The sequence below is a fragment of the Pseudomonas sp. PSE14 genome, from assembly GCF_029203285.1.
In the GTDB taxonomy this organism is placed as follows: domain Bacteria; phylum Pseudomonadota; class Gammaproteobacteria; order Pseudomonadales; family Pseudomonadaceae; genus Pseudomonas.
In genome coordinates this window covers 1,859,968-1,973,388 of the sequence record NZ_CP115669.1, presented here as the reverse complement: position 1 = coordinate 1,973,388, position 113,421 = coordinate 1,859,968, and the positions used below count along the sequence as shown (strand labels likewise).

Sequence of the window (113,421 nt, the reverse complement as noted above, 5' to 3'; positions counted from 1 at the left end):
GTCGCTGTGCCGGCGGTAGTGCTCGAGCAATTCCTGCTCGCGCGGATCGCGGTTCATGGGCTCACCTCCTCGGTCGCCGCCGGGTCGGACAGCAACCGGCGCAGTTTCTGCAACGCGTAACGCAGCCGGCTCTTCACCGTCTCGGCCGGGGTGCGCGTCAGCTCGGCAATCTCATTCAGTTCCAGGTCGCCGTGGGCGCGCAGCAGGAAGACTTCGCGCTGCTCCTCCGGCAGCGCTTCCAGGGCGCCCTGCAGGCGCTGCTGGTCGCGGCTCAGGACCAGTTCGCGTTCGGGGTCCTCGCTCTCGCCGGGCAGCGCATCGCCGTGGAGTTGCTCGTCGAAGCTCTCCTGGCGCCCCTGGTGCCGGCCCTGCTTGCGCCAGTGGTCGATCAGCCGGTTGCGGCCGATCTGGTACAGCCAGGTCTTGAAGCTGGCCGCGCCCGGCTGGCTGTCACTGCGGACCAGGCTCAGCCAGGTTTCCTGGAAGACTTCCTCGGCCTGCGCACTGTCGCCGCACAGGCCGCAGAGGAAGCGGAACAGGCCGAGGCGATGGCGAGCATAGAGCTCGGCAAAGGCCTCGGCGTTGCCTTGTCGATAACGCCGCAGCAGCGCGGCGTCACTGTCGTCCCTGAAGGGTATGTTCACATCACTCGATCCGTGCCTGTTCGTGTACCGGGGTCTGCAGGCTCTGCGCCAGCTCGGCGAGCTGGACGAACTCACCGCGCAGGCCGAAGCGATCCTCGCCGCGCGCGGCGCGAGCCAGTTGCACAGTATCGCCGATGCCGAAGGCACCGGTGTAGCGGCCACCTTCCAGCTGCTGGGCGAAGGCCGCCACCGCCGCGGCGAAGCGCAGGTCATCGCTGGCCTGGGCAATGTTCGCGCGCTGCTCGGCGGCGCGGATCGGCCGCTCGATCAACTGGCTGGCACCGCCCTGCGGGCCCTTGTAGCGCACTCGCAGCAGGGCCAGCTCATCCCCCTTGGCAGCGCCCTTCGACGCGTCGTTCTGGTAGCGCAGCGGCTCCAGCCAGCCCTTGCCGCCCGCCAGGACTATCTCGTAGAGCGCGGTGACCGTGTGCCCGGCGCCGATCTCGCCGGCGTCCACCTTGTCGTTGCTGAAGTCTTCACGCTTGAGTGCACGGTTCTCGTAGCCGAGCAGACGGTATTCGCTGACCTGTGCGGGGTTGAATTCCAGCTGGATCTTCACGTCCTTGGCCACCACCGCGAGGGTCGAGCTGAGCTGCTCCACCAGCACCTTGCGCGCCTCGCGCAGGTTGTCGATGTAGGCATAGTTGCCGTCGCCGGCGTCGGCCAACTGCTCCATGAGCTGCTCGTTGTAGTTGTCCACGCCGTAGCCGAGGGTGGTCAACGAAACGCCGCTGCGGCGCTTTTCGGCGGCCATCTGCTTGAGGGTCTCGAAGTCGCTGATGCCGACGTTGAAGTCGCCGTCGGTGGCCAGCAGGATGCGGTTGATGCCCTTGTCCAGGTAGCCCTTCTGCGCCATCCGGTAGGCCAGTTCGATGCCCGACGCGCCCGCTGTGGCGCCACCGGCCTGGAGCTGCTCGATGGCGTTGCGAATGGTCGCCTTGTCGCGCCCGGACGTCGGTTCCAGCACCACCCGCGACTCGCCGGCGTAGACCACCAGCGACACCTTGTCCTGGTCGCGCAACTGGTCTACCAGCAGCTTCAGGGTGCTCTTCACCAGCGGCAGGCCCTCGCGGCGGTCCATGGAGCCGGAGACGTCCACCAGAAACACCAGGTTGGCCGGCGGCAGCGCGGCGACGCTGCGGTCCGAGGCCTTGATGCCGACGCGCAGCAGGCGGGTATTCGGGTTCCACGGCGTGGGCGCAAGCTCGGTGGTGATGCCGAAGGGCGATGCGGCATCGCTGGGCAGTGCGTAGTCGTAGGGGAAGTAGTTGACCATCTCCTCCAGCCGCACCGCGCCCTTGGGCGGCAGGCGACCTTCGTTGAGGATGCGGCGGACGTTGGCGTAGCTGCCGGTATCCACGTCGATGCTGAAGGTGGAGACCGGGTCCTGGGCCACGGCGTGCACCGGGTTGTCCGGCAGGTTCTGGTACTGCTCGCGCGGCACGTCCACGTAGCCGGGCTGCTGCATGTCGGCCATGGGAGCGGGGGCGATGCTCGCGACAGGCGCCTGTGCGACATAACCGACGGAGCGCTCCAGCTTGGCACTCTCCGCCAGCTGCGGCGGTGGGCTCGCGGGCTTGATGGTGGGCTCGACCTGAATGGCGTCGGCGTTTGCAGCGGCTTTCTGCTTCGGTTCGCCCTCGCGGGAAATACCGCAGCCGGCGACGGCGATCAGCAGACCGATGGCGAAACCCTGGGCGGCAGGGCGAAGGAAGTGAACGGGAAGCGACATGGCGGCAGCCTCGTGGAGGGATTCAACTCCTCAGACGAGGCCGCGCGGGGAAACGGGTTAACGCAGTGTGGAACCGGAGCTTTTCGTAGGAGCGAGCCTGCTCGCGAACAACCCAGCATCGATATGGCCGGGTAACTCTATTCGCGAGCAAGCTCGCTCCTACAGGTACGGGTGCTCACCGGCAGACCTTGGCATCCTCGCGCTCAGGGCCCGGCCCTGGCATTGGCGGCCGGTCATGGTGTAACGGCGTACAACCGCGAACGGTTGTACGCCCTGCCCCAAGTGGATTAGCGTCCGGTGTAATCAACGATCAGGCTGCGATCAGCCCTTCCTGGCACAGCTGGCAGGCCAGCATGCCGAGAGTCATGATCGCCCGCTCCGCCTCGCGGTCCCACGGGATGCCGCAGGTCAGCCGCAGGCAGTTGTTGAACTGCTCGGTGTTACTGAAGATCAGCCCCGGCGCGATGCTGATGCCCTGCTCCAGCGCGCGCACGTGCAGCTCCTTGGTGTTCACCTTGGCCGGCAGGCTGACCCAGAGGATGAAGCCGCCCTTGGGCCGGGTCATCTGCGTGCCTTCGGGGAAATACTGCTGCACCGCCAGCTGGTAGGCGGTCATGTTCTTGCGGTACTCCTGGCGGATGTAGCGCAGGTGCCGGTCGTAGCCGCCGTTCTCCAGGTAGGCCGCCACTCCCATCTGGGTAACGGTGCACGCCGAATGGGTGGTGAAGGTCTGCAGGCGGCGGATTTCTTCCTGGTAGCGCTCGGTGATGATCCAGCCGATGCGCACGCCGGGGGAAATGGTCTTGGAGAAGCTCGAGCAGTACACCACCCGGCCGTCGCGGTCATGGGCCTTGAGCGCCTTGGTCTGGCCCTGGTCGAACATCAGCTCGCCGTAGATGTCGTCCTCGATCACCCCGATGTTGTGCTCGGCGGTGAGCTTGAGCAGCTGCTTCTGGCGGTCTTCCGGGATGGTGCCGCCCAGCGGGTTGCTCAGGCGCGGGGTCAGCACCAGCGCCTTGATCGGCCACTGGTTGGCGGCCAGTTGCAGCGCTTCCAGGCTGATCCCGGTGAGCGGGTCGCTGGGGATCTCGATGACCTTGAGGCCGAGGATGTCGGCCAGCTGCAGCAAGCCATAGTAGCTCGGCGACTCGGTGGCTATCAGATCGCCCGGACGGGTCATCACGCGCAGCGCCATGTGGATCGCGTCCACGCAGCCATGGGTGATGGTCACCTGGGTCGGATCGACCACCACGCCGGCATCGCGCATGCGGATCGCCACCTGGCGGCGTAGCGGTTCGTAGCCGGGGCTGAACATGTAGCTGAAGGCCCGCGGGCTGGAGAAGCGGGTGACCTTGGCCAACTGCTGGTGCAGCGCGCGGACCGGGAGGTAATCCACGTGCGGCACCGCCGCGCCCAGCGGGAACACGCCTTCGCGGCGCGCCTCGGCGAGCACCTGGTTGATGATGCTGCTGCGGGTGACCAGGCCCGGGCGCTCGACCCGGGCGATGTCCGGCGTCGAGGCGGTCAGCGCCGGCGTACGGTGCACGTAGTAGCCGGACTGCGGACGCGCGCGGATCAGTCCCTGGTCTTCGAGGGTGGCATAGGCCTGCAACACCGTGGCGTGGCTGACGTTGAGCTGGGTGCTCAGCTTGCGCACGGACGGCACACGCTCGCCCGGCTGGTAGACACCACGGCGGATGTCTTCGGCCAGTTGCTGGGCGATGCGCTGGTACAGAAGCAGATTGGACATGACGGCCATCCCTCGGTCATTGGACCGAAACAGTAGCTAAAAAGCCGCAACTGTTCCAGAACAGTGACAGGGATTGTGCGCGTTACAGTTACCGCTGACCAGCGCTACATACCGCGTCAGACCTCGCCGAGCCAGTCCAGTACGCCGAAGGCGACCAGTTGGGCGTCACTGGTCAGGCCAAGCTTCTGCATGGCGTTGCGCTTGTGGGTGCTGATGGTCGAGACGCTGCGGTTGGTGCGCTCGGCGATCTCGCCAACGGTGGCGCCGTGGGCCAGGCGCCGGATGATGTCCATCTCGGTCGGGCTCAGCGGCCGCCCGGTGTGACGCGGCTGGCGCAGGGTCGGGTCGATGTAGGTGTCGCCGCGGCGCACGCGCTGTATCGCATCGGTGAGCACGCTCAGGGCACTGCGCTTGCAGACATAGCCCAGTGCGCCACACTTCACCACCGACGCCGCCATCAGCGGAGCGCCAAGCAGTGAGTACACCAGGATCTGCACGCCGGGGTAGTGACGGCGCAACCATTCGATCAGGTGTACGCCATCGCGTCCACGTTCGCCCGGCAGCGCCATCTCCATGATCAGCAGGTCGGTATCGGTCCATTCGCTCAAAGCGGTCAGCAGGCTCTCCGTGTCGCTGACATAGGCTTTCACCTGAGCGTCGCAGTGTTCGGCCAGATAATGCTCCAGCCCCCAGCCAATCATCGGTTGGGCATCCGCCACGATCACGTTCAGGGTCTTTTTTTCGGACAGCATTTACGTCTCTCGCTGGTGACTCCCCAGCATGGGGATTAGTCGCACGGGTTCATTTTCGCCAACGCGACCCTCGAATAATTTCGAGATCCCCATGCAAGAAGCCCCGGAGCGGGGAGCTCCAGGGCTTCATTTGCAACGCCATGTGACCGGGTGTGTTCAGCGCTCGGCGCCCAACTGGCCCTTTTCGTCGGAGAAGACGATCTCGACCCGGCGGTTCTGCGCCCGCCCCAGCGACGAGGCGTTGTCCGATACCGGATAGGCCTCGCCGTAGCCTTGCACCTGGATACGCTTGGCGTCGACGCCCAGGTCGGACAAGGCGTCGGCCACCGACTGCGCGCGGTCCTTGGACAGTTGCAGGTTCTGCTGCCGATCGCCGTCGCTGTCGGTATAGCCCTCGATGCGAATCACCCGCCGCGGGTTGAGCTGGAGGAACTGCACCACCTTGAGCACGGTGCGGTTGGCGGCGGGCTTGAGGTCAGCCTCGCCACTGTCGAACAGCACGTCGCCGAGGGTCAGCACCAGGCCGCGCTCGGTTTCGTTGGTGGCCAGGCTGACCATCTGCTGTTCCAGCCACTTGTTCTGCTCCTGCACGTTGGCCAGGCGCGCCTCGCGCATGGCCAGTTGCAGACGTTCGCGTTCGAGCTGCTGCTTGGCCAGGCGTTCCTGGTTTAGCGTGTAGTTGCTGTGCTCGCGGGCAATCTCGCTGTAACGCTGGCTGAGATAGGAATACTGCAGCACGTCGTCGCTGCTGCCCCAGTAGTTGGACAGACGCTCGGCACGCGCCAGCGATTCGCCGGCGCGGATGACATCCTTGGGCGCGCTGCGCAGCACCGCGGAATCTTCCTTCACGGACTGGAACTGGGTACGCGCCTGCTCCAGGGACTTCTCGCTCAACTGGCTGTTGGCGCAGCCCGCCAGCGCGACCACGGAGCCCAGCGCCACGAAGCGCAACAGTTGCAGTGAAGTCATTGCGCTTCCCCCAACTGTTTACGCAGGCGATTGATGCTCTTGCTCTGCTCGGCCAACTGGTCCGCGCTCTTGCGCGTCAGCTCCTTGGCCTCGGCGAGGCGGGCATCGAGCTCGGCCTGCTCGGCAAGCTGCCGCGCCTTCTTGTTCGACTCCACCGCCAGGGCGCCCTTGGCAGCCTGGTACTTGTCCTCGGCGAGCTTCAGCTCGGCTACGTCATCCGTCGCGCCCACGGCCTTGGCCTGCTCCAGCGCCTGTTCGGTAAGGCGCATCTGCTCGGTGGGTGCCGGGTCGTTCGTTGTGCAACCGGCCAGGGCAAAAAGAGCCAGACCGGCGGCCATCATCCGTCGATTGATCACGAAATCTGTTGTCCTACTGGGTGGGAGTGCTGGCGGGCTGCAACTGCTGCCCCTTCCAGCGGGCCAGGTTGTCCTGCAGCAAGCGCTGCGGGACTCCGGCGGCCGTCAATTCTGTCATTTTTTTCGCCAGTTGTCCGCGCAGCCAGGGGTCGTTGCAAGCGGAGTTGTGCGCCAGTGTCAGGTACAGACCCTCGCTGGAGACCGGCGGTTCCAGCGGCTGCAGGTCATCCACCATGCCGAGGCTGGCGGCCACCGCAAGGCCGGGATAGTGCTCGTAGAGCACGTAATCGGAACGCTTGAGCAGCAGCTTCTGGAAGGCCTGGGTCAGGCTGGGCACCTCCTCCAGAGTCAGTTGCTGCTTGGCGAAGCTGTCGAAATCGGCACCGAAGCTGTTATTCACCAGGGTGCCGCCCTTCAGCCCGCGCAGGTCCTCCCAGTGCGCATAGGGTAAGGTGGCGTCCTTGCGCGTCCAGACCACGCTGTCGGTGGTGAGGAAGGCCGGATGGATGTAATCCATGGTTTCCAACCGTGCGGGAGTCAGGAAGGCCCCGGCGATCAGATCGACGCGCCCCAACCGCGCTTCCTCCTGCGCCCGCGCCCAGGAGCCGGTGTAGATCACCCGGATATCCACGCCAATGGACTTGCCGATCTGCTCCAGCAGGTCGGCATTGGCGCCGATCAGGCGCTCGGGCTTCATCGGGTCGCGCCACAGGTAAGGCGGGTACTCTGGATTGCCGGTGGCGACCAGGCGCTCGCATTTACCCGCGGCGAAGCCGGCCAGGGGCGCCGAGAAAGTCGCCAGCAGAAGAGCTGCACGCAGCATCGTGGAGCAATGGAGCATCGTTAATCTCGCTTACCGGAAGTAAGAACGGTCATGCTTAGACCTGCAAAATGCTAGCGTAAAGCACACCATCCCGATTTGGTAATAAGGACTTCTCATGAAGAAAGCCCTTCTGTTCCTCGTCCTGCTGCTCGCCGCCACGGCGGGCATGTTCTATGCCGTTCCCGCCACGCTGCTGGCCACCGCGCAGTTCGCCGAAAGCAGCCGCGCGGGCCTGGGCGAACGCAGCCTGACGGTGGACAATCTCGACATCCACTACTACGAGGGCGGCCCGGACAAGGCCCAGACCATCCTGCTGGTCCACGGTTTCGGCGCCGACAAGAGCAACTGGCTGCGCTTCGCCCGCTTCCTCACCGACCGTTACCAGGTCATCGCCGTCGACCTGCCGGGCTTCGGCGACAGCAGCCGCCCGGAGAACATCAGCTACGACGTCGGCACCCAGGCCGAACGCCTGGCGGACTTCATGCGCGAACTGGGCATCGGCCGCTACCACGTAGTCGGCAACTCCATGGGCGGACACATCGCCGCGCTGCTCGCTGCACGCCACCCGAATAACGTGCTGTCGGCCGGCCTGTTCGACAACGCCGGGGTCATGGCGCCCCGCCAGAGCGAACTGTTCCAGCGCCTGCTCAAGGGCGAGGACAACCCGCTGGTGCTGCGCTCGGTGGACGACTTCCCCGCCCTGCTCGACTTCGTCTTCGTGCAGCGGCCGCCCATGCCCTCTCGGCTGGAGCACTACCTGGCAGAACGTTCGCTGGAGCGCAGCGCCTTCAACAACAAGGTCTTCCAGCAACTGCGCGAGCGTTATATCCCACTGGAGCCGGAATTGCCGAAGATCACCGCCCCCACCCTGCTACTGTGGGGTGACCGCGACCGGGTGCTGGATGTATCCAGCATCGACGTAATGAAACCGCTGCTTAAAAAGCCCAGCGTAGCCATCCTGCGCGATTGCGGCCATGTGCCGATGATCGAACGGCCGGAAGAAACCGCCAGACTGTACCTGGACTTCCTCCAGCAGAGTCAGGCACCGGCCACCGCGGCCAACTGAAGGTTACGGAAAACAGAAACGGCGCCCTGGGGCGCCGTTTCTGTTTGAGCGGGAAGTCCGCGAGGACTTCGACCTCAGAGCTGGATCAGATTGGGAATCTGCACGTCCGGATTGACGTCCTGCTCGTAGTCCACACCCGCGATCTCGAAGCCGAACAGGCGCAGGAACTCGGTCTTGTAGCCGGCAAAGTCGGTCAGCTGGTACAGGTTCTCGTTGGTCACCTTGTCCCACAGGTCCTTCACGGTGTTCTGCACATCCGGCTGCAGTTCCTTGTAGTCGGCGCGCAGGCGGCCGTCGGCGTCCAGGTGCGGTTCGGCGCCGTACAGGCTGTCGCGGAACAGGCCGTCGACCTGCTCGATGCAACCTTCGTGAGTGCCCTTCTCCTTCATCACCTTGAACAGCAGCGACAGGTACAGCGGCATCATCGGGATAGCCGAACTGGCCTGGGTGACCACAGCCTTGAGCACGGAAACGCGGGCGTCACCGCCGGTGGCGGCCAGCTTCTCGCGAATGCCCAGGACCTTCTGGTCCAGGTCCTTCTTGGCGGCGCCGATGGAGCCGTTCCAGTACAGGTCGTGGGTGATCTCTTCACCCAGGTAGGTGAAGGCGGTGGTTTTCACGCCATCGGCCAGCACACCGGCTTCCTGCAGCGCGTCCATCCACATCTGCCAGTCTTCACCGCCCATCACCGCCACGGTGTTGGCGATTTCCTCGGGCGTCGCCGGCTCCATCACGCTTTCCTTGATCACTTCCTTGTCGGTGTCCAGACCTCGGAAGTTGACGGTCTTGCCGACCGGCTTGAGCACGGAGTTGAAGACCTCGCCGGTCTTCGGATGGGTACGGCGCGGCGCGGCCAGGCTGTAGACCACCAGGTCGACCTTGCCCAGGTCCTGCTTGATGGTTTCGATGGTGACCTTCTTCACTTCGTCGGAGAAAGCGTCGCCGTTGATGCTGCGCGCATACAGGCCCTTGGCCTTGGCGAACTTCTCGAAGGCAGCCGAGTTGTACCAGCCGGCGGTGCCCGCCTTGGTTTCGCTGCCCGGACGCTCGAAGAACACGCCCAGGGTGTCGGCGCCGGCGCCGAAGGCGGCGCTGATGCGCGCGGCCAGGCCATAGCCGGTGGAGGAACCGATCACCAGGACCTTCTTCGGACCGTTGGCGATGGGGCCGTGCGCCTCGACGTACTCGATCTGTTCCTTGACGTTGGCTTCACAGCCGGTCGGGTGGGTAGTGACGCAGATGAAGCCACGCACGCGCGGTTTGATGATCATGAAAACCTCGGTAGCCAAGTGTCGATTGAACACATTCAGGAACTGGAGACGTCGCGCATTGTAGATGAGACACCTTCGTCCGGGGACTTATCGGCGAAGATTCGTGACCAATGGGTCATGCGCGCGGCGAATCATCCCTTTCTACAGGGAAATCAAGGACCTGAAATGAAAGAACCCGCCACGTGGGGCGGGTTCCTTCAGCAAGCGGATCGGGCTCAGACGGCCTTTTCCAGCTCCGGTACGGCTTCGAACAGGTCGGCGACCAGACCGTAGTCGGCAACCTGGAAGATCGGCGCCTCTTCGTCCTTGTTGATCGCAACGATCACTTTCGAATCCTTCATGCCCGCCAGGTGCTGGATGGCACCGGAGATGCCCACCGCGATGTACAGCTGCGGTGCAACGATCTTGCCGGTCTGGCCGACCTGCATGTCGTTCGGCACGAAGCCGGCGTCGACCGCGGCGCGGGAAGCACCGACAGCGGCGCCCAGCTTGTCAGCCAGGGCGTAGAGGATCTTGAAGTTGTCGCCGTTGCCCATGCCGCGGCCGCCGGAAACGACGATCTTGGCAGCGGTCAGTTCCGGACGGTCGGACTTGGCCAGTTCTTCGCCCACGAAGGCGGACTTGCCGGCGTCAGCCGGGCCGGAAACGGCTTCAACGGCAGCGGAACCACCTTCGGCAGCGGCGGCGTCGAAACCGGTGCCACGTACGGTGATGACCTTCACGGCAGCCGAGGACTGCACGGTAGCGATGGCGTTACCGGCGTAGATCGGGCGCTTGAAGGTGTCGGCGCTGACCACTTCGATGATCTCGGAGATCTGGTCGACGTCCAGCAGGGCGGCGACGCGCGGCAGGAAGTTCTTGCCATTGGTGGTCGCGGCGGCCAGCACGTGACTGTAGCCCTTGCCCAGCTCAGCGATCAGCGGAGCAACGTTCTCCGGCAGTTGGTGAGCATAGGCAGCGTTGTCGGCGACCAGCACCTTGGAAACACCAGCGATCTTGGCAGCGGCTTCGGCCACGCCACCGACGTTGTGGCCAGCGACCAGGATGGCGATATCGCCGCCGATCTTCTGCGCGGCAGCGACGGTGTTCAGGGTGGCAGCGCCCAGAGCGCCGTTGTTGTGCTCAGCGATTACCAGGATAGCCATCAGATTACTTTCGCCTCGTTCTTCAGTTTCTCGACCAGTTCGGCAACGGACTTGACCTTGATGCCGGCGCTACGGGCAGCCGGAGCTTCGACTTTCACGGTCTTCACGGTGGAAGCGGTGGAAACGCCCAGGGCGTCCGGGGTCACCACGTCCAGCGGCTTCTTCTTCGCCTTCATGATGTTCGGCAGCGACGCATAGCGCGGCTCGTTCAGGCGCAGGTCGGTGGTGACGATCGCCGGCAGGTTCAGGGCAACGGTCTGCAGGCCGCCGTCGATTTCACGGGTGACGTTGACCTTGTCGCCAGCCACTTCAACCTTGGAGGCGAAGGTGCCCTGGGCGTAACCGGACAGCGCAGCCAGCATCTGGCCGGTCTGGTTGTTGTCGCTGTCGATGGCCTGCTTGCCGAGGATGACCAGCTGCGGCTGCTCTTTGTCGACAATGGCTTTCAGGGCCTTGGCGACAGCCAGGGAATTCAGTTCGTCGTTGGATTCGACGAGGATGGCGCGATCGGCACCCAGCGCCAGCGCGGTGCGCAGTTGCTCCTGGGCGGCGTTCGGGCCGACGGAGACCGCAACGATCTCAGTGGCGACGCCCTTCTCTTTCAGGCGAACGGCTTCTTCCACGGCGATTTCGCAGAAGGGGTTCATGGACATCTTGACGTTGGCGAGATCGACGCCGGAGTTGTCCGCCTTGACGCGGACCTTGACGTTATAGTCAACCACTCGTTTGACAGCTACAAGAACCTTCATGGATTCCTCGTTATTCTCCGGTGAATAGGAATGTCGCCAGACAGGCCTGGCTGGTAGTGCACGCCATCTGCGACTACATCCAGCGAGACCGCGACCGCAAAACCGCAGGTATCTTGACCGCATCGCCCTGGCGGGTCAATACGCGAAAATACCCCTACATAAGCCGCGGACCCCGATTCTATCAGGGTTACGCGCGATTCAAACAAACGTTTGTATTGCGCTCGATAAGGGGTTTAGATATAGCAACAGGTCTAGCTATAATGCGCCCCGCTCTTACCGGGTGGGGGCACGCCCATCCCAATACCTACAAAATATGCCCAGAGCCTTGATTCAGGAGAGATCGATAGTGGAACGCGAATTTATGGAATTCGACGTCGTCATCGTCGGCGCCGGCCCTGCCGGTCTGTCCGCCGCTTGCCGACTGAAGCAGAAGGCCGCCGACGCCGGTCAGGAAATCAGCGTCTGTGTGGTCGAGAAGGGTTCCGAAGTGGGCGCCCACATCCTCTCCGGCGCCGTGTTCGAGCCCCGCGCGCTGAACGAGCTGTTCCCCAACTGGAAAGAGCTCGAAGCGCCGCTGAACACCCCGGTCAAGCGTGACGACATCTATGTGCTGAAGAGCCCGGAAGCGGCGGCCAAGGTGCCGAACTTCTTCGTGCCCAAGACCATGCACAACGAAGGCAACTACATCATCTCCCTGGGCAACCTGTGCCGCTGGCTGGCCCAGCAGGCCGAAGGCCTGGGCGTCGAGATCTACCCGGGCTTCGCCGCCCAGGAAGCGCTGATCGACGAGAATGGCGTGGTGCGCGGCATCATCACCGGTGATCTGGGCGTCGACCGCGAAGGCAATCCGAAAGAGGGTTACTACACCCCCGGCATGGAACTGCGCGCCAAGTACACCCTGTTCGCCGAAGGCTGCCGTGGCCACATCGGCAAGCAATTGATCAAGAAGTACAAGCTCGACAGCGAAGCCGACGCCCAGCACTACGGCATCGGCATCAAGGAAATCTGGGACATCGACCCGGCCAAGCACGAGCAGGGTCTGGTGGTGCACACCGCCGGCTGGCCGCTGAACGACGAGAACCCGGGTGGCTCCTTCCTCTATCACCTGGAGAACAACCAGGTGGTGGTCGGCCTGATCATCGACCTGTCCTACACCAACCCGCACCTGTCGCCGTTCGACGAGTTCCAGCGTTACAAGCACCACCCGGTGATCAAGCAGTACCTGGAAGGCGGCAAGCGCGTGGCCTACGGCGCTCGCGCCATCTGCAAGGGCGGCCTGAACTCGCTGCCGAAGATGGTATTCCCGGGCGGCGCGCTGATCGGTTGCGATCTGGGCACCCTGAACTTCGCCAAGATCAAGGGCAGCCACACCGCCATGAAGTCCGGCATGCTGGCCGCTGACGCTGTTGCAGAAGCCTTGGCCGCCGGCCGCGAGGGCGGTGACGAGCTGACCAACTACGTCGACGCGTTCAAGGGCAGCTGGCTGTACGACGAGCTGTTCCGCAGCCGCAACTTCGGCGCGGCCATCCACAAGTTCGGCGCCATCGGTGGCGGTGCGTTCAACTTCATCGACCAGAACATCTTCGGCGGCAAGATTCCGGTCACCCTGCACGACACGACTCCGGACTACGCCACCCTGAAAAAGGCCAGCGAAGCGCCGAAGATCGATTACCCCAAGCCAGACGGCAAGATCAGCTTCGACAAGCTGTCCTCGGTGTTCCTCTCCAACACCAACCACGAGGAAGACCAGCCGATCCACCTGCGCCTGACCGACCCGAGCGTCCCGGTTGGCAAGAACCTGCCGCTCTACGACGAGCCCGCGCAGCGTTACTGCCCGGCCGGCGTGTACGAAGTGGTGAGCAACGACGACGGCAGCAAGCGCTTCCAGATCAACGCCCAGAACTGCGTACACTGCAAGACCTGCGACATCAAGGACCCGGCCCAGAACATCACCTGGGTGGCACCGGAAGGTACCGGCGGTCCGAACTACCCCAACATGTAATACGTTGGCGGTAATGAAAAAGGCTCCCATTCGGGAGCCTTTTTTTGGCCTCATGCCCATGGCGGCGGGCGTGTAGCAGACTCAAAAAAGAACTACCAGACTCGTTCAGACTATGGAGTCACGGCTGTGGAGCGATGGGGAAGAACTCTCCCGAACTCCATACACCCAGCCATTCCCGCCCCTCGATTTCGCGGCTGACGGCCAGCTCGACCAGTTGATAGAACACGTTGCGATGGATCAGCGCTTCCAGATTCACCCGCACCAGCACGTAGGGCGACGGCTCCTGGGTCTGCGGGTCGAGTTCCACGCGAATCGGATGCGCGGCATCGGCCACCACTTCATCCTCGACGTTGGTGGTGAAGCGCAGCACCTGCTGCTCCCCCTCCCCCTCTACAACCAGGCTGATTGCGACGAACGGCGCGTCGTCGACCGTGATCCCGCACTTCTCCACCGGCGTGACCAGGAAGTAGTCGTCGCCATCGCGGCGGATGATGGTGGAGAACAACCGCACCATCGGCTTGCGTCCGATCGGCGTACCCAGGTAATACCAGGTGCCATCGCGGGCGATGCGCATGTCGATGTCGCCGCAGCAGTCCGGGTTCCACAGGTGCACCGGCGGCAGCCCCTTGCCCTGGGTGGCGGGAATCTGCGCCAGCAGGTTGCCGGCACGCTCCGGATTAGTCAGGGGGTCGGTCATTGGTACTCCTCGTGCGTCCTCACCCCCAGCAGGCTGCGGGCGTACTCTTCCAGCGGCGGCCCGATCAGGTCGTCGGGCTTGGCATCATAGAATGTCAGAAAACCGCCACGACTGCGGATAGTGGCACTGTCCACCAGATAGCGGTTGGCGGTTTCGATCAGCATCACCTGGATCACGCTGCGGTCGCGTCCCACGGCGTTGTCGGTATCTTCATACTCTTCGTAGCTGCCGACATTGTCCTCCCCGCGGGCGAAGCGGGTATAGAGCAGGTAGTTGGCGCCCACCGCCCGCGCCTCCTGCATCGCCCCCTCAAGCCCCAACGGCCCCTGGGCGCGCCGCACCATCGGGAAATACTCGACGAAGCCCTTGAACGCCTCCTCTGCCACCACGTTCGGCTGCGCATAAGCATGACCGGGCGGCACGAAAGGCCCCTGGGCGATGTAGATGAACGAGTCCGGCTGCAGGCGCCAGTTCCCCGTGCGACGAGTCTGGCTGTGGTCGAGGAAGCCGGCATCACCCGCGTAATAGCCGGTGCGTTCAGCCATGTCGCTGGGCGTCATGCAGCCTGCCAGGGCTGCCATGGCGAAGATCGCCAGAAGGGTGCGCATCTCTTGTCTCCACGGCCGGTGTCGAGAAACCGGCACTCGACCGCAGGATGCAGATTCCGCGCCACCCGCAAGCACGGCTACAGCGCTCGCGAGCCCCGGCCGCAGTTCAGCCATGGGTATTTCCCGCTATCGGCTGCTTGGCCGTATCGCCCCCGCTGCCGCAGGCGCCGCCCAGCAGAACGACCTGCAGCTCCTTGCGGCGACTGAGGTACTTCGGAACCGTGTCGCTGACGCAATGCGCCGACGCCTGCAGCGCGGCTGGCAATTTTCCGGGTACGAACAGCAGGCCAGCAGCGGTCGAGGTTGCCGAATCAGCCGACAGGCGGGTGACGGGGCGCCCTGCGTAATACACCAGGCGCATGTCCGGCACGTCGAGGCTATAGAGCGGCAGAGCGGGATGCGCCGCGGCAATCCGAGCGATTTCCGGCAACGCCTGGTATCGATAAGCGAAGACCGTGCGCTCAAGTACCGTGTAGAAGCCGACAAAGCCGAACAGCAGCAACAGGGGCCCCCACTGCATTGCCTTGCGCCGCCAGCCGCCCTGGCGGGCGAATACCTGCATCCAGTGGTAGGCCAGCAGCAATGCAACGCAGGGGTAGGTGGGCAGGAGGTACTTGGCGTGCTTGTCGCTGAACAGGGAGAAAACGATCAGCGGTACGAGAATCGCGCAAAGCGCCAGGGTCAGCTGCGGGCTCTGCCTGATCTGCCGCCACAGCTGCCGCGGCCCCGCCAACAACAACAGCCAGAACGGGAAGAAGTCACCGGCAAGATACAGCAGGTACGCATACCAGGGGTCGCTGCCGCCGCTGCCTTTGACCTTCTCGACGATGTCCTGCTGGAAGATCGCCTTCCAGACATCCATGCCCTCCTGCAAGGTCACGGCGGCATACCAGGTCGCCCCCAGCGCCAGGGCGATCAGCCAGCCTGGGATGTCGCACAGGTAGGACCGTGCGCGCTCCTGTCGCTGGATCAGGGCGAAGACCAGCACCGGCAAGGTCACCAGCAGCAGGCTGACCGGCCCCTTGGTCAGCAGCGCGCAACCAAGCAGGACGTAGCTCAGCAGGCTCCAGCGACGACGACCATCGATGAACAGGTAGACATAGGCGCTGAGCAGGGACAGGAAGCAGAACGCCGTCAACGCCATCTCGATTTCCGCCCGCCGGGCGAACTGGCTGAATCCCGCGTTGGCCGCCAGGAAAATGCAGGCGAACAGCCCAAGGCCGCGCCCACCGATCCCGCGCCCCCAGTAGAAGGTTCCGGCCAGCGTGGCGAGCGCCAGCAGCGCCGAAGGCAAGCGCACGGCCCACTCCGACACGGCGCCCGCCAGGTACACCGGAATCAGTGCCAGCCAATAGAAGAGCGGCGGCTTCGCCAGATACAGATCGCCGTTCATGTGCGGCAGCAGCCAGTCGTTCGCCTGGTACATCTCGCGAACCGTGACCGCCCGCCTCGCCTCGTTGACGCTGAGGAAAGCGATATCGCCATTGCCCCACAGACACAGCACCAACAGCAGCGCTACAACCACCAGGAACCAGAACCCCTGTTCCAGTTCGATACGTTCCTGCATCAATGCAACCTCCCGCGGTGCGACGGACAAGGACAGAGGATGGGGCGAAGAAACGGCCCGCGATGCGGAGCATCACGGGCCGGAATACGACTCAGGCAAGCGGCGGGCAGGAGCGAATCGGCCGGATGACCGCGCGCCGCCACGAAGCGGCGCCCATTCTGCTCCAGCCCGAGGCCGACGGAAACTCCCGGATCAGCCGCCGATGATCTTCATGACGGTGACGCCGCCGGAGAAGGCGACTTCCTGCTTGTCCGCCAGGGCACGCACCAGCAGGCGCTGGAGCGCTGGCAGGGCCTGGTGACGGGGTTTGTCGAGAAGATCGCCGACGTAATGGCGATTGCTCGACGACAGGCAGCCATGCAGCCAGCCGGTGGACGACAGGCGCAGGCGCGAGCAGGTACGGCAGAACGGCACGCTTTCGTTGGCGATCACGCCGAAGAAGCCCTGTCCCGGCACTTCATAGCGCAGTGCGGTGGCATCCACGGGCGCGTTAGCCTGGATGTAGGGGTGGCGCGAACCAATCAGCTCCAGCAGCTCCTGCATACCGATGAACTGCTGGTTGAAGGCATTCGGGTCGCGGGCCAGGTGCCCCATGCGCATCAGTTCGATGAAGCGCAGCTCGAAACCGTGCTCCAGGCAGTAGTCCAGCAGCGGCAGGACCTGGTCGAGGTTCTGCCCGCGCAGCGGCACCATGTTGAGCTTGATCTTCAGGCCCGCCGCACGAGCCTCGTCGAGCCCCTTGAGCACGGTTGCCAGATCACCACCACGGGCGATACGACGGAAGGCATCGGCATCCAGGGTATCGAGGGAAACATTGAGACGGCGGATACCGCAATCCAGCAGCAACGGCAGCTTCTTCGACAACAGCTGGCCGTTGGTGGTGATGGCGATGTCCTGCAGACCGAGGCGGCTGACGCCATGCAGGAAGGTGTCCAGCTTGGGACTGACCAGCGGCTCGCCACCGGTCACCCGCAGGCGTTCGATGCCGGCGGCTTCGATCAGGTAGGCGACGCCACGCACCAGGGATTCGGCCGACAGTTCGTCCTGGGCGGCGACCAGACGCTTGCCATCCGGCACGCAGTAGGTGCAGGCGTAATTGCAGGCGGCGGTCAGGCTGACCCGAAGGTTACGGAAGCGCCTGCCCTGGCGGTCGACGATCATGCTCGGCTCCGGTGGGGATCACCCGTTCAGTATATCCCCACCCTCACCCGCCGCCCTGTCGCACGAGCGACGATGGACAGTGCGAATATCGACTCAGGCGGCCGGTGTATCGCCGTCGCGCTTGCGCTTGTTGCCCATGCGCACGCCGATGTCCATGAGGAACTGGAAGAAGCCCTCCTGGTCCTCCAGTACCTCGCGCCAGAACGGCGAGTGATACAGCGCCACGGCGCCATGCACCAACGCCCAGGCCGCGCAGTAGTGGAAGTAGGCCGGCACGTCTTCCAGCTTGCCCGCCGCGATGCGTTCCTTGATCAGCTGGCTCAGGCGCTCGAAGTTGGATTCGCGGATCTTGTGCAGCTCCTCGACCATCTCCGGGACCTGGCTGGTCTTCACCACCTTTTCTTCCAGGCGGTCGAACAGGCGGTAGCGCTGCGGATCGCGCATGCGGAACTCGAAGTAGGCGCGCGACAGGCGTTCCTTGTCCCGTGCCACGTCTTCGGAATGGAACAGCGCCGCCAGGTCGCGCTCATAGTCCAGCATCAGGCGCAGGTAGATCTCCGCCTTGGACTTGAAGTGCTTGTAGATGGTGCCTTTGCCGATACCCACGGCATCGGCGATCATTTCGACCGTGACACTGTCTTCGCCCTGCTCCAGGAACAGCTTGAGGGCGGTGTCGAGGATTTCCTGTTCGCGACGACGGAATTCGCGAACCTTGCGCGGCTCTTTCTGCATAAAAAGACTGTTCGGTCAAAAATAGTCAAAATTCGAAGCCGCGTATTATGCCTATTCAGCGCCAAATTGCACGGATCATCCGACATGATTAGCTTCTCCCACGAATTTCCCCAACAGTCCGGCCTGCATTACCTTAATCACGCAGCTGTAGCGCCCTGGCCCAAGCGTGCGGCTGATGCCGTAGCTGCCTTTGCCCAGGAAAACGTCCTGCTCGGCGCCCGCGACTATCCGCAGTGGCTGACCATCGAGAAGCGCCTGCGCGAGCGCCTGGCGCGCCTGCTCAACGCCCCGACCACCGGCGATATCGCACTGGTGAAGAACACCTCCGAGGCATTGTCGTTCGTCGCCTTCGGCCTGGACTGGCGCGCCGGCGACCAGGTGGTGATCAGCGACCAGGAATTTCCCTCCAACCGGATCGTCTGGGAAGCGCTCAAGCCCAAGGGTGTCGAGGTCGTCCAGGTCAGCCTGAACGGCACCGATCCCGAGGGTGACCTGCTTGCCGCCTGCGGCCCGCGCACACGCCTGCTGTCGATCAGCGCGGTGCAGTACGCCAGCGGCCTGCGCATGGACCTGGAGCGACTCGGCGCCGGCTGTCGCCAGCGCGACGTGCTGTTCTGCATCGACGCCATCCAGCAGCTCGGCGCCCTACCCTTCGATGTCCAGGCCTATGACTGTGCCTTCGCCATGGCCGACGGCCACAAGTGGATGCTCGGCCCGGAAGGCCTCGGCGTGTTCTATTGCCGCGCCGCCGAACGGGAACAACTGGCGCTGCAGGAGTACGGCTGGCACATGCTGGAAAACGCCGGCAACTACGATCTGGACCACTGGCAGCCGGCGCGCAGCGCGCGGCGCTTCGAGTGCGGCAGCCCGAACATGCTCGGCGCCGTGGCGCTCGACGCCAGCCTGAGCCTGCTGGAAGAGGTTGGCATGGAGAAGGTCGGCGCCCTGGTTGGGGAGCGAGTGCAGCAGTTGCAGGACGGACTGGCGCGGATTTCCGGCGCGACGCTGCACAGCCCGCTGAATCCGAGCCGGCGCGCGGGCATCCTGACCTTCAGCCTGGCCGGCTGGGACAATGCCCGGCTACTGGAGCGCCTGCGCGCCGAACAGGTGGTGTGCATCCAACGCGGTGCCGGCATTCGCTTCTCGCCGCACTTCTATACGACGGAAAAGGTGATCGAGGAGACCCTGGCATTGATCGCCGGAATGGCGCAGGAATGAGCCCAGGTGCTCAGCCCGCTGTGATGTATTCCAAATCCGTTTAAAAAACACCCGGCCCCCTGTGGCAGCCGCGTCATCTTGACCAATACTTACAGATACCGGTGCGCGGCATCTCCCCCCAAGTGCCCCGCCGGTGAAGGTACCGAGGATCGCGTACCTTATTGTTACACTCCTAATGGTCTTGACCCGGATTCATCCCCCAGAACCCGGGTTTTTTTTGCGCGCGATTTTTGTAATCGAACAGCCGTGATCGGCGCCCGGGATCACTTTGCCAGCGGGAACAACCGGCGGAAGTTGGCGGTGGTCTGCTCGGCCAGGGTCTCGAAGCTCACGCCGCGCAGCACGGCCAGGTACTCGGCCACTTCGCGCACATACTCCGGCAGGTTCGGCTTGCCACGGTGCGGCACCGGGGCGAGGTACGGTGAATCGGTTTCCACCAGCAGGCGATCCACTGGCACCTGGCGCGCCACCTCACGCAGCTGCTCGGCATTGCGGAAGGTGACGATGCCCGACAGGGAGATGTAGAAGCCGATATCCAGCGCCGCTTTGGCCATCTCCCAGTCCTCGGTAAAGCAGTGCAGCACGCCAGCCTGCGGCAGCGCTGCCTCGCGCAGCAGCGCCAGGGTGTCGGCGCGGGCTTCACGGGTGTGGACGATGACGGGCTTGCCGGTGACCTTCGCCGCTTCCAGGTGCAGGCGGAAGGCTTCCTGCTGCAGTTCGGCAGCTTCGGGCTCGTAGTGGTAATCCAGGCCGGTTTCGCCGATGGCCACCACGCGCGGGTGACTCAGCTCTCCCAGCAGCCAGTCCAGCGCCGGCGCGGCGCCCGGCTCCAGGTCCAGCGGATGCACGCCCACCGAGCAGTGCACGTCGGCGTAGCGGTCGGCCAGGTCCTTCACCGCCTTGGCGTTGTCCGCGCTGACGCCGATGCACAGGAACTGGCTGACGCCGCGCGCACGGGCAGCGTCCAGCGCGGCATCCAGCGAACCGCCGTGGGCGGCGAGATCGAGGCGATCGAGGTGGCAGTGGGAATCGACCAGCATGAAAACACTCTCCGGAAAATGACGAAGCGCCCATTCGGGCGCTTCGTGCTTGCAGCCTGTATAGCCTGCGAATCTTACATGGTATGGGTCGGACGGTCCGACTTCAGCGCGCCGGCCAGGTAGGTCTCGATCTTGTTGCGCGCGGTATTGTCGCCATCGTTGAACTGCACGCCGATACCCGCCGCACGGTTGCCCTGGGCTCCCTTGGGCGTAATCCAGACCACTTTGCCGGCCACCGGGATCTTCTCCGGCTCGTCCATCAGGTTGAGCAGCATGAAGACTTCGTCGCCCAGCTTGTAGGTCTTGTTGGTCGGGATGAACAGACCACCGTTACGGATGAACGGCATGTAGGCGGCATACAATACGGACTTGTCCTTGATCGTCAGGGACAGGATTCCGTTCCGCGGACCCAGATTCGGTGGCAAGCTCATTCAGCTGTCCTGGCAGTTGTATCCAATGGGCGGATTCTAGCCCGGCCCGGGAAGGCTTGCCCACTGTACGAGCAAGGCTTCGAGAAGCAAGGCACGATTGAGGTTGGCTTTGTTCAGGACTTTCTGCCGCTGCGCGAGCAACCATTCCTGGATCGCCAGCACCTTGTGCTGTGCCGACTTCTCGGCGAGGTACTGCACCACCTTGCGCATATCGGTCAGGCCGAGGCCGGCCTCATCGCGCGCCAACTGATAGCGCAGGGTCAGCAAGGCCCAATCGCAGAACCAGTCGAACAGCAGCGGCAGGGGCAATGCGTTCCAGCTCTCCGCCAGCTGACTGGGGGCGACCTGTTGCTTGAGCAGCCTCTTCACCCCGTCCACCACCAGTGCGCGCTGCTCGCGAACGCCCTGCCCATGCAGGCGCAGCGCGGTGAGCGGCGAACCGCCGGCCAGTACCAGCAACTCGTCCAGGCCTTCCGTCGACTCCTCCGGCAAGGCGCCGGCCAGCCATGCACGGCTCTGCTCCGCATTCGGTTGCGGGCAGGCCTGCTGCACACAGCGGCTCTTGATGGTCGGCAACAGCCGGCTGGGCTGGTGGCTGATGAGCAGCAGCACCGTATCGCCGGAGGGCTCCTCCAGGCTTTTCAGCAGGGCGTTGGCGGCGTTCAGGTTCATCGCTTCGGCGGGTTCCAGCAGCACCACCTTGCGCCCACCCAACTGAGCGGTCTGCACCACGAAATCCACCAGCTCGCGCACCTGGTCGACACGGATGGGCTTCTCCGGCTCTTCCGGCTCCAGCAGGAAGAAATCCGGGTGGGTGCCGGCAGCGAGCAGCTGACAGGCCTTGCACTGACCACAGGCCTTGCCGTTCGTCGGCTTCTGGCAGAGCAGCAAGTGCACCAGCGTCTCGGCCAGCACACGCTTGCCGATTCCGGCCGGGCCATGCAGCAAGTAGGCGTGAGCATGCCGCTCGCGGCCGCTCAGTTGCTGCCAGAGGCCCTGTTGCCAGGGATAGATATCAGCCATGCAGGCGCTCCAGCAGGGTCGGCAGCAGCGCGTCCAGGTTGCATTGCACCTCGGCCAGCGGCTGGGCGGCATCGACGATGCGGTAGCGCGCAGGCTCGGCCTGGGCGCGAGCCAGGTAGGTGCTGCGCACGGCTTCGAAGAAGGCACGGCCCTCCTGCTCGAAACGGTCGAGCCGGCCACGGGCCGCGGCGCGGGACAGGCCGATTTCCACCGGCAGGTCGAAGACCAGGGTCAGGTCCGGGCGCAGACTGCCCTGGACGAAGCTTTCCAGTTGCGCGATGCGCTCCACCGGCAGGCCGCGGCCGCCGCCCTGGTAGGCGTAGGTAGCGTCGGTGAAACGGTCGCACAGCACCACGGCGCCGCGCGCCAGGGCTGGGCGGATCACCTCGGCGATGTGCTGGGCGCGGGCGGCGAAAACCAGCAGCAGCTCAGTGTCCACCGCCATCTTTTCATCGCTGGGCGCCAGCAGCAGTTCGCGGATGCGTTCAGCCAGCGGGGTGCCGCCGGGTTCTCGGGTCAGCTGGACTTCGATACCGCGCTCGCGCAGGCGTTCGGCCAGGTACTCGCGGTTGGTGCTCTTGCCCGCGCCTTCGGGGCCTTCCAGGGTGATGAACAGGCCGGTCACTCGGCTCTCCTTGATCTCTTGTCGGGCTACTGCGCCGCTGGGGCGTCGCCGGCGGGGGCGTTCGGTGCAAGCACCGGAGCCGGGCTGGAACGGTAATCGGCGCGACGCTTGAGCTGAAATTCCTGAACCGCCTTGTTGTGGTCGTCGAGGTTGTCGGAGAAGGCATGACTGCCATCGCCTCGCGCAACGAAGTACAAACTGTCACCCGGCACCGGATTGAGTGCCGCGTGGATGGCCTCGCGCCCCGGCAGGGCGATGGGCGTCGGCGGCAAACCGGCGATCACGTAGGTGTTGTAGGGGGTCGCCTCGCGCAGGTCGGCGCGGGTGATCTTGCCGGCGTAGCGATCGCCCATGCCATAGATGACGGTCGGGTCGGTCTGCAGCAGCATGTTCTTTTCCAGACGACGCACGAAGACGCCGGCGATTTGCCCGCGCTCCTGCGGTACGCCGGTTTCTTTCTCCACCAGCGAGGCCATGATCAGCGCCTGGTAGGAGTCCTTGTACGGCAAGTCCGACTCGCGCTTGTCCCACTCTTCGGCAAGGATGTTATCCATGCGCTGGTAGGCTTGCTTCAGCAAGTCGATGTCTCGCGTGCCCCGGACAAAACGGTAGGTATCGGGGAAGAAACGCCCTTCGGGGAAAACACCCGGCTTGCCCAGCTTGGCCATCACCTCTGCATCGCTGAGGCCGACCAGGGTCTGGCTGAGCTTGGGCTGGCGGGAAAGCAGCTCGCGCACCTGGTGGAAGGTCCAGCCTTCGACCAGGGTCAGGCCGTACTGCACCACGTCACCGTCGCGCCACTGGTCGAGCAGTTCGGCAGCGGTCATGCCGGGCTTGAGGCGGTATTCGCCGCTGTGCAGCGCCTCGCCGGAGAGGTTGAAGCGCCAGTAAAGGCGCAGCCAGAACCCGCCATGCAGCACGTCCTCGTCCTGCAGTCGGGTCAGCAGTCCGCCCGGCGTCGCCCCGGAGGGCGCGTCGAGCAATCGCTCTTCGGTGAGCTGGAGCGGCTGTTGCAGCGCGCGGTGCTGCTCCCAGGCCGCCAGGCCCAGCACGAGCCCGGCCAGCAGCAGGCCGCCTTCCAGCAGCACCAGCAATTTGCGCATCACGTGTCAGGAATCCAGAAGTTCGCGAAGTTGGCCTTGCAGTTTACGGGTCAGCGGCCCGACCGGCCAAGCACGACCGGCAAAGCCACGCACCGGCCAGATGCCGTAGAGGCTGTTGCAGAGAAAGACCTCGTCGGCCTGCGCCAGTTCGTCGAAGTCGATGTCCCGCACGATGACCGGTAGGCCGATATTGCCGGCGCGCTCGATCACTTCGGCGCGCATCACGCCGGCAACGCCGCAACGGCTGAGCTCGGCGGTGACCAGTTCGCCATTGCGGACCAGAAACAGATTGCTGAACACGCCTTCGACGATCCGTCCGGAAACGTCGCGCATCAGGCCCTCGGCAAAGGTCGGGTCATCCCACTCGGCGCGGGCCAGAACCTGCTCCAGGCGATTGAGGTGCTTGAGGCCGGCCAGCAAGGGCTGCTCGGCCAGGCGCGTCGCGCAAGGGAAGAGCTGGACGCCCTCCTCCCAGTGCTTTGCCGGGTAAGCCGGCGCCGGGGAGCCAAGCAGCAGGCGGCGCACCTGGGCGTCCGCCTGCGGCGCGTAGCCGCGCGCGCCTTCGCCACGGGTCAGCATTAGCTTGGCGACGCCATCGCCCAATGCCGTGCTGAAACGCAGCAGTTCGTCTTCGACCCGCTCCAGCGAGACCGGCAGGGCCAGGCGTTGCACACCCTCTTCCAGCCGGGCCATGTGGCGTGCCAGCAGGCGCGGGCGGCCTGCCGACACGCGAATGGTTTCGAACAGGCCATCGCCATAGGCCAATCCGCGATCTCTCACGGACAGGACCTCGGCGCTGCGGCCGTCGACCCAGCTCAACATCAGCCGTGGAACCGGCGGAACACCAGGGAGCCGTTGGTACCACCGAAACCGAAGGAGTTCGACAGCGCGACCTCGATCGGACGCTCCTTGGGCTGGTGTGCCACCAGATCCAGGTCACAGCCCTCGTCGGGGTTGTCCAGGTTGATGGTCGGCGGCGCCACCTGGTCGCGCAGGGCGAGCACGCAGAAGATCGCCTCGACCGCGCCGGCGGCACCCAGCAGGTGACCGGTCATGGACTTGGTGGAGCTCATCGACAGCCCATAGGCATGCTCGCCGAAGATCGATTTCACCGCGGCGATTTCCGCGATGTCGCCGGCCGGCGTGGAGGTGCCGTGGGCGTTGATGTAATCGACCTGCTCCGGGTTCAGGCCGGCGTCACGCAGGGCCGCCTTCATGCAGCGCGCGGCGCCCGCGCCGTTTTCCGGCGGAGCGGTCATGTGGTAGGCGTCGCCGCTCATGCCGAAGCCCACGACCTCGGCATAGATACGGGCGCCACGGGCCTTGGCATGCTCCAGCTCTTCCAGCACCAGCGCGCCTGCGCCGTCGGAGAGCACGAAGCCATCGCGGTCCTTGTCCCACGGACGGCTGGCCTTGGCCGGCTCGTCGTTGCGGGTGGACAGCGCGCGGGCCGCGCCGAAGCCGCCCAGACCCAGACCGCAGGCAGCCATTTCGGAGCCGCCGGCCACCATCACGTCAGCGTCGCCGTAGGCGATGTTGCGCGCGGCCATGCCGATGTTGTGGGTGCCGGTGGTGCAGGCGGTGGTGATGGCGTAGTTGGGACCCTGCAGACCGAGGTTGATCGACAGGAACCCGGAAACCATGTTGATGACCGAGCCGGGCACGAAGAACGGCGAAATGCGCCGCGGGCCCTGCTCGAACAACGAACGGCAGGTGTTTTCGATGTTGGTCAGACCGCCGATGCCCGAACCGATGGCAACGCCGATGCGCTCCCGGTTGGCGTCTGTGACTTCCAGGCCGGAGTCACGCACCGCCTGGTAGCTGGCGGCCAGGCCGTACTGGATGAACAGGTCGAGTTTGCGAGCTTCCTTGGCGGACATGTATTGCTCGACGTCGAAACCCTTCACCGAACCGCCGAAGCGGGTGGAAAAGGCGGACAGGTCCATGTGTTCGATCGGGGCAATACCGCTGCGCCCGGCGAGAATGCCTTCCCAACTGCTCGGCACATCCACACCCAGGGGCGACAACATACCCATGCCAGTGATGACTACGCGTCTACGCGACACTGTGACTTCCTCTCATACGTTTCACGGCAATAACGCCGGCAGATGCCGGCGTTAAAGAAAAGCCGCACGCCTTTGCAGGCCGTGCGGCTTCTTTCGTCGGGGAACCGACGACTACGTCTTATGCCTGGTGGGCAACGATGTAGTCGATGGCTTCCTGAACGGTGGTGATCTTTTCGGCTTGCTCGTCGGGGATTTCGGTCTCGAATTCCTCTTCCAGAGCCATCACCAGCTCAACGGTGTCAAGGGAGTCGGCGCCCAGGTCTTCAACGAAGGAAGCGCTGTTGGTGACTTCTTCTTCCTTAACGCCGAGTTGCTCAGCAACGATCTTCTTGACGCGTTCTTCGATGGTGCTCATACCTTGTTTTCACTCCTATGGACAATCCGTACAGCTGGGCTGCGGGTAAGTGTATAGAAAGGGTTTTCTGCATTTCAAGCTGAACGCTGACGCCCCTTCGCGGCTAACCCAGATGCTCTGCCTAATCCCGTCCGCAGTACGTTGGGGATTCTAGACAGCGCATATGACATCGCCGCGAAGCAACACGTCACATCAACTCATGTACATTCCGCCATTCACCGGTACCGTGGCACCCGTAACATAAGCTGCGCCCTCGGAAGCGAGGAATGCTACCACTTTGGCGATCTCTTCTGCTTGCCCCAGTCGACCCAGCGGAATCTGACCGAGCAGCGCTTCACGCTGCGCCTCCGGCAGTTCGCGGGTCATGTCGGTGTCGATGAAGCCAGGAGCAACCGCGTTGACAGTGATAGCACGGGAACCGACTTCGCGCGCCAGGGCACGGGTGAAGCCCTCAAGACCGGCCTTGGCAGCAGCGTAGTTGGTCTGCCCGGCATTGCCCATGGCACCCACCACCGAACCGATGTTGATGATGCGACCCCAACGTGCCTTGGTCATGCCACGCAGGACGGCTTTCGACAGACGGTAGAGGCTGTTGAGGTTGGTGTTAACCACGTCGAACCACTCGTCGTCCTTCATGCGCATCAGCAGGTTATCGCGGGTGATGCCGGCGTTATTGACGACGATAGCCGGAGCACCGGCTTCTTTCTGGATGGCTTCGAGGGTGCTGGTCACGGACTCGTCGTTGGAGACGTCCAGCACCATGCCCGAACCCTGAATGCCATTGGCCTTCAGGTATTCAGAAATCTTCTGCGCGCCGGACTCGCTGGTGGCAGTGCCGATCACGGTGGCGCCCATGCGACCCAGTTCCAGGGCGATGGCCTGGCCGATACCACGGCTCGCGCCGGTAACCAGTGCAACCTTACCTTGCAGACTCATGCTTTATCTCCTCTCAGGCCAGCGCCGCGCGTGCCGCCCCGAAGGCGTCCGCGGAATCCAGGTTGTGGGTGGTCACGCCCTTGGCGCAACGCTTGTTCAAACCAGCCAGCACCTTGCCCGGGCCGCACTCGACCAGGTCGGTGACGCCCTTCTCGGCCAGCAGTTGGACGCTCTCCACCCAACGAACCGGGCTGTACAGCTGCGCCAGCAGATCGCGCTTGAGCGCGGCCAGATCAGCGGGAACCTGGGCGGTAACGTTCTGCACCAGGGCAATCTGCGGCATCTGCCACTGAATGGCCTCAACGGCATCGGCAAAGCGCTCGGCAGCCGGGCGCATCAGCTCGCAGTGCGACGGCACGCTGACCGGCAGCGCCACGGCGCGCTTGGCACCACGCGCCTTGCAGCCTTCAATGGCGCGCTCCACGGCCTTGGCCGCACCGGCGATCACCACCTGGCCCGGCGCGTTGAAGTTCACAGCGCTGACCACTTCGCCCTGGGCGGCTTCGGTGCAAGCCGCCAGCACATCGGCATCTTCCAGGCCGAGGATGGCCGCCATGCCACCAGTACCGGCCGGAACGGCTTCCTGCATCAGTTGGCCGCGACGCTCAACCAGCTTCACCGCATCGGCAAAGGCCAGGCTGCCGGCGGCGACCAGCGCGGAATATTCACCCAGGCTATGGCCGGCAACGTAGGCCGGCTGCGCGCCACCCTCGGCTTGCCACAGGCGCCACAGGGCGATGGAAGCGGTGAGAATGGCGGGCTGGGTCTTGTCGGTCTGGTTCAGGCGCTCTTCCGGCCCTTCCTGCACCAGGGCCCAGAGGTCATAACCCAGGGCGGCAGAGGCTTCGGCAAAGGTATCGCGCACGATGGCGTGCTGGGTGCCCAGTTCGGCAAGCATGCCGAGGGACTGCGAACCTTGACCGGGGAATACGAAGGCGAGGGATGCGGACATTGCAACAGTTCCCTTTTTTGTCTGTGTCATCAAATGGATATCGCCAGCGGAAGCCTGGCGTATTGAACTGACAGTTGGATGACGGTCTGACGACCGCGGTCACATTAGAGCAGATGTTCCAGCCGGCCATGCAGCCGCTGGGGCAGATTCTCGCGAACTTCGAGCAGCGCACGACGCAAGGCGCTCTGGATGCCCTCCTCTTTCGCGCTGCCGTGGCTCTTCACCACGATGCCCTGCAAACCGAGGAAACTCGCACCATTGTGCTGGGACGGCGTGAGATCGCCACGCAGCCGACGCAGGAACGGCATAGCCATCAGCCCCACCGCCTTGGCCGGCAGGCTGGAGTTGAACAATTCTTCCAGGCGGGCCGCAACCATCGCCGCCAACCCCTCGCTGGACTTGAGCAGGATGTTGCCAACGAAGCCGTCGCACACCACCACATCGGCCAGACCGCGATAGAGGCCATCGCCCTCGATGTAGCCGATGTAATTCACCCCGCGCGCCTGCTGCAACAGACTGGCCGCCAGCTTCACCTGCTGGTTGCCCTTGATGTCCTCGGTACCGACATTCAGCAGCGCCACCCTGGGATTCTGCTTGCCCAGTGTCTCCGCCGCGACAGCACCCATGACGGCGAACTGATAAAGATGCTCGGCACTGCAATCGACGTTCGCCCCCAGATCAAGCAGATGGCAATGACCAGTCTGCGTCGGCACGGCAGTGACCATCGCCGGACGGTCGATACCGGGCAGTGTCTTGAGCAGGTAGCGGGAGAGTGCCATCAGCGCACCGGTATTGCCGGCACTGACGCAGGCATGGGCCTTGCCATCCCGAACCAGTTCGAGGGCAACACGCATGGAGGAGTCGGGCTTGCCGCGCAGAGCCTGGGACGGACGCTCGTCCATCGTGACGACTTCGCTGGCGTGGTGAACGTGAAGACGCTGGCGCTCAACCGGGGACAGGTCGCGCAGGTGTTCTTCGATCAAGGGAGCCTGGCCAACAAGGACCAGTTGAAGAGAGGCGTACTCGGCCAGAAAGGAAATGCAGGCCGGAACAATGCAGTGGGGACCGTAGTCCCCACCCATTGCATCAATCGCGATGATTGGTGCGGACAAGGATTACTCGTCAGAGCCCTTGTCTACGACCTTACGGCCGCGATAGAAACCGTCCGGGGAGACGTGGTGACGCAGGTGAACTTCACCGGTGCTCTTCTCTACGGACAGAGCGTTCGCGTCCAGGGCATCGTGGGAACGACGCATGTCACGAGCGGAACGGGATTTTTTGTTCTGCTGAACAGCCATGATTGATTAACTCCTAAACGTTTGGGTCACGCTTCAACTGCGCCAGTACGCTGAACGGATTGGGCCGCTCTTCGACGTTCTCGCTCGGTTCGGGCGCTGTAGCGTATCCCACCGGCTGCTGGCAATCCTCAGGATCATGGACCGGCACGATGGGCAAGGCGAGCAGCAACTCGTCCTCGGCCAGCGAGGTCAGGTCGATGGGGTCTTCCCCCACTTCCAGCGCATCGTAGCCATTAGGCAGATCATCGATCGACTTGCCTTCCGGGATGATGACGTAATCGTACTCACCACCCACATGGAAGTTGGCCGGCTCGAGACAGCGCTGGCATACCATGCTCACCTCGGCGTCGAGTTCGACGTGCATGACCGCCAGCTTCTGCTCATCACGGAAGAAGGAAAACTTCGCGTGAATCTTGCCATCACTGCTGGTCAGTTGCTCGTTGAGACGTGGCATCTTGGCGATCGGCAGCTCACCTTCGAGGGTGGCGGCGCGCTCTACCAGTTTGCGCGGATCAACGTGAGGTGGTATCGGTCCATTCAACATAAGCGCGCCATTATAGGGATGCACCCGAAGCTGTCAAAGGAAATTAGCCATAAACCGCTGTATGGACAGCCCTTTTCGCTAGAATCGCAGCGACGCTCCAAAGGAATCCTCCATGCTGCCACTGATCCTTGCTTCCAGCTCACCCTACCGCCGCGAATTGTTGCAGCGCCTGCGCCTGCCGTTCGAATGTGCAAGTCCCGACATCGACGAAAGCCCGCTTCCCGGTGAAAACGCCGAGCAACTGGTCCAGCGCCTCGCGGAAAGTAAAGCGCGCACCCTGGCACAGCGCTACCCCGGCCATCTGATCATCGGTTCCGACCAGGCCGCAGTGAACGGCAGCCAGATACTCGGCAAACCCCTCAACATCCATCGAGCCAGCGAACAACTGAAAGCCGCCAGCGGCAAGAGCGTCAGCTTCCTCACCGGACTCTGCCTGCTGAACAGCCAGAGTGGCCGCAGCCAGGTCGATTGCGTGCCCTTTACCGTGCACTTCCGCGACCTCGACGAAGCACGTATCCGCCGCTACCTGGAAGCCGAACAGCCCTTCGATTGCGCCGGCAGCTTCAAGGCCGAAGGCCTCGGCGTCAGCCTGTTCCGCTCCACCGAAGGCGAAGACGCCACCAGCCTGATCGGCCTGCCGCTGATCCGCCTGGTGGACATGCTGCTGGCCGAGCAGGTACCCATCCCCTAGCCCCAAAACGCAGAAGGCCCGGCGATTGCCGGGCCTTCCTTTATATAGAGGAAGGAATCAGCGCAGAGCCGGCCCCTGCCAACCCATCCATAGCGCCAGACGCTCGGCAACGCTGGTGCCCAGCTTCTTGGCGAAGCGGTCGAAGGGGGTTTCCTGGACGGTGTAGTCCACCACCTCCTTCTCCTTGATGATCTCCCGCGCCACATAGCTGGTGCTGCCCAGGCCATCGATCAGCCCTAGCTGCAGCGCTTGCTCGCCAGACCAGATCAGACCAGAGAACAACTCAGGATGATCCTTGTCCTTCAGGCGATCGCCACGCCCCTTCTTCACGCTGTCGATAAACTGTTTGTGCGTAGTATCCAGCACCTGCTGCCAGAACGCGGTTTCATCCGGCTTCTGCGGCTGGAACGGATCGAGGAAGGCCTTGTGCTCACCCGAGGTGTAGATGCGGCGATCCACCCCCAGCTTTTCCATGGTGCCGACGAAACCGAAAGTCGCCGCGGTCACGCCAATGGAACCCACCAGACTGGCCTTGTCGGCGTAAATCTGATCGGCGGCGCTGGCGATGTAGTAGGCACCGGAGGCGCCGAGATCACTGATCACGGCATAGACCTTGATATCCGGATGCTCACCACGCAGACGCTTGATTTCATCGTAGATATAGCCGGACTGCACCGGACTGCCGCCCGGGCTATTGATACGCAGGACGATACCCTTGGTGCCAGCATCCTCGAACGCGGAACGCAGCGCACCGACGACATTATCGGCACTGGCCGGCTCGTCATCGGCGATCATGCCCTTCACCTCGATCATCGCCGTGTGACTGGCACTGCGCGAGGCGGACTTGGACAGGCCACCGAACGGACTGAACAGCGCCAGGGCGACGAACAGATAAAGGAAGGTCAGCAGCTTGAAGAAAATACCCCAGCGACGCGAACGGCGCTGCTCCTGAACCCCCGCCAGCACTGCCTTCTCCAGCAGCTTCCAGCTCTTGTCGTCACCTGCCGTGGTTTGCGCAGCCTTGCTATCGTCCGCCTTCCATTCATCCGACATCGTTGCCCACCTTAAGCAGCGGTTTCACCGAGCGCCCGGCCAGCCAGGCGCGCAATTCATTGAAATGCTCCACTTCCAGCGCCGGAGCATACTCTCGCAGAGTCTCCAGCGACTGCGCACCATAGCCCACCGCCACCGAATCCATGCCGGCACGGCGCGCCATTTCCAGATCGAAAGGCGAATCCCCCACCATCAGCGCATCGCGCGCATCCACCCGGCAATGCCGAAGAATTTCATGCAGCATGCGCGGATCGGGCTTGCTCGCCGACTCGTCCGCAGCGCGGGTGATGTCGAAGAAATCGGTCCACCCCTGCCCCGCCAGCACGCGATCCAGGCCACGGCGATTCTTGCCGGTGGCGACCGCCAGTTGGTAACCCGCATGGCGAAATTCGGTCATCGCCTCGGCAACACCAGGGAACAGCGGAGAAGGCTGCACCTCAAGACTCAGATAGTGCTCGCCGTAGTCGCGACGAAAACGCTCCAGCGGCTCGCCCTCTTCCACTTCGGGATAGAGCGTCTGGATCGCCTCGGGCAGACCAAGGCCGATGATACCCTTGACCGCCTCGTCACTGCGCGAAGGCAGACCGGAATTGACTGCCGCGACGCGCATCGACTCGACGATACGGCCGATGGAATCCACCAGCGTGCCATCCCAATCGAAGATCAGCAGGGAATACTCACGCATCCAGGCGCTCCACGGTGCGCTGCCAGACTTCGTCGACCGGCGCCTCCAGCTCCAGCACCGAGCCATCGGGCATCGGCACACGCAGGAATGCGGAATGCAGGAACAGGCGCTTGCCGCCCAGTTCGCGGATCTCGCGGGAGAAGTCTTCGTCGCCGTACTTGGGGTCGCCGGCAATGGAATGACCGGCATGCTTGGCGTGCACACGAATCTGATGGGTGCGACCGGTGATCGGGCGCGCCTCGACCAGGGTGGCGAAATCACCAAAGCGGCGCAACACCTTGAACTCGGTCAGCGCTTCCTTGCCTTCGGGATTCACTTCCACCACGCGCTCGCCGGAGCGCAGGTTGTTCTTCAGCAGCGGCACGGCGATCTGCTTCTTCGCCGCCGGCCAACTGCCCCGCACCAGGGCGTGATAACGCTTGTCCACCACGCGCTCACCGCGCAGGGCGTCGTGCAGATGGCGCAGCATGCTGCGCTTCTTGGCGATCATCAGCAGACCGGAGGTATCACGATCCAGGCGATGCACCAGCTCCAGGTCCTTGCACTCCGGGCGCAGCTGGCGGAACGCCTCGATGACCCCGTAGTTCAGGCCGCTGCCGCCGTGCACGGCGATCCCGGTGGGCTTGTTCACCACGATCAGCGCCTTGTCTTCGAAGACGATGGCGGCTTCCAGGCGCTCCAGCAGCCCCTGCGCCAGCGGCACGGGCTCGTCGCGCTCAGCCAGACGCAGCGGCGGCACGCGCACCACGTCGCCGGCCTGCAGCTTGTACTCGGGCTTGATGCGCCCTTTATTGACCCGCACCTCACCCTTGCGAAGGATGCGGTAGATCAGGGTCTTGGGCACGCCCTTGAGCTGGGTGCGGAGGAAATTGTCGATGCGTTGGCCGGCATACTCCGGCGCGACTTCAAGCAGCTGAACGCCGGAAGTCGGAGGGGCGGGATTTGTCATCCGGACATAATAACAATTTTTCATTCAATTGAAGCACTTAATCATTGCTGCTATATTCGGGAGGCCGCCAAAAGTGGCCAGGCCCGCGGATGATCGCGTAATCGCCGTCCCCAACCGCCTGCAAACACATTGAACGGACACGAGGCAGTCCCCTGAAGCGTTGCAACGGCATGAGCGATTCGCCCGCCGACAGCGCCTCGAAACCCAGGCCTTCAGACATGACCACGGCAGCCAAGGTCGCCGTGATAAAAGCCAACCCCGCTCCCGGATTCTGCGAGCGGCACCCGGCTCTTAGGGAAATGTGCAGGGCGGAGATGCACAACTGTCGGATTGCGTTGCTTTCATGCCTTGAACGTAGACGCCTTCATCGTCCGCATCTGACAGTCGATTCCTCCTCCTGATGAGTGCTTGTTCTTACTCGACAAGCAGGAAACGTAGTCGCGGCACAGCAGATTTCTCCTGCTGCCGCTGGACACGGGAATGGTCCGCCATTCCTGAGTACGTGCCTTAGCACCGACCGTGAGAGTCGTGTGTGCCGATCGCCGTTTCCGGTGGCCCCGGAAACCATTGGTACTACATGAAAAGAATGCTGATCAACGCAACTCAACCCGAAGAGTTGCGTGTAGCGCTGGTAGACGGCCAACGCCTGTTCGACCTGGACATCGAGTCCGGCGCGCGCGAACAGAAAAAGGCCAACATCTATAAAGGGCGCATCACCCGCATCGAACCCAGCCTCGAAGCCGCCTTCGTCGACTTCGGCGCCGAGCGCCACGGCTTCCTCCCCCTCAAAGAAATCTCCCGCGAATACTTCAAGAAGAACCCCGAAGGCCGCATCAATATCAAGGATGTGCTCAGCGAGGGCCAGGAAGTCATCGTCCAGGTCGAGAAAGAGGAGCGCGGCAACAAGGGCGCAGCCCTGACCACCTTCATCAGCCTCGCCGGCCGTTACCTGGTGCTGATGCCGAACAACCCGCGCGCCGGCGGCATCTCCCGCCGCATCGAAGGCGAAGAGCGCAATGAGCTGCGCGAAGCCCTGAACGGCCTGAACGTTCCCGGCGACATGGGCCTGATCGTCCGCACCGCCGGCCTGGGCCGCAGCTCCGAAGAGCTGCAGTGGGACCTGGACTACCTGCTGCAACTGTGGGGCGCCATCAAAGAAGCCTCCGGCGAGCGCAGCGGTCCGTTCCTGATCTACCAGGAAAGCAACGTCATCATCCGCGCCATCCGCGACTACCTGCGCCAGGACATCGGCGAAGTGCTGATCGACAGCATCGACGCCCAGGAAGAAGCCCTGAACTTCATCCGCCAGGTCATGCCGCAGTACGCGAGCAAGGTGAAGCTGTACCAGGACAGCGTTCCGCTGTTCAACCGCTTCCAGATCGAAAGCCAGATCGAAACCGCCTTCCAGCGTGAAGTGAAGCTGCCGTCGGGCGGCTCCATCGTCATCGACCCGACCGAAGCCCTGGTGTCCATCGACATCAACTCGGCGCGCGCCACCAAGGGCGGCGACATCGAGGAAACCGCGCTGCAGACCAACTTGGAAGCGGCCGAAGAGATCGCCCGCCAGCTGCGCCTGCGCGACATCGGCGGCCTGATCGTCATCGACTTCATCGACATGACCCCGGCGAAGAACCAGCGCGCCGTGGAAGAGCGCGTGCGTGAAGCCCTGGAGGCCGACCGTGCCCGCGTCCAGGTTGGCCGCATCTCCCGCTTCGGCCTGCTGGAAATGTCCCGCCAGCGCCTGCGCCCGTCCCTGGGCGAGACCAGCGGCATCGTCTGCCCGCGCTGCAACGGCCAAGGCATCATCCGCGACGTCGAGTCCCTGTCGCTGGCGATCCTGCGCCTGATCGAGGAAGAGGCCCTGAAGGACCGCACCGCCGAAGTTCGCGCCCGCGTGCCGTTCCAGGTTGCCGCCTTCCTGCTCAACGAGAAGCGCAACGCCATCACCAAGATCGAGCTGCGCACCCGCGCGCGCATCTTCATCCTGCCGGACGACCATCTGGAAACCCCGCACTTCGAAGTGCAGCGCCTGCGTGACGACAGCCCCGAGCTACTGGCTGGTCACTCCAGCTACGAGATGGCCCACGTCGAGCACGAGGAAGTCCAGCCGATCAGCTCCACCCGCACCCTGGTCCGCCAGGAAGCCGCGGTGAAGACCGTTTCCCCGCAGACCCCTGCCCCGCAGCAGACTGCCGCCGCAGCCGCACCGGTTGTCGAAGCGCCCAAGCCGATGCCGGAGCCAAGCCTGTTCCAGGGCCTGGTGAAGTCGCTGGTCAGCCTGTTCGCCGGCAGCAAGCCGGAGCAACCGCAACCTGCCGCCGCTGAGAAGCCGGCTGCCGAGCGCAGCGAAGGCCAGGGCGAACGCCGCAATGGCCGTCAACAGAACCGTCGCCGTGACGGCCGCGAAGGCGGCCGTCGTGATGACGAACGCAAGGAACGTGGCGAGCGTCGCCGCGACGAGCGTGGTGAGCGTGGCGAACGCGCTGAGCGTCCAGCCCGCGAAGAGCGTCAGCCGCGAGAAGAACGTGCTGAACGTCAACCCCGCGAGGAGCGCCAGCCGCGCGAAGAGCGCGCCGAGCGTCAACCACGCGAGGAACGCCAGCCGCGTGAAGAGCGCGCCGAGCGTCAGCCCCGCGAAGAGCGTCAACCGCGTGAAGAACGCGCTGAGCGCCCTGCCCGCGAGGAACGTCAGCCGCGTGAAGAGCGTGCTGAGCGCCAGCCGCGCGAGGAGCGTCAGCCCCGTGAAGAGCGTGCCGAGCGTCAACCGCGCGAAGAGCGCCAGCCCCGCGAAGAGCGTGGCGAGCGTCCGGCCCGCGAGGAACGTCAACCGCGCGCCGAGCGTCAACCCCGTGAAGAGCGCCAGCCGCGCGAGGAACGTCTGGCCAGCGATGCCGCTGCCCTGGAATCCGAAGAGCTGCTGAACGAGGAACTGCTGGATCAACAGGACGACCAAGAAGGCGCCGATGGCGAGCGTCCCCGTCGCCGCTCCCGTGGCCAGCGCCGCCGCAGCAACCGCCGCGAGCGTCAGCGTGAAGCCGGTGTCGATGGCGTAGAAGGCGCCGAAGACGCCAGCGAGCAGACTGAACAAGCTGCTGGTGAAGCGCCGACCGCTGCTACCGTCGTTGCCGCCGCTGCCACTGCCGCCGTGGTTGCCGAAGTTGCCAGCGAGCAGCAGCCGGCCACCGAGGCGCCGACCGAAGCCGCTCAGCCGGTAGAGTCCGTCGTGGTCGAGGCCGTACGTACCGAAAGCGCCCTGGAGCAGACCATCGAGTTCCTGGCCAAGCCCGCCGAGTCCGTCGAGCAGTCTGAAGCCAGCGAAAACGTCGTCGTGGAAGCGGCTCCGGCCGTGGAAGCCCGCGAGGAAGAAGTCGTCCAGGCCGCTGTCGAAGCCCAGTCCGAGCCGACCACCGAAGCTCCGGCGGAAGTCCCGGCCGCCGATGCCGGCGTTCCGGCCAACGCCACCGGCCGCGCCTCCAACGACCCACGCGAGCGTCGTCGCCTGGAACGCCTGGCCCGTGAAGCCGCCGCCGCAGCTGCTGCCGCTCCGCAGGTCGAAGAGGCACCGGCCACCGCTACCGTGGTCGAAGAGACCGCTGCCGTGGAAGCTGAAGTCGTGGCTGAGCCAGCCGATGACGTCGCTGCCGAAGCCGATGCGGCGGAAGTGGTGACCGAAGCCCAGGCCGTCGAGCAGACCGAGCAATCGGCTGCCGAGCAGGCTGAAGGTGAAAAAGCCAATGAAGAAGAAGGCAACGTGGTAGAAAAACACCACAGCTGATAGCTTCTCGGCCTGAAAAAGGGGATGCAATTGCATCCCCTTTTTTTATTGCCCGAATATCGACGCCCCACCTTCATAAGCGCAACTGTCGCCACGCCTGTAGGGCATACAACCGTTCTCGGTTGTATGCCAATACGCCATGATCGCCAGTTGACGCCCCGGCCGAGCTCGAAGCGCCCTGCGGCAGGCTTCCAGGTTACAGGCCACGCCGTCGGAGTCCATCGTCAATCGGCGTATAACGTCGAGCGTTATACGCCCTACGCTCCCTGGTGCATTCGCGGGGAGGTCGCTGCCCGCGATAGCTGGACAGTACGGCGCGACTCGCGGATAAGATCCGCTCCTACGAAAGCCTCATCCGCCAGCGCTCGGGCGGTTCGCGAGCAAACCTGCTCCTACAGGCGCGCATGAAAAAGGGGATGCATCTGCATCCCCTTTCTCATAGAGCTCGGATGATCTCTCAGTAGAGATTGGGCTCCATCTCCAGCTCCACGCCGAAACGCTGCTGGATGTCGTCACGAATACGCTCCGCCAGCGCGTGCAGCTGCGCACCGGTCGCCCCGCCGTAATTGACCAGCACCAGCGCCTGCTGCGCATGCACGCCGGCAGCGCCGTCACGGAAGCCTTTCCAACCCGCCTTGTCGATCAGCCAGCCAGCCGCCAGCTTCACCAGACCATCACCTTGCGGGTAGGCCACCAGGTCACTGAAGCGCGCACGCAGCTCGTCCGCCTGAGCGACGGGCACCACGGGGTTCTTGAAGAAGCTGCCAGCATTGCCGAGCACGGCCGGGTCGGGCAGCTTTTCGCGGCGGATGGCACAGATCACACGCGACACATCAGCCGGCGTCGGCGCGGTGACACCCTCCTCAGCCAGCCGCTGACGCACCGGACCGTAGTCCAGGTGCAGCTGCGCCGCGCGGCTCAGGGCAAAGCGCACCCGCAGGATCAGCCAGCGGCCCGACTCGCGCTTGAAGCGGCTATCGCGGTAGGCGAAGGCACAGTCTTCCAGGCCGAACTCGCACAACTCGCCGCTTTCGCGGTCCAGCGCCGTCAGGCCGGCGAAGACGTCCTTGATCTCGACACCGTAGGCACCGATGTTCTGCATGGGCGCGGCGCCCACGGTGCCGGGAATCAGGCTGAGGTTTTCCAATCCGCCGAAACCCTGCTCGAGGGTCCAGCGCACGAAGTCATCCCAGACCTCGCCGGCTTCCGCCTCGACCACCACACGAGCGCCGTCGTCACTGAGGATGCGAATGCCACGGGAAGCCATGCGCAACACCAGCGCCTCGACATCACGGGTCAGCAGCAGGTTGCTGCCGCCACCGATCACCATCAGCGGCAGATCCTTTTCGGCGGCGGCGGCGATACCTTCGCGCACCTCGGCGTCGTCATGGGCCTGGGCGAACCAGCGCGCGGCGACCTCGACGCCAAAGGTGTTGTAGGGCTTGAGGGACAGGTTTTCTTGCAGTTGCAGCGTCACAGGCGCCTCTTCACTTCCATGAGCAGACCGTCGCAGGCCTGCTCCACCAGGTCCAGCACCTGCTCGAAACCGTCGTCACCGCCGTAGTAAGGGTCGGGGACTTCGTCGATTTCCAGGTCAAAGCGGCGCAGGAACAGGTCCAGCTCGGCCGTACCAGTCCCGGCACGCAGACGCTTCAGGTCGCGCAGGTTAGCGTGATCCATGGCGAGGATCAGGTCGTAGCGGGAGAAGTCCGCCGCGCTCACCTGGCGCGCCCGCAGGCTGGACAAGTCATACCCCCGGCGCAGCGCGGCGGCGCGGGTGCGTGCGTCCGGCGCCTTGCCGACATGCCAGTCGCCGGTGCCGGCGGAGTCGATCTCGATGCGATCCTCAAGGCCCGCTTCGCGAACCTTGTGACGGAATACGCCCTCGGCGGTGGGCGAGCGGCAGATATTACCGAGGCAGACGAACAGAACCTTCATCAGCCCCCCAGGATGCGCCGTACGCGCTCCAGGTCTTCCGGGGTATCGACGCCGGCCTGCGGTGCTTCCAGGGCATCAGCCACGTGGATGCGCACGCCATGCCAGAGCGCACGCAGTTGCTCCAGGCACTCGGTATCTTCCAGCCAGCACGGGCCCCAGGCCACGAAGTCGCGCAGGAAACGCGCACGGTAGGCGTAGATACCGATGTGGCGGCGGTACGGCACGTTGGCCGGCAGGGATTCTCGATCCACCGCGAAGGCGTCGCGCGCCCAGGGCAGCGTGGCGCGGCTGAAGGTCAGGGCCAGGCCGTTCTTGTCACTGACCACCTTGACGATGTTCGGGTTGAACAGCGCCGCCGGATCGTGGATTTCCTCGCACAGGGTAGCGATGCCCGCCTCCGGGTGCGCCGCGAGGTTGGCGGCCACCTGGTCGATGATCGACGGCGGCACCAGCGGCTCGTCGCCCTGCACGTTGACTACGATGGCGTCGTCGGCCAGACCCAGCGCGTCCGCCACTTCCGCCAGGCGGTCAGTGCCGGAGTTGTGGTCGGCGCGGGTCAGCACCACTTCGGCACCAAAACCCTGACAGGCATCGAAGATACGCTGATCGTCGGTGGCGACCACCACCTGGGCGGCCGAACTCTTGCCGGCCTGCGCCCAGACATGCTGGATCATCGGCTTGCCGGCGATGTCCTGCAGCGGCTTGCCGGGCAGGCGGGTGGAGGCGTAGCGGGCGGGGATGACGACGGTGTAGGCCTGGCTCATGGAATCACTTGTCCAGACGTTCGTCGACGTTCAGGGTGCGCGCCTCGCCTTCGAGCATCACCGGGATGCCGTCGCGCACCGGGTAGGCCAGGCCGTCGGCCTTGCAGATCAGCTCGGACTTGTCGTCGGTGAGCTTGAGCGGGCCCTTGCACAGCGGACAGGCGAGGATATCGAGGAGTTTCGGGTCCATGGTGCGTTCCTTGAACAGGTAATGAATGCGCGCGTCGCACGGCGCGACGACGGATCAGCGGGCGACCAGGCGCTCGAGCTGGGCGTCGAACCAGGCGACGAAGGCCGGCGAGGGCTGCGCTTCGACGGCGAGGTACCACCAGTCGGGCGCGGCAAAGGACCGGCATTTCACCGCGTCCTTCTCGGTCATGACCAGCGGCAGCGCCGGGGTGAAGCGCAGTTGCTCGGCGGTGTAGGCCGCATGGTCGGGGAAGGGATGCGGAATCGGCCGCCAGTTTAGCGCCTCGAGCGTCCTGAAGAAACGCTGCGGGTTGCCGATCCCGGCCAGGGCGTGGAGCGCTTGCCCTGCGGGGAAATGCTCGACGCCACGGCGTTCGCCATTGGCCAGGTTGACCAGGGCGGAAGGTCGCAGCACGAAGGAGAAGGCGCCCGGCGGATCGGACGACGCCCCGTTGTGCAGCACAGCGTCTACTTCCTGCAGGCGCTCGGCCGGCTCTCGGAGCGGTCCTGCGGGCAGGCAGCGGCCATTGCCCAGGCCGCGGGCGGCGTCGATCAGCACCAGCTCCAGATCACGGGCCAGGCGGTAATGCTGTAGTCCATCGTCGCAGAGGATCAGGTCAAGCGGCTCTTCGGCGAGAAGTGCGCGCACGGCGCTGGAGCGATCCGGGTCGATCATCAGCGGCACGCTGCTGCGGCGCACGATCATCAGCGGTTCGTCGCCCGCCTCCGCCGCCGAGTGCTCGGCGCGCACGCGCCAGGGCGTCCGTGGCGGCTTGGCGCCATAGCCGCGGCTGACGACACCGACCTTCAGCCCACGGGCGCGGCAATGCTCGATCAGCCAAAGGATCATCGGCGTCTTGCCGGTACCGCCGACGGTGATGTTGCCGACCACGATGATCGGTACCGGGGCGCGGTAGGCCGGCTTGGCGCCGGAGAGGAAGTCTTCCCGGCGGCCACGGGCGACACGCCGGTAGAGCAGTTCGAGGGGCTTGAGCAAGGCAAGGGCCGGGTGGCCCTTGTACCAGGCGTCGAGCAGGCGGTCGGAGAACGCCATCAGGGGGTCTTCTTGTCCGCCTGGGCCTCGATGGTGGTGATGCGCAGGTGGGTGAAGCCCAGTTTGCCTGCGGCATCCATCGCGGTGACCACGGACTGGTAGTTCACCTTGCCGTCGGCGGTGATCACCACCGGCAGGCTGTTGTCGCCGGCGGATTCGCGCTGCATGGCGTTCATCAGGTTCTCCAAGTCGTCGCGGGCCAGGCTCTGGCCGTTCAGGGCGTAGTGGCCCTCGACGCTGATGGCGATTTCCAGCTGCTTGATTTCGGTGGCTTCCGGCGGCGTGCCGCTGACCGCCTCGGGCAGTTCGACCTTGAGTTGCGCCGGCTTGGTGAACGAGGTGCTGACCACGAAGAACAGCAGCAGCACGAAAATCACGTCGATCAGCGACGCCAGGTTGATGAAGACGTCCTCGCGGGCCGCTCCGCCCGCTCTGCGGCGGAACTTCACGCTTTGCCTTCCTCGGCGAAATCGACTTCGCGATCGCCCTGGGTCACTTCCACCAGCTTGATGGCTTCCTGCTCCATGGCGATGACCAGTTCATCGACGCGGCGCAGCAGGTAGCGATGGAAGAACACCGCCGGAATCGCCACGATCAAGCCAGAAGCGGTGGTGATCAGGGCCTTGGAGATACCGCCGGCGAGCATCGGCGCGTTGGCCATGCCGTCGCCCATGAAGGCGCTGAAGATCTGGATCATGCCGAACACGGTACCCAGCAGGCCGAGCAGCGGGGCCATGGCGGCGATGGTGCCCAGCGCATTGAGGTAGCGCTCGAGTTCATGGATGACGCGGGATGCGGCTTCCTCGATGCACTCCTTCATGATCTCGCGACCGTGCTTGGAGTTGGCCAGGCCGGCGGCCAGGATTTCACCCAGCGGGGACGATGCGCGCAGGTCCTTCAGGGCCTGGCTGTTCATCTTCTTGTCCTTGATCTGCTTCCATACCTGGCCGAGCAGTTGCGGCGGGGCCACGCGGCTCAAGCGCAGGGTCCAGAGACGTTCGGCGATGATCGCCATGGCAGCGACGGAGCTCAGCATGATCGGCAGCATCATCCAGCCGCCAGCTTTGACCAGTTCCCACACAGTGGTGAATCCCCTGAAAAAAAGTGGCGCCACTCTAGCACAGGGGCTGTTACGAGCAGACCGCCCCCGTCTCATTTTTCCTGCCAGAAATGTGCACCTTCCCGCACTCCCCGGAGCTCGCCATGGGCACCGAGCATCAGCGTCAACGCGCCTTCCTGGGCCGTATCGTGAATCCGGATGCCGAGTGCACGGAAGCGCTCGACGACCGACGGATGGGGATGGCCGTAGGGGTTGTTGGCGCCGCGGGAAATAATCGCGGCGGATGGCGACACCGCCCGTACGAAAGCTGGCCCGGACGAACTGCGGCTACCGTGGTGACCGGCCAGCAGCCAGTCGACTCGGACATCCGGGTGCGCGGCCAGCCAGGCCAGTTCACCGGATTGCGGCAGGTCGCCGGTCAGCAGCAGGCGTTCGCCGTCGGCTTCGATCTGGAGAACGCAGGAGCGATCATTGCTTTCCCGGGCAACATCCCAGGCCCAGCTCTCGAAGTTCACCCCATCGATGACCCAGCGCTGCTTCCGGCAAGGCTGGGCCCCTAACTCGGGAGACAGGCGATCCGGCTCGCCGCTGATCACCTGCGCCGGCCGCAGCGACTTCTTCACCGCCAGGGCGCCACCGGCGTGGTCGTTATCGGCATGGCTGAGCATCAGCAGGTCGAGATGACCGATTCCCAGGCTCCGCAGCGTCGGTACGACGACGCGCTCGCCGATATCGAAGTCGCCATTGCGCGCACCGGTGTCGTAGAGCCAGGCCCGACTGCGGGTACGGATCATCACGGAAAGCCCCTGCCCCACATCCAGTACCCGAACCTCGGCCACCCCGGGCGGCGGCAGAGCAATGGACGGCCAGAACACCGGCAGGAACATCACCAACCCGAGCGCGCGCAGCGGCACTCCGGACGGCGCCAGCAGTACCAGCGCGCCCAGCATCGCCAACAGCAGCGCCCAGGCCGGAGCGGCGACCGGCTGCCAGGCAGGCGCCAAGGCGGCCATCCAGCCCAGCAGCTGGAACAACAGCTCCAGCAACCCGCCTGACACCCAGAGCAAAGCCTCGCCCAGCCAGGGAATACCCAACGCCAGGCTGCCCAGCAGAGCCAGGGGCACCACCAGCATTTCCACCCAGGGCACTGCGATCAGGTTGGCGACCACCCCGGAAACACTCAGCGGCAGGCCGAGCGCAATGGACGCAGGCAGCAACCCGATCGCCATCAGCCACTGTGCCCGCAGCCAGGTTCTCCAGGCCGTCCAGCGCCCCAGTCGACCGGAAAAACCGAAGATCAGCAGCGCCACCGCCGCATAGGACAGCCAGAAGCCGGGCAACAGCACCACCAGCGGCTCGGCCAGCAGCACCGCCAGCAAGGCACCCAGCAGCGGCGTCCACAAGCCGCCATGGCGGTAACGCAGACGCCACAGCAGGACGATCGAGACCATGATGCAGGCGCGCTGCAGCGGTACCTCGAACCCCGCCATCAAGCTGTAGGCCCAGGCCCCGAGTGCCGCCAGCAGGCAGGCGCAGGGGAGCCAGGGTAAGCGTGGGGGCCAGATGCCGAAACGCGCCAGCCCGGCGACCAGCGCATAGAGCAGACCGGCCAGCAGGGAAATGTGCGAGCCGGAAATCACCATCAGGTGCAGGGTTCCGGTGTCCTGCAACACCTGCCAGTCCGCCATGGTCAGGCCGGACGCATCCCCCAGCACCAGCGCCGCCAGGGCACCGGATCGGCCATGGGCGTCCACCGCCAGCAAGCGTTGTCGCCAGGCCTCCCGCCAGGCCGGCGGGCCGCTGGCCGACTCCAGTCGCTGCCCGTCCTTCACGCTGCCGGTGGCGCCGATCCGCTGCGCAGTGAGCCAGGCCTCGTAGTCGAAGCCAGCGCCGTTGGCCATGCCGTGCGGGCGCTTGAGCTTCACCGCCAGGCGCCAGCGCTCGCCGCCTTCCACCGGCGGGCCGCCGAACCAGGACAGGCGCAGCGTCCCTGGCACCTGCGCACGAGGGCTGGAGACATCGGCAAGCATGAAGCGCACCGAGGGCCCGGAGCGATCCGGCAGCCCCTCTACCCTGCCCTCCAGCCACAGCGTGCGGCCGTCGAGCGCCACGGCCAGCCGGTCATCCAGCGCCCATTGGGCCGACTGGCAGGCCCAGGCGAACCCCAGCAGGAACAGGCCGATGAGATAGCCGCGGGTGAACAGCAAGGGCAACCCCAGTGCCGCCAGGAGCAACAGCGCCCAAGCGGGCGGAAGCACCGGCAACCCGCGCAGCGCCAGCAATCCGAGGGCCAGCGCGAACATCCCTGAACGAGGCAACGGACTCCTCCCTGGAGCCACCGAGCGACCGCTGGTCAGGCCGATCTGCGATCAGGCCGCTGCGGTTACACACGGACATACTTGGCAACGAATGACTGTCACCTAGCTAGGCATAATGGGCCGTCGTCCGTCTGCCAGAGATTTCCTTCATGCCGCGCCGAATCTTCAAGCGCTACATGCCGGACCCGGAAAGCATCAGAAGCCACAAGGGCCTGCGCTTTCTCGGCCCGCTGATCCAGTCCCCCAACCTCTGGCACCTGAATCGTCGCTCCGTGTCCCGCGCCATGGGCATGGGGCTGTTCGCCGCCTTCATCCCGATCCCGCTGCAGATGCTGCTGGCCGCCTCCCTGGCGGTGTGGGTGCGGGCCAACCTGCCGATCTCGGTCGGGCTGGTCTGGCTGACCAACCCGATCACCATGCCCCCGGTGTTCTACTGCACCTACAAGATGGGCGCCTGGGTCATGGGCATCCCGGCGCGCACCCTGCCCGACCACCTGACCTGGGAATGGATCAGCGGCGAGTTGGCCGCGCTGTGGCAGCCCTTCCTGCTGGGCTCGGTGATCTGCGGCATCCTGGTGGGCATCCTCGGCTACCTGGCCACCGAGGGTTACTGGCGCTGGTGGGTCGGCCGTAGCTGGCGGCGGCGCCAGGCGCTGCGCAATGTCCAGAGCGGACTTTGACGGTTCTTCGTAGGAGCGAGCTTGCTCGCGAACCGCCCGAGGCACCGCGCTGCCGGCGAACTTGTTCGCGTGCAAGCTCCTACAGGGTGTTCCCTGAAACGAAAAAGCCGCCCCGAGGGGCGGCTTTTTCATGGTCCGATGGATCACTCGTACCGCAGCGACTCCGCCGGCTGGGTCGATGCTGCGCGCCAGGCCGGGTACAGCGTGGCCAGGAAGCTCATCGACAGCGCCGCGACGCAGATCAGGACGATATCCAGCACCTGCGGGTCGGACGGCAGGTAGTTGATGAAGTAGATATCCGAGTTGAACACGTGGGTGCCGGCGACACGCTCCAGGGCCGAGACGATGGTGGTCACGTTGTACGCCGCCAGTACGCCGAGCACGCAGCCGGTGACGGTGCCGATCAGGCCGATCACCGTGCCCTGCACCATGAAGATCGCCATGATCTGCTTCGGCGTCGCCCCCAGGGTGCGCAGGATGGCGATGTCCGCGCGCTTGTCGGCCACCACCATGATCAGGGTGGCGATGATGTTGAAGGCGGCGACCGCGACGATCAGCAACAGCAACAGGCCGATCATGGTCTTTTCCATCTTCATCGCGCTGAACAGGCTGCCCTGGGTGTGGGTCCAGTCCACCGAGCGGTAGCCGTCACCCAGCTGTTTGGCGATAGCCGCGCCGATGTCCGGCGCCTGGAACAGGTCCTTCAGGGCGATGCGCACGCTCTGCACCTGGCCCGGCTGCCAGCGCATCAGGCTGGCGGCATCGTCCACGTGGATCAGCGCCAGCGAACTGTCCAGCTCGGCGCCGACCTTGAACACACCGACGATGTTCAGACGCTGCATGCGCGGGGTGATGCCGCCGGGCGCGGAGCTGGGCTCGGGGACGATCAGCAGCAGGCTGTCACCGACGCTGACGTGGAAGCGCCGCGCGGTGATCTCGCCGATGACCACGCCGAACTCGCCAGCCTTCAGGTCCTCGAAACGGCCCTGGACCATGTGCTGGCCGATGATCGACACCTGGGTTTCCAGGGCCGGATCGACGCCGTCCACCTCGATAGGCTGCATCATGCCCTTGTAGGAAAGCATGCCGTCGACTTCGGTGTAAGGCACCGCGCCGATCACCTGCGGGTTCTTCTTCGCCGCATCGGCTACAGGCTGCCAGTCGTCCAGCGGGCCGCTGACCGGCTGCAGCACGGCGTGGGGGACCATGCCGAGGATGCGCGAGCGCATTTCCTTCTGGAAACCGTTCATCACCGAGAGCACCACGATCATGGCCAGTACGCCCAGGGCGAGGCCGATCATCGAGGTCAGGGAGATGAACGAGATGTAATGGTTGCGTCGCTTGGCCCGGGTGTAGCGGGTGCCGATGAAGACGGACAGGGGTCTGAACATTCCGGTATCCCTCAGGCGGCGACCAGCCGGCCCTCCTCCAGGCGCAGCACGCGGTCCATCTGCTGGGCGAGGTGGGTGTCATGGGTCACCACCAGGAAGGCGGTGCGCAGGGACTGCGACAGCTCCAGCATCAGCTCCTGGATACCGTAGGCGGTGTGCTGGTCGAGGTTGCCGGTAGGCTCGTCGAGCAGCACCAGCTGCGGGGTGTTCACCAGGGCGCGGGCAATGGCGACGCGCTGACGCTCACCGCCGGACAGTTCGGCCGGCTTGTGGCTCAAGCGATGCCCCAGGCCCACGCGCTCCAGCAGCGCAGTGGCACGCTGGCGCGCCTCGGGGATCGGCGTCTTGCCGATCAGCAACGGCATGCAGACGTTCTCCAGCGCGGTGAACTCCGGCAGCAGGTGGTGGAACTGGTAGACGAAGCCCAGCGCACGGTTGCGCAGCAGGCCGCGCTGTTTCTCGTTCAGCGCCGACAGCTGCTCGCCAGCCAGCCAGACGCTGCCGCTGCTGGGCGTGTCGAGACCGCCGAGCATGTTCAACAGGGTGCTCTTGCCCGAGCCGGAGCTGCCGACGATGGCGACGCGCTCGCCCGGCAAAAGCTCAAGCTGCACACCGGAAAGGACCTCGACCGACTGCGGGCCTTCCTCGTAGCGCTTGCCAAGATCGCGGCAGCTCAGGACGGCCAGGTCGTGGTGGGTCGGCTTACTCATAACGCAAGGCCTCCGCGGGCTGGGTGCGCGCCGCACGCCAGGCCGGATACAGGGTGGCGAAGAAACTCAGGATCAGCGCGGCGCTGCACACCAGGATCACGTCCTCGCTCATCAGCTGCGAGGGCAGGTAATCGATGAAGTAGACGTCCGCGTTGAGGAATTTGTGGCCCAGCAGGCGCTCCAGCAGGGCGATGGCGTCGCTGACGTTGAGCGCCGCGAGGATGCCCAGTACGCCGCCGATCAGGGTGCCGATCACCCCGATCACCGTGCCCTGGACCATGAAGGTCGCCATGATCTGCCCAGGCGTGGCGCCCAGGGTGCGCAGGATGGCAATGTCAGCCTTCTTGTCGGTGACGACCATGACCAGGGTGGAAATGATGTTGAACGCGGCGACGGCGACGATCAGCAGCAACAACAGGCCGATCATGGATTTCTCCATGCGGATGGCCTGGTACAGGTTGCCGTGGCTGCGAGTCCAGTCGCGGGCGAAGTAGTCGTTGCCCTTGAGGGTGCGGGCAATTTCCCAGGCGGTGCGCGGCGCCTGGAACAGGTCGTCGAGCTTCAGGCGCAGACCTTCCACCTGGCCGTCCTTGAGGCGGCGCATGCGCGCGGCGTCGTCGATGTGAACCATGGCGACGTAGCCGTCCAGCTCCCCGGCGCCGACATGGAAGGTGCCGACCACGGTGAAGCGTTTCATGCGCGGGAACATGCCGGCCGGAGTGACCGAGACTTCCGGGGCGATGAAGGTGACCTTGTCGCCCAGCTTCACGCCGAGGTTCTTCGCCGCCTTGTCGCCGATCAGGATGCCGAACTCACCGGGCTTGAGGCTCGAGAGCGAGCCCTCCTTGAAGAACTGGTCGATGATCGAGACCTTGCTCTCCTCGTTCGGGTCGACCGCGTTGATCAGCACCTTCTGCACCGTGCCGCCGGCGCTCAGCAGGCCCTGCATCTGGATGAAGGGTGCGACTTCCAGCACGTTGGGGTGCTGCTGCTTGATCTGCCCGGCGATGCCTTGCCAGTCGGAGATGGGCTGGTAGGACTCGACGGTGGCGTGGGGCACCATGCCCAGCACGCGGGTGCGCATTTCGTGATCGAAGCCGTTCATGACCGAGAGCACGACGATCATCACCACCACGCCCAGCGCAAGGCCGATCATGGAAGTGAGCGAAATGAAGGAAACGAAGTGGCTGCGGCGTTTGGCGCGGGTGTAGCGCGTTCCGATGTAGACGGAAAGGGGTCTGAACATGTGGGGCCGATTAAGAAGATGAAGAGTGCGTCGGGCGCCGGTTCCCTCTGGCGTTCGACTTCCGTGTGGCGAGGCTCGGCAGGCGGCTTTACACTCAGACCATCACTGCCTCCGTGGGTTCGCCATGTCCACTCCAGACGCGGATGACCGCCGCGAATACTATCGTATTGAAGACACGCTCGCATTGGAATTTCGCCCGCTGCGCGAGGACGAGATCCAGTCCGGAGAAGTGCTTCAGGATGATTCCGCGCTGTTCAATCTGCTCAGCGACCTGCACCTGACCGACTTCGAGTCGCAGCACCTGCTGCGCCATATCAACGAGCGCGACCGCCCGCTGGCCAGCTATCTGAAGGTGATCAACAAGCGCATCGACCTGATCGCCCAGGCCCTGACCCAGAGCCTGTTGCGCGAGATCGGCCCGGCTCGTCCGGTCACCCTGTCCGAGGGCGGCATCGACTTCCACGACGACCAGCCCGCGCCAGTCGGCCAGGGCCTTGCTCTGAAGATCGTCCTGCTGCCCCAGGGCCTGGGCCTGCTGCTGCGCGCCAAGGTCACCCACTGCCGGCAGGAGCCCGAGGGCGGCTATGAGATCGGCACCGAATTCGAGACACTCAGCGATGCCCAGCGCCAACTGCTGGCCCGCCACATCCTCCAGCGCCAGGCGCTGGAACGTCGCCAGGCCAAGGCTCGCGGCGAATGAACAAAAGGAATTCCATGCGCCACCTGCTCCTGCTGCTCTGCCTTGCCACACCCCTGCCACTGATGGCCGATACGATCGAGATTCCGGTGGGCGACCAGGGTGATCCGCATATCGTCCTGCCCGCCCGCGGCGAGAGCCAGAACGCCGTACTGGAGCGCTTCGGCCTGCCGGACGACGAGCACCCGGCGGTGGGCAAGCCGCCGATCACCCGCTGGGACTACCGCGAATTCAGCGTCTATTTCGAGAGCGGCCGCGTCGTCGACGCGGTGCGCCAGCACCACTCCCAATACCTCAAGGACCTTTCCCCCAAGGAGCCCCAGTGACTCTGATCTATGGACATCGCGGCGCCAAAGGCGAAGCACCGGAAAACACCCTGACCAGTTTCCAGCGCTGCCTGGAGCACAACGTGAAGCGCTGCGAGCTGGACCTGCACCTGTCCCGCGACGGTGAACTGATGGTCATCCACGACCCGACGCTCAAGCGCACCACCGGCCGGCGCGGCAAGGTTTCCGAGCAACTGGCGGACGATCTGGTCACCATGGACGCCCGCGAAGGCGGCCCGGGCTGGGTGCGCCCCTGCCCTATTCCGCGCCTGGCGGAGCTGTTCGAGCGCTGTGATTTCGAGCACTGGCAACTAGAGGTCAAAAGCGCCTCGAAGGACCGCGCGAGCCGCACGGTACAGGCAATCCATCACCTGGTCGGCCGCTTCGGCCTGCGTGACCGGATCACCGTGACTTCAAGTTCCCGTACGGTGCTGCGCGCCCTGGAAGAGCTGGCGCCGGAACTTTCCCGCGGGCTGGTGGCGGAGTACGCCTGGCTCGACCCGTTGAAGGTCGCCGCGCACTATCGCTGCGATCTGCTGGCGCTGAACTGGATGCTGTGCACCCCGGAACGGCTGCTGAAAGCGCAGAAGCAGGGGCTGCATGTGTCTGTATGGACGGTCAACGAGCCGGCCCTGATGCGCCGGCTCGCTGATTTTGGCGTGGATAGCCTGATTACAGACTTTCCCGGTTTGGCCACTGCCACGATCGGGAATCGCTGAGCAGGTTCCCCCCGACCGGCTCAGGCCGCCGGTCAGGGTACTTCAAAAAATCCGGTTCAGGCCGTCGAACGCCGCTACGCGGTAGGCTTCGGCCATGGTCGGATAGTTGAAGGTGGTGTTGACGAAGTACTTCAGGGTATTGAGCTCGCCCGGCTGGTTCATGATCGCCTGGCCGATGTGGACGATCTCCGAAGCCTGGTCGCCGAAGCAGTGCACGCCGAGGATTTCCAGGGTCTCGCGGTGGAACAGGATCTTCAGCATGCCCACCGGCTCGTTGGAGATCTGCGCGCGGGCCATGCCCTTGAAGAAGGCCTTGCCCACTTCGTAGGGGATCTTCGCGGCGGTCAGCTCGTGCTCGTTCTTGCCGATGGAGCTGATCTCCGGAATGGTGTAGATGCCGGTTGGCACGTCGTTCACGAAGCGCCAGCCGTCGTGCTCGACGATGTTGCCGGCGGCCGAGCGGCCCTGGTCGTAGGCGGCGCTGGCCAGGCTCGGCCAGCCGATCACGTCGCCCGCAGCGTAGATGTTCGACACCGAGGTGCGGTAGTTCTCGTCCACCTCGATTTGGCCACGGCTGTTGACCTTGATGCCGATGTTCTCCAGGCCCAGACGGTCGGTGTTGCCGGTCCGGCCGTTGCACCACAGCAGGGCGTCGGCCTTGATCTTCTTGCCGGACTTCAGGTGCAGGATCACCCCGTTGTCCAGGCCTTCCACGCGCTCGTATTCCTCGTTGTGACGGATCAGCACGTTGTTGTTGCGCAGGTGGTAGCTCAGCGCATCGGAGATTTCGTCGTCGAGGAAGCTCAGCAGCTGGTCGCGGGTGTCGACCAGGTCCACCAGCACGCCCAGGCCGCTGAAGATCGAGGCGTACTCGCAGCCGATCACGCCGGCTCCGTAGATGATCAGGCGGCGCGGGGTATGGCTCAGGGACAGGATGGTGTCGCTGTCATAGACGCGCGGGTGATTGAAGTTGATGTCCGACGGGCGATACGGGCGCGAGCCGGTGGCGATCACGAACTGGTCGGCCACAAGGCGCTCCACGGCGCCGCTGGGGGTCACCACTTCAACGGTGCGCTCGTCGACGAAGCTGGCGGTGCCGTTGAACATGTCGATGCGGTTGCGCGCGTAGTAACCGGTGCGCGATGCGACCTGCTTGGAGATGACCTTCTCGGCGCTTTTCAGAACGTCCGGGAAGGAAAACCAGCGCGGCTCGCCGATCTGGCGGAACATGGGGTTGGTGTTGAACTCGATGATCTGCTTCACCGAGTGACGCAGCGCCTTGGACGGGATGGTGCCCAGGTGCGTGCAGTTGCCGCCGACCACGCGACGGCTGTCCACCACCGCCAACTTGCGCCCGTACTTGGAGGCGTTCATCGCCGCCCCCTCGCCCGCCGGGCCCGTGCCGAGAATCACCACGTCGTAGTTGTAGACAGCCATGCGTACTCCTTCAGAACAGGCCAGGGCGCCCGCTTGGCGCTCCCGGCAAAGCCCCGGCGCCACATGCGCCGAGGCGGATCGAAATCATTGGCGCAGCTTAGCCCTGCGGCAAAAGGCTGCACATTAGCGGTTGGTCGGCAGGTAGGCGAATTTTGCCGCCACTACATGCCATTACGTCTCCAACCGGGGGCACACCATCATGCCCGGCGAAGCTTTCATTCAGGCGTCGGAAACAACGCTTCGAAGCGCGGCGTTACGCGGGTAACGAACCCCTCGCCCTGGCGCACGATGAAAAAAGCCGCCAGACCGTGCCGCTCGGCAAAGGTATAGCCCTCCTCCGGCCCCAGCACCATCAGCAGGGTCGACAGGCCATCGGCATTCAGGACCTGCGCATCGGCCACCGTGACCGCCGCCAGCGCATGCTTGACCGGCGCGCCGCTACGCGCATCGAAGGTGTGCGAGTAGCGCTGCCCACCTTCCTCGAAATAGTTGCGGTAGTCGCCGGAGGTGGACAGCCCGAAACCGTCCAGCGCCACCGAGCGCTCCACCTGCCGTTCGCGCTCGCCGTTGGGTACTTCCAGGGCGACGCGCCAGGGCCTGCCATCCGGCTTGTGGCCCACGGCCTTGAGCTCGCCGGTGATCTCCACCAGGTAATCCGTAAGTCCCAGCTCGACCAGACGTGCGCTGACCTTGTCCACTGCATAGCCGGCGACGATGCTGTCGAAGTCCAGCTGCGCATTGACGTCCTTGCACAACTGCTCGCCCTGCAGATGCAGATGCTGATGGCCGACACGGGCGCGCTCACGCTCCAGATCGGCGGCCGCCGGCACCTGCTCGCTGCGCGACTGCGGGCCGAAGCCCCAGAGATTCATCAGCGGTTCGACGGTAAGGTCGAAGGCGCCGCCGCTCTGCTGCGAAAGCGCCTCGCCGTAGCGCCAGAGGGCCAGCATGTCTGCCGGCAGTACCATGCAGGCGCCGGCCGGCTGGGCATTGAAGCGCGACACCACGGAATCGTCACGGTAGGTGGAGAACTGCTCGTCGAGGCTCGCCAGGATCGCATCGACCTCGGCCTTGAGCTTTTCAGCGTCCGGAGCCTTGCCGGTCGGCACGTACTGCACCGTGTAGCTGCTGCCCATGGTCGGACCACCGAAACGCTCGACGGACTGCCCGCAGCCACTCAAGACAGCTAGAAGCACGATCAGCAAGCTCGCACGGGACAAGGTCTTCTCCATCAGCCGCCAGGCGCGCGGCGCCGGGCATTCTACCGCAAGCACCCCGCACTACTGTTTCCGCTCCGGCAAAGGTGCATTACCAAAAGAAAACGGGAGCCGAAGCTCCCGTTTCCCAACCGACTCAGGCGTTGGCCTGGGCCGGGGACTTGCGCTTGAACAGGTAGCAGGCCCCCATCAGCACGATCCATACCGGGATCGCGTACACCGACACGTCGATGCCCGGGATCTGCAGCATGATGCCGAGGATGAACACCACGAAGGCCAGGCACAGCCAGTTGCCGAAGGGGTACCACAGCGCGCGGAAGAACGGCTGCACACCTTTGGCCTGCATGGCCTTGCGGAACTTCATGTGGGCCAGGCTGATCATCGCCCAGTTGATCACCAAGGCGGCGACCACCAGGGACATCAGCAGCTCCAGCGCCTGGTGCGGGATCACGTAGTTGACCACCACGCAGGCCAGAGTGATGAAGGCCGAGACGCCGATGGCCAGCAGCGGCACGCCACGGTCATCGACCTTGGCGAAGGCGCGCGGGGCGTCGCCCTGCTCGGCCAGGCCGAAGAGCATGCGGCTGTTGCAGTACACGCAGCTGTTGTAGACCGACAACGCGGCGGTGAGCACCACGAAGTTCAGGATGTTGGCCGCGATATCGCTGCCCAGAAGCGAGAAGACCTTCACGAACGGGCTGCCGCTGTAGGGGTCGCCGGCGCTGCTGATGCTCTGCAGCAGGGCATCCCAGGGGTACAGCGAGAGCAGCACGGCCAGGGCGCCGATGTAGAAGATCAGGATCCGGTAGATGACCTGGTTGATCGCCTTGGGGATCACCTTCTTCGGCTCGGAAGCCTCGGCCGCGGTGATGCCCACCAGCTCAAGGCCACCGAAGGAGAACATGATGATCGCCAGGACCATCACCAGCCCCTTCCAGCCATTGGGGAAGAAGCCGCCGTGGGCCCACAGGTTGCTCACCGAAGCCTGCGGACCACCGGTGCCGCTGACCAGCAGCCAGATGCCGAGCAGGATCATGCCGATGATGGCGACGACCTTGATGATCGCGAACCAGAACTCGGTCTCGCCGAAGGCTTTGACGTTGAACAGGTTGATGGCGTTGATCAGCACGAAGAACACCGCCGCCGTCGCCCAGGTGGGGAAGTCCGGCCACCAGAACTGGATGTACTTGCCGACGGCCGTCAGCTCCGACATGCCCACCAGGATGTACAGCACCCAGTAGTTCCAGCCCGACATGAAGCCGGCGAAACCACCCCAGTACTTGTGCGCGAAATGGCTGAAGGAGCCGGCAACGGGCTCCTCGACGATCATTTCGCCGAGCTGGCGCATGATCAGGAAGGCGATGAAGCCGCCGATGGCGTAGCCGAGGATCATCGACGGCCCGGCCGATTGCAGAACGCCGGCCGAGCCCAGGAACAGGCCGGTACCGATGGCGCCGCCAAGGGCGATCAGCTGGATATGGCGGTTCTTCAGACCGCGCTTCAGCTCGCCTTCATGCAGATGATGTCCATCCATTTGAAGTCTTTCCGGTTGCAGGAGTTGGCAGGTTTTATCGTTGGTATGGGGGTGCCACTAACGAAAAACGGGAGCCCGAGAGCTCCCGTTTCTCTAGTCCGCCTGAATCAGCGCGGGAAAGCCGGCGGGTTCACGCCAGCCATGTCTTCCATCACGCGGACGACCTGGCAGCTGTAGCCGAACTCGTTGTCGTACCACACGTACAGCACGACGCGGTTGTCGTTGCAGATGGTGGCTTCGGCATCGACGACGCCAGCGTGGCGGGAACCGACGAAGTCGGAGGAGACCACTTCCTGGGAGGAGACGAAGTCGATCTGCTTCTGCAGGTCGGAGTGCATGGCCATCTGGCGCAGGTACTCGTTGATCTCTTCGCGGGTGGTGGACTTCTCCAGGTTCAGGTTCAGGATCGCCATGGAGACGTTCGGCGTCGGAACGCGGATCGCGTTGCCGGTCAGCTTGCCCTTCAGAACCGGCAGGGCCTTGGCGGCGGCGGTGGCGGCGCCGGTCTCGGTGATCACCATGTTCAGCGGAGCGCTGCGGCCGCGGCGGCTGCCCTTGTGGAAGTTGTCGATCAGGTTCTGGTCGTTGGTGTACGAGTGAACGGTTTCGACGTGGCCGTTGACGATGCCGTACTGGTCGTTCACAGCCTTCAGCACCGGCACGATGGCGTTGGTGGTGCAGGAAGCGGCGGAAACGATCTTGTCGTCAGCGGTGATGTCGCCATGGTTGATGCCATGGACGATGTTCTTCAGCGCACCCTTGCCCGGAGCGGTCAGGATCACGCGGTCGACGCCCGGGCACTTCAGGTGCTGGCCCAGACCGTCGGCATCACGCCACTTGCCGGTGTTGTCGACCAGCAGGGCGTTCTTGATGCCGTACTGGGTGTAGTCGATCGACGCCGGGTCGTTGGAGTAGATCACCTGGATCAGGTTGCCGTTGGCGGTGATGGTGTTGTTTTCTTCATCGATGGTGATGGTGCCATCGAACGGACCATGCACGGAGTCGCGGCGCAGCAGGCTGGCGCGCTTGACCAGGTCGTTCTCGGCGCCCTTGCGGACGACGATGGCGCGCAGGCGCAGGCCGTCGCCGCCACCGGTCTTCTCGATGAGGATGCGTGCCAGCAGGCGGCCGATGCGGCCGAAGCCGTACAGGACGACGTCGGTGCCTTCGCGGGCGCCGCCGTTCTGCTTGCCGACCACGTCGGCCAGCTCGTCCTTGGTGAACTGCTCGATGCTGCGGCCGTTACCTTCGGCCTTGAACTTGGCAACCATCTTGCCCAGGTCGACGGAGGCGGCGCCCAGCTTGAGCTCGCTCATCGCCTTGAGGATCGGGAAGGTGTCGTGTACCGACAGGCCGCCTTCGGCCAGGCGGTGACGGGCGAAACGGTGCGCTTTGAGAATCGCGATCACCGAACGGTTGATCAGGCCACGGCCGTAGATCGAGGTCACCACGTTGTTGTTACGGTAGAGTTGGCCGATCAGCGGAATCATGGCTTCCGCGAGGGCTTCACGATCGATCCACTCACCGAGACACTGGTCGGGCTTCTGGGTCACGGGCAATACCTTCCACATGTAGGAGAAGAAAAAAGGGGCTACATTATGACGGCGCGAACAATCGCCGGCAATCCGCAGCGGTCGTATGACTGACATCCGTCAATCGGGATAGTTACAATCCGACCGGTCAAATTCTTCGACCGGAGCCACGAACGCCCGTGTCCGTACTGCGCATTCCTACATTGCCGACCAGTGCCGGCAAGCAATCCTGGGGCAACCTGCCGGGCGCCGCCCTGAGCCTTGCCATTGCCGAAGCCTCGGCGTCCGCCAATCGTTTCACCCTGCTCTTGACCGCCGACAGCCAGAGCGCCGAGCGCCTGGAGCAGGAGCTGCGCTTCTTCGCGCCGGACCTGCCGGTGCTGCAGTTGCCGGACTGGGAAACCCTGCCCTACGACGTGTTCTCGCCGCACCAGGACATCATTTCCCAGCGCGTCGCCACCCTTTATCAGCTCCCCGAGCTGCGCCGCGGCGTGCTGGTGGTGCCGATCACCACCGCCCTGCACCGCCTGGCGCCGGCCAAGTTCCTGCTCGGCAGCAGCCTGGTGCTGGATGTCGGCCAGAAACTCGACGTCGAGCAGATGCGCAGCCGCTTCGAGGCCGCCGGCTACCGCTACGTCGACACCGTCTATGAGCACGGCGAGTTCACCGTACGCGGCGCGCTGATCGACCTGTACCCGATGGGCAGCGAACTGCCGTACCGCATCGACCTGTTCGACGACGAAATCGAGACCCTGCGCACCTTCGACCCGGAAACCCAGCGCTCCATCGACAAGGTGGAGAGCATCCGCCTGCTGCCGGCCCGCGAGTTCCCGCTGCGCAAGGACGCGGTGACCGGTTTCCGTGGCCGCTTCCGCGAGCGTTTCGACGTCGACTATCGCCGTTGCCCGATCTACCAGGACCTGGCCAGCGGCCTGACACCCGCCGGCATCGAGTACTACATCCCGCTGTTCTTCGAAGATGGCGAGACTTCGACCCTGTTCGACTACCTGCCGCAGGACACCCAGGTGTTCTCCCTGCCGGGCATCGAGACCGCCGCCGAACAGTTCTGGACCGACGTGCGCAGCCGCTACGAGGATCGTCGTTACGACCCGGAGCGCCCGCTGCTGCCGCCGGCTGAAGTGTTCCTGCCGGTGGAAGACTGCTTCGCCCGCCTGAAGAACTGGCCGCGCGTAGTGGTCAGCGCCGAGCCGATCGACTCCGGCGTTGGCCGCGAGCGCTTCCCCGCCGAGCCGCTGCCGGAACTGGCCATCGAAGCGAAAGCCACCGAGCCGCTGGCTCGCCTGCGCCAATTCATCGAGCAGTTCGACGGGCGCATCCTGTTCACCGCCGAATCCGCCGGCCGCCGCGAGGTGCTGCTGGAACTGCTGGCGCGGCTGAAGCTGCGCCCGGTTGAGGTCGAAGGCTGGCCGGGCTTCCTCAGCCACAAGGACCGCCTGGCGATCACCATCGCGCCAATGGACGAAGGCCTGCTGCTGGATGCTGACAAGGGCCAGCCGGGCATCGCCCTGATCGCCGAGAGTCCGCTGTTCGGCCAGCGCGTCATGCAGCGCCGCCGCCGCGAGAAGACCCGCGACGGTGGCGAGAACGTCATCAAGAACCTCACCGAGCTGCGCGAAGGCGCGCCGGTAGTGCATATCGACCACGGCGTCGGCCGCTACATGGGCCTGATCACCCTGGAGATCGACGGCCAGCATGCCGAATTCCTCGCCCTGGAATACGCCGACGAAGCCAAACTCTACGTGCCGGTGGCCAGCCTACACCTGATCGCCCGCTACACCGGCAGCGACGACGCCCTGGCGCCGCTGCACCGGCTGGGCTCGGAAACCTGGCAGAAGGCCAAGCGCAAGGCGGCCGAACAGGTCCGCGACGTCGCCGCCGAGCTGCTCGACATCTATGCCCGCCGCGCCGCTCGCAAGGGCTACGCGTTCAAGGACCCGCAAGCGGACTACGCCACCTTCTCCGCCGGCTTCCCCTTCGAGGAAACCCCGGACCAGCAGACCGCCATCGAAGCGGTGGTGGCCGACATGCTCGCCGACAAGCCGATGGACCGTCTGGTCTGCGGCGACGTGGGCTTCGGCAAGACCGAAGTGGCCATGCGCGCGGCCTTCGTCGCGGTGCACAGCGGCAAGCAGGTCGCCGTGCTGGTGCCCACCACCCTCCTCGCCCAGCAGCACTACAACAGCTTCCGCGACCGCTTCGCCGACTGGCCGGTGACGGTCGAGGTGATGAGCCGCTTCAAGTCGGCCAAGGAAGTCGAAGGTGCGGTGGGGCAACTGGCCGAAGGCAAGGTAGACATCGTCATCGGCACCCACAAGCTGTTGCAGGACGACGTGAAGTTCAAGAACCTCGGCCTGGTCATCATCGACGAGGAACACCGCTTCGGCGTGCGCCAGAAGGAGCAGCTCAAGGCCCTGCGCAGCGAGGTGGACATCCTCACCCTCACCGCCACGCCGATCCCACGCACGCTGAACATGGCGGTCGCCGGCATGCGCGACCTGTCGATCATCGCCACGCCGCCGGCGCGCCGCCTCTCCGTGCGCACCTTCGTCATGGAAGAACAGAAGTCGGTGATCAAGGAAGCCCTGCTGCGCGAACTGCTGCGCGGCGGCCAGGTGTACTTCCTGCACAACGAAGTGAAAACCATCGAGAAGTGCGCCCGCGACCTGGCCGAACTGGTCCCGGAGGCGCGCATCGGCATCGGCCATGGGCAGATGCACGAGCGCGAACTGGAACGGGTGATGAGCGACTTCTACCACAAGCGCTTCAACGTGCTGGTGGCCTCGACCATCATCGAGACCGGCATCGACGTGCCCAGCGCCAACACCATCCTCATCGAGCGCGCCGACAAGTTCGGCCTGGCCCAGTTGCACCAGTTGCGCGGCCGCGTTGGCCGCAGCCACCACCAGGCCTACGCCTACCTGCTCACCCCGCCGCGCAAGCAGATGACCCCGGACGCCGAGAAGCGCCTGGAAGCCATCGCCAACGCCCAGGACCTGGGCGCCGGCTTCGTGCTGGCCACCCATGACCTGGAGATCCGCGGCGCCGGCGAACTGCTCGGCGAAGGCCAGAGCGGGCAGATCCAGGCGGTGGGCTTCACCCTCTACATGGAAATGCTCGAACGTGCAGTGAAAGCCATCCGCAAGGGCGAGCAGCCGAACCTGGAACAACCGCTGGGCGGCGGCCCGGATATCAACCTGCGGGTGCCGGCGCTGATCCCCGAGGACTACCTGCCGGACGTCCACGGTCGCCTGATCCTCTACAAGCGCATCGCCAACGCCATCGACGAAGACGGCCTGCGCGAGCTGCAGGTGGAAATGATCGACCGCTTCGGCCTGCTGCCGGAGCCGGCAAAGAACCTGATACGCCTGACACTGCTCAAATTGCAGGCGGAAAAGCTCGGCATCGTGAAGGTAGATGCCGGCCCCCAGGGAGGCCGGGTAGAATTCGCCGCCGATACCTGCGTCGACCCGCTGGTGCTGATCAAGATGATCCAGAGCCAGCCCAATCGCTACAAGTTCGAAGGGGCCACCCTCTTCAAGTTCCAGGTGCCCATGGAGCGCCCGGAAGAACGGTTCAACACGCTGGAAGCGCTGCTCGAGCGCCTCACGCCACAGACTCACTAAGGACCCCGTGCAATGCGCCTGTTCCAACCCCTGTTGCTGTCCCTGGCACTGCTCTCGCCGGCGGCCTTCGCCGAGCCCTACCAGGTGGAGCTGATTCTCTTCCAGCAGTCCGGCGACGCCGTATTCGCCAGCCGTCCCGCTCCCGATGACTGGGCCAAGGGCGCGCAGCCGCCGGGCCCGGACAGCTCGCGCCCCACGGCGATGGACGCACAGGTCGCCAAGCTCAAGCAGAACGAGGGCTTCCAGGTACTGATGCACAAGGCCTGGCGCCAGGAGATCGATGCCAACCCGGTGAAGATCTCCCTGACCGAGGGCCAGAAACAAGATGGCCACTTCCCGGTGGAAGGCACCGTCACCCTCAGCCAACAGCGCTTCGTGAACACCCAGACCGACTTCTGGATCAACCAGTTCAGCGGCGACGGCCTGCTCGCCGCCAGCCAGCACATGGTCCAGGAAGCCAGCCTGAAGAACAGCGTGCTGACCTACCTCGACCACCCGAGCCTGGGCATGCTGATCAAGGTCAGCCCGCTCAACGTCCGCCCCTCCTCGCCGCCGCCCGGCATGGAGGACGAAGCGCCCACCGGCCCGGAAGCGCCGCAGCAGCCGGCTCCCGCCGCACCGGCCGACGGCGGCTTCGACGCTCCGCCGCCAGCGCAACCCAGCCAGCAATAAGGCCCCGGAAAACGCCGCGCCATGGTCCCGTTCGCCGAGCAATTGCAACGCATCCCCTGGCGCCGCCTCTTCCCTGCCGTCACCCTGGTGCGCGGCGAAGCCTATGCCCGGGAACACCGGGCAAGCATCCTCCGCCTCGCCGAGCGTTCGCTGGAAGGCCTGTGCCGAGGCTCGGACAACAACCGGTATCGCCAGCGGATCAGCTTCTCCAGAAGCGGTGACACCCTCAACTGCCAGTGCGATTGCCCGGTCGGGTTCGATTGCAAGCATTGCGTGGCCGTGTTGCTGCACCTGCTGGACGAGCAGAACGCAATCCCCGGCAATGCGCCGAAGCCCGTCCCGACAGCCCGCCTTTCCCCCGTCAACAGCCTGTCGCCCAGCCTGCACTCATGGCTGAAGAATGCCCCGGCAGCGCTCAGGGAACAGCCCGCAACCAGGGCGCCCTACGACGGCCCCCTGCTTTACCGGCTGACCAGGAACGGACGCATATTCATCCATGCAGCCTTGCGCAGCGAGAGCGGCCAACTTCAGGGCTACCCACGAATCGCCTCCATCTCCCTCGCCCTGGGCAAGGGAGTAACCGAACAGGACCAACGCATCCTGATTCGCGCGCTTGGGGTGCCGGGTGTACAACCCCATGCCAGCGAAGTGCACCTGCTGGGCAGCGACGGTGCGGAGCTGCTGGAACTGATCCTACGGAACGGACAGCTGTTCCTGGAACTCGAAGACCCTTCCAGCCGGTTGCAGCTTGGCGCGGAAATGCCCGCCCGGCTCGCCTGGCATACCCGCGACGACGGCTGCTTCATCGTCAACTGGCAGACGGACGCGAACCCCAAGCCACAGTTGCTGACCCAACTGAGTCCGCCGTGGTACGTCGATCGCCAGGCGCTGCGCGCCGGCCCCTTGCGCCACGGCCTGCCGGAGCCGCTGGCTAGCTACCTGTCCAGCGCCCCGCCGGTGCCGCCACAAGAAGCCACGCTGTTCGGCCTGCAACTCAAGGCGCTGGCCCCACAGGCACCGCTACCAGTACCCACCGAGGAGCGTCGGCTGGACATCCAGCCCGTGCCACATCTGCTGCTGAGCACAGTGCACGAAATTTACGGCGATAAGGAGAAGCACCAGGCCTGCCTAGTCTTCGCCTATGGCAAGGAACTCGCCCACGGCCCGGCGCGCAGCGACCAACCGCTGCGCTACCTGGAGGACGGTACCTTCGTCGTCATCGAGCGGCAACCCAAGGCAGAGCAGGCCTTGCGCAAGACGCTGCAGAAGCTGAGCCTGAAGAAACTCGCCAAGTACGCCGCGCCCTACGAGCTGGAGAACCGTTACGAATGCTACCGGCCCTCCGACAACGCGCAGTGGGCATCCATTGTCCAGCAATTGCCGAGTCTTCGCGCTCGTGGCTGGGTGATTGAAATCGCTACGGACTTCCCCTTTGACTTCAGCGAAGTCGAAGACTGGTACGTCCAGATCGACGAGCAGCCCGGCCACGCCTGGTTCGACCTGGAGCTGGGGATCGTGGTCGACGGCCAGCAGGTCAGCTTGCTGCACCCGCTCCTGGAGCTGATCCGGAAAAGTCCGCCCGTACTGCGCAACGGCGCCGACGACGCCGAATTCCCCATCCGCCTTGAAGCCCGGCGCCAGGCGGACGGCAAGCCGCTGACCGTGAACCTGCCCGTGGCCCGCGTGCGAGCCATGCTCCAGCTGCTGCAAGGACTGCTGCTGAGCAGCCTGCAGCATGACGGAGCCCGCCTGCGAGTTCCCAGCACCGATGCCGGCCTGCTGACCCAGCTCGACGAACTCCCGCTGTGCTGGCAAGGCGGAGAGCACCTGCTGCGCCTCGCCCGGCGCCTGCGGGATTATCACCAGCAACCCTGCTCGGCGCCGGACGGCCTGCAGGCGGAGTTGCGCCCCTACCAGTTGCAAGGCCTCGCCTGGATGCAGGCGCTGCGCGAACTGGAGCTGGGCGGAATCCTTGGCGACGACATGGGGCTGGGCAAGACCCTGCAGGTGCTGGCCCACCTTCTCACGGAAAAACGCGCCGGACGCCTGGACCGTCCCGCCCTGGTACTGATGCCCACCAGCCTGGTGGCCAACTGGCAGGACGAAATCGCCCGCTTCGCCCCGGAGCTGCGCGTACTCACCCTGCATGGCAGCGAACGCCACCAGCACTTCGATGACCTCGCGCAGTACGACCTGCTGCTCAGCACCTATGCCCTGCTCCCCCGGGACATCGAGGCGCTGTCCGCGCAACCGCTGCATCTGGTGGTGTTCGACGAAGCGCAATACCTGAAGAATGCCAGCAGCAAATCAGCCCAGGCCGCCGCCCGCCTCGATGCCCGGCAGCGCCTGTGCCTGACCGGCACACCGCTGGAAAACCACCTGGGCGAACTGTGGTCGCTGTTCAACCTGGTGATGCCGGGCTGGCTGGGCGATGCGCGCCATTTTGCGCGCCTGTACCGCCACCCCATCGAAAAGGCCGGCGACAGCCAGCGCCTGGCGCACCTGAACGCGCGCATCAAGCCCTTCCTGCTGCGCCGTCGCAAGGACCAGGTTGCCACCGAACTGCCGCCCAAGAGCGAGATCACCCACCGGGTGGAGCTCGACGAACGTCAACGCGACCTCTACGAGACCGTGCGCCTGGCCATGGACCGTAAAGTCCGCGAGGAAATACGCCGGAAGGGGCTGGCGAGCAGCCAGATCGTCGTGCTCGACGCCCTGCTCAAGCTGCGCCAGGTCTGCTGCGACCCGCGCCTGTTGCAGGCGGATGTGCCGGCGAAACATTCGGGCAAGCTGAGCGCCCTGCTGGAGATGCTCGACGAACTGCTCGCGGAAGGACGTCGTGTCCTGCTCTTCTCGCAGTTCACCTCGATGCTCGAACTGATTCAGGCGCAGTTGCAGGCGCGGAACATTTCTTACGCCCTCCTCACCGGCGAGACCCGCGATCGCCGCGCACCGGTGAAGGAGTTCCAGGAAGGCCGCGTGCCGCTATTCCTGATCAGCCTGAAGGCTGGCGGCACCGGCCTGAACCTCACCGCCGCCGACACCGTGATCCACTACGACCCCTGGTGGAACCCGGCCGTGGAACAGCAGGCTACCGACCGCGCCTACCGCATCGGCCAGGACAAGCCGGTGTTCGTCTACAAGCTGATCGCCCGCGGCACCCTGGAAGAAAAGATCCAGCAACTGCAGGCACGCAAGGCAGCATTGGCCGCCGGCGTACTGGAAGATGGCAAGAACACCGGCCTGCAATTGCAGGAAAGCGATATCGACGCGCTCTTCGCCCCCTTGCCGAAACCGTAGGAGTGGACCTTGCCCGCGAAAGCCCGAGGCAACGCCCTCGTCAGCTCACCAGCACGCGCCCCAGCACCTCGCGCACCTTGCCGATACCTTCGTGCAGCGCCTGCTCGATCTCGGCCATGGTGATGATCCCACTGGACTTGCCGGCCGCCGGGTTCACCACCAGCGACAGGCAGGCATAGGGCAGTTCCAGCTCACGGGCCAGCGCGGCTTCAGGCATACCGGTCATGCCGACGATATCGCAACCGTCGCGCTCCAGTTTGGCGATCTCCGCCACGGTTTCCAGGCGCGGCCCCTGGGTTGCCGCATAGACGCCATGGCTGCTGTGCGGATAGCCCAGCGTCTGCAGCGCGGTGATCAGCTTCTGGCGCAGCGGCTCGTCATAGGGATGGCTGAAATCGATGTGGGTGACGTGGTCGATATCACCGGCGAAGTAGGTGTGCTCGCGCCCCCAGGTGTAATCGACGATCTGGTGCGGCACGCAGAGATGGCCGCTGCCCATGGCCGCATGGATACCGCCCACGGCGTTCACCGCCAGCACCGCCTCGGCGCCGGCCTGCTGCAACGCCCAAAGGTTGGCGCGGTAGTTCACCTGATGCGGCGGGAAGCGATGCGGATGGCCGTGGCGAGCCAGGAACAGCACCTCGCGACCAGCGAACTCACCGCGCTGAATGGCTGCCGAGGGCGCGCCGTAGGGCGTATCCAGTGCGATGGAGTCCTTCAGGGTCAGGCCTTCCAATTGGGTCAGGCCGGTGCCGCCGATGATGGCGTAGACAGTCATGGCAAATCCTTAATCAATCAATTGTGCGGCGCGCAGCTCGCTTACGGCCTGCTGCCAGCGCGGCAGCTGTTTGTATTCGGTGCCCGGCCAAGCCTTGGCGCGCATGCGTTGCAGACGCTGCGGCGCAGTCACCTTCAGGCGCTGCAGGGCGCTCAGGGCAAGTTCGGCGGAAGCGCGGTCGTTGCATACCAGGCCCATGTCGCAGCCAGCGCTCAGCGCAGCCTCGATGCGGTTGGCGGCGTCGCCCACCACATGGGCGCCAGCCATCGACAGATCGTCGCTGAAGATCACCCCGTCGAAGCCCAGTTCGCCACGCAGGATCTCCTGCAGCCAGCGACGGGAGAAGCCGGCGGGGTTCGGATCGACCTGCGGGTAGATCACGTGGGCCGGCATCAGCGCGTCCAGCTCGCCGGACAGGCGCTGGAACGGCACCAGGTCCACCGCGCGAATCTGCTCCAGCGTGCGCTCGTCTTCCGGGATGCCCACGTGGGAATCCACTTCCGCCCAGCCGTGACCGGGGAAGTGCTTACCGGTGGCGGCCATGCCGGCGGCGTGCATGCCGCGAATGAAGGCGCCGGCCAGCGCGACCGCGCGCTCCGGGTTGCCCTCGAAGGCGCGGCTGCCGACCACGGCGCTGCGCTGGTGATCCAGGTCCAGCACCGGGGCAAAGCTCAGGTCCAGCCCTACCGCCAGCACCTCGGTCGCCATCAGCCAGCCGCATTGCTCGGCCAGTCGCTCGGCATTGGCGTTATCAGCAATGGCGCGCATCGCCGGCAGACGCAGGAAACCCTGGCGCAGGCGCTGCACGCGGCCACCCTCCTGATCCACCGCCAGCAGCAGGTCGGGGCGCACCGCGCGGATAGCCGCCATCAGCTCGCGAACCTGGCGCGGCGATTCGATGTTGCGGGCGAAGATGATCAGCCCACCCACTTCCGGGTGGCGCAGGATCTGGCGGTCCTCGGCGGTGAGCCAGGTACCGCCGATGTCGAGCATCAGGGAGCCTTGCATGTGCATTCCTTAATTTACCTGTGCCGCCTGCCACTGCGGGCAGGCGACCTCTTCGATACGGACCCGGCAATGGAGGGGAACCCGGGGAAAGAGTTCCAGCAGATCGTCATTGCGCAGGCGGATACAGCCATGGGACAGCGGCACGCCCATGGGCTCGCAGTCAGGCGTGCCGTGCAGGTAGATATAACGACGGAAGGTGTCGACCTCGCCCATCCGGTTACGCCCCGCCTCGCAGCCGCTGAGCCAGAGGATGCGCGTGAGAATCCAGTCGCGGCCGGGAAACTCATCGTGCAACGCCGGGCTCCAGACCTCGCCGGTCCAGCGCCGGCCCTTGAGCACCGCGCCCCTGGGCAGGCCGTCGCCGATACGCGCGCGAACCTGGTGCAGGCCACGCGGAGTGCAACCGGAGCCGCTCCGCTCGCCTGCACCATTGGCCGCCGTGGAGATCGGCAGGCGCACGCGCAGCTGCTCCCCGGCAAAGCCGTAGAGCATCTGATCGGACAGGGAAATATGGAGGAGATCGAGGTCAGCCATGGCTGGCTACTTTAGCCGATCAGGCCTGCACCGCCCAGCGCGATGCCGGGCGTCGTTCAGACCTTGGCTGGTGCGGCGCTCGACTTGTTACGCGGCTTGAGCTGCGCACCCGCCAGCGAAGGATCGCTGACACCGCTGTCGGCGCGCATCCCGGCGGCCAGGAACGGCACCATCAGGCGCATCACCTGCTCGATGGAGGTATTCACGCCGAAGTCGTTCTCGGCCATGGCGCGCAGCGCCTTGATACCGGACATGCTGAATACCGCGGTACCCAGCATGAAGTGCACACGCCAGAACAGCTCCAGCGGCGGCAGACGCGGAGCGGCTTCGTGCACCAACAGCATGTAGCGACGGAATACCTTGCCGTAGACTTCTTCGAGGTATTTGCGCAGGTGGCCCTGGCTCTGACTGAAAGCCAGACCGAGCAGGCGCATGAAGATGGACAGGTCATTGCCGCTGCGCGGCTTCACTGCCATGGCCTGGACGACCAGCAGTTCCAGCAGCTCTTCCAGGGTGGCGCGCGGCGCATCAGGCTTGGCCTGGCGGCGGTCCAGCTCCTTTTCGAGACTCATGCAGAACGGGCCGAGGAAGCGCGAGAAGACCGCCTGGATCAGCGCCTTCTTCGAGCCGAAGTGATAGTTCACCGCCGCGAGGTTCACCCCCGCCTTGCTGGTGATTAGACGCAAAGAAGTCTCAGCGAAGCCTTTCTCCGCGAACAGCTGTTCCGCAGCATCCAGGATGCGTTCGACGGTTTCCGACTGGGCCATGGCTACTCCGCCTGACAAACACTTGTTTGAAACATACGTTTCAGCCTCGCGCATTGTCAAGCAAAGTGCGACCGATTGTTAACAAAAACATGGGCAATGCGACGAGGTGACTTCAATTTCAGCAAGACGCTTGCCAGCCCGCACAGGTTACATCGTCGACCGCTACGCCGACAGCCGTGCGAAATTAGTCATTGCCAGGGCGCCTTCACTGTATATAATTCCAGTCACTGTATAAAAAGCCAGAGTATGGACATGCTGAAGCTGACGCCGCGCCAAGCCGAGATTCTCGCTTTCATCAAACGCTGCCTGGAAGACAACGGCTATCCGCCCACCCGCGCGGAAATCGCCCAGGAGCTCGGCTTCAAATCGCCCAACGCCGCCGAGGAGCATCTCAAGGCCCTCGCCCGCAAAGGCGCGATCGAGATGACCCCGGGTGCCTCCCGCGGCATCCGCATCCCCGGCTTCGAACCCAAGGCCGCCGCCAACGAAGACGAACTGCCGATCATCGGTCGCGTCGCCGCCGGCGCTCCGATCCTCGCCGAGCAGAACGTCGACGACACCTGCTGCATCAACCCCACCTTCTTCAACCCGCCGGCCGACTACCTGCTGCGCGTACGCGGGCAAAGCATGAAGGACGTCGGCATCCTCGACGGCGACCTGCTCGCCGTGCACGTCACCCGCGAAGCGCGCAACGGCCAGATCGTAGTCGCCCGCCTCGGCGAGGAAGTCACGGTAAAGCGCTTCAAGCGCGAAGGCAGCAAGGTCTGGCTGATCGCCGAGAACCCCGAGTTCGCCCCCATCGAGGTCGACCTCAAGGAACAGGAACTGGTCATCGAAGGCTTGAGCGTCGGCGTGATCCGTCGCTGAACAGGAGATATCCATGCAGTACCCGCAGCCGCTGAACCTGCCGCAACTCCCGCTGTTCCAGGAAGCACTCTGGGCGAGCGGTACTGCTCCTTTGCTTCCGGAGCTGATGGAAGACGAACCCGCCGACGACGAGAGCGCCTTCAGCGAGATCGCCCTGCGCGGCCTCCCCGGCCAGTGCCTGACGCTGCTGGCGCCGATGCTCCGCGAGTTGAGCGAGGAAAGCGATTCCCGCTGGCTGACGCTGATCGCCCCGCCCTCCAGCCTGACCCCGGACTGGCTGCGCAAGGCCGGCCTGAACCGCGAGCGCATCCTGCTGCTGCCGGCGCGCGACCAGGCAGCCGCCCAAGCCCTGGCCTGCGAAGCGCTGCGCCTGGGCAACAGTCATACGGTAGTGAGCTGGCTGAATCTCAACGCCAAGGCGCGCACGCAACTGTCCCGCGCCGCCGTTGCCGGTCAGGCGCAGAGTCTGAATATTCGTCTGGGATGAGGGAGAGGCTTCGCCGCGAACGCCGCGAAGCCGGAACGAGCCTTAGTGAAGAACGCGCGGACCTTCGTCGTCCATGCTCATGTCGCCACCTTCGGCGAGACGGCCGGCCATCTGCACGCCGACATTGAACATCGCCTTGGCGATTTCGATGTGCTGGCCCTGCAGGAACCCTTTGGCGTCAGCGGAGAATTCCAGGGTCACCAGCGACTCCTCATCATCCGCGCGACGCAGCACGATACGCCCGTCAGGCAGCTCTACGATTTCCAGAAATGAGGTTGGCATAGCGAAGGTTCTCCACAGCAGAACCCGTAGTGTAACAGTCACATTCGCTACACCCTAGCGCAACATTCCGCCAGCCGACCGGACGGTCGCAGCTCTGCGCATCAGAGCACCAATCAGAGTTCGGTCAGCGATGCGCGGAAGCGCAGCACCAGCTCCTTCAGGGATTTGCGCCAGGCTTCGAGCTCTTCGTTGCCCAGTTCGACCGGTGCCTCTTCATCGACATTCACCGCCTGGATCAGCGGCTGGGTCGGGTCGACCTTGGCTTTTTTCGGCTCGCTCGGCGGCTGGAACAAGGCGGCGTAGGCAGCCAGCAGACGCCCCAGCCAGGCTTCCGGCGATTGCGCCAGCTCGACCATTTCCGCCAGCTCCGGGCTCGGGGCGGCGGCCAGCACTTCGACGTTCAGCAGCATCTCGACGCGCGGCGCACCGGCCTGGGGCAAGCGGTAGTAGCCGGCAATCTCATGGGCCACGCCCAGCACGGCGCCGTAGAGATGGAACAGCGCCGCTTCGCGCTCGGCCTGGATACGCGCCTGGGCGTTCATTGCGCGCGCCGCTTCGGCATTGCGCCAGGCTTCCAGGGCGAGGCCGGCGAAGAACAGCTTCTGGTTGGTGCGGGTATAGAGTTCGTTCGCCATGGCCAGGCCCTCCTGCATTACACGTCGGCAGTATAAGCACGCCCCGCCTCAGCGGGGCGCGCCTTCCATCAGCGCTTGTCTTCGACCTTCCACTTGCCGCCGTCGAAGAACGCGCGCCAGCCAGTGGGCTTGCCTTCGACCTCGGACTGCACGTACTGCTCCTTGGTCTTGCGGCTGAAGCGGATTACCGCCGGGCGGCCATCCGGGTCTTTCGCCGGAGCGGCGAGCAGGAAGTGGTACTTCGGGTCCAGTTCGTCCTTGTGCGGCACCAGCTCGCTGACTAGCGGAGCGCGGGTCTCGCGGTTCTTCGGGAACTGGCTGGCGGCCAGGAACAGGCCGGAAGCGCCGTCACGCAGAACGTAGATGTCGTCCACCTTCTCGCACTTGAGCTCCGGCATGCGGATGGCGTCCATCTTCGGCGGCGCAGGCTCGCCGTTCTTCAGCAGCTTGCGGGTGTTCTTGCAGGTCGGGTTGGTGCAGCCGAAGAACTTGCCGAAGCGGCCAGTCTTGAGCTGCATCTCGCTGCCGCACTTGTCGCATTCCAGGCTCGGACCTTCGTAGCCCTTGATGCGGTACTGGCCTTCTTCGATTTCGTAGCCGGCGCAATCCGGGTTGTTGCCGCAGATATGCAGCTTGCGCTTCTCGTCGACCAGGTAGGCGTCCATCGCGGTGCTGCAGATCGGGCAGCGGTGCTTGCCACGCAGTACGCGGGATTCGGATTCGCCTTCGTCATCCGCGGCGATTTCATCGCCCGGAATCAGGTTGATCGTGGCCTTGCAGCGCTCTTTCGGCGGCAGGCTGTAGCCCGAGCAGCCGAGGAACACGCCGGTGGAGGCGGTACGGATCATCATTGGCCGACCGCACTCACGGCAGGGGATGTCGGTCAGGGTCGGCTGGTTGGCGCGCATGCCGTCGTTGGCGGCTTCGGCCAGGTCGAGCTTCTTGCGGAAGTCGCCATAGAACTCGTCCAGCAGGTGTTTCCAGTCGCGCTCGCCCTGGGCCACGTCATCGAGGTGCTCTTCCATGCCGGCGGTGAAGCCGTAGTCCATCAGATTGGAGAAGCTCTCGTTGAGGCGGTCGGTGACGATGTCGCCCATCTTTTCCGCGTAGAAGCGGCGGTTGTGGGTGGTGACGTAGCCGCGCTCCTGGATGGTGGAGATGATCGCCGCGTAGGTGGACGGACGGCCGATGCCGCGCTTTTCCAGTTCCTTGACCAGGCTGGCTTCGGAGAAGCGTGCCGGCGGCTTGGTGAAGTGCTGGCTCGGATCGAGCTTGAGCAGCTTCATGGCTTCGCCCTGGTTCATTTCCGGCAGGACGTCGTCCTCGCCCGGCTTGCTCTGCTGCGGCAGCACCTTGGTGTAACCGTCGAACTTGAGGATGCGGCCCTTGGCGCGCAGCTCGAAGTCACCGGCGGCAACGCTGACGGTAGTGGAAAGGTACTCGGCCGGCGGCATCTGGCAGGCGACGAACTGGCGCCAGATCAGGTCGTACAGGCGCTCGGCGTCGCGTTCCATGCCCGACAGCTGGGTCGGACGCAGGTTGACGTCGGACGGACGAATCGCTTCGTGCGCTTCCTGGGCGCCTTCCTTGCTGGAGTAGAAGTTCGGCTTGGCCGGCAGGTATTTCTTGCCGAACTCGCTGTCGATGAAGCCGCGCACCATGTCGATGGCGTCGGCCGACAGGTTGGTCGAGTCGGTACGCATATAGGTGATGTAGCCCGCCTCGTAGAGACGCTGGGCCATCATCATGGTCTTCTTCACCCCGAAGCCCAGGCGGTTGCTCGCGGCCTGCTGCAGGGTGGAGGTGATGAACGGGGCCGAGGGCTTGCTGGAAGTCGGCTTGTCCTCGCGCTTGGAGACGCTGTAGCTGGACGCCTTGAGCTTCTCCAGAGCGGCCATGGCCTGGGCTTCGTTCAGCGGCTTGAAGGCTTCGCCCTTCTCGCGCACCACTTCGAAGCGGACCTTGTCATTCTTCGGCGTGCCGAGGTCGGCATGCACTTCCCAGTATTCCTCGGGGACGAAGGCGCGGATTTCACGCTCGCGCTCCACCACCAGCTTCACGGCGACGGATTGAACGCGGCCAGCGGACAGGCCGCGGGCGATCTTGGCCCACAGCAGCGGCGAGACCATGTAGCCCACCACGCGGTCGAGGAAGCGGCGTGCCTGCTGGGCATTCACGCGGTTGATGTCCAGCTCGCCGGGCTGGGAAAAGGCCTCCTGGATGGCCTTCTTGGTGATTTCGTTGAAGACCACGCGCTTGTAGCGCGAGTCGTCGCCGCCGATGGCCTCGCGCAGGTGCCAGGCAATGGCCTCCCCTTCGCGGTCCAAGTCGGTTGCGAGATAGATGGTGTCGGCATCCTTGGCCAGGCGGCGCAACTCGTCGATCACCTTTTCCTTGCCGGGCAGGATCTCGTACTTGGCCTTCCAGCCGTGCTCCGGGTCGACGCCCATGCGGGTGAAGAGCTGGCGCTTGGCCTTCTCCTTTGGCGACAGGGCCGGTGCCTCGGCAGCGGTCTTGCGTCCTTTGGCCGCAGGCTCCTTCGAAGCGGAAGAGCCGCTGGTGGGCAGGTCGCGGATATGGCCGATGCTCGACTTCACCACGTACTGGTTGCCCAGGTACTTGTTGATGGTCTTGGCCTTGGCCGGTGATTCCACGATGACCAGCGATTTACCCATGGATCGGAAGATTCCTGCGTCGAAAAGATGAATTAATAAGGAGGGAGGCGCTTGGAGCGGCACCGCTATATATAGTGGCGGTCACGCCAAGGTCAAGCTTGGGTTTCGCCGGACGGACCGCTCTGGAGACCCAGCGGATCATTTTCCACGCTGACCAGGGCGAAGCGCGGAACCTTCTCGCCGTTCACTTCCACCGCCTCGGTGAACATGCTCAGCGGACGCACCCAAAGGCCGAACTCACCGTACAACGCCTGGTAGATCACCAGCGCTTCCTCGGTCTCGGAATGCCGTGCCACGCCGAGCACACGGTACTGCTGCCCCTTGTAGTGTCGATACAGTCCGGTCTGCAGTTGCATGGGTCGTCCTCTTGCGGCTGGCAGAAAAAAGGCCGCGATTGTCCACGTTGCCCTCGCCCCCGGCAACTCCCACCGGGCAGGGCTGAAAAACAAAAGCCGGGGCACAAGGCCCCGGCTCGTCCATCTTCGACAGCTTAGACGGGATCGTCAGATGCGTTCGAAGACGGTGGTGATGCCCTGGCCGAGGCCCACGCACATGGTGGACACGCCCAGGGTACCGCCATTCTGCTTCATCACGTTCAGCAGGGTGCCGGAGATACGCGCACCGGAGCAGCCGAACGGGTGACCCAGGGCGATGGCGCCGCCGTGCAGGTTGACCTTCTCTTCCATCTTGTCGAGGAGCTTGAGGTCCTTCAGCACCGGCAGGGCCTGTGCAGCGAAAGCTTCGTTGAGCTCGACGAAGTCGATGTCGTTGATGGTCAGGCCGGCGCGCTTGAGCGCCTTGTTGGTCGACGGAACCGGACCGTAGCCCATGATCGCCGGATCAACACCGGCAACCGCCATGGCGCGAACCACGGCCATCGGCTGGATGCCCAGGTCCTGGGCGCGCTGGGCGCTCATCACGATCATGCAGGAAGCGCCGTCGGTGATCTGCGAGGAAGTACCCGCGGTCACGGTGCCGCCCTTGGGGTTGAACGCCGGCTTCAGGGCAGCCAGGCTTTCCAGGGTGGTGTCCGGACGGATGGTTTCGTCGAAGTCGAAGACCTTCAGGAAGCCGTTCTCGTCGTAGCCTTCCATCGGGATGATTTCGTCTTTGAACTTGCCTTCCCGGGTCGCTTTCCAGGCCAGCTGGTGCGAGCGCACGCCGAACTTGTCCTGCGCCTCACGGGTGATGCCGTGCATCTTGCCCAGCATTTCGGCAGTCAGGCCCATCATGCCGGAGGCCTTGGCGGCGTACAGCGACAGGTGCGGGTTCGGGTCGACGCCGTGCATCATGCCGACGTGGCCCATGTGCTCCACACCGCCGATGACGAAGACGTCACCGTTGCCGGTCTGGATCGCCTGGACGGCGGTGTGCAGGGCGCTCATGGACGAGCCGCACAGACGGCTGACGGTCTGGCCGGCGCTGGTGTGCGGGATCTGGGTCATCAGCGACGCCATGCGCGCGATGTTCCAGCCCTGCTCCAGGGTCTGGTTCACGCAGCCCCAGATCACATCCTCGACTTCCGCCGGGTCGATCTTCGGGTTGCGCTCCAGGAGCTTGCTGATCAGGTGCGCGGACATGGTCTCCGCGCGGGTGTTGCGGTGCATGCCACCCTTCGAACGGCCCATCGGGGTGCGGCCGAAGTCGACAATGACGGCGTCTCTCGGATTCAGGCTCATAAATTCACTCTCGCTCTATTCGTTGCGCACTCAACCGAAGAACTTTTGGCCGTTCTTGGCCATTTCACGCAGCTTCGCGGTCGGGTGGTACAGCGCACCCAGGTCGGCGTACTTGTCGGCCAGGGCGACGAATTCGGCCACACCGATGGAGTCGATGTAACGCAGGGCACCGCCACGGAAGGGAGGGAAGCCGATGCCGTAGATCAGGCCCATGTCGGCCTCGGCAGCGGTCTCGACGATGCCGTCTTCCAGGCAACGCACGGTTTCCAGGCACAGCGGGATCATCATGTAGTTGATGATGTCCTCGTCGGTCAGCTCGCGCTCTTCGACGACGATGGACTTCAGCAGCTCATAAGCCTGCGGATCGGAGACTTTCTTCGGCTTGCCGCGCTTGTCGGTCTCGTAGGCGTAGAAGCCCTTGCCGTTCTTCTGGCCCAGGCGATTGGCTTCGTACATCACGTCGACGGCGGTCTTGCCTTCCACGGCCATGCGGTCCGGGAAGCCTTCAGCCATTACGTCGCGGCCGTGGTGGCCGGTGTCGATGCCGACCACGTCGGACAGGTAGGCCGGACCCATGGGCCAGCCAAACTTCTCCATGATCTTGTCGATGCGCACGAAGTCCACGCCGAAGCCCAGCAGCTTGGAGAAGCCGCCGAAGTACGGGAACAGCACGCGGTTGACCAGGAAGCCGGGGCAGTCATTCACCACGATGGGGTTCTTGCCCATCTTCTTGGCATAGGCCACGGTGGTGGCGACTGCGACGTCGCTGGACTTCTCGCCACGGATGACTTCGACCAGCGGCATCATGTGCACCGGGTTGAAGAAGTGCATGCCGACGAAGTTCTGCGGACGCTTGAGCGCCTTGGCCAGCAGGTTGATGGAGATGGTGGAGGTGTTGGATGCGAGAACCGCATCTTCCTTCACCACGCCTTCAACTTCGGCCAGAACGATCTGCTTGACCTTCGGGTTCTCGACCACGGCTTCGACGACGATGTCGACGTTGCCGAAGTCGCCGTAGGACATGGTCGGGCGAATGGCGTTCAGGGCCTCGGCCATCTTCGCCGGGGTCATGCGGCCTTTTTCGACGCGCTTGCCCAGCAGCTTCGAGGCTTCGTTCAGACCCATCTGGATACCCTCTTCGCGGATATCCTTCATCAGGATCGGAGTGCCCTTGGAAGCGGACTGGTAGGCGATACCGCCACCCATGATGCCGGCGCCCAGTACGGCGGCCAGTTTCACGTCCTTGGCGATCTCGTCGTACTGCTTGGCCTTCTTCTTCAGATCCTGGTCGTTGAGGAACAGGCCGATCAGGCTTTCGGCGACCGAGGTCTTGGCCAGTTTCACGAAGCCCTGGGCTTCGATTTCCAGCGCCTTGTCACGGCCGAAGTTGGCGGCCTTCTGGATCGACTTGATGGCTTCGACCGGAGCCGGGTAGTTCGGGCCGGCCTGGCCAGCAACGAAGCCCTTGGCGGTTTCGAAGGCCATCATCTGCTCGATGGCGTTCAGCTTGAGCTTTTCCAGCTTCGGCTGACGGCGGGCCTTGTGGTCCAGCTCGCCGGAGATGGCGCGCTTGACCAGGTCCAGGGCGGCGGCTTGCAGCTGCTCCGGCGCCACGACGGCGTCGACGGCGCCGACTTTCAGCGCGTCTTCAGCCTTGTTTTCCTTGCCCGAGGCGATCCACTCGACCGCGTTGTCGCAGCCGATGATGCGCGGCAGGCGAACGGTGCCGCCGAAGCCCGGGTAGATGCCCAGCTTCACTTCCGGCAGGCCGACCTTGGCGGTGGCGCTCATGACACGGAAGTCGGCAGCCAGGCACATTTCCAGACCGCCGCCCAGGGCGATGCCGTTGATCGCGGCTACGGTCGGAACGTGCAGGTCTTCGAAGTCGCTGAAGATCTTGTTGGCTTCGAGGTTGCCGGCCAGCAGCTCTTCGTCGGGCAGCTTGAAGTTGTCGACGAACTCGGTGATGTCGGCGCCGACGATGAACACGCCCTTGCCGCTGGTCACGATTACGCCCTTGACGGACGAATCGGCCTTGATGGTATCGACTGCTTGGCGCAGTTCATTCAGGGTGAGTCGGTTGAACTTGTTGACGGACTCGCCCTTGAGGTCGAAATTCAGCTCGACGATGCCGCTCTCAAGAGCCTTAACCGTGATGGCTTTACCTTGGTAAATCATCAACTGATCTCCACGCTAGGGAAGCTTGAAATCACACGTCGGACGCCGTGTATCGAGACCGCCCGGCAGTCGCCGAGGATAGTCCCAAAGCTGGCGGCACACCCGCCGACGCGATAGCCGGGGCGTTCTGTCCGAGTCGTCGCACGTGGCAAACGCTCGATTCATACGCCCGTTTGATTTGGGTGCGCCCACCTTCTAGGAAAAGCCGTTGCTTGTCAATCGGCGAGACGCAACAGTCGCAAAGCGGCCGGGACGTCTGGGCCGGAGCATTCAGCAAGTCCACCCTCCTCTATTCACCACGCCTATCGTGACAATTTGCATCTGGCACCTACGTGCCGGAAAACTCGGTATACAACTGTTCAAACGCAGGAGCGCACGTTAGAGTCCGACGGCAATGGCGATCTGCCTGCTGTCGCTGGAGGGAAGGACTCCTCCCGCCGGCCAGCCGGACTGCCTGGAACCTGTGGAACACAACAACAAGAAGCCCATGGCTCCAAGGAGATGGAACGATGACAAGCCGTTCGCTTGTACGTCTGTTGTCTGCGTTCGCTGCGCTCACGCTCACTGCTGTCTATCCGCTCTTCGCTGCGGCCGATGCCGCCAGCGACCTGCTCAGCCTCCACCAGATGCGCCTGGCCGCCCAACGCAGCCTTGGCGATTTCTTCATGTTCAATGCGATGGAAGGCGACCAGAAGTACGCCAGGCTGGTCGAGGCGTCATCACAGAATGCCGGCGAGGCGCTGGGCAAGCTGGGGACCATGCCCGGCAACGAATCCACGAAACTCAAGGCGCAACTGCAGGACCAGTGGAAAGGCTATGCGGCCCAACTGCAGACACTGACCGGCGCGCTGGACAAGAGCGGCTATACCGACCTGCAACCGGTGGCCGACCTCGCCACGCAGAATCGCAAGCTGCTGGACACCGCTGACCAGCTCTACGCCAGGATTCAGGATGAAAGCGGCAGCAAGGTCCCGCCGCTGACCCAGCAGACCCGCGAGCAGAGCCTGCTGATGCAGGACATCGCGGTGGACTACGCGTCGCGCAACGCCTCGGTCGGCGCGAGCTTCTTCGGCGGTGGCGAGGAGCGCCCGCTGGATGATCTGGCCAACCGCTTCGCGATCAATCTGGTGAAGCTGCAGCAGGCGCCGCAGACCACGCCGGAGATCGGCAAGGCGCTGCGTTCGGTGGCGATCAAGTGGCACTACATCGAGAAGTCGCTACAGAACTACAACAAGAACAGCGTGCCGTTCCTGATCAACAAGTACTCGGACCGCATCATCGAAGACCTTGAGGCCGTTTCCAGCCTCTACGCCGCGCAGCAGAGCTGATCGCTTCAGGCATGCTGCTTGAGGAAATCGGCGACCCGTTGCAGGTCGCCGCTGTCGCCCCGCTCGCCCCAGTACAGTGCCAGGAACTGAGGCGTTGCCTCGACCATGTAGACATCCTTCGGCAGGCCGGCCAGCGCCTGGGCCAGCTCGCCCGTGGCGCTCGCCTCGCGCCAGCGGTCCAGCCAGACGCCCGGCTCGCTCTGCCAATAGCACCAGACATCACGGTTCCGGCCACGGGCGCGGTGATACTGCGCGCACTGGCGCGGCGGCTGCCGCTCCATCCAGTGCGGCCACTCCTGGCGCGCGATCTGCATGGCCAGCCCCAGGCGCCGTGCCTGCAGGCGCAGGTCCATCTGCCCACGCTGGCCTCGCGAGGGAATCAGCCAGGTCAGCGGGCTGAGCACCAGCGCAATGAGCAGGATCACCATCCAAACGGTCATATCAGGTATACCGGTCAAACATGGCCAATCAGGCCATACTGATACTAACAAGTCCCCCGGAGGAGACGCTCATGCCTTACCAACACATTCTGGTCGCCGTCGACCTTACCGAGGAATGCGATCCGGTGATGAAGCGAGCCGTTGCGCTGGCCAAGGCCAACGACGCCCGGCTCTCGGCGGTGCATGTCGTCGAGCCCATGGCCATGGCCTTCGGCGGTGATGTGCCGATGGACCTGTCGATGCTGCAACAGCAGCAGTTCGACCAGGCCAAGGAGCGCCTGCACCAGTTCACCCTCACCTACTCGGAAATCACCAGTTCCCAATGCCACCTGGTCTACGGCCAGCCGCGTCAGGAAATCCATCGCCTGGCCGATGAGCAGGACTGCGACCTGATCGTGGTCGGCAGCCACGGCCGACACGGCCTCGCCCTGCTGCTGGGCTCCACCGCCAACGACGTGCTGCACGGCGCACCGTGCGACGTGCTTGCGGTACGCCTGCAGAAGACCAGTTGAACCACACGGCGGGCCCTTCGGGGCCCGCTTCGCATCAGGCTCCGAGCACGTCTCCGCTCATCAGCAGCGGACGCACCTTCTGCAACTGCGCCTCCAGCGAATAGCTCATGCTCGACGCCATGGAGAAGAAGCTGAGGAAAGCCTTCAGGTTCGAATCGCTCTCGCAGGTTTCGTGAATGCGCTGCCAGAACGCCTGGTTCACCAACTGCAATTGCTGGAACTGCTTCACCAACCCCTTCAGCTCCCAATCCGCATGCCGCCCTTCGCGGAAGTTGAAATACTGCCGCATCAGGTACAGCGACACCGCGCGCAGGATGAACTCCTGGTTGCTGGCGAACGGCAGGTGCTGCTGCGCCATGGGCTTGAGCTTGCTCAGCAGCGGGCAGGCGCTGGTCGCCATGATCACCCCGAGCAGCGCGCGCAGGCCCTCTTCCAGGCCCACGTGCTTGATGTACTCACGCTCGGGCGTACGCACTTGCACCGAGGCCTTCTTGAAGGCCGGCAGGCCGCGGAAATCCTCGATCACCCGGTGCAGGTCCACCGCAGCGGGGCAATGGCTGCATTGCTGCGCACTCAGTGGACAGTTGCTGCACTGGTTGTAGTCCAGGCGCGTCCAGCGTGGAGCCTGGGCGGCGGCCTGTGGGTCGTAACCTCGATCCAGTTCGATGCGGTAGCTGAACTCGTGCTCATCATCCAGGGTGATGCGATATTCGATTGCCATTCGGCCGTCCCTAACAGTCTTTGATCAGCAATACGCACGGGCACACCGCCGGACCGAACGGATCACTCTTCCAGTTCGGCCCAGCGTTCGATCAGCCGGTCCAGCTCTTCCTGCAGGGAGCTCAGGCGCGCCAGGGCGGCCTGGGTTTCGCCCTGCGGGCGCTGGTAGAAGTCCGGCGATGCGGTTTCTTCCTGCAGTGCAGCCAGTTCCGCCTCCAGGGCGTCGATCTGCCCGGGGATGGCTTCCAGCTCGCGCTGCAGCTTGTAGCTGAGTTTCTTCTTCGGTGCCGCCACCTCAACCGGCGCGCTGGTTGCCGCAGCCGGCTGTGCGGGGGCAGGTTCGGCGGCAGGCTTGTCGGCCTTCTCCTCACCTACACCCAGCAACTTGGGCGAACCGCCCTGGCGCAGCCAATCCTGGTAGCCGCCGACGAATTCGCGGACGCGCCCTTCGCCTTCGAACACCAGGGTGCTGGTCACCACGTTGTCGAGGAAGGCCCGGTCGTGGCTGACCATCAGCACAGTGCCGTCGAAGCTCAGCAGCACCTCTTCCAGCAGTTCCAGGGTTTCCACGTCCAGGTCGTTGGTCGGTTCGTCCAGCACCAGCAGGTTGGCCGGCTTGCTGAACAGCTTCGCCAGCAACAGACGTGCCCGTTCGCCACCGGAGAGCGCCTTCACCGGGGTGCGGGCGCGTTGCGGGGAAAACAGGAAGTCGCCCAGGTAGCTGAGCACGTGGCGATTCTGCCCGTTGATGGTGATGAATTCGCGGCCTTCGGAAATGTTGTCGATGACGGTCTTTTCCGGCTCCAGCTGGTGACGCAACTGGTCGAAATAGGCCACTTCCAGTCGGGTACCTTCCTTGATCGAGCCGGAAGTCGGCTGCAGGTCGCCCAGCAGCAGCTTGAGCAGGGTGGTCTTGCCGGTGCCGTTGGCGCCCAGCAGGCCGATGCGGTCGCCGCGCTGCAGCACCACGGAAAAGTCACGCACCAGCGACGGGCCGCCCGGATGGTGGAAACCGACGCCCTCGGCCACGATCACCTGCTTGCCGGACTTCTCCGCCGACTCCAGTTGGAAGCTGGCCTTGCCCTGGCGCTCGCGGCGCTCGGCACGCTCGTTACGCATGGCCTTCAGCGCGCGCACGCGGCCTTCGTTACGGGTACGGCGCGCCTTGATGCCCTGGCGAATCCACACTTCCTCCTGGGCCAGGCGCTTGTCGAACAGCGCGTTGGCGGTCTCTTCGGCCGCCAGTTCCTGCTCTTTATGCACTAGGAAGCTGGCGTAGTCGCCGTTCCAGTCGATCAGGTGACCGCGGTCCAGTTCGAGGATGCGGGTGGCCACGGCCTGCAGGAAGGCGCGGTCGTGGGTGATGAACAGTACAGCGCCGGGGAAGTCCGCCAGGGCGTTTTCCAGCCAGGCGATGGCGCCGATATCCAGGTGGTTGGTCGGCTCGTCGAGCAACAGCAGGTCGGGCTCGGCGACCAGCGCCTGGGCCAGCAGCACACGGCGACGCCAGCCACCGGAGAGCTCGGCGAGGGTCTTGTCGGCCGGCAGTTGCAGGCGGCTCAGGGTGGTGTCCACCAGTTGGCCGAGGCGCCAGCCGTCACGGGCTTCCAGCTCCTGCTGGACGCGAGCCAGCTTGGCCAGGTCGTCCTCGTTCTCGATGTGCAGGCTCAGGTGGTGGTAGCGCGCCAGGAGCTCGCCGACTTCGGCCAGGCCTTCGGCGACCACATCATAGACGGTGCGATCATCGGCGCGCGGCAGTTCCTGGGGCAGTTCGCCGATCTTCAGCGCCGGCGCGCGCCAGATGTCACCGTCGTCGGGCTTCTGCTCGCCCTTGACCAGCTTGAGCATGCTCGACTTGCCGGTGCCGTTGCGGCCGATGACGCAGACCCGCTCACCCCGGGCGATCTGCCAGGACACCTTGTCCAACAAGGGCGTAGTGCCAAAGGCAAGGGACACATCGGTGAACTTCAGCAGGGTCATGGGGCATCTCCACAAGCAGGGCGCGCAGTTTACGGGAAAGCGCGGAAAAGTCAGAGGGTTGCGAGTAATCGTCGATTACCCCTCAGCCACCATGAGCGACGCTTTCACCACCCCGGCGCAACGGCTAAGCTACCGGCAGCGGCGCGAGCCATCGCCCGCCCTCGGATCATCATCACGGAAGTGCCATGCGCGGTCGTCTTTTCACACTGTTGTCCTGTTTCATCCTCAGCCTGTCCGCCCAGACGGCCAACGCAGCGTCCCTGTCCCAGCAGCGCCAGATGTACGACGAGGCGCAAAAAGCCCTCGCCCGCAATGACAGCGGCCCCTATTTCCGCTACCAGTCGGCGCTCGCCGATTATCCGCTGGAACCCTACCTGGCCTACGACGAGCTGACCAACCGCCTGAAAAGCGCCAGCAACGCCGAGATTGAGCGCTTCATCAGCGAGCACGGCGACCTGCCGCAGATCAACTGGCTGAAACTGCGCTGGATGCGCCAACTGGCCGATCGGGGCGACTGGGCCACCTTCGTCACCTATTACGACCCGAAGATGAATTTCACCGAGCTGGATTGCCTCTACGGCCAGTACCAGCTCGGCCACGGTACGAAGGCCGAGGGCTACGCCACCGCCGAGAAGCTCTGGCTGGTGGGCAAGCCGCAGCCCGACGCCTGCGACACCACCTTCGCCATGTGGCAGGCGGACGGCCAGCTCACCGAAGAGAAAGTCTGGAAGCGCCTCAAGCTGGCTGCCGAGGCCCGCAACTATGGTCTGGCCACCGTCCTGTCGAAACGCCTGCCGACCCTTGGCAGCCAAGGCGCGCTGATGGTCAACGTGGCGCAGAATCCCGCACAGGTCAGCCAGACCACTCGCTTCACCTCCCGCGACCATGCCACCGCCGACGTGGTCGGCCTGGGTCTGCGCCGCCTGGCCAAGCAGGACCCGGAAAAGGCCATCGGCCTGCTCGACTACTACAGCTCGGTGCTGCCCTTCTCCAGCGATGAGAAAGTCTCCATCGCCCGCGAGATCGGCCTGAGCCTGGCGCGCAGCTACGATTCGCGCGCCCTGCCGCTGATGGAGAAGTACGACCCGCAACTGCGCGACAACACCGTCACCGAATGGCGCCTGCGCCTGCTGCTGCGCCTGGGTCGCTGGGAAGACGCCTACGAGCTGACCCGTGCGCTGCCGCCGGAACTGGCCGACACCAACCGCTGGAAATACTGGCAGGCGCGCTCGCTGCAACTGGCGCAGCCGCAGAACCAGCAAGCCATCAGCCTGTACCGGCCGGTGGCCGATGAGCGCGACTTCTATGGCTTCCTCGCCGCCGACCGGATCAACGCGCCCTACCACCTGAACAACCGCCCCGTCTCGCCCGACGCCGGCACCCTGCTGCGCGTGCGCAACGCCCCGTGCACCCGGCGAGCCCTGGAGTTCTATGCCCGTGGCGAGATCATCAACGCCCGCCGCGAGTGGTACCACGCCGCCCGCCACCTGAGCCACGACGAGCTGCTGGCCCAGGCGAAGATCGCCTACGACATGCAGTGGTACTTCCCGGCGATCCGCGCCATCAGCCAGGCCAAGTACTGGGACGACCTGGACATCCGCTTCCCCATGGCGCATCGCAACACCCTGGTGCGCGAGGCGCGCAACCGTGGCCTGCATTCCAGCTGGGTGTTCGCCATCACCCGCCAGGAAAGCGCCTTCATGTCCGATGCGCGCTCGGGCGTCGGCGCCACTGGCCTGATGCAGCTGATGCCGGGCACCGCCAAGGAAACCGCGAAGCGCTTCGGCATCCCGCTGGCCTCGCCGCAGCAACTGATCCTGCCGGATGTGAACATCCAGCTCGGCGCCGCCTACCTCAGCCAGGTGCACGCCCAGTTCAACGGCAACCGTGTGCTGGCCACCGCCGCCTACAACGCCGGCCCCGGGCGCGTGCGCCAGTGGCTGAAGGATGCCCGCCACCTGGCCTTCGACGTCTGGGTAGAAACCATCCCGTTCGACGAGACCCGCACCTACGTGCAGAACGTGCTGTCCTACGCGGTGATCTACGGGCAGAAGCTCAACGCACCGCAGCCCATCGTCGACTGGCACGAGCGCTTCTTCGACGAACTCTGATCCACTCCCCCCGCCCGGCACTCGCCGGGCGGTTTTCATCCCCTCAAGGAAAAGGAAATTCCCATGCGTAAAGCCCTTCTGTCCGTCACTGCCCTTGCCGCTGGCCTGCTCTGCGCAGGCCACGCCCTGGCGGCCTGCGAGAAGCCGCGCAACGCCTTCGACAGCGTCTACTGCCTGAGTACCGAATACGCCCAGGTCGACCGTGAGCTGAACCAGGAATTCGGCACCCTGCGCAAACTGCTCAACGATGGCCAGAAGGCCGCACTGAAGAAGAGCCAGCTCGCCTGGATCAAGGACCGCGACGCCCAATGCAGCTACGAGCGCGACGGCGGTTACTTCGTCAACCTGCAGTGCGCGGTGGACAAGACCCAGGAGCGCCTGGGCGAACTGCGCGAGCGGGAGCGCGAGTGCCAGAGCACCGGTTGTGTCGAGGCCAAGCTGTAAGACGAGCCCACCATGGCCACGCTTGACCAAGGCGTTGGCGATGGCATCGGTGTAACGGCGTACAACCGCGAACGGTTGTACGCCCTACGCCATGGCTGATCTCTGAGCTATACGCCGATCGGCCTTGGTTACGCCCTACTCCAGAACTTCCACTTCCATGCCCACGCGCAGCTCGCCGCCGTTCTGGGCGATCAGGTTCTGGCCGAACAGCGCCTCGCCGTTGACGTTGCGGTACTGGAGCAGCGTCGCCAGTGGCTGGCGGTCCGGGTCGCGCTCGCCGGTGTGCGGGTCGATGGTGGTGAGGATGCAGCGCGCGCAGGGTTTGGCCACCTTGAAGGTGACATCGCCGATGCGGATGCGTTTCCAGCCGTCCTCGGCGAAGGGTTCGGCACCCGCCACCACCAGGTTCGGACGAAAGCGCAGCATCTCCAGCGGGCGACCGACCTTCGCGGAAAGATCGTCCAGGGAGCCCTGGCCGATCAACAGCAGCGGGAATCCATCGGCGAAATGCACCTGCTCGCCCGGCTCGGCGTAGGCGGTATCCACCTGCCGCGCACGTTGCTCGGGCATCTGCACCAGGCGCACCTCGCGACCGAGGAAGGCGCTCAGCCACTGGGCAGCGGCATCACCGGCATCCGGCACCTGCAGCATGTCGCGCCAGATGATCACGCCGCGCAGGTTGTCGTCGCGGTCCGGCACGCTCACCAGCAGGTCGTCCATGCCCGGCGCGCGCAGGCGCAGGGCGGCGAAACCATCCTGCCAGCGCGCCTCGATGCGACCCATCTGCGGCAGCAGGCGCTGGGTCAGGAATCGGCCATTGGCCGCCTCGACCACCATCCAGCGGCGGTCACCCTCCAGGCCCAGCGCGTCCAGGCGGATCGACTGCAAGGGCTCGTTGGCGGTGGATTTGACCGGGTAGCGGTAGAGCTCGCTGAGCGTGAACATCGGTAGCTTCCTTTCAGACGGCGAAAGCGACCTTATACGGGGTGGGACGGACGTCTAGCAATGCCGTCGGTTGCGACGCGCCAACCACGCGGGCGCCGAGACAGGAGTTTGCCGATGGCAACGGATTCATCCGGTAGGGATTTCGCGGACAGGGTTCGCTCCTACGAGATGCATTTGCGCTCGGGTTGGCCCTCACCCTAACCCTCTCCCAGGGGGAGAGGGGACCGTCCGGTGCAGGATGAAACTACTCTGTCAGCCGGCACGATCTGGCTCCCTCTCCCTGAGGGAGAGGGCTGGGGTGAGGGGGAAAGCCCTGGCACAGATTCAGCCGGGACAAGACAGTTGCTCCTACGAGGGCCTGAGCGGGAGCGTAGGGCGTATAACGTTCGACGTTATACGCCGCTTGACCTTGGTTTCCGTTTACACGGACTACGACCGGCTGGCGCTTCGAACTCGGCCAATACGCCAGCCGATGATCTAGGTGTATCGGCGTACAACCGCGAACGGTTGTACGCCCTACGAATGCGCAGACAGTTGCTCCTACGAAAGCCGCGCCCGGTTCGACCTGTAGGAGCGGACCTTGTCCGCGATCCGCCGGCAGGACCGGCGGTCAACCGGGTTCATGAGCAAGGACTGGGCTCCCCTCGCCCCTACAAGAGGCCCGCTGTTAAGCCGGGACTTTCTGCAACCGCCGGCGCACTACCTCCACCAGTTGGTCCGGCTGGAACTTGGAGAGGAAGTCGTCGCAGCCAACCTTCTTCACCATGGCATCGTTGAAGCTGCCCGACAGCGAGGTGTGCAACACCACGTAGAGGTCACGCAGGCGCGGATCGTTGCGGATCTCCGTGGTCAGCCGGTAGCCGTCCATTTCCGGCATCTCGGCGTCGGTGAACACCATCAGCAGCTTCTCTTCCATGTCCTGCCCCTCGTCCGCCCAGCGCTTGAGCTGCTGCAGCGCGCGCAGGCCGTCGGTAGCCACGTGCAGGCGCAGGCCGAGCTGGGTCAGGGTGTCGCGCAACTGCGCAATGGCCACGCTGGAGTCGTCCACCACCAGCACTTCACGGCCGCGGGTGCGTTCGAGCAGTTCGTCATCCAGGCGCTCGGCGGAAACCCGTGTATTCATCGGCACGATCTCGGCCAGCACCTTTTCCACGTCGATGATCTCCACCAGGCGGTCGTCCACCTTGGTGATCGCGGTCAGGTAATGCTGCCGACCGGCGCCACCGGGCGGCGGCTGCACCGCCTCCCAGTTGAGGTTGAGGATGCGCTCCACCCCGCCGACCAGGAAGGCCTGCACCGAACGGTTGTACTCGGTGACGATGATGGTGCTGCTGGCATCGGGCACCAGCGCGCGCATGCCGATGGCGCGGGACAGGTCGATCACCGGCAGGGTCTGCCCGCGCAGGTTGATCACCCCGCAGATCATCGGGTGGCGCTGCGGAATCAGGGTCAGACGCGGCAGTTGCAGGACTTCCTGCACCTTGAACACATTGATCGCGAACTGCTGCCGTCCGGCCAGGCGGAAGACGAGGATCTCCAGGCGGTTCTGCCCCACCAGTTGGGTGCGTGAGTCGACGCTGTCGAGAATACCGGCCATGCCTGCTCCTGCTTCGAAAGGTATCGTGCGAAAAGCTATCGGCCAGTCATCCGGGATCAGGATAATGGCGCAGAGCCATCATGCCCGACTCTCGCGCACGCCACCAGTGCACGTCAGCGGATCGGCAGGGGCGTCGTCAGTAGTGGTGAGTCTTTCGGCAGGTGCATGGCGAGCGCCGCCGGCCGTACCGCGAAGCGCAGGTGCCGCCCCTCCAGCGGCTCGCCATCGAGATTCACGTCGAGCCCTTCGGCCGCGTCCACCTCCAGCCAGGGCAGGCGGGCGCGGACGAACAGCTCCTGGCCGCCCAGCCCGCTGCCGAGCAGGGCGCCCAGCGCGTCGACCATGTCCTGCGGCGCCGGCAGGATGCTGACATCCAGCAGGCCGTCATCCACCCGCGCCTCCGGGCACAACGCATGCCCGCCACCGGCCTGCCGGCCGTTGCCGATGCCCAGGGCGAGAAATTCGCCTTCCCAGTGGAAGCCCGGCCCGCGGAAACGCCCGCGCGCGGCGTGCACTTCGGAGAAGCGCGTCAGACCGGTCAGCAGGTAGGCCGCGCCACCCAGCAGCTTTTTCAGTTCCTCGGGGGTGTTGGCGGTGACCTTGGAGCCGAAGCCGCCGGTGGCCATGTTGAGAAACAGATGGCCGTCCATCTCGCCGAGATCCACTGGGCGCGGCGGAATCTCCAGCAACGCCAGGGCGTCCGCTGGCTCCAGCGGCACGCCGGCGGCCCGGGCGAAATCATTGGCAGTGCCCAGCGGCAGGACCGCCAGGCTGGCCTTGCCGCCCCCCTGGGCGAGCGCCTCGGCCACATCGCGCACGGTGCCATCGCCACCGCCGGCGACGAGGGTCGTATAACCGGCGGCGAGCGCTTCCCCGACCAGCCGCCGGGCATCTCCGCCCTCCCAGGTCACCCGCACATCCAGCACGCGCCCGGCCCGGCGCGTGGCCTGCACCGCATCGCGTACCGCGTCATTGGTCGCCTGTTTGCCGTGCAGGATCAGCATGGCCCTGGGTTGCGTCATGATCTCTCCTCTCGATTGATCCAGTGACTGTGCCCCAGATTAGCCGACAGGACTTGCGCCACGCTTAATTAGCCGGGCTCACGCCGGATAACCGGTGATCTCGCGGATGCTCTGGTACAGCGGCTTCAGTTGCTTGTACATGCGCTGGTAGACCTCGCTGTACAGCCGCTCGTAGGTGCGCTGCGCCTCCGGACGCGGCTGGAAGACCTCGCCGACGCGGGTCATGGCGGCGATGGCGCTGGCGAAGTCCGGATAGAGCCCGAGCCCCACCGCGCAGTCGATCGCCGCGCCCAGGCCGGACGCCTCGTAGACATGCGGGCGCTCCGCCGGCAGGCCGAAGATGTCGGCGGTCAGTTGCATCGCCGCATCGCTCTGGGAGCCACCGCCCGCCACGCGCAGGCGCTCGATGCGGGTGCCGGAGCGCTTCTCGATGCGCTCCTTGCCCTGGCGCAACGCGTAGGCCAGGCCTTCGAGGATGGCGCGGTAGATGTGCGCACGGGTATGCACGTCGCCGAAGCCGATGATCGAGCCCTTGGCCTCCAGCCCCGGCTCGCGGATGCCGGGCGTCCAGTAGGGCTGCAGCATCAGGCCCATGGAGCCGGCGGGCACGCTGTTGACCAGGTCGTCGAACAGCTTCTCCGGCTCGACGCCCAGTTCGGCGGCGCGCTGCATCTCGCGCAGGCCGAATTCGCGCTTGAACCAGCTGACCATCCAGAAACCGCGGTAGATCATCACCTCGGTGTTGAAGTGGTCGGGGATCGCCGCCGGGTACGGCGGTATCAGCGGGATGGTTTCCAGGTAGCGCGAGCGCGTGGTGTTGATGGTCGCCGTGGTGCCATAGGACAGGCAGGCGACGCGCGGATCGATGGCGCCGGCGCCGAGCACTTCGCAGGCCTTGTCCGCCCCCGCGGCGATCAGCAGCAGCCCCTCGGGAATCCCGGTGTGACGACTGGCCTCGGCGGTGATCTCGCCCAGCCGCTCGCCGGGCTTGAGCAGGTCCGGCAGTTGCTCGCGGCGCACCTCCAGCGCCTGCCATTTCCAGTCGCGCGGCGCGGCCCACTGCAGGCGTTTGTAGTCGAACGGCAGGTAGGCCACGCTGGAGGCCACCGAGTCCACGTAACGCCCGCACAGTCGCTGGGTAAGGAAGCCCGAGAGCAGCAGCACCTTGTGGGTGCGTCGCCGGATATCCGGCTGCTGCTGGGCCACCCAGTTGACCTCGGCCTGGGTGCGAAAATAATCCACCGCGCCCTGCGCGCCCACCAGCTTGAACAGCCAGCCCCAGGGACCCTTGATCGACTCGCCCAGCTCGGCGCGGCGCTGGTCCAGCCAGATTATCGCCGGGCGCAATGCCCGACCCGCTTCATCGACGTGGATCACCGTGCCGCGCTGGGTGGTCAGGGAAACGCCACGGATACGGCTGCGGTCGATGTCGACGCTGGCCCACAGGCGCCGGCAGGCCTCGCCCAGCTGTTCCCAGTAATACTCCGGGTGTTGTTCGGCCCAGCCGGGGTTGTCGGAGAAATAGGCCTCCAGCTCCACCTTGCCCTTGCCGACCAGATTGCCCTCCAGGTCGAAAAGCAGTGCGCGCACGCTCTGGGTGCCGTTATCGATGGCCAGCAGGTAGTTCTGTTCGCTCAAGGTGCGGTCCTTCTTGTTGTTATCTGGCCACTGGCAGGCTGTAGCTGCGCCGCCAGAGCGCCAGGTAGTCCTGTTCTTCCTGCTTCCAGCGGGCGTCGCTCCAGCCCAGACGTGGCTGGCACAGCGCGCGGATCTTCGGCAGTTCGGCGGCGGCGCCGTCGGCCAGCAACAGGCCGATGCGGGTGCGGCGCAGCAGCAGGTCGTCGAGGTGCAGCACCAGTTCGCCCTCCGCCGCCCAGGCCAGTTCGCCCCAGAGGCAATCGGTGTCGCCGACACGCCCGCTGCCGACTTCCCTCAGCAGCCGTGCCAGCTCCGGCAAGGCACGGCCGTGGCGACCCGCCAGGCGGCGCTGTTGGGTCGGTGTCAGGCCGGGAAGCGCAATGGTTTCGCTCGGGCTGAAGACGTTGTCCACAGCTGCTTCCAGCGGCCGCTCCAGCATCGGCGCGCAGGCTTCCAGTACCTCCAGCGCCAGCAGGCGGAAGGTGGTGAGCTTGCCGCCAGCCAGGGTCACGCAACCGGGCTCGGACCACAGGGCGTGCTCGCGCTTTTCGTCCGAGGGCTTGAGCGATGGCGCGCCATCGCTGACCACCGGGCGCACGCCGGCCCAGGTGGAGCGCACGTCCTCCGCCGTGATTCGCGCGGAGGGGAACTGCTGGGCGCAAGCGGCCAGCAGGTAGTCCAGTTCTTCGCGACTGATGGCCGCGTCGTCATCCAGGGTGTCGCGGTGATCGAGGTCCGTGGTGCCGACCACCGTCGCACCTTCCCAGGGGAAGACGAACACCGGCCGCTTGTCCTCGCCATGCATGAAGCTGAAGGCGTGGGCCACGGGCAGGCGCCAGGCTGGCAGCAACAGGTGGCTGCCGCGCAGCGGACGAATATGTTCGCTGCCCTGCTTCTGCCGCAGTGCATCGGCCCAGGCGCCGGTGGCCAGCGCCACGGCGCGGCTGCGGAACCCGAAGCGCTGGCCACTCTCGCGATCCTCGGCGACCAGCCCCTGCACACGGCCATCGCGGCGCTCCAGCTCGACCACCCGCAGGCCGTTCAGCGCTTCGCCGCCATCGGCCCGTGCTTCACCGATCACGCGCATCACCAGCCGCGCGTCGTCGGTCACCGCATCCTGGAAGCGGGTCCCGCCCAGCAGGCGTTCTTCCTTCAGGCCCGGCGCCAGGTAGCGCAGTTCTTCCAGGCGATAGAACAGGTGATTGCGCCTCCCCGCGAGTGCGTCGTACAGCGACAGCAAAGTGCCGAACACCCGTGGGCCGGGGAAGCCGCCCTGGTAGTGCGGCATGATGAAGCTCAGCGGATCGACCAGCCCCGGCGCCTCGCCGAGCAGGCGCTGGCGTTCGCGCACCGAGTCGCGGGTCAGGCCGAACTGGCCCTTGGCGATGTAGCGCAGGCCGCCGTGGACCATCTTCGACGAGCGGCTGGAGGTGCCCCAGGCGAAGTCGCGCTGCTCGATCAGCAGGCAGCGCCAGCCACGCCGCGCAGCCTCGCGCAGGATGCCGGCACCGCTGATGCCGCCGCCGACCACGATCAGGTCCCAGTCACGGGTTGCCAGTTCCGGCAGCGCCTTTTCGCGCCACCCGGCATTCCAGGCGGACATGTCGTCAGTCCTGCAGCAAGGTGCCGGGGCTCAGGCGGCCGGACGGGTCGAAATGCCCGGCCAGCGCCTTGAGCGCCGCCATGCCCAGCGGGCCCTTCTCCACCGGCAGGTAGGGCGCATGGTCCTTGCCCACGCCGTGCTGGTGGCTGATGGTGCCGCGGTTCTGCACGATGGCCTGGCTCGCCGCGTGCTTGAGCTTGCGCCAGCGCTCATGGGTTTCTGCGTAACTGGCGGCCGGGCGGAATACGTAGGTGGTGTAGATGCTCGAACCTTCGCCGTAGACGTGGGACAGGTGGGTGAACACGTGCACACGCTCGCCCTCGGCGGCCAGGCCGTCGCGCAGGCTGGCTTCGATGCGGTTCAGCAGGTTGTCGACGTTGGACCAGTCGGTGGCGGTCTCCAGGGTGTCCACCACGTAACCGTTCTCCCACAGCGCCTCGCGCAGATAAGGGAAGCGGAAGCGGTTCTGCGCCCACTTCTTGCCCAGCAGGGTGCCGGTGAACACGCCACCGAAGCCCTTGAGCAGACGCCGCGCGGCGCGCAGCGACGTGGCGTTCTGTGCGCGGTCGCCGGTGACGCCGAAGGTGAGCATGCACTTGCCCTCACCCGCGCCGCGCATCTTCAGGTAGCGCTCCAGCCAGGCGATCTGCCCCGGATGGCCGGCCAGGGCCAGTTGGGTCTGGGTTTCGACCGCGTTGGACAGGCGCAGCATGGACAGCGGAACCCGCGCCTGCACCAACGTGCGGATGCCTTCCAGCGCCTGCTCCCACGACGGTAGGAAGACGGCGTAGAAACGTTCGTCCTCGGCGATACGCGTAACGCGTACCTTTACCGAGGAGAGGATGCCGAAGCGGCCTTCGGAACCCATCACCATCTCGCGCAAATCAGGCCCCGCCGAGGAGGCCGGGAAGGTCGGGATCTCCAGGGTGCCGGCGAAGGTTTCCAGCGAACCGCCGGCGAACAACTGCTCGATGCGCCCGTAGCGCAGCGACTGCTGGCCACTGGAACGGCTGACGACCCAGCCGCCGAGGGTGGACAGTTCCCAGGACTGCGGGAAGTGCCCGAGGGTGTAGCCACGGGCACGCAGTTGGCTTTCCACCTGCGGGCCGTTGGCGCCGGGGCCGAAGGTGGCGATCAGGCTTTGTTCGTCCAGCTCCAGCAGGCGATTCATGTGCTCCAGGGAGACGGTGAGCACGGCCTTGTCGGACTGCGGCGGGTTGATGTGGCCGGCCACCGAAGTGCCGCCGCCGTAGGGGATCACCAGGCAGTCCCAGAGTTCGGCGAAGCGCAGCAGCTCGCGGATCTGCTCGGCGGTCTGCGGGTAGGCGACGCCATCGGGGAACACGCCGAACTCGCCTTCGCGCATCGCCAGCCAGTCCGGCAGGCTCTGGCCGCGGGCGTGCAGCAGGCGGTCACGGGCCTCGCGCACCACCAACGGGTGCTCGGGCAGGCGCGAGGCCGGCACCTTGGCCAGCACCTGTTCCAGGGTCGCATCCGGCAGCGTCAGGCCAGGCCCGACCAGCTCGGCGAGAAAACCGCGCCCGTTCTCGGGCAGTTCCACTACCGTCGTTTCCTCACCCCAGCCGTTCCAGCGTCGCATGCCCGCTCCTTTTATTCAGGGTCTCTGTTGGCTCTTCAGATTGCTATTTCGGTGCCACTTGATGGCTGCCTATACTAGCCAGCCGCCCTGCGCTGTCACTGTCGGATCAAGACAGGCGCAGTTGCCGATCGAGACACCAGAACAAGAACGAACGCCATGCATTCCCTCGGCTACACCTCCGTCCCCGCACTGCTGAAGTACCTGCGCCACGCCGAATCCCTCGGCATGGACCTGGACGCCGCGCTGCAGGCAGCGGACCTCGAACGCGCGCAACTGAGCGACAACAGCCAGCGCCTGCCCAGCGAGGCCCACGAGCGCCTGCTGCAATACCTCTGCGCGCACTCCGGCGACCCGCTGTTCGGGCTGCACTCGGCGCGTTTCGTACAGCCCGGCTCCTGGAGCGTGCTCGGCTACATCACCATGAACTGCGCCAACCTCGGTGAAGCCATGGGCCGGATCATTCCCTACGAAAAGCTGGTCGGCGACATGGGCACCAGCCAGCTCGAACCGGCCGACGACCACGTGAAGCTGATCTGGAACTGCCGCCACGACGCGGCGTTGATCCGCCGGCACATGGTGGAGAACGTGCTGGCCTCCTGGCTGCTCTATGCCCGCTGGATCGCCGACACCAATGGCTCACCGCAGGAAGTCTGGTTCGAACACGCGCAGCCCGAAGGCACCGACCTTGCCGAGTACGAGCAGTTGTTCTGCTGCCCGGTGCGTTTCGAGCAAACCTGCAGCGCCTTGCTGGTCCCTCTGCAGTTGCTCAGCTACCCGCTGCGCCAGGCCGACGCCAACCTGCTGCGCACCCTGGAAGAACACGCCCTGGCACTGATGGCCGAACTCGACGACGACGAGCCGCTGCCACTGAGGGTGAAGAACGCCCTGCGCCTACTGCTCAAGGACGGCCTGCCGCGCAAGGAGCGCGTCGCCGAACGCTTCGAGATGACCGTACGCACCCTGCAGCGCCACCTGCAGCAAGCCGGGACCAGCTACCAGCAGATCCTCGACGAACTGCGCCAGGAACTGGCCGAGCACTACCTGGTGCACAGCGACCTGCCGATCCAGGACATCGCCCAGTACCTGGGCTTCACCGAATCGCGCTCGTTCCACCGCAGCTTCAAGGGTTGGACCGGGCAGACACCCGGTGAATACCGCCAGCAGCAAAAGAAAACGCCGGCCTGAAGCCGGCGTTTTTCATTGTTTTCGGTATATCCACACTTCCGCCTGACGCTTGGATATTGACGCTTCTCGCCACCCGTCGGATTCACCCCTGCACTTCGTCAAGTATCCGTCGAATCGACGAGCGCTTTGATGGCATTGAGCTAGCGTCCAACGACAGTACAAATCCGTTTCACGTGTAAAGCCAGAGCAACGTAAAGGTAGGTCGCCAGGTTATTGGGCTCCTGTCTCTTATATCGGTTGCGTCGAGAGCTCCTGCACCTGAGAGGGTTTGGTACCGAGCGGAGAATCAAGAAACCAATGACCTGATGGATGCATGGATGGGAGGTTTCGATGAGCGTTGCCACCGTAAAGTGCGCAGTTTTTCGGGACGACGAAGAATCGACCAGCACTGACATCGGCTATCGCCATGCTTGCCGCACCCCTTGGCGGCTCGAAAGACTCCCCACCTCCGAATCTGCAGGATCCCAACTCAGGGATTGATTGGCCGCGAGCTTGAAACAGAGGTTGTCCGAGGCATTTCAGCTTTGATGTGAGGGAAGGATCATGAGCGAGTCTTATCAGTGGGATTTCGGTTCAGCGGCATCAGGACTGCAATTCAAGGTCGTTTACGATGGCGCCAGCTTCACGGTGACCTGCATATCCGGATATATGGATCTCAATGCGCTCTGGTTCTCAGATGGCGACAAGAGCGTTGAAGGGACTGTCACGCTGAGCAAGTTCGACAACAGTCTCAACATGAATGGCACCGGAATTACCTGGGATGACTTCTATAAGGTTTCCAATACGGGACTTGGGTCGGCAGGCGAGAACAAGACCAGCTTCCTCACCGCCAGCGAGTCGATGTCCTTCTCGGTGGCTACCCTCCAGCTGCCGGACGCGATTCTGACATTGCTGTCGAACCATCCGGAGTGTTTGACCCTCGGCGTGCGAGCCACCAGTACCAGCTCACTCAGCGGCGACGGCAAGTTCGTCGACATCGGCGGCACGCTGATTACCAGCGTCAACAACGCGCCGACACTGGAGACCGTCAGCAACGCTGACGTGAACGACACGGCGGGCGACGACAACTTCCCTAATGTGACCGGCACCCTGAAGGGCAATGACTCTGACGGCGATACGGTGAGCTTCGAGCTGGCGGGCTCATCCCCCACCGACGGAGTCGGCGATAGCGATGGCTTCGACGTGCAGAAGAGCACGGACTACGGCACCTTCTACCTGAATACCACGAGCGGCAAATACAAGTTCGTCGTCAACGACACGGCGGTGGAGGGGCTGAAGACAACCCAGGAGCTGGACTTTGTAGTCAATGCCACCGATGGCGCGGCCGACAGCGCCACCCAGACCATCACCATCAGCCTGAACGGCGTCAATGACACGCCGGAGCTCAGCGCTTCGCTAACCTCCAAGACCTATGTCGACACCTCGACAGACGACGCCCCCTTCGTCAGCGTGACCGGTCAACTGACAACGGTGGATCGCGATGCCGGCGAGACGGCTACCTACGCGATCAACGGAGCGACACCCGGTTCGCTCGATGTCAACGGGCACACCTACCAGCAAAAGCTGGTCGGCAGCTTCGGCACGCTCTATCTGGATACCAGCGGCGCCTATGAATACGTCCCCGACGACGGCGCCATCGAGGGGATCAAGGAAAACACCAGCGAAGCCTTTACGCTCAAGGTGACCGACGGCTCGAATGCGACCGATACCAAGACCCTGACCATCAGCCTGACCGGCACCAACGACAAGCCCGAGCTCAGCGCCAACCTGACCGCCACCACCTATGACGATACGTCGGGCGACGACAGCTTCACTAGCGTGACCGGTCAACTGACGACGGCCGATCGCGATATCGGCGATACGAAGGACTATTCGATCGACAGCGCCGCAGTGAGCACCGATCCGGTCGTTGTCAACGGACACACCTATCAGCAAAACCTGGTCGGCAAGTTCGGCACGCTGTACCTGGATATCAGTGGCAAGTATGAGTACGTCCCCAACGACGCCGCCATCGAAGGACTCAAGACCACTTCCAGCGAAAACTTCACGCTCAAGGTGACCGACGGCTCGGGGGCGACCGATGCCAAAACCCTGACCATCACCGTCAACGGCGTGAACGACAAGCCCGAGCTCAGCGCGTCGCTAACCGCCAAGACCTACGTCGATACATCGGGCGACGACAGCTTCACCAGCGTGACCGGTCAACTGACGACGACGGATCGCGATATCGGCGATACGAAGACCTATTCGATCGACAGCGCCGCTGTGGGCACCAATCCGGTCGTTGTCAACGGACACACCTATCAGCAAAACCTGGTCGGCAAGTTCGGTACGCTGTACCTGGATATCAGTGGCAAGTATGAGTACGTCCCCAACGACAGCGCCATCGAGGGGATCAAGGAGGACACCAGCGAAGCCTTTACGCTCAAGGTGACCGACGGCTCGAATGCGACCGATACCAAGACCCTGACCATCAGCCTGACCGGCGCCAACGACAAACCCGAGCTCAGCGCCTCGCTAACCGCCAAGACCTACGTCGATACATCGGGCAACGACAGCTTCACCAGCGTGACCGGTCAGTTGACGACGGCCGATCGCGATGTTGGCGATACAAAGGCCTACACGATCGACAGCGCTGCGGTGGCCCCTGGGTCGTTCAATATCAACGGGCACACCTATCAACAAAAACTGGTCGGCGGCTTTGGCACGCTTTACCTGGATATCAATGGCCAGTATGAGTACGTCCCTAACGACGATGCCATCGAAGCATTGGAGGCAAACGCCAGCGAAGGCTTCACACTCCAGGTGACCGACGGCTCGGGTGCAACCGATACCAAGACCCTGACCATCAACCTGACCGGCGCTCAGGACGCGCCCGTGGTGGCGCCGGTGACGGCAGCCTATACCGACACGGCAGCCGACGACACCTTCGCCGACAAAACCGGCACCCTGGCCGTGACCAGCCGCGACGGAGACACCAGCTTCACCTTCGCTCTGGACGGCAGCAGCGCCTCAGCAGTAAACGGCTACGACCTCCAGAACACCAGCAGCGGCTACGGCACCCTGTACCTAAACAGCAGCACCGGTGCGTACAAGTTCATCGCCAACGACACAGCCATCGAGGAGCTGCATTGGGGTACCAATCCAAACCTGGTATACAACGTGACGGCCGCGGCTGACGGCGTAACCTCTGATAGCCAGACCATCACCATCGGCCTTACTGGTGGCAATGATGCGCCGCGTGACCTGGCAATGGCGGCGGTTTCCTTTGGCAACGGCAACGGTATTCCCGGAGTTGGCGATACCGTAGGCATCCTCAGCGTACCTGCAAATGCCGACCCGGACGCTGGTGGTAATTACTCTTATAGTCTTGTCAGTACCAAGGTCGGTGCCCTGGGTGCTGCGAGCCTCACCGAGGTGAATCCGGACACGTTGTTCACTGTCAGCACCGACACCACCAACAACACGGGCGTGCTTAGCCCTAAGGTCGTGCTCGCCAACAGCAGCATCTACGATGTGACAGTCCAGGTCAGCCAGGGCTCAGGGGCCACACTGGCTTCATACAGTGAAACCTTCAGCATCGTCACCGGTACAAATACCGGAACTGAAACACTACCCGGAGGGGGTTACGACTTCAGCTCCGGCGACGACGTCATCTATGGCCGAAACGGCACCGATATCATCCTGGCGGGCTCGGGCAATGACACCGTGTTCGGGCAGAACGGCAATGATGAGATCCATGGAGGCACAGGCGTCGACCTGCTATATGGTGGCAACGGTAATAACAACGAAAACGACTCCTTCGTGTTTGCCTCCGGCGACACCGGCATCACCCTGGCCACCGCGGATACCATTGGCGACTTCAACTCAGCAGAAGACACCATCGTTACGTCGTCGCCACCGAGCAAAGTCACCATCGCCGATGGTACGAATCTCGCCAACTTCGACGCTTTCCTCTTTGCCGCCAATACCGCGCTGGCAAACGGCGCTGCTACCAACAATGCCTATGTGGCCTGGAATGCGGCGAAATCCGGCGACGGCTGGCTGGTCATCGACCATAACGGCAGCGGCTCCGTCGATAACGGCGACAGCCTGATAGTGTTAGTCGGGGTGAATACACAGGGGGAATTCGCGGCGAACGATATCGCCTGACCCATTGCTGATCAGCCGACGGAAGCAAACGGGGCCGCAGTATGCGGCCCCGTTTTTTTCCGGCTGGAAACCGGCGCATCGGAACGCACTAACTTCGCGAGCAAGCTCGCTCCTACAGAGCAGCCTGCGGGTAGATCAATCGAGCAGTTCGGCGAACGGAATGAAGACCAACGCGTCGCCCTCGGCCAGCGTCGTCCCTTCACGCACCTCCGCCAATCCTTCGGCCCAGGCCGCGCTGCGCAGCACGCCGGAGCTCTGGTTGGCATAGGGCACCACGCGACCATTCTCCAGGCGCGCGCGCAGGTACTCGCGGCGGTTGCCCGGTTTGGTCCAGCTGAACCCGGCGGGTACCTGTAAACGCAACGGCTCGACCTTCTGCATGCCGAGGCGGCGCATCAGGTACGGGCGCGCCAGCAGCGCGAAAGTCACCAGGGTCGAGGCCGGATTGCCCGGCAGGCCGATCACCGGCACCTGCTGGTAATGGCCAACGGTCAGCGGTTTGCCCGGCTTGATCGCCAGCTTCCACAGCGCCAGCTCCCCCGCCTCGCGCAGGGCCGCGCCGAGGAAGTCCGCCTCGCCGACGGAAACACCGCCGGTGGAAAGAATCAGGTCCACGTTGGACAAACCGGTCAGCGTGTTGCGGGTCAGTTCGAGATCATCCGGCAGGATGCCCGCATCCACCACCTCGCAGCCAAAGCGTTGCAGCCAGGTACGCAGCAGGTGGCGATTGCTGTTGTAGATCTGCCCGGGCGCCAGCGGCGCACCCGGCTCGACCAGCTCATCACCGGTGGACAGCAGCGCCACACGCGGACGGCGACGCACCTTCAGCTCGGCGTGGCCAAGCGAGGCCGCCAGGCCGATTTCGATCGGCCCCAGGCGCGTGCCGGCGGGCACCACGCAGTCGCCCTTGCGGGTTTCCTGGCCTTGCGGGCGCACGTGCTGCCCCACCTTGAGCGCCTCGAGGAAGCGCACACGACCGTCGTCCAGCACTTCGACGTTTTCCTGCATTTCGACGCAGTCGGCACCCTCCGGTACCGGCGCGCCGGTGAAGATGCGCGCACAGGTGCCCGGCTGCAGCGGCTCGCCCGCCTGGCCGGCGAAGATCTTCTGGCTCACCGGCAGCGCCTCGCCCTGCCAGTCGGCCAGGCGCAACGCGTAACCGTCCATGGCGCTGTTGGGCCACGGCGGCAGGTCCAGCCCGGCCAGCAGCGGCTCGGCCAGCACACGGCCATCCGCCTCGGCCAAGGGCAAGGTTTCGCTCTCGGTGATCGGGGACTGCTCGGCCAGGGTCAACAGACGCGCCAGGGCGTCCTCGACCGGCAGCAGACCGGGCTTGTCGCAGCAGCTCATCCGCGGCTCTCGCAGGGCGCCGCCTTCTTCAGGTGCGGCACGAAGTTGCACGGGCGATGGCTGGCGTTGAGCTGCTCGCCGAGGATGCCGTCCCAGGCGGTGCGGCAGGCGTTGGTGGAGCCCGGTAGGCAGCAGACCAGGGTGCCGTTGGCGAGGCCCGCCAGCGCACGGGACTGCACGGTGGAGGTGCCGATGTCGGCCACGGAAATCTGCCGGAACAGTTCACCGAAACCGTCCACCACCTTATCCAGCAGGCAGGTCACGGCTTCGGGGGTACTGTCGCGGCCGGTGAAGCCGGTGCCACCGGTGATCAGTACGACCTGCACTTCATCCTCGGCAATCCAGGTCGCCACCTGGGCGCGGATGCGGTAGAGGTCGTCCTTGAGCAGGACGCGGGCCGCGAGGTTGTGCCCGGCGGCCTTCAGGCGGTCGACGAACAGTTGCCCGGAGGTATCGGTTTCCAGGGTGCGGGTGTCGCTGACGGTGAGGACGGCAATGTTCAGCGGGACGAATGGCTGCTCGGCCTTGTGGCTCATGATGAGGGCCCTTGCTTGTGAGGTTGGAATGCGCGGTGTTATATCACAGGCCCGCCCTGGAGACCCTGACATGCCACACGCCTCGCTGCCGCCCTGTTCCGTGCTGATCCTCGCCGGAGGCCGTGGGCAACGCATGGGTGGGCAGGACAAGGGCCTGCTGCCCTGGCAGGGCCGGCCGCTGGTGAGCTACGCCGCCGCCCTCGCCCGCCCGCTGAGCGACGACCTGATCATCTCCTGCAACCGCAATCCGGATGAGTACGCGCCCTACGCGGACCGTCTGGTGCATGACGACAGCCCCGACTTCCCCGGCCCCCTGGCCGGCATCCGCGCCGGTCTCGCCGTGGCGCGGCACTCGCACCTGCTGGTGCTGCCCTGCGACGCCCCGCTGCTCGATCACGAATTGCTGGTGCAGTTGTTACAGGCCTGCGCCGCATCGCCGAGCAAGGTTCAGATGCTGCGCAGCGGCGAGCAGTGGGAGCCGCTGTTCTGTGTGATTCCCGTCGCCCTGCGGCAGCAGATAGACGAGGCCTGGCAGCGCGGCGACCGCAGCCCGCGCCATGTCTTCTCGCACCTGGGCCTACAGGCCGTGCCCTGCCCCACCGATGACCCACGCCTGGCCAATCTCAATACACCTGAACTGCTCTACAACGCCCGATAGCAACAATATCGAAAAGATTCCGGGAACTTTGGCGGAAAAATCTCTGTCCGAATCGTCGTACATTTTTGTTCGCTCATCAGGAGATTCACCCATGACCAACCGGATGCTTCCCGCCTTCCTGCTCGCTCTGGGCATTGGCGTGCTTGCAGGTTGTTCCACACCGTCCGTCATCACGCTGAACGACGGCCGCGAGATTCAATCGGTCGACAAGCCCAAGTTCGACGATGAGTCCGGCTTCTATGAGTTCGAACAGCTGGATGGCAAAGCCATTCGTGTGAACAAGGATCAAGTGCGGACCGTCAAAGAGCTCTAAGCTTCCTGCACACGAAAACGCCCTGCAGGCCCTGGCCGGTCTGCGGGGCGTTCGTTTTTTGTGGGGGGCGAAAAAATATTCTGAAATTTTTTTCGCTAACCCCTTGTGCATCAAAAGTTTTTCGGTAGAATGCGCGCCATCAAACGGAGCGTAGCGCAGCTTGGTAGCGCGTCTCGTTCGGGACGAGAAGGTCGCTGGTTCGAATCCAGTCGCTCCGACCAAATCCCGAAAAACCCGCCTAACGGCGGGTTTTTTATTGCCTGCGATTTTTCCTCCCAGGAAGAATTCACAGACGCAAAAAAGCCCGTCCAATGGACGGGCTTTTTCATGGGCGGATCAGAGCTGCCCGGACTTGCGCATCGACACCTGCGACAACGCGCTCCAGTCCCGCTCGCCGTCACCATGGGCGATGGCCTCCAGCAGGTTGTCGCGCAGTACGCTGGCGAACGGCAGCGGCACCCGCTGCGCCTGTCCGGCCGCCAGCGCCAGTCCTACATCCTTCAGCCCCAACACCAGGCGGAACCCCGCCGGATCGAAACGCTGCTCGGCGATCTGCGCACCGTAGTTGCGGTACACCGGCGCGTTGAACAGCGTGTTGCCCATGATCTCCAGCAGATCGGCCGGCTCGACGCCGAAGCTCTTCACCAGGGCGGCGCTCTCCCCCATCGCCTCGATGGCGCTGGCGATCATGAAATTGCCGGCGATCTTCACTACAGAGGCGCGCAGAGGGTCATCGCCCAGTGGCCAGGTTTTCTGTCCAAGCACATCCAGCACCGGCTGCGCTTTCGCGATGGCGGCGCCGGGGCCGGCCACCAGGATGTTGAGCTTGCCGGCGGCGGCCACATCGGTGCGACCAAAGACCGGCGCGGCGATGAATTCCAGGCCCTGCCGACGATGCAACTCGATCAGCTCGCCAACGAAGGCGGTAGACAAGGTCGCCATGCTCAGGTGAATCAACCCGGCCTTCGCCGACGCCAGCGCCCCGCTGTCGATCAGCACGGTGCGGGTGGAGGCGTCGTCGGCCAGCATAGAGATCACCAGCTCGGCATCGAACGCCTCCGCGGGTTCGCGAGCGGCCTGCGCGCCGAGCGCCAGCAGAGGCTCCAATGGCCCCGGCGAACGGTTCCAGGCAACGACCTGGTGGCCTGCATTGATCAGGTTGGTGGCCATGGCAGCGCCCATGCCACCGAGCCCGAGAAATCCGATTTTCATGAGAAGCGCCTCACTGCGGTTGGAGCGGGAGATGGCCGCCGAAGCATTCAGCGGCTGAGGAAGCTGGCGACCTGCTCGGCATCGAAGGGCCAGTTGAGCTCGGCGCCGTTGTCACAACGGCGCAGCACGGGGATGGTCAGACCATAGCGCTCGACCCATTCTTCGCGGTCGGCGATGTCCACCAGTTCGACCAGCAGGCCGTGCTCGACGAAGGGCATCAGCACCGCTTCCGCCACTTCGCACAGATGACAACCCAGGGTGCCGAAGAGCTGGCATTCAGGGGGCATGTTCGACTCCATGTATTCAGACTCCGGCGTGCCGCAACAGCACATCCGCCGCCGCGCGAGCTTCCAGGGCCTGGTTCGCCGGCCCCTGCATGTGCGCCATGACCAGTACGCCTTCCAGCAGGTATTGCAGTTGCCGCGCCAGCGTCTCCGGCTGCACGACGCCCAGGCGCTCCAGCAAGGTTATGTAGTAGCGCTCGATGAAAGCCTTGTGTTCGGCGGCCTGGCGGTGGATCGGGTGATCGCGGTCGTGGAACTCGCCAGCGGCGTGGATGAAGGCGCAACCGCAGAAGTCCTCCGCGCCGAGCATGTCCTGCAAGGCATCGAAGGTCACCAGGATCGCCGCGCGGGGCTCCATGTGCCGTTCGGCGACATTCATGCGCTCGACCATCCGGGCATGACGCCCTTCCAGCGCCGCCATGATCAGCTCGTCCTTCGACTTGAAGTGCTTGTACAGAGTCATCTTCGCCACGCCGGACTCCGCGAGAATGCGGTCGATACCGGTGGCGTGATAACCCTCACGGTAGAAAAGGTCCTGGGCGGTGCTGAGCAGCAGTTCGCGTTTGCTGGATGCCATGGAATTACCTCCTGACCCGACATTATGCGCGAGCCTTGGGCCTGTGGCGCGACCGACGAGCAATCTTTCCGCTTGAACTATACAGACCTGTCTGTCTATTATCCATTCCGCAGTCCCACAACAATCAACGCAAAGGAATTCGCCATGAAACTGCACGACGTCCCGCTCTCCGGTAATTGCTACAAGGTGCGCCTGTTCCTCGGGCTGATCGGCCAATCGGCTGAACTGGCACCGGTGGACCTGTTCGGTGGCGCGCACAAGCGTCCAGCCTTCCTGGCGATCAATCCGCGCGGTCAGGTGCCGGCACTGGAAGACGGCGAGCTGCGCCTGGGCGACTCCCACGCCATCCTCACCTACCTTGCCCGGCAATACGCCGAGCCGCGCTGGAGCCCGCAGGACGCGGTGACTCAGGGCCGCATCGCCCACTGGATGAGTTTTTCCGCCAATGAAGTCCAGCACGGCCTGGCCACGGCGCGGGTGATCCTGCTGTTCAAGCGCCCCGGCGACCTGTCAGCGGCCCAGGCCAAGGGCCGCCAAGCCCTGGAGTTGCTCGATGTCACCCTCGTCGAGCACCGCTGGCTGGCGCAGACCGACGAACCGACCATCGCCGACATTGCCGTCTATCCCTACGTGACGCTTGCGGAAGACGGTGGTCTGGAGCTTTCCAGCTATCCCTATGTGCAGGACTGGCTCGCCCGCATTCGCGCGCTGCCCGGCTATGTACCGCAACCCCGGCTGTAAGATTCTGGAGGCGAGTGATGGATACCCCCTTCCACCCCGGTGAACTGGCGATTCAGGAACGGGCCGGCGTGCGCGAGCAGGTCGCTGACTTCGGCGGCCGGGCGATCCGCAGCTTCATGCCGGACCAGCACCGCGCCTTCTTCGCCCAGCTGCCATGGCTGCTGGTCGGCAGCGTCGATCCCGACGGGCATCCCCAGGCCTCCGTGCTCTGGGGCTCCCCCGGATTCGCCCATTCACCGGAGCCGGAGCGCCTGCGCATCGACGCGCTGGCCGAAGCGGACGACCCGTTGTACGCCAACCTGTACGACGGCGCACTGCTGGGCCTGCTCGGGCTCGAACTGCCGACCCGGCGGCGCAATCGCCTCAACGGCCGTGTGGAAGCCTTGGATAGCGAAGGCTTCAGCGTCCGTACGCTGCAATCCTTCGGCAATTGCCCGAAGTACATCCAGTCGCGCCTCTGGCAGGCCCAGCCCCGCACGCCCGGGCCCAGCCTGAGCGGGGTCGGCCTCGACCCGCGCTGGGTGGAGCTGGCGACCCACAGCGACACCCTGTTCATCACCAGCCTGCATGCCGGCGAGAACGGTGGCGTCGACATCTCCCATCGCGGCGGCCCGCCGGGCTTCCTGCGGCTTGGCGAGGACGGCCTGCTGTGGCTGCCGGACTACGCCGGTAACAACCTGTTCAACACCCTCGGCAACCTGGCGCTGGAGCCGCGCTGCGCCCTGCTGCTGATCGACTTCGATAGCGGCGACCTGCTGCACCTGCAGGCGACCGCGCGCATCCACTGGCCGCAGGACGGCGCGCCTGCCTGGGCACCCGGCGCGCAACGCATGCTCAGCCTGCGCCCCGGGGCCTGGCGGTTGCGGCGCGCACGCCTGCCCCTGGGTTTCTCCGAGTTGCAGTACTCGCCCTTCCTGCCGACCACCGACTAAAAAGGACTTCATCCATGCGCCTGTTCTCCCTGCTGCTGGCTGGGGCGCTCGCCCTCGCCTGCCTGAATGCCACTGCCGCGGACCTGCGCTTCGCGCTGGTCCGCACCTCCGGCATCACCACCCTGGAGGCCTTCACTGTTGCTGGCGGCGACTGGACCCGCCAGGTGCCGACCAACCACACCGCCGTGCTGATCCAGCACCACGCCGCCACCCTGCTGTTCGACACCGGCCTGGGTAGCCAGGCGGACGCACAGTTCAAGCAGGACATGCCCTGGTGGGGCAAACCGTTGTTCCACTATGAAGGGCTGAAACCGGTGCGCGATCAGTTGCAGGGCAGCGGCATTCGCATCGACCGCATCCTGCTGTCCCACGCACATTGGGACCATGCCTCCGGGCTATCGGACTTCCCCGAGGTGCCGGTCTGGGCGCCCTACGAAGAAATCAACTACGCCCATATCGCGCAGCCACCGGCCGTGTTCCCCAGCCAGTTCCGCCACCGGGTGAAATGGGTGCCCTACGCGTTCGAGCCAACACCCTTCATGGGTTTTGACGAGAGCCTGGACCTGTTCGGCGACGGCAGCCTGGTGCTGGTACCCATGCACGGCCACACGCCCGGCTCGGTCGGTCTGTTCCTAACCCTGGACGATGGTCGACGCTTCTTCTTCAGCGGGGATACCACCTGGCAGCTGTCCGGCTTCACCGGCCCCCACGAGAAGTTCTGGGTCAGCCGCAAACTGGTGGACAACGACCGCGAGCGCACCCTCGCCGAAGTGGCGCGCGTGCACCTGCTGATGCGCTCGCACCCGGAGCTGACCGTCGTCCCCGCTCACGACGCCCGGGTGCAGGACCGCCTCGGCTACTACCCCAACTGGATACAGGCAAACCCGCACCAGTCGCCGTCCGGCGCTTCAATAGCCAGCTCACTAATCAACGACTAAGGTCTAAGAGTCGTCAACATTCCGTAATGATTTAGTAGGTAGGCTGTAACAGTTCGACATGCCGCCCCCATCCGGCATCACCGACCTGCCCAAAGCGCTCGAGGAGACAATAACAATGAGCATGACCCCGATCGCCCGTGCCGTGGCCCTGGCCACGCTGGGTACCAGCGTTACCGTTCCGACCATTGCCCATGCTGACTTCATCAAGGACAGCAAAGCCAGCGTTGAACTGCGCAACTTCTACTTCAACCGCGACTTCCGTCAGTCCAGCCCGCCACCGGCACAGAACAAGGCCGAAGAATGGGCGCAAGGCTTCATCCTCAAGTACGAATCCGGCTTCACCGACGGCACCATCGGCGTCGGTGTCGACGCCCTGGGCACCCTCGGCCTGAAACTCGACTCGTCGCCTGACCGCAGCGGCACCGGCCTGCTGCAGCGTTCAAGCAGCGACCACCGCGCCGAGGACAGCTACGGCGACCTCGGCGTCACCGCCAAGCTGCGCGCCTCCAAGAGCACCCTGAAGGCCGGCACCCTGCTGCCGAAGATGCCGGTGGTGCAGTACAACGACACCCGCCTGCTGCCGCAGACCTTCAGCGGCGCGGCGCTCAACTCGATGGAAATCGACGGTCTGACCGTCGACGCCGGCCGCCTGTACCAGGTGAACCAGCGCGATTCCTCCGACTACGAGGACATGACCATCACCAGTGGCGCCAAGCGCAACATCAAGCTCGGCGATACCACCAAGACCAACGAATTCCTGTTCGGCGGCCTGACCTACAAGTGGACCGACAGCCTCAGCACCAGCTACCACTACGGCGGCCTCGACAACATCTACAAGCAGCACTACCTGGGGCTGCTGCATGTCCTGCCGATCGCCGACAAGCAGTCGCTGAAGTCCGACATCCGCTGGGCCAAGTCCGATGACGACGGCGGCAGCAACGTCGACAACAAGGCACTCAACGCCATGTTCACCTACGCCCTGGGCTATCACGCCTTCGGCCTGGGCTACCAAAAGATGAGCGGCGACACCGGCTTCGCCTACATCAACGGCACCGATCCCTACCTGGTGAACTACATCCAGATCGGCGACTTCGCCATGAAGGACGAGAAATCCTGGCAGGCGCGCTACGACTACAACTTCGCCGGCCTCGGCATCCCTGGCCTGACCTTCATGACCCGCTATGTGAACGGCGACAACATCGACCTGCTCACCAGCGACAAGGAAGGCAAGGAATGGGAGCGCGACACCGACATCGCCTACGTCTTCCAGGACGGCCCGCTGAAGAACCTCGGCCTGAAGTGGCGTAACGCGACCATGCGCACCAACTACACCAACGACTACGACGAAAACCGTCTGATCGTCAGCTACACCATGCCGCTCTGGTAACCCGGCAGCGGAACGAAAAAGCCCGGCACATGCCGGGCTTTTTCCTTGCAGCCTCACTTAGTCCTGGTTGATCGCACCGATCTTGTGGATCGACAGGTCGGCGCCGTAGTACTCCTGCTCCTGGGTCAGACGGATACCCACCACCGTCTTGATCAGGCCGTAGACCAGCAGGCCACCGGCGAACGCCAGCGTCACCCCGACCAGCGTCCCGACCGCCTGGCTGGCCAGGCTCACACCACCGATGCCACCCAGCGCGGACTGGCCGAAGATGCCGCACGCAACGCCACCCCAGGCGCCGCACAGGCCGTGCAACGGCCAGACACCGAGCACATCGTCGATCTTCCAACGCACCTGGGTTGCGGTGAACGCCCAGACGAACAAGGCGCCCGCCACCATACCGGTGGCCAGCGCACCGATCGGGTGCATCAGGTCGGAGCCAGCGCAGACCGCCACCAGCCCGGCCAGCGGACCGTTATGCAGGAAGCCCGGGTCGTTGCGGCCCACCAGCAGCGCGGCCACGGTGCCGCCGACCATCGCCAGCAGCGAATTGACCGCCACCAGCCCGCTGGCACCGACCAGGGTCTGGGCGCTCATCACGTTGAAGCCGAACCAGCCGACGATCAGCACCCAGGACCCGGCCGCCAGGAACGGGATATTCGAAGGTGCAAAGGCCACCAGGCGCCCCTCGCGGTAACGGCCATTGCGCCGTCCCAGCAGCAGCACCGCCGCCAGCGCCAGCCAACCGCCGAACGCGTGCACCACGACGGAGCCGGCGAAATCGTGGAAGGCCGCGCCGAACTCGGCCCTCAACCAGTCCTGGAAACCGAAGTTGGCGTTCCACACCAGCCCCTCGAAGAAGGGATAGAGGAAGGCCACGATCAGCGCCGTGGCGCACAACTGCGGACCGAATCGGGCACGCTCGGCGATGCCGCCGGAGATGATCGCGGGAATCGCCGCGGCGAAGGTCTGCAGGAAGAAGAACTTCACCAGGGCATAACCATTCTCCGTCGCCAGACTCGCGGCGGGCTGCAGGAAGTTCACGCCGTAGGCGATCCAGTAGCCGACGAAGAAATAGGCCAGGGTCGAGATGGCGAAGTCCGAGAGAATCTTCGACAGCGCATTGACCTGGTTCTTCAGGCGCACCGTCCCGACTTCGAGGAACGCGAAGCCGGCATGCATGGCCAGAACCATGACCGCGCCCATCAGGATGAACAGCGTATTGGAGCCGTGGACAAGGGTTTCCACGGCGCTATTGAGGTTTTCCATCGCTACAGGCAGCCCCGAAGGTCAAGAAGAAAGCACCAAAACGGCCCGCGACCACCTCTATTCGCACCACCCTGAAGCAGCAGCGCACCAAGCGGGGGCCGAATGCTGCCCCGGATTCGCTCACAGGCGATCGGACCAGCACGGCTGTTTTCTATACTTTCTTTGGTTTTTCAGTGTGTTGAGCGGGCTTTCCCGGCCTTTCATCGCTCCGGAATCGCCCCGCGACGGGGCATTCCGCTCTCCTTGCGCACCAGAGAAATGCAAGCGGCATACCACCCGCCCGGAAAATCAGCGGCTAGGCTTTACCACGCGCCTTTGGCATCGCCGGCGCCCAACTTATGAGAAACTTCCCAGGCCTCTGGGGCTCGAAAACCTAAGAACCTCAACCCGATCAAGGAGCATCACATGCCTCGCAAGACCGCAGTGAACGCCGCCAAGGAAGAACTCCTGGCGGAATTCCAGGCCCTCGTCAGCGACACCGAGAAACTCCTGCAGAGCTCCGCCGAGCTGGCCGGCGCCGAAGCCGACCAGATGCGCGACCAGATCAACTCCAGCCTCAAACGCGCCCGGGAAGCCATCAACTCCACCAAGGACGTTGTCCGCGACCAGAGTAAGGCCGCGGCGGATGCCACCGAGGAATACGTCAACGAGCACCCGTGGCAGGCCGTGGGCATCGCCGCGGGCGTCGGCTTCCTGCTCGGCCTGCTGGTGAGCCGGCGCTGATCCATGAGCGACGGAATGGATGCCGACAAGGCCAACTCCCCTTCCCTGCGGCGCCTGGGCGCCGCATTCCTCGGACTGTTGCACGGGCACGTCGAGCTGCTGGGCATCGAACTGCAGGAACAGAAAGCGCGCACCGTGCAGATCCTGCTGCTGGCGGGGCTCGCCCTGGTGTTCGCGCTGCTCCTGCTGATCGGCCTGTCGACGCTGGTCCTGCTGCTGTTCTGGGACAGCTATCGACTGGAGGCGGCCATCGGCCTCTGCCTCTTCTATATTGCCGGAAGCCTCCTGTGCGCCTGGCGCCTGTACCAACTGCTCAGCGACGAGAGTTCACCCTTCAGTGCGACACTCGACGAACTGGCCCGAGACCGGGAGCGCCTGCTGCCATGAGCGAACTGCCCGAATCCGCACAGCACCTGTCACGGGCGGAATTACGCAAGGCCATCGTACGGTTGCGCCTGGAAATGCAACGCCAGCAGCTCAAGCGCGAGAGCGACCTGCTGCTACGCCCCCTGAAGAGCGCCCGCGACATTGGCCAGAGCCTGCGCGGCAGTACTCCCCTGTGGGCTGGCGCCGGTGGCGCGGCCGCACTGGCGCTACTGCTCGGCAAACGCCGGTGGATTCGCCTGCTGCGCATCGGCATCGCCCTGGCCCCACTGTTGCTGCAACTGCGCAAGCCGCGGAGCGAGACGCCACCGCCGTCCTGAGTGGCCACATTCTTGCAAAGTGACAACGACCCGCGCCGCTGGCGCTTGCTGTCACACCACTAAGGATGTGCCCCGTGACCGAAGGACAACCGATCGCCTGCTTCCAACCCTTCATCGACACCGCGACCGGCCTGGTCGCGGGCGTCGAGGCCTTGGGGCGCCTGCGCCAGGACAATGGAGAACTGCTTTCGGTCGGCCCACTGTTCTTCAATCCGCGCGTGAGCTTGAGCGAACTGCGCCGACTCGATCGGCAGATCCGCGATGCGGCCCTGGCGCGTATCCACGAAGCACCATCGGACTGGTTCCTCAGCCTGAACATCTCGCCGCGCTGGATCAGCCGCCTGCGTCCGAACCAGCCGCTGCCCAGTCTCAAGCAACTGCAACAGCAAGGGGTCCCGCCCAAGCGCGTGGTCTTCGAGATCACCGAACTGGGCGGCGGCCACCAACGTCTGCCGGAAGTGGTCGCGCGTTACCGCGAAGCCGGCGCGCGCATTGCCATCGACGACTTCGGCGCCGGCTACTCGCAGCTCGACCGCGTGCTGGCGCTGCAACCGGACATCCTCAAGCTCGACATGCGCCTGTTCCAGGCGGCCGCCCGCGGCGGGCCCAGCGGCGACGTGGTGAAGGCCCTGGCGCAGATGGCCGAGAGGACTGGCTGCTGGATCATCGCCGAGGGCGTGGAGACCGAAGAGGAAATGGACTTCGCCCTGGAATGCGGTGCCCGCTACGTACAGGGCTACCTGTTCGCCAGGCCCGAACTGGAATTCCCGGCCAGCAACGCCTTCCGCGAAGCCTTCGCCCAGCACCGCGATCGCTACGTGCGCCGCAAACTACGGGAGCGCGCCAGCCTTATCCAGCTACGCCAGCAGCTAGCCGGACTGATGGACATGTTGCGCCCCTGGGCCGAGAGCGGCGCCATCCTCAGCAGCATCCCCGCGGCGCCAGAATCCTTCACCCGACTGCTGCGCATCTACCAGTGCGACCGCCACGGCACCCAAACCTCGCCAAACCTGGAGTGGAACGGGCTGTTCTGGAAAGAGGACCGGCGCTACCTGGGCCACAACTGGTCCTGGCGTCCATATTTCTACCAACTGCTGGCCGAGGGTTGGGAGGAGCGCCGCCTGATGCTGTCCAACACCTATCGCGACGCCACCACCAACCAGTACTGCATGACCGCCGGACAGTTCATCGACCAGGGTCGACGACTGCTCCTCATCGATATCGACGCCGAGGGTCTGTAGCCCCGCGATTGAGATTGCCGGCGCGAACGGCTAGCGTTGCCGGTAACTCTCCAAGATTGCGGAACCACGAATGGACTGGCACACCCTGCTCCCCCGAGAACGCCTCGGCAAACCGGTACACAGCAGCGCCGAGCTCGGTCGCAGTGCCTTCCACAAGGATCACGACCGCATCATCTTCTCCGGCGCCTTCCGCCGCCTGGGCCGCAAGACCCAGGTGCACCCGGTATCGAGCAACGACCACATCCACACCCGCCTGACCCACTCGCTGGAGGTCGGCTGCGTCGGCCGCTCGCTGGGCATGCGGGTTGGCGAAATCCTCCGCGACCGCCTGCCGGAATGGTGCGACCCGGCCGACATGGGGGTGATCGTGCAGTCCGCCTGCCTGGCCCATGACATCGGCAACCCGCCCTTCGGCCACTCCGGCGAAGACGCGATCCGCCACTGGTTCCAGCAGGCCGCCGGACGCGGCTGGCTGGACGACATGAATGACGAGGAGCGTTCCGACTTCCTGCATTTCGAAGGCAACGCCCAGGGTTTCCGCGTGCTCACCCAGCTGGAATACCACCAGTTCGACGGTGGTACCCGCCTGACCTACGCGACGCTCGGCACCTACCTGAAATACCCCTGGACAGCCCGCCATGCCGACTCGCTGGGCTACAAGAAACACAAGTTCGGCTGTTACCGCAGCGAGCTGCCGCTGCTGGAACAGATCACCCAGAAGCTGGGCATGCCTCAGCTGGAGGCCGAACGCTGGGCGCGCCATCCGCTGGTCTACCTGATGGAGGCGGCGGACGACATCTGCTATGGCCTGATCGACCTTGAAGACGGCCTGGAGATGGAGCTTCTCGACTACGCCGAAGTCGAAGCGCTGCTGCTCGACCTGGTCGACGATGATCTACCGGAAACCTACCGCCAGCTTGGCCCCAACGACTCTCGCCGGCGCAAGCTGGCGATCCTCCGTGGCAAGGCTATCGAGCACCTGACCAATGCCGCGGCGCGAGCCTTCGTCGAGCAGGAGCCGGCGCTGCTGGCTGGCCAGTTGACCGGCGACCTGGTGGAGCACATGCACGGCCCCGCCAAGCGCTGCGTGCAGCGGGCCAAGGCCATGGCGCGGGAAAAGATCTTCCAGGACAAGCGCAAGACGCTCCATGAAATCGGCGCCTACACCACCCTGGAAATTCTGCTCAACTCCTTCTGCGGTGCAGCCCTGGAGCAGCACGGCGGACGAACCCCATCCTTCAAGCACCGGCGAATCCTCGACCTGCTTGGACAGAATGCGCCGGACCCGAGCTGGCCACTGTATCGCTCCTTCCTGCGTGTCATCGATTTCATTGCCGGCATGACGGACAGCTATGCGACAGAACTGGCGCGGGAAATGACCGGGCGCTCCAGCCCGAGCTGAGCCTTACGCCACCCGCCCGGACCTGGCCAGTTGCTCACTGAGCCCTCGCTGCAGATCGGCCATCGCCGAAACGACCGCCCGCACCTTGGCGCGGATGTCCGATAGGTCCAGATGATCACGGCAAGCTGCCTCCAGCTCGGCGCAGCCTTCCTGCAGGACACGCGCATTCACCAGGCGGGCGGCCCCTTTCATGCGATGCGCCAGATCACCCAGCTGTTTCCAGTCCTGCGCCTCCAGCAGCGGCGCGACCTGCTCGATGTCGGCGTCATTGCTGCTGTGCAACTCCTCCAGCAGGCGTCGAATCAGGACGGGATTCCCCTCCGTCATCTCCTCCAGCAACTTGAGATCCACGCCCTGCACTGCCTCGCACTCGTTGTCGGCCACGATGCTGGGCACGGACTCCAGGCGCCTGCGCAGATTCTCAAGACCGATGGGCTTGAACAGGCAATCGTTCATACCGGCACGGCGACAGTTTTCCACCTCGTCCGGCTGAGCATTGGCCGTGAAGCCGAAAATCACACAAGGCGCCACGTCCATTTCCACCTCCAGCTCACGAATTCTGCGCGCCAGCTCATAGCCATTGAGCACCGGCATGTTGCAGTCCGTAATCACCAGATCGAAATCACCGGGATGCCAGTTCTGCAATGCCTGCGCCCCGTCAGATGCCACGTCCACCTGGTGACCGAGGTGCTCGAGCTGCTGCGTCAGCAGCAGGCGGTTGGCGGCATGATCATCCACCACCAGCACCCGGAGCGACTTGCCTCGTACCCTTGGCTCCGCCTTGGCACCCTTCTGCTCTTCAGGCAACGACTCCAGTACCTGCAACAGCAGGCTCACACTGACCCGCGTGCCACGCCCCAGCTCGCTTTCCAGGCGAACGCTGCCGCCCATCATTTCCGCCAGCTTGCGACAGATGGTGAGCCCCAACCCGGTGCCGCCGCGGGAAGCATGGCTGTTCTGCGAGGCCTGGCTGAAAGGCTCGAAGAGCTGGGTCTGATCGTTGGCGGATATCCCGATGCCGCTATCTTCGACCGCGACATTCAGCGCAATGCGTCCCCCCATGAGGCGCTCTCCGCTGACCTGAATCCGCACCTGGCCCTTGTCGGTGAATTTGATGGCATTGCTGACCAGATTCGACAGTATCTGTTTGAAGCGCAGCGGATCGATGAGAACCTCGCAGGCCGCATCAGCTTCTATCTCCACCTTGAGCTCCAGCCCCTTCTGCCGCGCCAGGCCATCGAAGACCCGGGCGATTGACTCGACCAGCTCACGCAGCCGGGCCCGCTCCGGCATCAGGGTCAGACGTCCCGACTCGATCTTGGCAACGTCGAGAATATCGCCGATCAGGGTCAGCAGGGACTTGGCCGAGTCATAGGCGACCTCGACCGGCTCGCGCTCCCACTGTCCCCGGTCAGCGCGAGTCAGCGCCAGTTCCAGCATGCCAATCACCGCGTTCATCGGCGTGCGGATTTCGTGGCTCATGGTGGCCAGGAAGGTGCTCTTGGCGCGGTTGGCCTCTTCGGCCTGGTCCTTGGCAGTCTGCAACTGGTGATGCAGACGCTCGCGCTCGGTGACGTCGAGCCAGCCGCTCACCAATCCCAATACCTCGCCCTTTTCTCCCCGATAGGGCGTCGCCCAGTGGTAAACCTCCAGTTCATTGCCGCGCAACCGGAAAACCCGGTCCGCGGTCAATGCCGTCCCCTGCTCCATGGCTTGCAATAGTTCCTTATGCAGCGCCTGAGCCTCCTCGGCAGGTAGCCAGTCGCAATCGACCAGGCGGCTGCCTTGAGCAGCCTCTCGGGTCATGCCCGTAACCTCGAGGAAGCTGCGATTACAGGTGAGCAGCCGACCCTCCCTGTCCCTGACGGCAACTGGGTGGGGAATTCCGTCGATCATCGCGCGCTTGAATCCGAGCCGATAACTGAGCTCCCTTTCCGACAACTGACGGCGGCGGACCTTCACTTGCAAGCGCCAGTTCCACAGCAGCACCAGGCAGAGCAGGACTATGCTGGCCGAGACCAACTGCACGATCTGGGTTCGGTAGCCATCCCAGACGCTATCGGGATTTTCGGCAGTCGCTGCCCACCGGCTGATGACGTTGGCCATGTCATCTGGAGAGATCGCCAGTATCGCCTTGTTCAGGATGCTCAGCAGCTCCGGGTCCGCCTGAGACACGGCAATGGCGAACTGGCCTGGCTCCCGATCCAGGGACGCAGCCACACGCAGATCATGGTAGTAACGCGAAATCAGGTAATTCGCCGACGTCGACAGATGGATACCCGCATCCACCTTGCCCTCACTGATCATCGACAGGTCATCGACGTTGTTTTCCACTGGCACGAGCTGCGCCTCTGGATGCTGTTCACGCATGAAGCTTTCCAGAATCGACCCCTTGGGCACGGCGACACGCCGCCCGCGAAGATCGGCCAGGGAATGGAACCAATTGGCGTTCTTCCCTATCACGACCACGAAGGATGCCGTCATGTACGGACGGGTGAACGACAGCAACTCCTCCCGATCCAGAGTCGGAGTCAGTGCTCCAATCGCCTTCGCCTTGCGATTCCTGACGTCGTCCACCATTGCCGCAATACCGGTCTCGGGCTGCACGTCGAAGCTGAGTCCCGTCCGCGCATGGATGAGGTCCAGCAGGTCCGCGGTGACCCCCCTGAAATTCTGCTGCGAATCGAAGAAGGAAATCGGTGCCAGCGCTCGATCAACTACCAGCACCGGGTGCGGGTTGCGCTCCATCCAGCGCTGCTCCTGGGGGGTGAGGATCAATCGCCGGTTGACGATG

Annotated in this window: 104 protein-coding genes and 1 tRNA gene (2 of these 105 cut by a window edge); 32 read left to right on the top strand and 73 right to left on the bottom strand. The window is 64.6% G+C overall.

Translation table 11 applies throughout. The features are described 5' to 3' along the window. The 8 genes from O6P39_RS09280 to O6P39_RS09245 all read right to left on the bottom strand — a co-directional run. Window positions 1–57, bottom strand: partial view of a hypothetical protein gene (locus O6P39_RS09280; RefSeq protein WP_275611053.1) — the 5' portion only. 594 nt of this gene lie to the left of the window's left edge; only the first 57 of its 651 coding nucleotides appear in the window; the start codon lies at window positions 55–57; its stop codon lies beyond the left edge, outside the window. After that, window positions 54–644, bottom strand: coding sequence for an RNA polymerase sigma factor (locus O6P39_RS09275; RefSeq protein ID WP_275611052.1), 591 nt, complete (start codon window positions 642–644; stop codon window positions 54–56). The genes O6P39_RS09280 and O6P39_RS09275 overlap by 4 nt, the downstream gene beginning before the upstream one ends. 1 nt (window position 645) lies before the next feature. Further along, entirely contained in the window at window positions 646–2,376 is a 1,731-nt protein-coding gene (locus tag O6P39_RS09270) for a VWA domain-containing protein (RefSeq protein ID WP_275611051.1), read from the bottom strand. A 310-nt stretch (window positions 2,377–2,686) separates the two neighbouring features. Further along, window positions 2,687–4,126: a PLP-dependent aminotransferase family protein gene (locus tag O6P39_RS09265; protein ID WP_275611050.1), complete on the bottom strand. Its 1,440-nt coding sequence runs from the start codon at window positions 4,124–4,126 to the stop codon at window positions 2,687–2,689. A gap of 116 nt (window positions 4,127–4,242) precedes the next feature. Then, on the bottom strand, window positions 4,243–4,878 hold the full coding sequence (locus tag O6P39_RS09260) for a response regulator transcription factor (protein WP_275611049.1): 636 nt from the start codon (window positions 4,876–4,878) through the stop codon (window positions 4,243–4,245). Window positions 4,879–5,034: 156 nt separating this feature from the next. Further along, window positions 5,035–5,847 (bottom strand): OmpA family protein, encoded by an 813-nt coding sequence (locus O6P39_RS09255; RefSeq protein ID WP_275611048.1) that lies wholly within the window; start codon window positions 5,845–5,847, stop codon window positions 5,035–5,037. After that, complete coding sequence (locus tag O6P39_RS09250; RefSeq protein ID WP_275611047.1) at window positions 5,844–6,203, bottom strand: DUF4398 domain-containing protein; 360 nt, start codon at window positions 6,201–6,203, stop codon at window positions 5,844–5,846. Before O6P39_RS09250 ends, O6P39_RS09255 begins: the two co-directional genes overlap by 4 nt. A gap of 13 nt (window positions 6,204–6,216) precedes the next feature. Continuing rightward, window positions 6,217–7,026: a transporter substrate-binding domain-containing protein gene (locus O6P39_RS09245; RefSeq protein WP_275611926.1), complete on the bottom strand. Its 810-nt coding sequence runs from the start codon at window positions 7,024–7,026 to the stop codon at window positions 6,217–6,219. Window positions 7,027–7,141: 115 nt separating this feature from the next. On the opposite strand from O6P39_RS09245, the gene O6P39_RS09240 reads away from it, so the two are divergent. Then, the gene (locus O6P39_RS09240; protein WP_275611046.1) at window positions 7,142–8,092 is read left to right on the top strand and encodes an alpha/beta hydrolase; all 951 of its coding nucleotides are present in this window, start codon (window positions 7,142–7,144) and stop codon (window positions 8,090–8,092) included. A 74-nt stretch (window positions 8,093–8,166) separates the two neighbouring features. On the opposite strand, the gene fabV is transcribed toward O6P39_RS09240, so the two are convergent. The 3 genes from fabV to O6P39_RS09225 all read right to left on the bottom strand — a co-directional run bounded on the left by fabV (window position 8,167) and on the right by O6P39_RS09225 (window position 11,257). Beyond that, complete coding sequence (gene fabV / locus O6P39_RS09235) at window positions 8,167–9,363, bottom strand: enoyl-ACP reductase FabV (RefSeq protein ID WP_275611045.1); 1,197 nt, start codon at window positions 9,361–9,363, stop codon at window positions 8,167–8,169. A 215-nt stretch (window positions 9,364–9,578) separates the two neighbouring features. Next, entirely contained in the window at window positions 9,579–10,508 is a 930-nt protein-coding gene (locus O6P39_RS09230; protein WP_275611044.1) for an FAD-binding protein, read from the bottom strand. Continuing rightward, window positions 10,508–11,257, bottom strand: coding sequence for an electron transfer flavoprotein subunit beta/FixA family protein (locus O6P39_RS09225; RefSeq protein WP_275611043.1), 750 nt, complete (start codon window positions 11,255–11,257; stop codon window positions 10,508–10,510). The genes O6P39_RS09230 and O6P39_RS09225 overlap by 1 nt, the downstream gene beginning before the upstream one ends. Before the next feature lie 346 nt (window positions 11,258–11,603). Between O6P39_RS09225 and O6P39_RS09220 the strand changes: the two genes are divergently transcribed. Then, a complete protein-coding gene (locus O6P39_RS09220; RefSeq protein ID WP_275611042.1) occupies window positions 11,604–13,259 on the top strand; it encodes an electron transfer flavoprotein-ubiquinone oxidoreductase in 1,656 nt (551 codons plus the stop codon). A gap of 118 nt (window positions 13,260–13,377) precedes the next feature. Here the strand turns inward: O6P39_RS09220 and O6P39_RS09215 are convergent, their stop codons facing one another. The 5 genes from O6P39_RS09215 to O6P39_RS09195 form a co-directional block, all read right to left on the bottom strand. Further along, the gene (locus O6P39_RS09215; RefSeq protein ID WP_275611925.1) at window positions 13,378–13,944 is read right to left on the bottom strand and encodes a DUF1285 domain-containing protein; all 567 of its coding nucleotides are present in this window, start codon (window positions 13,942–13,944) and stop codon (window positions 13,378–13,380) included. 8 nt (window positions 13,945–13,952) lie between these two features. Then, window positions 13,953–14,564 (bottom strand): DUF4823 domain-containing protein, encoded by a 612-nt coding sequence (locus O6P39_RS09210; protein WP_275611041.1) that lies wholly within the window; start codon window positions 14,562–14,564, stop codon window positions 13,953–13,955. 106 nt (window positions 14,565–14,670) lie between these two features. Then, window positions 14,671–16,131 (bottom strand): glycosyltransferase family 39 protein, encoded by a 1,461-nt coding sequence (locus O6P39_RS09205; protein ID WP_275611040.1) that lies wholly within the window; start codon window positions 16,129–16,131, stop codon window positions 14,671–14,673. A gap of 192 nt (window positions 16,132–16,323) precedes the next feature. Next, the gene (locus tag O6P39_RS09200; RefSeq protein WP_275611039.1) at window positions 16,324–17,292 is read right to left on the bottom strand and encodes a radical SAM protein; all 969 of its coding nucleotides are present in this window, start codon (window positions 17,290–17,292) and stop codon (window positions 16,324–16,326) included. A 93-nt stretch (window positions 17,293–17,385) separates the two neighbouring features. Then, the gene (locus O6P39_RS09195; RefSeq protein WP_152224531.1) at window positions 17,386–18,024 is read right to left on the bottom strand and encodes a TetR/AcrR family transcriptional regulator; all 639 of its coding nucleotides are present in this window, start codon (window positions 18,022–18,024) and stop codon (window positions 17,386–17,388) included. A gap of 84 nt (window positions 18,025–18,108) precedes the next feature. On the opposite strand from O6P39_RS09195, the gene O6P39_RS09190 reads away from it, so the two are divergent. After that, window positions 18,109–19,242 (top strand): aminotransferase class V-fold PLP-dependent enzyme, encoded by a 1,134-nt coding sequence (locus tag O6P39_RS09190; protein WP_275611038.1) that lies wholly within the window; start codon window positions 18,109–18,111, stop codon window positions 19,240–19,242. Between the two features lie 263 nt (window positions 19,243–19,505). Here the strand turns inward: O6P39_RS09190 and O6P39_RS09185 are convergent, their stop codons facing one another. The 13 genes from O6P39_RS09185 to O6P39_RS09125 all read right to left on the bottom strand — a co-directional run bounded on the left by O6P39_RS09185 (window position 19,506) and on the right by O6P39_RS09125 (window position 29,615). After that, a complete protein-coding gene (locus tag O6P39_RS09185; RefSeq protein ID WP_275611037.1) occupies window positions 19,506–20,282 on the bottom strand; it encodes a TatD family hydrolase in 777 nt (258 codons plus the stop codon). 74 nt (window positions 20,283–20,356) lie between these two features. Continuing rightward, window positions 20,357–20,713 (bottom strand): PilZ domain-containing protein, encoded by a 357-nt coding sequence (locus tag O6P39_RS09180; RefSeq protein WP_009621447.1) that lies wholly within the window; start codon window positions 20,711–20,713, stop codon window positions 20,357–20,359. A 36-nt stretch (window positions 20,714–20,749) separates the two neighbouring features. Further along, the gene (locus O6P39_RS09175) at window positions 20,750–21,736 is read right to left on the bottom strand and encodes a DNA polymerase III subunit delta' (RefSeq protein WP_275611036.1); all 987 of its coding nucleotides are present in this window, start codon (window positions 21,734–21,736) and stop codon (window positions 20,750–20,752) included. Next, window positions 21,729–22,361 carry a dTMP kinase gene (gene tmk / locus O6P39_RS09170; RefSeq protein ID WP_275611035.1) on the bottom strand — a complete coding sequence of 211 codons (633 nt, stop codon included), beginning with the start codon at window positions 22,359–22,361 and terminating at the stop codon, window positions 21,729–21,731. The genes O6P39_RS09175 and tmk overlap by 8 nt, the downstream gene beginning before the upstream one ends. 26 nt (window positions 22,362–22,387) lie before the next feature. Next, window positions 22,388–23,464: an endolytic transglycosylase MltG gene (gene mltG, locus O6P39_RS09165; protein WP_275611924.1), complete on the bottom strand. Its 1,077-nt coding sequence runs from the start codon at window positions 23,462–23,464 to the stop codon at window positions 22,388–22,390. 6 nt (window positions 23,465–23,470) lie between these two features. Beyond that, entirely contained in the window at window positions 23,471–24,286 is an 816-nt protein-coding gene (gene pabC / locus O6P39_RS09160; protein WP_275611034.1) for an aminodeoxychorismate lyase, read from the bottom strand. After that, the gene (fabF, locus tag O6P39_RS09155) at window positions 24,286–25,530 is read right to left on the bottom strand and encodes a beta-ketoacyl-ACP synthase II (protein ID WP_275611033.1); all 1,245 of its coding nucleotides are present in this window, start codon (window positions 25,528–25,530) and stop codon (window positions 24,286–24,288) included. The genes pabC and fabF overlap by 1 nt, the downstream gene beginning before the upstream one ends. Before the next feature lie 118 nt (window positions 25,531–25,648). Then, window positions 25,649–25,885, bottom strand: coding sequence for an acyl carrier protein (gene acpP / locus O6P39_RS09150; protein WP_015477931.1), 237 nt, complete (start codon window positions 25,883–25,885; stop codon window positions 25,649–25,651). A gap of 192 nt (window positions 25,886–26,077) precedes the next feature. Continuing rightward, entirely contained in the window at window positions 26,078–26,821 is a 744-nt protein-coding gene (fabG, locus tag O6P39_RS09145) for a 3-oxoacyl-ACP reductase FabG (RefSeq protein WP_152224538.1), read from the bottom strand. Window positions 26,822–26,834: 13 nt separating this feature from the next. Continuing rightward, window positions 26,835–27,773, bottom strand: a complete 939-nt coding sequence (gene fabD, locus O6P39_RS09140; RefSeq protein ID WP_275611032.1) for an ACP S-malonyltransferase — start codon at window positions 27,771–27,773, stop codon at window positions 26,835–26,837. Window positions 27,774–27,877: 104 nt separating this feature from the next. After that, window positions 27,878–28,855: a phosphate acyltransferase PlsX gene (plsX, locus tag O6P39_RS09135; RefSeq protein ID WP_275611923.1), complete on the bottom strand. Its 978-nt coding sequence runs from the start codon at window positions 28,853–28,855 to the stop codon at window positions 27,878–27,880. 33 nt (window positions 28,856–28,888) lie between these two features. Continuing rightward, complete coding sequence (rpmF, locus tag O6P39_RS09130) at window positions 28,889–29,071, bottom strand: 50S ribosomal protein L32 (protein ID WP_009621425.1); 183 nt, start codon at window positions 29,069–29,071, stop codon at window positions 28,889–28,891. A 13-nt stretch (window positions 29,072–29,084) separates the two neighbouring features. Further along, window positions 29,085–29,615: a YceD family protein gene (locus O6P39_RS09125; protein ID WP_275611031.1), complete on the bottom strand. Its 531-nt coding sequence runs from the start codon at window positions 29,613–29,615 to the stop codon at window positions 29,085–29,087. A 112-nt stretch (window positions 29,616–29,727) separates the two neighbouring features. Here O6P39_RS09125 and O6P39_RS09120 point away from each other — a divergent pair, with 112 nt between their 5' ends. Then, entirely contained in the window at window positions 29,728–30,306 is a 579-nt protein-coding gene (locus O6P39_RS09120; RefSeq protein WP_275611030.1) for a nucleoside triphosphate pyrophosphatase, read from the top strand. A 57-nt stretch (window positions 30,307–30,363) separates the two neighbouring features. Here O6P39_RS09120 and sppA read toward each other — a convergent pair whose 3' ends face one another. Genes sppA through rluC form a run of 3 tightly spaced genes read right to left on the bottom strand, consistent with a single transcriptional unit; the run spans window position 30,364 to window position 32,993 of the window. Then, window positions 30,364–31,359, bottom strand: coding sequence for a signal peptide peptidase SppA (gene sppA, locus O6P39_RS09115; RefSeq protein WP_275611029.1), 996 nt, complete (start codon window positions 31,357–31,359; stop codon window positions 30,364–30,366). Further along, complete coding sequence (locus O6P39_RS09110; protein ID WP_275611028.1) at window positions 31,349–32,044, bottom strand: HAD-IA family hydrolase; 696 nt, start codon at window positions 32,042–32,044, stop codon at window positions 31,349–31,351. The genes sppA and O6P39_RS09110 overlap by 11 nt, the downstream gene beginning before the upstream one ends. Further along, window positions 32,037–32,993 (bottom strand): 23S rRNA pseudouridine(955/2504/2580) synthase RluC, encoded by a 957-nt coding sequence (gene rluC / locus O6P39_RS09105; protein WP_207884434.1) that lies wholly within the window; start codon window positions 32,991–32,993, stop codon window positions 32,037–32,039. The genes O6P39_RS09110 and rluC overlap by 8 nt, the downstream gene beginning before the upstream one ends. 577 nt (window positions 32,994–33,570) lie before the next feature. Between rluC and rne the strand changes: the two genes are divergently transcribed. Next, entirely contained in the window at window positions 33,571–36,768 is a 3,198-nt protein-coding gene (rne, locus tag O6P39_RS09100) for a ribonuclease E (protein WP_275611027.1), read from the top strand. A gap of 457 nt (window positions 36,769–37,225) precedes the next feature. On the opposite strand, the gene murB is transcribed toward rne, so the two are convergent. The 8 genes from murB to O6P39_RS09060 form a co-directional block, all read right to left on the bottom strand. After that, the gene (murB, locus tag O6P39_RS09095; RefSeq protein ID WP_275611026.1) at window positions 37,226–38,245 is read right to left on the bottom strand and encodes a UDP-N-acetylmuramate dehydrogenase; all 1,020 of its coding nucleotides are present in this window, start codon (window positions 38,243–38,245) and stop codon (window positions 37,226–37,228) included. Beyond that, the gene (locus tag O6P39_RS09090) at window positions 38,242–38,706 is read right to left on the bottom strand and encodes a low molecular weight protein-tyrosine-phosphatase (protein WP_275611025.1); all 465 of its coding nucleotides are present in this window, start codon (window positions 38,704–38,706) and stop codon (window positions 38,242–38,244) included. Before O6P39_RS09090 ends, murB begins: the two co-directional genes overlap by 4 nt. Further along, the gene (gene kdsB / locus O6P39_RS09085; protein ID WP_275611024.1) at window positions 38,706–39,470 is read right to left on the bottom strand and encodes a 3-deoxy-manno-octulosonate cytidylyltransferase; all 765 of its coding nucleotides are present in this window, start codon (window positions 39,468–39,470) and stop codon (window positions 38,706–38,708) included. Before kdsB ends, O6P39_RS09090 begins: the two co-directional genes overlap by 1 nt. Before the next feature lie 4 nt (window positions 39,471–39,474). After that, window positions 39,475–39,660 (bottom strand): Trm112 family protein, encoded by a 186-nt coding sequence (locus O6P39_RS09080; RefSeq protein WP_009621404.1) that lies wholly within the window; start codon window positions 39,658–39,660, stop codon window positions 39,475–39,477. Between the two features lie 54 nt (window positions 39,661–39,714). Next, on the bottom strand, window positions 39,715–40,713 hold the full coding sequence (lpxK, locus tag O6P39_RS09075; RefSeq protein WP_275611023.1) for a tetraacyldisaccharide 4'-kinase: 999 nt from the start codon (window positions 40,711–40,713) through the stop codon (window positions 39,715–39,717). After that, window positions 40,713–41,162: a biopolymer transporter ExbD gene (locus O6P39_RS09070; RefSeq protein WP_275611022.1), complete on the bottom strand. Its 450-nt coding sequence runs from the start codon at window positions 41,160–41,162 to the stop codon at window positions 40,713–40,715. The genes lpxK and O6P39_RS09070 overlap by 1 nt, the downstream gene beginning before the upstream one ends. After that, entirely contained in the window at window positions 41,159–41,794 is a 636-nt protein-coding gene (locus O6P39_RS09065) for a MotA/TolQ/ExbB proton channel family protein (RefSeq protein ID WP_275611021.1), read from the bottom strand. The genes O6P39_RS09070 and O6P39_RS09065 overlap by 4 nt, the downstream gene beginning before the upstream one ends. A 71-nt stretch (window positions 41,795–41,865) precedes the next feature. Next, window positions 41,866–44,076, bottom strand: coding sequence for a DNA internalization-related competence protein ComEC/Rec2 (locus O6P39_RS09060; RefSeq protein WP_275611020.1), 2,211 nt, complete (start codon window positions 44,074–44,076; stop codon window positions 41,866–41,868). A 164-nt stretch (window positions 44,077–44,240) separates the two neighbouring features. Here O6P39_RS09060 and O6P39_RS09055 point away from each other — a divergent pair, with 164 nt between their 5' ends. After that, entirely contained in the window at window positions 44,241–44,771 is a 531-nt protein-coding gene (locus O6P39_RS09055; protein ID WP_275611019.1) for a DUF2062 domain-containing protein, read from the top strand. Window positions 44,772–44,914: 143 nt separating this feature from the next. On the opposite strand, the gene O6P39_RS09050 is transcribed toward O6P39_RS09055, so the two are convergent. The 3 genes from O6P39_RS09050 to O6P39_RS09040 are packed head-to-tail and all read right to left on the bottom strand — an operon-like array spanning window position 44,915 to window position 48,118. Continuing rightward, window positions 44,915–46,162 carry a lipoprotein-releasing ABC transporter permease subunit gene (locus O6P39_RS09050; protein ID WP_275611018.1) on the bottom strand — a complete coding sequence of 416 codons (1,248 nt, stop codon included), beginning with the start codon at window positions 46,160–46,162 and terminating at the stop codon, window positions 44,915–44,917. 11 nt (window positions 46,163–46,173) lie between these two features. After that, window positions 46,174–46,872 (bottom strand): lipoprotein-releasing ABC transporter ATP-binding protein LolD, encoded by a 699-nt coding sequence (lolD, locus tag O6P39_RS09045; protein WP_275611017.1) that lies wholly within the window; start codon window positions 46,870–46,872, stop codon window positions 46,174–46,176. Then, complete coding sequence (locus tag O6P39_RS09040; protein WP_275611016.1) at window positions 46,865–48,118, bottom strand: lipoprotein-releasing ABC transporter permease subunit; 1,254 nt, start codon at window positions 48,116–48,118, stop codon at window positions 46,865–46,867. The genes lolD and O6P39_RS09040 overlap by 8 nt, the downstream gene beginning before the upstream one ends. A 124-nt stretch (window positions 48,119–48,242) precedes the next feature. Here O6P39_RS09040 and O6P39_RS09035 point away from each other — a divergent pair, with 124 nt between their 5' ends. The 3 genes from O6P39_RS09035 to O6P39_RS09025 are packed head-to-tail and all read left to right on the top strand — an operon-like array spanning window position 48,243 to window position 49,860. Then, the gene (locus O6P39_RS09035; protein ID WP_275611015.1) at window positions 48,243–48,818 is read left to right on the top strand and encodes a PilZ domain-containing protein; all 576 of its coding nucleotides are present in this window, start codon (window positions 48,243–48,245) and stop codon (window positions 48,816–48,818) included. Between the two features lie 14 nt (window positions 48,819–48,832). Further along, on the top strand, window positions 48,833–49,141 hold the full coding sequence (locus O6P39_RS09030) for a phosphodiesterase (RefSeq protein ID WP_275611014.1): 309 nt from the start codon (window positions 48,833–48,835) through the stop codon (window positions 49,139–49,141). Further along, window positions 49,138–49,860 carry a glycerophosphodiester phosphodiesterase gene (locus tag O6P39_RS09025; RefSeq protein WP_275611013.1) on the top strand — a complete coding sequence of 241 codons (723 nt, stop codon included), beginning with the start codon at window positions 49,138–49,140 and terminating at the stop codon, window positions 49,858–49,860. Before O6P39_RS09030 ends, O6P39_RS09025 begins: the two co-directional genes overlap by 4 nt. A gap of 42 nt (window positions 49,861–49,902) precedes the next feature. On the opposite strand, the gene sthA is transcribed toward O6P39_RS09025, so the two are convergent. The 4 genes from sthA to O6P39_RS09005 all read right to left on the bottom strand — a co-directional run bounded on the left by sthA (window position 49,903) and on the right by O6P39_RS09005 (window position 55,619). Then, a complete protein-coding gene (gene sthA, locus O6P39_RS09020) occupies window positions 49,903–51,297 on the bottom strand; it encodes a Si-specific NAD(P)(+) transhydrogenase (protein ID WP_275611012.1) in 1,395 nt (464 codons plus the stop codon). Window positions 51,298–51,512: 215 nt separating this feature from the next. Continuing rightward, complete coding sequence (locus O6P39_RS09015; protein WP_275611922.1) at window positions 51,513–52,529, bottom strand: FAD:protein FMN transferase; 1,017 nt, start codon at window positions 52,527–52,529, stop codon at window positions 51,513–51,515. Between the two features lie 121 nt (window positions 52,530–52,650). Further along, on the bottom strand, window positions 52,651–54,048 hold the full coding sequence (locus O6P39_RS09010) for an amino acid permease (RefSeq protein ID WP_275611011.1): 1,398 nt from the start codon (window positions 54,046–54,048) through the stop codon (window positions 52,651–52,653). Window positions 54,049–54,155: 107 nt separating this feature from the next. Beyond that, window positions 54,156–55,619 carry a glyceraldehyde-3-phosphate dehydrogenase gene (locus O6P39_RS09005; protein WP_275611010.1) on the bottom strand — a complete coding sequence of 488 codons (1,464 nt, stop codon included), beginning with the start codon at window positions 55,617–55,619 and terminating at the stop codon, window positions 54,156–54,158. A gap of 140 nt (window positions 55,620–55,759) precedes the next feature. On the opposite strand from O6P39_RS09005, the gene mfd reads away from it, so the two are divergent. Genes mfd through O6P39_RS08990 form a run of 3 tightly spaced genes read left to right on the top strand, consistent with a single transcriptional unit; the run spans window position 55,760 to window position 63,196 of the window. Beyond that, window positions 55,760–59,224, top strand: coding sequence for a transcription-repair coupling factor (mfd, locus tag O6P39_RS09000; protein WP_275611009.1), 3,465 nt, complete (start codon window positions 55,760–55,762; stop codon window positions 59,222–59,224). A 12-nt stretch (window positions 59,225–59,236) separates the two neighbouring features. Beyond that, window positions 59,237–59,896 carry a CsiV family protein gene (locus O6P39_RS08995; RefSeq protein ID WP_275611008.1) on the top strand — a complete coding sequence of 220 codons (660 nt, stop codon included), beginning with the start codon at window positions 59,237–59,239 and terminating at the stop codon, window positions 59,894–59,896. 21 nt (window positions 59,897–59,917) lie between these two features. Next, window positions 59,918–63,196 carry a DEAD/DEAH box helicase gene (locus O6P39_RS08990; RefSeq protein ID WP_275611007.1) on the top strand — a complete coding sequence of 1,093 codons (3,279 nt, stop codon included), beginning with the start codon at window positions 59,918–59,920 and terminating at the stop codon, window positions 63,194–63,196. Window positions 63,197–63,236: 40 nt separating this feature from the next. Here the strand turns inward: O6P39_RS08990 and O6P39_RS08985 are convergent, their stop codons facing one another. The 4 genes from O6P39_RS08985 to O6P39_RS08970 are packed head-to-tail and all read right to left on the bottom strand — an operon-like array spanning window position 63,237 to window position 66,283. Then, complete coding sequence (locus O6P39_RS08985; RefSeq protein WP_275611006.1) at window positions 63,237–63,974, bottom strand: S-methyl-5'-thioinosine phosphorylase; 738 nt, start codon at window positions 63,972–63,974, stop codon at window positions 63,237–63,239. A 9-nt stretch (window positions 63,975–63,983) separates the two neighbouring features. Continuing rightward, entirely contained in the window at window positions 63,984–64,982 is a 999-nt protein-coding gene (nagZ, locus tag O6P39_RS08980) for a beta-N-acetylhexosaminidase (protein WP_275611005.1), read from the bottom strand. Window positions 64,983–64,991: 9 nt separating this feature from the next. Beyond that, the gene (locus tag O6P39_RS08975; protein WP_275611004.1) at window positions 64,992–65,516 is read right to left on the bottom strand and encodes a L,D-transpeptidase; all 525 of its coding nucleotides are present in this window, start codon (window positions 65,514–65,516) and stop codon (window positions 64,992–64,994) included. Window positions 65,517–65,572: 56 nt separating this feature from the next. Then, window positions 65,573–66,283, bottom strand: a complete 711-nt coding sequence (locus O6P39_RS08970) for a TetR/AcrR family transcriptional regulator (RefSeq protein ID WP_275611003.1) — start codon at window positions 66,281–66,283, stop codon at window positions 65,573–65,575. A 252-nt stretch (window positions 66,284–66,535) separates the two neighbouring features. On the opposite strand from O6P39_RS08970, the gene lexA reads away from it, so the two are divergent. After that, on the top strand, window positions 66,536–67,150 hold the full coding sequence (gene lexA, locus O6P39_RS08965) for a transcriptional repressor LexA (protein WP_275611002.1): 615 nt from the start codon (window positions 66,536–66,538) through the stop codon (window positions 67,148–67,150). Between the two features lie 13 nt (window positions 67,151–67,163). After that, complete coding sequence (gene sulA / locus O6P39_RS08960) at window positions 67,164–67,637, top strand: SOS-induced cell division inhibitor SulA (RefSeq protein WP_275611001.1); 474 nt, start codon at window positions 67,164–67,166, stop codon at window positions 67,635–67,637. 42 nt (window positions 67,638–67,679) lie between these two features. On the opposite strand, the gene O6P39_RS08955 is transcribed toward sulA, so the two are convergent. The 6 genes from O6P39_RS08955 to fadB all read right to left on the bottom strand — a co-directional run bounded on the left by O6P39_RS08955 (window position 67,680) and on the right by fadB (window position 75,086). Next, entirely contained in the window at window positions 67,680–67,919 is a 240-nt protein-coding gene (locus tag O6P39_RS08955) for a hypothetical protein (RefSeq protein ID WP_275611000.1), read from the bottom strand. A gap of 113 nt (window positions 67,920–68,032) precedes the next feature. After that, window positions 68,033–68,554, bottom strand: a complete 522-nt coding sequence (locus tag O6P39_RS08950; protein WP_275610999.1) for a DUF6586 family protein — start codon at window positions 68,552–68,554, stop codon at window positions 68,033–68,035. A 68-nt stretch (window positions 68,555–68,622) separates the two neighbouring features. Next, complete coding sequence (gene topA, locus O6P39_RS08945; RefSeq protein WP_275610998.1) at window positions 68,623–71,229, bottom strand: type I DNA topoisomerase; 2,607 nt, start codon at window positions 71,227–71,229, stop codon at window positions 68,623–68,625. Window positions 71,230–71,321: 92 nt separating this feature from the next. After that, window positions 71,322–71,585, bottom strand: a complete 264-nt coding sequence (locus O6P39_RS08940; protein ID WP_275610997.1) for a DUF1653 domain-containing protein — start codon at window positions 71,583–71,585, stop codon at window positions 71,322–71,324. Between the two features lie 147 nt (window positions 71,586–71,732). Then, window positions 71,733–72,908, bottom strand: a complete 1,176-nt coding sequence (gene fadA / locus O6P39_RS08935) for an acetyl-CoA C-acyltransferase FadA (protein ID WP_275610996.1) — start codon at window positions 72,906–72,908, stop codon at window positions 71,733–71,735. A gap of 30 nt (window positions 72,909–72,938) precedes the next feature. After that, complete coding sequence (fadB, locus tag O6P39_RS08930) at window positions 72,939–75,086, bottom strand: fatty acid oxidation complex subunit alpha FadB (protein ID WP_275610995.1); 2,148 nt, start codon at window positions 75,084–75,086, stop codon at window positions 72,939–72,941. A 509-nt stretch (window positions 75,087–75,595) separates the two neighbouring features. Between fadB and O6P39_RS08925 the strand changes: the two genes are divergently transcribed. Beyond that, window positions 75,596–76,414 carry a hypothetical protein gene (locus O6P39_RS08925; protein ID WP_275610994.1) on the top strand — a complete coding sequence of 273 codons (819 nt, stop codon included), beginning with the start codon at window positions 75,596–75,598 and terminating at the stop codon, window positions 76,412–76,414. Window positions 76,415–76,419: 5 nt separating this feature from the next. On the opposite strand, the gene O6P39_RS08920 is transcribed toward O6P39_RS08925, so the two are convergent. Beyond that, window positions 76,420–76,854 (bottom strand): hypothetical protein, encoded by a 435-nt coding sequence (locus O6P39_RS08920; RefSeq protein WP_207884399.1) that lies wholly within the window; start codon window positions 76,852–76,854, stop codon window positions 76,420–76,422. Window positions 76,855–76,925: 71 nt separating this feature from the next. On the opposite strand from O6P39_RS08920, the gene O6P39_RS08915 reads away from it, so the two are divergent. Next, complete coding sequence (locus O6P39_RS08915; protein ID WP_275610993.1) at window positions 76,926–77,366, top strand: universal stress protein; 441 nt, start codon at window positions 76,926–76,928, stop codon at window positions 77,364–77,366. Window positions 77,367–77,400: 34 nt separating this feature from the next. On the opposite strand, the gene O6P39_RS08910 is transcribed toward O6P39_RS08915, so the two are convergent. After that, window positions 77,401–78,087, bottom strand: coding sequence for a hypothetical protein (locus tag O6P39_RS08910; RefSeq protein WP_275610992.1), 687 nt, complete (start codon window positions 78,085–78,087; stop codon window positions 77,401–77,403). 62 nt (window positions 78,088–78,149) lie between these two features. Further along, the gene (locus O6P39_RS08905; protein WP_275610991.1) at window positions 78,150–80,066 is read right to left on the bottom strand and encodes an ATP-binding cassette domain-containing protein; all 1,917 of its coding nucleotides are present in this window, start codon (window positions 80,064–80,066) and stop codon (window positions 78,150–78,152) included. A gap of 185 nt (window positions 80,067–80,251) precedes the next feature. Between O6P39_RS08905 and O6P39_RS08900 the strand changes: the two genes are divergently transcribed. Beyond that, on the top strand, window positions 80,252–82,177 hold the full coding sequence (locus O6P39_RS08900; protein ID WP_275610990.1) for a transglycosylase SLT domain-containing protein: 1,926 nt from the start codon (window positions 80,252–80,254) through the stop codon (window positions 82,175–82,177). A 63-nt stretch (window positions 82,178–82,240) separates the two neighbouring features. Further along, window positions 82,241–82,621 (top strand): lysozyme inhibitor LprI family protein, encoded by a 381-nt coding sequence (locus O6P39_RS08895; RefSeq protein ID WP_275610989.1) that lies wholly within the window; start codon window positions 82,241–82,243, stop codon window positions 82,619–82,621. A 135-nt stretch (window positions 82,622–82,756) separates the two neighbouring features. Here O6P39_RS08895 and O6P39_RS08890 read toward each other — a convergent pair whose 3' ends face one another. The 6 genes from O6P39_RS08890 to O6P39_RS08865 all read right to left on the bottom strand — a co-directional run bounded on the left by O6P39_RS08890 (window position 82,757) and on the right by O6P39_RS08865 (window position 91,026). Then, window positions 82,757–83,566, bottom strand: a complete 810-nt coding sequence (locus tag O6P39_RS08890; protein WP_275610988.1) for an MOSC domain-containing protein — start codon at window positions 83,564–83,566, stop codon at window positions 82,757–82,759. A gap of 667 nt (window positions 83,567–84,233) precedes the next feature. Further along, on the bottom strand, window positions 84,234–85,163 hold the full coding sequence (locus tag O6P39_RS08885; protein ID WP_275610987.1) for a chemotaxis protein CheV: 930 nt from the start codon (window positions 85,161–85,163) through the stop codon (window positions 84,234–84,236). A 113-nt stretch (window positions 85,164–85,276) separates the two neighbouring features. Continuing rightward, the gene (gene yegS / locus O6P39_RS08880) at window positions 85,277–86,185 is read right to left on the bottom strand and encodes a lipid kinase YegS (protein WP_275610986.1); all 909 of its coding nucleotides are present in this window, start codon (window positions 86,183–86,185) and stop codon (window positions 85,277–85,279) included. Window positions 86,186–86,263: 78 nt separating this feature from the next. Beyond that, entirely contained in the window at window positions 86,264–87,823 is a 1,560-nt protein-coding gene (locus tag O6P39_RS08875) for an FGGY-family carbohydrate kinase (protein ID WP_275610985.1), read from the bottom strand. 19 nt (window positions 87,824–87,842) lie between these two features. Next, window positions 87,843–89,426: a glycerol-3-phosphate dehydrogenase/oxidase gene (locus O6P39_RS08870; protein ID WP_275610984.1), complete on the bottom strand. Its 1,584-nt coding sequence runs from the start codon at window positions 89,424–89,426 to the stop codon at window positions 87,843–87,845. 4 nt (window positions 89,427–89,430) lie between these two features. Then, window positions 89,431–91,026: an FAD-binding oxidoreductase gene (locus O6P39_RS08865; protein ID WP_275610983.1), complete on the bottom strand. Its 1,596-nt coding sequence runs from the start codon at window positions 91,024–91,026 to the stop codon at window positions 89,431–89,433. A gap of 156 nt (window positions 91,027–91,182) precedes the next feature. On the opposite strand from O6P39_RS08865, the gene O6P39_RS08860 reads away from it, so the two are divergent. After that, the gene (locus O6P39_RS08860; RefSeq protein WP_275610982.1) at window positions 91,183–92,211 is read left to right on the top strand and encodes an AraC family transcriptional regulator; all 1,029 of its coding nucleotides are present in this window, start codon (window positions 91,183–91,185) and stop codon (window positions 92,209–92,211) included. Between the two features lie 543 nt (window positions 92,212–92,754). Beyond that, a complete protein-coding gene (locus O6P39_RS08855; protein ID WP_275610981.1) occupies window positions 92,755–96,363 on the top strand; it encodes a VCBS domain-containing protein in 3,609 nt (1,202 codons plus the stop codon). A 135-nt stretch (window positions 96,364–96,498) separates the two neighbouring features. Here the strand turns inward: O6P39_RS08855 and glp are convergent, their stop codons facing one another. Both glp and moaB read right to left on the bottom strand, forming a co-directional pair. Then, window positions 96,499–97,713 (bottom strand): gephyrin-like molybdotransferase Glp, encoded by a 1,215-nt coding sequence (gene glp / locus O6P39_RS08850; protein WP_275610980.1) that lies wholly within the window; start codon window positions 97,711–97,713, stop codon window positions 96,499–96,501. Continuing rightward, window positions 97,710–98,249, bottom strand: coding sequence for a molybdenum cofactor biosynthesis protein B (moaB, locus tag O6P39_RS08845; RefSeq protein ID WP_152224593.1), 540 nt, complete (start codon window positions 98,247–98,249; stop codon window positions 97,710–97,712). Before moaB ends, glp begins: the two co-directional genes overlap by 4 nt. A gap of 70 nt (window positions 98,250–98,319) precedes the next feature. Here moaB and mobA point away from each other — a divergent pair, with 70 nt between their 5' ends. The 3 genes from mobA to O6P39_RS08830 all read left to right on the top strand — a co-directional run bounded on the left by mobA (window position 98,320) and on the right by O6P39_RS08830 (window position 99,441). Next, window positions 98,320–98,907, top strand: a complete 588-nt coding sequence (mobA, locus tag O6P39_RS08840) for a molybdenum cofactor guanylyltransferase MobA (protein WP_275610979.1) — start codon at window positions 98,320–98,322, stop codon at window positions 98,905–98,907. A 91-nt stretch (window positions 98,908–98,998) separates the two neighbouring features. Continuing rightward, entirely contained in the window at window positions 98,999–99,220 is a 222-nt protein-coding gene (locus tag O6P39_RS08835) for a YgdI/YgdR family lipoprotein (protein ID WP_275610978.1), read from the top strand. A 144-nt stretch (window positions 99,221–99,364) separates the two neighbouring features. Further along, window positions 99,365–99,441, top strand: a tRNA-Pro gene (locus tag O6P39_RS08830). Between the two features lie 115 nt (window positions 99,442–99,556). Here the strand turns inward: O6P39_RS08830 and O6P39_RS08825 are convergent. Genes O6P39_RS08825 through O6P39_RS08815 form a run of 3 tightly spaced genes read right to left on the bottom strand, consistent with a single transcriptional unit; the run spans window position 99,557 to window position 101,293 of the window. Continuing rightward, on the bottom strand, window positions 99,557–100,432 hold the full coding sequence (locus O6P39_RS08825) for an NAD(P)-dependent oxidoreductase (protein ID WP_275610977.1): 876 nt from the start codon (window positions 100,430–100,432) through the stop codon (window positions 99,557–99,559). Window positions 100,433–100,479: 47 nt separating this feature from the next. After that, entirely contained in the window at window positions 100,480–100,719 is a 240-nt protein-coding gene (locus O6P39_RS08820) for a glutaredoxin family protein (RefSeq protein WP_275610976.1), read from the bottom strand. Window positions 100,720–100,735: 16 nt separating this feature from the next. After that, entirely contained in the window at window positions 100,736–101,293 is a 558-nt protein-coding gene (locus tag O6P39_RS08815; protein WP_275610975.1) for a TetR family transcriptional regulator, read from the bottom strand. Window positions 101,294–101,437: 144 nt separating this feature from the next. On the opposite strand from O6P39_RS08815, the gene O6P39_RS08810 reads away from it, so the two are divergent. The 4 genes from O6P39_RS08810 (at window position 101,438) to O6P39_RS08795 (ending at window position 105,291) form a co-directional block, all read left to right on the top strand. Then, the gene (locus O6P39_RS08810) at window positions 101,438–102,034 is read left to right on the top strand and encodes a glutathione S-transferase family protein (protein ID WP_275610974.1); all 597 of its coding nucleotides are present in this window, start codon (window positions 101,438–101,440) and stop codon (window positions 102,032–102,034) included. Window positions 102,035–102,051: 17 nt separating this feature from the next. After that, window positions 102,052–102,966: a pyridoxamine 5'-phosphate oxidase family protein gene (locus O6P39_RS08805; RefSeq protein WP_275610973.1), complete on the top strand. Its 915-nt coding sequence runs from the start codon at window positions 102,052–102,054 to the stop codon at window positions 102,964–102,966. Window positions 102,967–102,980: 14 nt separating this feature from the next. Further along, window positions 102,981–103,904 (top strand): MBL fold metallo-hydrolase, encoded by a 924-nt coding sequence (locus O6P39_RS08800; RefSeq protein ID WP_275610972.1) that lies wholly within the window; start codon window positions 102,981–102,983, stop codon window positions 103,902–103,904. Between the two features lie 115 nt (window positions 103,905–104,019). Continuing rightward, a complete protein-coding gene (locus O6P39_RS08795) occupies window positions 104,020–105,291 on the top strand; it encodes an OprD family porin (protein ID WP_275610971.1) in 1,272 nt (423 codons plus the stop codon). 57 nt (window positions 105,292–105,348) lie between these two features. On the opposite strand, the gene O6P39_RS08790 is transcribed toward O6P39_RS08795, so the two are convergent. Beyond that, window positions 105,349–106,557, bottom strand: a complete 1,209-nt coding sequence (locus tag O6P39_RS08790; RefSeq protein ID WP_275610970.1) for an ammonium transporter — start codon at window positions 106,555–106,557, stop codon at window positions 105,349–105,351. Window positions 106,558–106,962: 405 nt separating this feature from the next. Between O6P39_RS08790 and O6P39_RS08785 the strand changes: the two genes are divergently transcribed. The 5 genes from O6P39_RS08785 (at window position 106,963) to O6P39_RS08765 (ending at window position 110,627) form a co-directional block, all read left to right on the top strand. After that, window positions 106,963–107,280: a YqjD family protein gene (locus tag O6P39_RS08785; RefSeq protein WP_275610969.1), complete on the top strand. Its 318-nt coding sequence runs from the start codon at window positions 106,963–106,965 to the stop codon at window positions 107,278–107,280. Between the two features lie 3 nt (window positions 107,281–107,283). Further along, complete coding sequence (locus tag O6P39_RS08780; RefSeq protein WP_275610968.1) at window positions 107,284–107,667, top strand: phage holin family protein; 384 nt, start codon at window positions 107,284–107,286, stop codon at window positions 107,665–107,667. After that, complete coding sequence (locus O6P39_RS08775) at window positions 107,664–107,984, top strand: hypothetical protein (RefSeq protein ID WP_275610967.1); 321 nt, start codon at window positions 107,664–107,666, stop codon at window positions 107,982–107,984. Before O6P39_RS08780 ends, O6P39_RS08775 begins: the two co-directional genes overlap by 4 nt. Window positions 107,985–108,058: 74 nt before the next feature. Then, on the top strand, window positions 108,059–109,225 hold the full coding sequence (locus O6P39_RS08770; RefSeq protein WP_275610966.1) for an EAL domain-containing protein: 1,167 nt from the start codon (window positions 108,059–108,061) through the stop codon (window positions 109,223–109,225). A 70-nt stretch (window positions 109,226–109,295) separates the two neighbouring features. Next, window positions 109,296–110,627: a deoxyguanosinetriphosphate triphosphohydrolase gene (locus O6P39_RS08765; protein WP_275610965.1), complete on the top strand. Its 1,332-nt coding sequence runs from the start codon at window positions 109,296–109,298 to the stop codon at window positions 110,625–110,627. Between the two features lie 3 nt (window positions 110,628–110,630). Here O6P39_RS08765 and O6P39_RS08760 read toward each other — a convergent pair whose 3' ends face one another. Next, window positions 110,631–113,421 carry the 3' portion of a transporter substrate-binding domain-containing protein gene (locus O6P39_RS08760; protein ID WP_275610964.1) on the bottom strand. The gene runs 758 nt beyond the window's last position, so 2,791 of the gene's 3,549 nt are visible here — the last part of the coding sequence; its start codon lies beyond the right edge, outside the window; its stop codon occupies window positions 110,631–110,633.

Excerpts from the sequence above, each read along its gene's own strand:
- O6P39_RS08765 (WP_275610965.1), top strand. The coding sequence starts at position 109,296 with ATGGACTGGCACACCCTGCTCCCCCGAGAACGCCTCGGCAAACCGGTA.
- O6P39_RS08790 (WP_275610970.1), bottom strand. The coding sequence starts at position 106,557 with ATGGAAAACCTCAATAGCGCCGTGGAAACCCTTGTCCACGGCTCCAAT.
- nagZ (WP_275611005.1), bottom strand. The coding sequence starts at position 64,982 with ATGCAAGGCTCCCTGATGCTCGACATCGGCGGTACCTGGCTCACCGCC.
- O6P39_RS09015 (WP_275611922.1), bottom strand. The coding sequence starts at position 52,529 with ATGGAGAAGACCTTGTCCCGTGCGAGCTTGCTGATCGTGCTTCTAGCT.
- O6P39_RS08940 (WP_275610997.1), bottom strand. The coding sequence starts at position 71,585 with ATGCAACTGCAGACCGGACTGTATCGACACTACAAGGGGCAGCAGTAC.
- O6P39_RS08900 (WP_275610990.1), top strand. The coding sequence starts at position 80,252 with ATGCGCGGTCGTCTTTTCACACTGTTGTCCTGTTTCATCCTCAGCCTG.
- O6P39_RS09230 (WP_275611044.1), bottom strand. The coding sequence starts at position 10,508 with ATGGCTATCCTGGTAATCGCTGAGCACAACAACGGCGCTCTGGGCGCT.
- O6P39_RS09195 (WP_152224531.1), bottom strand. The coding sequence starts at position 18,024 with ATGCAGAAAGAGCCGCGCAAGGTTCGCGAATTCCGTCGTCGCGAACAG.
- O6P39_RS08890 (WP_275610988.1), bottom strand. The coding sequence starts at position 83,566 with ATGTTCACGCTCAGCGAGCTCTACCGCTACCCGGTCAAATCCACCGCC.
- O6P39_RS08835 (WP_275610978.1), top strand. The coding sequence starts at position 98,999 with ATGACCAACCGGATGCTTCCCGCCTTCCTGCTCGCTCTGGGCATTGGC.
- O6P39_RS08860 (WP_275610982.1), top strand. The coding sequence starts at position 91,183 with ATGCATTCCCTCGGCTACACCTCCGTCCCCGCACTGCTGAAGTACCTG.
- O6P39_RS09270 (WP_275611051.1), bottom strand. The coding sequence starts at position 2,376 with ATGTCGCTTCCCGTTCACTTCCTTCGCCCTGCCGCCCAGGGTTTCGCC.
- O6P39_RS09080 (WP_009621404.1), bottom strand. The coding sequence starts at position 39,660 with ATGGACCCGAAACTCCTCGATATCCTCGCCTGTCCGCTGTGCAAGGGC.
- O6P39_RS09050 (WP_275611018.1), bottom strand. The coding sequence starts at position 46,162 with ATGTTCAGACCCCTGTCCGTCTTCATCGGCACCCGCTACACCCGGGCC.
- O6P39_RS08910 (WP_275610992.1), bottom strand. The coding sequence starts at position 78,087 with ATGGCAATCGAATATCGCATCACCCTGGATGATGAGCACGAGTTCAGC.
- O6P39_RS08785 (WP_275610969.1), top strand. The coding sequence starts at position 106,963 with ATGCCTCGCAAGACCGCAGTGAACGCCGCCAAGGAAGAACTCCTGGCG.
- O6P39_RS08815 (WP_275610975.1), bottom strand. The coding sequence starts at position 101,293 with ATGGCATCCAGCAAACGCGAACTGCTGCTCAGCACCGCCCAGGACCTT.
- pabC (WP_275611034.1), bottom strand. The coding sequence starts at position 24,286 with ATGTTGAGCTGGGTCGACGGCCGCAGCGCCGAGGTCCTGTCCGTGAGA.
- O6P39_RS08810 (WP_275610974.1), top strand. The coding sequence starts at position 101,438 with ATGAAACTGCACGACGTCCCGCTCTCCGGTAATTGCTACAAGGTGCGC.
- fabV (WP_275611045.1), bottom strand. The coding sequence starts at position 9,363 with ATGATCATCAAACCGCGCGTGCGTGGCTTCATCTGCGTCACTACCCAC.
- O6P39_RS09120 (WP_275611030.1), top strand. The coding sequence starts at position 29,728 with ATGCTGCCACTGATCCTTGCTTCCAGCTCACCCTACCGCCGCGAATTG.
- O6P39_RS08925 (WP_275610994.1), top strand. The coding sequence starts at position 75,596 with ATGACAAGCCGTTCGCTTGTACGTCTGTTGTCTGCGTTCGCTGCGCTC.
- O6P39_RS09180 (WP_009621447.1), bottom strand. The coding sequence starts at position 20,713 with ATGAGCTTGCCACCGAATCTGGGTCCGCGGAACGGAATCCTGTCCCTG.
- O6P39_RS09175 (WP_275611036.1), bottom strand. The coding sequence starts at position 21,736 with ATGGCTGATATCTATCCCTGGCAACAGGGCCTCTGGCAGCAACTGAGC.
- O6P39_RS08990 (WP_275611007.1), top strand. The coding sequence starts at position 59,918 with ATGGTCCCGTTCGCCGAGCAATTGCAACGCATCCCCTGGCGCCGCCTC.
- topA (WP_275610998.1), bottom strand. The coding sequence starts at position 71,229 with ATGGGTAAATCGCTGGTCATCGTGGAATCACCGGCCAAGGCCAAGACC.
- kdsB (WP_275611024.1), bottom strand. The coding sequence starts at position 39,470 with ATGAGCCAGGCCTACACCGTCGTCATCCCCGCCCGCTACGCCTCCACC.
- fabD (WP_275611032.1), bottom strand. The coding sequence starts at position 27,773 with ATGTCCGCATCCCTCGCCTTCGTATTCCCCGGTCAAGGTTCGCAGTCC.
- O6P39_RS09210 (WP_275611041.1), bottom strand. The coding sequence starts at position 14,564 with ATGCGCACCCTTCTGGCGATCTTCGCCATGGCAGCCCTGGCAGGCTGC.
- O6P39_RS09035 (WP_275611015.1), top strand. The coding sequence starts at position 48,243 with ATGTCCACTCCAGACGCGGATGACCGCCGCGAATACTATCGTATTGAA.
- O6P39_RS09030 (WP_275611014.1), top strand. The coding sequence starts at position 48,833 with ATGCGCCACCTGCTCCTGCTGCTCTGCCTTGCCACACCCCTGCCACTG.
- sppA (WP_275611029.1), bottom strand. The coding sequence starts at position 31,359 with ATGTCGGATGAATGGAAGGCGGACGATAGCAAGGCTGCGCAAACCACG.
- O6P39_RS08920 (WP_207884399.1), bottom strand. The coding sequence starts at position 76,854 with ATGACCGTTTGGATGGTGATCCTGCTCATTGCGCTGGTGCTCAGCCCG.
- moaB (WP_152224593.1), bottom strand. The coding sequence starts at position 98,249 with ATGAGCCACAAGGCCGAGCAGCCATTCGTCCCGCTGAACATTGCCGTC.
- O6P39_RS09200 (WP_275611039.1), bottom strand. The coding sequence starts at position 17,292 with ATGATCGTCGACCGCCAGGGCAGGCGCTTCCGTAACCTTCGGGTCAGC.
- O6P39_RS08780 (WP_275610968.1), top strand. The coding sequence starts at position 107,284 with ATGAGCGACGGAATGGATGCCGACAAGGCCAACTCCCCTTCCCTGCGG.
- lolD (WP_275611017.1), bottom strand. The coding sequence starts at position 46,872 with ATGAGTAAGCCGACCCACCACGACCTGGCCGTCCTGAGCTGCCGCGAT.
- fadB (WP_275610995.1), bottom strand. The coding sequence starts at position 75,086 with ATGATTTACCAAGGTAAAGCCATCACGGTTAAGGCTCTTGAGAGCGGC.
- O6P39_RS09255 (WP_275611048.1), bottom strand. The coding sequence starts at position 5,847 with ATGACTTCACTGCAACTGTTGCGCTTCGTGGCGCTGGGCTCCGTGGTC.
- O6P39_RS08825 (WP_275610977.1), bottom strand. The coding sequence starts at position 100,432 with ATGAAAATCGGATTTCTCGGGCTCGGTGGCATGGGCGCTGCCATGGCC.
- O6P39_RS08865 (WP_275610983.1), bottom strand. The coding sequence starts at position 91,026 with ATGCGACGCTGGAACGGCTGGGGTGAGGAAACGACGGTAGTGGAACTG.
- O6P39_RS09010 (WP_275611011.1), bottom strand. The coding sequence starts at position 54,048 with ATGGATGGACATCATCTGCATGAAGGCGAGCTGAAGCGCGGTCTGAAG.
- rluC (WP_207884434.1), bottom strand. The coding sequence starts at position 32,993 with ATGACAAATCCCGCCCCTCCGACTTCCGGCGTTCAGCTGCTTGAAGTC.
- O6P39_RS08970 (WP_275611003.1), bottom strand. The coding sequence starts at position 66,283 with ATGGCCCAGTCGGAAACCGTCGAACGCATCCTGGATGCTGCGGAACAG.
- fadA (WP_275610996.1), bottom strand. The coding sequence starts at position 72,908 with ATGAGCCTGAATCCGAGAGACGCCGTCATTGTCGACTTCGGCCGCACC.
- O6P39_RS08805 (WP_275610973.1), top strand. The coding sequence starts at position 102,052 with ATGGATACCCCCTTCCACCCCGGTGAACTGGCGATTCAGGAACGGGCC.
- O6P39_RS09245 (WP_275611926.1), bottom strand. The coding sequence starts at position 7,026 with ATGCTGCGTGCAGCTCTTCTGCTGGCGACTTTCTCGGCGCCCCTGGCC.
- O6P39_RS08885 (WP_275610987.1), bottom strand. The coding sequence starts at position 85,163 with ATGGCCGGTATTCTCGACAGCGTCGACTCACGCACCCAACTGGTGGGG.
- O6P39_RS09260 (WP_275611049.1), bottom strand. The coding sequence starts at position 4,878 with ATGCTGTCCGAAAAAAAGACCCTGAACGTGATCGTGGCGGATGCCCAA.
- yegS (WP_275610986.1), bottom strand. The coding sequence starts at position 86,185 with ATGACGCAACCCAGGGCCATGCTGATCCTGCACGGCAAACAGGCGACC.
- O6P39_RS09240 (WP_275611046.1), top strand. The coding sequence starts at position 7,142 with ATGAAGAAAGCCCTTCTGTTCCTCGTCCTGCTGCTCGCCGCCACGGCG.
- O6P39_RS09110 (WP_275611028.1), bottom strand. The coding sequence starts at position 32,044 with ATGCGTGAGTATTCCCTGCTGATCTTCGATTGGGATGGCACGCTGGTG.
- O6P39_RS08905 (WP_275610991.1), bottom strand. The coding sequence starts at position 80,066 with ATGACCCTGCTGAAGTTCACCGATGTGTCCCTTGCCTTTGGCACTACG.
- O6P39_RS09205 (WP_275611040.1), bottom strand. The coding sequence starts at position 16,131 with ATGCAGGAACGTATCGAACTGGAACAGGGGTTCTGGTTCCTGGTGGTT.
- O6P39_RS08975 (WP_275611004.1), bottom strand. The coding sequence starts at position 65,516 with ATGGCTGACCTCGATCTCCTCCATATTTCCCTGTCCGATCAGATGCTC.
- O6P39_RS09265 (WP_275611050.1), bottom strand. The coding sequence starts at position 4,126 with ATGTCCAATCTGCTTCTGTACCAGCGCATCGCCCAGCAACTGGCCGAA.
- O6P39_RS08985 (WP_275611006.1), bottom strand. The coding sequence starts at position 63,974 with ATGACTGTCTACGCCATCATCGGCGGCACCGGCCTGACCCAATTGGAA.
- O6P39_RS08855 (WP_275610981.1), top strand. The coding sequence starts at position 92,755 with ATGAGCGAGTCTTATCAGTGGGATTTCGGTTCAGCGGCATCAGGACTG.
- O6P39_RS09040 (WP_275611016.1), bottom strand. The coding sequence starts at position 48,118 with ATGTTCAGACCCCTTTCCGTCTACATCGGAACGCGCTACACCCGCGCC.
- O6P39_RS08820 (WP_275610976.1), bottom strand. The coding sequence starts at position 100,719 with ATGCCCCCTGAATGCCAGCTCTTCGGCACCCTGGGTTGTCATCTGTGC.
- rne (WP_275611027.1), top strand. The coding sequence starts at position 33,571 with ATGAAAAGAATGCTGATCAACGCAACTCAACCCGAAGAGTTGCGTGTA.
- O6P39_RS09190 (WP_275611038.1), top strand. The coding sequence starts at position 18,109 with ATGATTAGCTTCTCCCACGAATTTCCCCAACAGTCCGGCCTGCATTAC.
- lexA (WP_275611002.1), top strand. The coding sequence starts at position 66,536 with ATGCTGAAGCTGACGCCGCGCCAAGCCGAGATTCTCGCTTTCATCAAA.
- fabG (WP_152224538.1), bottom strand. The coding sequence starts at position 26,821 with ATGAGTCTGCAAGGTAAGGTTGCACTGGTTACCGGCGCGAGCCGTGGT.
- mobA (WP_275610979.1), top strand. The coding sequence starts at position 98,320 with ATGCCACACGCCTCGCTGCCGCCCTGTTCCGTGCTGATCCTCGCCGGA.
- acpP (WP_015477931.1), bottom strand. The coding sequence starts at position 25,885 with ATGAGCACCATCGAAGAACGCGTCAAGAAGATCGTTGCTGAGCAACTC.
- lpxK (WP_275611023.1), bottom strand. The coding sequence starts at position 40,713 with ATGGCGTTCTCCGACCGCCTGCTCGACGCCTGGTACAAGGGCCACCCG.
- sulA (WP_275611001.1), top strand. The coding sequence starts at position 67,164 with ATGCAGTACCCGCAGCCGCTGAACCTGCCGCAACTCCCGCTGTTCCAG.
- O6P39_RS09005 (WP_275611010.1), bottom strand. The coding sequence starts at position 55,619 with ATGTGGAAGGTATTGCCCGTGACCCAGAAGCCCGACCAGTGTCTCGGT.
- O6P39_RS09185 (WP_275611037.1), bottom strand. The coding sequence starts at position 20,282 with ATGCTGGTCGATTCCCACTGCCACCTCGATCGCCTCGATCTCGCCGCC.
- O6P39_RS08955 (WP_275611000.1), bottom strand. The coding sequence starts at position 67,919 with ATGCCAACCTCATTTCTGGAAATCGTAGAGCTGCCTGACGGGCGTATC.
- O6P39_RS09060 (WP_275611020.1), bottom strand. The coding sequence starts at position 44,076 with ATGTTCGCGCTGGCCCTCGGATTGCTGGCGCTGCGCGGGTTGCCGGTG.
- sthA (WP_275611012.1), bottom strand. The coding sequence starts at position 51,297 with ATGGCTGTCTACAACTACGACGTGGTGATTCTCGGCACGGGCCCGGCG.
- O6P39_RS08995 (WP_275611008.1), top strand. The coding sequence starts at position 59,237 with ATGCGCCTGTTCCAACCCCTGTTGCTGTCCCTGGCACTGCTCTCGCCG.
- O6P39_RS09055 (WP_275611019.1), top strand. The coding sequence starts at position 44,241 with ATGCCGCGCCGAATCTTCAAGCGCTACATGCCGGACCCGGAAAGCATC.
- glp (WP_275610980.1), bottom strand. The coding sequence starts at position 97,713 with ATGAGCTGCTGCGACAAGCCCGGTCTGCTGCCGGTCGAGGACGCCCTG.
- O6P39_RS08775 (WP_275610967.1), top strand. The coding sequence starts at position 107,664 with ATGAGCGAACTGCCCGAATCCGCACAGCACCTGTCACGGGCGGAATTA.
- O6P39_RS08870 (WP_275610984.1), bottom strand. The coding sequence starts at position 89,426 with ATGTCCGCCTGGAATGCCGGGTGGCGCGAAAAGGCGCTGCCGGAACTG.
- O6P39_RS08915 (WP_275610993.1), top strand. The coding sequence starts at position 76,926 with ATGCCTTACCAACACATTCTGGTCGCCGTCGACCTTACCGAGGAATGC.
- mltG (WP_275611924.1), bottom strand. The coding sequence starts at position 23,464 with ATGCGCAAATTGCTGGTGCTGCTGGAAGGCGGCCTGCTGCTGGCCGGG.
- rpmF (WP_009621425.1), bottom strand. The coding sequence starts at position 29,071 with ATGGCTGTTCAGCAGAACAAAAAATCCCGTTCCGCTCGTGACATGCGT.
- O6P39_RS09225 (WP_275611043.1), bottom strand. The coding sequence starts at position 11,257 with ATGAAGGTTCTTGTAGCTGTCAAACGAGTGGTTGACTATAACGTCAAG.
- O6P39_RS09125 (WP_275611031.1), bottom strand. The coding sequence starts at position 29,615 with ATGTTGAATGGACCGATACCACCTCACGTTGATCCGCGCAAACTGGTA.
- plsX (WP_275611923.1), bottom strand. The coding sequence starts at position 28,855 with ATGGGTGGGGACTACGGTCCCCACTGCATTGTTCCGGCCTGCATTTCC.
- O6P39_RS08895 (WP_275610989.1), top strand. The coding sequence starts at position 82,241 with ATGCGTAAAGCCCTTCTGTCCGTCACTGCCCTTGCCGCTGGCCTGCTC.
- O6P39_RS08950 (WP_275610999.1), bottom strand. The coding sequence starts at position 68,554 with ATGGCGAACGAACTCTATACCCGCACCAACCAGAAGCTGTTCTTCGCC.
- O6P39_RS08795 (WP_275610971.1), top strand. The coding sequence starts at position 104,020 with ATGAGCATGACCCCGATCGCCCGTGCCGTGGCCCTGGCCACGCTGGGT.
- O6P39_RS09090 (WP_275611025.1), bottom strand. The coding sequence starts at position 38,706 with ATGAAGGTTCTGTTCGTCTGCCTCGGTAATATCTGCCGCTCGCCCACC.
- O6P39_RS08800 (WP_275610972.1), top strand. The coding sequence starts at position 102,981 with ATGCGCCTGTTCTCCCTGCTGCTGGCTGGGGCGCTCGCCCTCGCCTGC.